The 101952-nt window shown below is 62.4% G+C and carries 101 protein-coding genes, 2 tRNA genes, 1 pseudogene and 1 riboswitch (1 of these 105 only partly in view); of the genes and pseudogenes, 42 read left to right on the top strand and 62 right to left on the bottom strand.

What is annotated here, in order from left to right:
- Together HOY34_RS13300 and HOY34_RS13305 are read left to right on the top strand one after the other, a co-directional pair.
- Positions 1–44, top strand: partial view of a Ppx/GppA phosphatase family protein gene (locus tag HOY34_RS13300; protein ID WP_172363627.1) — the final stretch only. The gene continues 1105 nt to the left of window position 1, outside the view; 44 of the gene's 1149 nt are visible here — the last part of the coding sequence; the start codon falls outside the window, past its left edge; it ends in the stop codon at positions 42–44.
- Positions 45–76: 32 nt separating this feature from the next.
- A complete protein-coding gene (locus HOY34_RS13305) occupies positions 77–835 on the top strand; it encodes an RlmE family RNA methyltransferase (protein ID WP_172363628.1) in 759 nt (252 codons plus the stop codon).
- Positions 836–864: 29 nt separating this feature from the next.
- Here the strand turns inward: HOY34_RS13305 and moaA are convergent, their stop codons facing one another.
- A complete protein-coding gene (gene moaA, locus HOY34_RS13310; protein WP_172363629.1) occupies positions 865–1872 on the bottom strand; it encodes a GTP 3',8-cyclase MoaA in 1008 nt (335 codons plus the stop codon).
- 170 nt (positions 1873–2042) lie between these two features.
- Between moaA and HOY34_RS13315 the strand changes: the two genes are divergently transcribed.
- Positions 2043–2516 (top strand): hypothetical protein, encoded by a 474-nt coding sequence (locus HOY34_RS13315; protein WP_172363631.1) that lies wholly within the window; start codon positions 2043–2045, stop codon positions 2514–2516.
- Between the two features lie 208 nt (positions 2517–2724).
- The gene (locus HOY34_RS13320; RefSeq protein ID WP_172363633.1) at positions 2725–4125 is read left to right on the top strand and encodes an aspartate aminotransferase family protein; all 1401 of its coding nucleotides are present in this window, start codon (positions 2725–2727) and stop codon (positions 4123–4125) included.
- A 160-nt stretch (positions 4126–4285) separates the two neighbouring features.
- On the opposite strand, the gene HOY34_RS13325 is transcribed toward HOY34_RS13320, so the two are convergent.
- Positions 4286–5281 carry a Hint domain-containing protein gene (locus tag HOY34_RS13325; protein WP_172363635.1) on the bottom strand — a complete coding sequence of 332 codons (996 nt, stop codon included), beginning with the start codon at positions 5279–5281 and terminating at the stop codon, positions 4286–4288.
- 313 nt (positions 5282–5594) lie between these two features.
- Here HOY34_RS13325 and HOY34_RS13330 point away from each other — a divergent pair, with 313 nt between their 5' ends.
- Genes HOY34_RS13330 through HOY34_RS13340 form a run of 3 tightly spaced genes read left to right on the top strand, consistent with a single transcriptional unit; the run spans position 5595 to position 9784 of the window.
- The gene (locus HOY34_RS13330; RefSeq protein ID WP_172363637.1) at positions 5595–6629 is read left to right on the top strand and encodes a cysteine synthase A; all 1035 of its coding nucleotides are present in this window, start codon (positions 5595–5597) and stop codon (positions 6627–6629) included.
- A gap of 12 nt (positions 6630–6641) precedes the next feature.
- Positions 6642–9068 carry a DUF3772 domain-containing protein gene (locus HOY34_RS13335; RefSeq protein WP_172363639.1) on the top strand — a complete coding sequence of 809 codons (2427 nt, stop codon included), beginning with the start codon at positions 6642–6644 and terminating at the stop codon, positions 9066–9068.
- Positions 9065–9784 carry an alanyl-tRNA editing protein gene (locus HOY34_RS13340; RefSeq protein ID WP_172363641.1) on the top strand — a complete coding sequence of 240 codons (720 nt, stop codon included), beginning with the start codon at positions 9065–9067 and terminating at the stop codon, positions 9782–9784. Before HOY34_RS13335 ends, HOY34_RS13340 begins: the two co-directional genes overlap by 4 nt.
- Positions 9785–9880: 96 nt before the next feature.
- Here HOY34_RS13340 and HOY34_RS13345 read toward each other — a convergent pair whose 3' ends face one another.
- The 9 genes from HOY34_RS13345 to HOY34_RS13385 form a co-directional block, all read right to left on the bottom strand.
- A complete protein-coding gene (locus tag HOY34_RS13345; protein WP_172363643.1) occupies positions 9881–10903 on the bottom strand; it encodes a CheB methylesterase domain-containing protein in 1023 nt (340 codons plus the stop codon).
- 141 nt (positions 10904–11044) lie between these two features.
- Positions 11045–11473, bottom strand: a complete 429-nt coding sequence (locus HOY34_RS13350; protein ID WP_172363645.1) for a hypothetical protein — start codon at positions 11471–11473, stop codon at positions 11045–11047.
- Positions 11470–11856: a response regulator gene (locus HOY34_RS13355; RefSeq protein WP_172363647.1), complete on the bottom strand. Its 387-nt coding sequence runs from the start codon at positions 11854–11856 to the stop codon at positions 11470–11472. Before HOY34_RS13355 ends, HOY34_RS13350 begins: the two co-directional genes overlap by 4 nt.
- Before the next feature lie 13 nt (positions 11857–11869).
- Positions 11870–12742, bottom strand: a complete 873-nt coding sequence (locus tag HOY34_RS13360) for a CheR family methyltransferase (protein WP_172363649.1) — start codon at positions 12740–12742, stop codon at positions 11870–11872.
- Entirely contained in the window at positions 12739–13203 is a 465-nt protein-coding gene (locus HOY34_RS13365) for a chemotaxis protein CheW (protein ID WP_172363651.1), read from the bottom strand. Before HOY34_RS13365 ends, HOY34_RS13360 begins: the two co-directional genes overlap by 4 nt.
- Positions 13190–13726, bottom strand: a complete 537-nt coding sequence (locus HOY34_RS22120) for a chemotaxis protein CheW (RefSeq protein ID WP_366926959.1) — start codon at positions 13724–13726, stop codon at positions 13190–13192. The genes HOY34_RS13365 and HOY34_RS22120 overlap by 14 nt, the downstream gene beginning before the upstream one ends.
- Positions 13662–15650: a chemotaxis protein CheA gene (locus HOY34_RS22125; protein ID WP_253944453.1), complete on the bottom strand. Its 1989-nt coding sequence runs from the start codon at positions 15648–15650 to the stop codon at positions 13662–13664. Before HOY34_RS22125 ends, HOY34_RS22120 begins: the two co-directional genes overlap by 65 nt.
- A complete protein-coding gene (locus tag HOY34_RS13380; protein ID WP_172363653.1) occupies positions 15647–16039 on the bottom strand; it encodes a response regulator in 393 nt (130 codons plus the stop codon). Before HOY34_RS13380 ends, HOY34_RS22125 begins: the two co-directional genes overlap by 4 nt.
- Entirely contained in the window at positions 16036–16359 is a 324-nt protein-coding gene (locus tag HOY34_RS13385; RefSeq protein WP_172363655.1) for a hypothetical protein, read from the bottom strand. Before HOY34_RS13385 ends, HOY34_RS13380 begins: the two co-directional genes overlap by 4 nt.
- A gap of 329 nt (positions 16360–16688) precedes the next feature.
- Here HOY34_RS13385 and tpa point away from each other — a divergent pair, with 329 nt between their 5' ends.
- The gene (gene tpa / locus HOY34_RS13390; RefSeq protein WP_172363657.1) at positions 16689–18068 is read left to right on the top strand and encodes a hypotaurine--pyruvate aminotransferase Tpa; all 1380 of its coding nucleotides are present in this window, start codon (positions 16689–16691) and stop codon (positions 18066–18068) included.
- A gap of 102 nt (positions 18069–18170) precedes the next feature.
- On the opposite strand, the gene HOY34_RS13395 is transcribed toward tpa, so the two are convergent.
- Positions 18171–18689 (bottom strand): GNAT family N-acetyltransferase, encoded by a 519-nt coding sequence (locus HOY34_RS13395; RefSeq protein ID WP_172363659.1) that lies wholly within the window; start codon positions 18687–18689, stop codon positions 18171–18173.
- Between the two features lie 117 nt (positions 18690–18806).
- Here HOY34_RS13395 and HOY34_RS13400 point away from each other — a divergent pair, with 117 nt between their 5' ends.
- The 7 genes from HOY34_RS13400 (at position 18807) to phoB (ending at position 25722) form a co-directional block, all read left to right on the top strand.
- Positions 18807–19256, top strand: a complete 450-nt coding sequence (locus tag HOY34_RS13400; RefSeq protein WP_172363661.1) for an RbsD/FucU family protein — start codon at positions 18807–18809, stop codon at positions 19254–19256.
- 90 nt (positions 19257–19346) lie between these two features.
- On the top strand, positions 19347–20279 hold the full coding sequence (gene rbsK / locus HOY34_RS13405; protein ID WP_172363663.1) for a ribokinase: 933 nt from the start codon (positions 19347–19349) through the stop codon (positions 20277–20279).
- Positions 20280–20576: 297 nt separating this feature from the next.
- A complete protein-coding gene (gene pstC, locus HOY34_RS13410) occupies positions 20577–22037 on the top strand; it encodes a phosphate ABC transporter permease subunit PstC (RefSeq protein ID WP_172363665.1) in 1461 nt (486 codons plus the stop codon).
- Entirely contained in the window at positions 22034–23455 is a 1422-nt protein-coding gene (pstA, locus tag HOY34_RS13415) for a phosphate ABC transporter permease PstA (protein WP_172363667.1), read from the top strand. Before pstC ends, pstA begins: the two co-directional genes overlap by 4 nt.
- A 30-nt stretch (positions 23456–23485) precedes the next feature.
- On the top strand, positions 23486–24283 hold the full coding sequence (gene pstB, locus HOY34_RS13420) for a phosphate ABC transporter ATP-binding protein PstB (protein WP_172363826.1): 798 nt from the start codon (positions 23486–23488) through the stop codon (positions 24281–24283).
- 14 nt (positions 24284–24297) lie between these two features.
- On the top strand, positions 24298–24999 hold the full coding sequence (phoU, locus tag HOY34_RS13425) for a phosphate signaling complex protein PhoU (RefSeq protein WP_172363669.1): 702 nt from the start codon (positions 24298–24300) through the stop codon (positions 24997–24999).
- 30 nt (positions 25000–25029) lie between these two features.
- Positions 25030–25722, top strand: coding sequence for a phosphate regulon transcriptional regulator PhoB (phoB, locus tag HOY34_RS13430; RefSeq protein WP_172363671.1), 693 nt, complete (start codon positions 25030–25032; stop codon positions 25720–25722).
- Positions 25723–25843: 121 nt separating this feature from the next.
- Here phoB and choV read toward each other — a convergent pair whose 3' ends face one another.
- From choV to choX, 3 genes are all read right to left on the bottom strand, one after another.
- A complete protein-coding gene (gene choV / locus HOY34_RS13435) occupies positions 25844–26875 on the bottom strand; it encodes a choline ABC transporter ATP-binding protein (protein ID WP_172363673.1) in 1032 nt (343 codons plus the stop codon).
- Complete coding sequence (gene choW / locus HOY34_RS13440) at positions 26872–27738, bottom strand: choline ABC transporter permease subunit (RefSeq protein ID WP_172363675.1); 867 nt, start codon at positions 27736–27738, stop codon at positions 26872–26874. Before choW ends, choV begins: the two co-directional genes overlap by 4 nt.
- A 156-nt stretch (positions 27739–27894) precedes the next feature.
- Complete coding sequence (choX, locus tag HOY34_RS13445; protein WP_172363677.1) at positions 27895–28824, bottom strand: choline ABC transporter substrate-binding protein; 930 nt, start codon at positions 28822–28824, stop codon at positions 27895–27897.
- A gap of 140 nt (positions 28825–28964) precedes the next feature.
- Here choX and betI point away from each other — a divergent pair, with 140 nt between their 5' ends.
- From betI to HOY34_RS13465, 4 genes are all read left to right on the top strand, one after another.
- A complete protein-coding gene (betI, locus tag HOY34_RS13450) occupies positions 28965–29552 on the top strand; it encodes a transcriptional regulator BetI (protein ID WP_172363679.1) in 588 nt (195 codons plus the stop codon).
- Positions 29549–31003 (top strand): betaine-aldehyde dehydrogenase, encoded by a 1455-nt coding sequence (gene betB, locus HOY34_RS13455; RefSeq protein ID WP_172363681.1) that lies wholly within the window; start codon positions 29549–29551, stop codon positions 31001–31003. Before betI ends, betB begins: the two co-directional genes overlap by 4 nt.
- Before the next feature lie 114 nt (positions 31004–31117).
- On the top strand, positions 31118–32767 hold the full coding sequence (gene betA / locus HOY34_RS13460) for a choline dehydrogenase (RefSeq protein ID WP_172363683.1): 1650 nt from the start codon (positions 31118–31120) through the stop codon (positions 32765–32767).
- Between the two features lie 82 nt (positions 32768–32849).
- Entirely contained in the window at positions 32850–33089 is a 240-nt protein-coding gene (locus HOY34_RS13465; RefSeq protein WP_172363685.1) for an HP1242/YdcH family protein, read from the top strand.
- A 99-nt stretch (positions 33090–33188) separates the two neighbouring features.
- Here the strand turns inward: HOY34_RS13465 and HOY34_RS13470 are convergent, their stop codons facing one another.
- The 10 genes from HOY34_RS13470 to HOY34_RS13515 form a co-directional block, all read right to left on the bottom strand.
- Positions 33189–34490, bottom strand: coding sequence for an NAD(P)/FAD-dependent oxidoreductase (locus HOY34_RS13470; protein ID WP_172363828.1), 1302 nt, complete (start codon positions 34488–34490; stop codon positions 33189–33191).
- 18 nt (positions 34491–34508) lie between these two features.
- Positions 34509–35864 carry a glutamine synthetase family protein gene (locus HOY34_RS13475; protein WP_172363687.1) on the bottom strand — a complete coding sequence of 452 codons (1356 nt, stop codon included), beginning with the start codon at positions 35862–35864 and terminating at the stop codon, positions 34509–34511.
- 39 nt (positions 35865–35903) lie between these two features.
- The gene (locus HOY34_RS13480) at positions 35904–36614 is read right to left on the bottom strand and encodes a type 1 glutamine amidotransferase (RefSeq protein WP_172363689.1); all 711 of its coding nucleotides are present in this window, start codon (positions 36612–36614) and stop codon (positions 35904–35906) included.
- Between the two features lie 89 nt (positions 36615–36703).
- Positions 36704–38038, bottom strand: a complete 1335-nt coding sequence (locus HOY34_RS13485) for a glutamine synthetase family protein (protein ID WP_172363830.1) — start codon at positions 38036–38038, stop codon at positions 36704–36706.
- Between the two features lie 211 nt (positions 38039–38249).
- A complete protein-coding gene (locus HOY34_RS13490) occupies positions 38250–39080 on the bottom strand; it encodes an ABC transporter permease (protein WP_172363691.1) in 831 nt (276 codons plus the stop codon).
- A complete protein-coding gene (locus tag HOY34_RS13495; protein ID WP_172363693.1) occupies positions 39077–39958 on the bottom strand; it encodes an ABC transporter permease in 882 nt (293 codons plus the stop codon). The genes HOY34_RS13490 and HOY34_RS13495 overlap by 4 nt, the downstream gene beginning before the upstream one ends.
- Positions 39959–40113: 155 nt before the next feature.
- Entirely contained in the window at positions 40114–40827 is a 714-nt protein-coding gene (locus HOY34_RS13500) for a transporter substrate-binding domain-containing protein (protein WP_172363695.1), read from the bottom strand.
- A gap of 47 nt (positions 40828–40874) precedes the next feature.
- Complete coding sequence (locus HOY34_RS13505) at positions 40875–41585, bottom strand: substrate-binding periplasmic protein (RefSeq protein WP_172363697.1); 711 nt, start codon at positions 41583–41585, stop codon at positions 40875–40877.
- 12 nt (positions 41586–41597) lie between these two features.
- Positions 41598–42368: an ABC transporter ATP-binding protein gene (locus tag HOY34_RS13510; RefSeq protein WP_172363699.1), complete on the bottom strand. Its 771-nt coding sequence runs from the start codon at positions 42366–42368 to the stop codon at positions 41598–41600.
- A 329-nt stretch (positions 42369–42697) separates the two neighbouring features.
- Positions 42698–43138: a tellurite resistance TerB family protein gene (locus HOY34_RS13515; protein WP_172363701.1), complete on the bottom strand. Its 441-nt coding sequence runs from the start codon at positions 43136–43138 to the stop codon at positions 42698–42700.
- A 207-nt stretch (positions 43139–43345) separates the two neighbouring features.
- On the opposite strand from HOY34_RS13515, the gene infA reads away from it, so the two are divergent.
- From infA to HOY34_RS13545, 5 genes are all read left to right on the top strand, one after another.
- Positions 43346–43564: a translation initiation factor IF-1 gene (gene infA, locus HOY34_RS13525; protein WP_045389309.1), complete on the top strand. Its 219-nt coding sequence runs from the start codon at positions 43346–43348 to the stop codon at positions 43562–43564.
- 12 nt (positions 43565–43576) lie between these two features.
- A complete protein-coding gene (locus HOY34_RS13530) occupies positions 43577–44152 on the top strand; it encodes a Maf family protein (RefSeq protein ID WP_172363705.1) in 576 nt (191 codons plus the stop codon).
- A complete protein-coding gene (locus HOY34_RS13535) occupies positions 44149–45189 on the top strand; it encodes a ribonuclease E/G (RefSeq protein ID WP_172363707.1) in 1041 nt (346 codons plus the stop codon). Before HOY34_RS13530 ends, HOY34_RS13535 begins: the two co-directional genes overlap by 4 nt.
- Entirely contained in the window at positions 45186–45377 is a 192-nt protein-coding gene (locus HOY34_RS13540) for a DNA gyrase inhibitor YacG (protein WP_172363709.1), read from the top strand. The genes HOY34_RS13535 and HOY34_RS13540 overlap by 4 nt, the downstream gene beginning before the upstream one ends.
- Positions 45378–45591: 214 nt before the next feature.
- Positions 45592–46899, top strand: coding sequence for an MFS transporter (locus tag HOY34_RS13545; RefSeq protein WP_172363711.1), 1308 nt, complete (start codon positions 45592–45594; stop codon positions 46897–46899).
- A gap of 79 nt (positions 46900–46978) precedes the next feature.
- On the opposite strand, the gene HOY34_RS13550 is transcribed toward HOY34_RS13545, so the two are convergent.
- From HOY34_RS13550 to HOY34_RS13590, 9 genes are all read right to left on the bottom strand, one after another.
- Positions 46979–47863, bottom strand: coding sequence for an Ivy family c-type lysozyme inhibitor (locus HOY34_RS13550; protein ID WP_172363713.1), 885 nt, complete (start codon positions 47861–47863; stop codon positions 46979–46981).
- A gap of 242 nt (positions 47864–48105) precedes the next feature.
- Entirely contained in the window at positions 48106–49479 is a 1374-nt protein-coding gene (glmM, locus tag HOY34_RS13555) for a phosphoglucosamine mutase (protein WP_172363715.1), read from the bottom strand.
- Positions 49480–49482: 3 nt separating this feature from the next.
- Positions 49483–50529 (bottom strand): dihydropteroate synthase, encoded by a 1047-nt coding sequence (folP, locus tag HOY34_RS13560; protein WP_172363717.1) that lies wholly within the window; start codon positions 50527–50529, stop codon positions 49483–49485.
- A 68-nt stretch (positions 50530–50597) separates the two neighbouring features.
- The gene (locus tag HOY34_RS13565; RefSeq protein WP_253944455.1) at positions 50598–51512 is read right to left on the bottom strand and encodes a dihydroneopterin aldolase; all 915 of its coding nucleotides are present in this window, start codon (positions 51510–51512) and stop codon (positions 50598–50600) included.
- A gap of 207 nt (positions 51513–51719) precedes the next feature.
- A complete protein-coding gene (locus tag HOY34_RS22130; protein WP_253944457.1) occupies positions 51720–52781 on the bottom strand; it encodes a cell wall hydrolase in 1062 nt (353 codons plus the stop codon).
- Positions 52782–53054: 273 nt separating this feature from the next.
- Entirely contained in the window at positions 53055–55700 is a 2646-nt protein-coding gene (locus HOY34_RS13575) for a putative PEP-binding protein (protein ID WP_172363719.1), read from the bottom strand.
- 49 nt (positions 55701–55749) lie between these two features.
- The gene (glyS, locus tag HOY34_RS13580) at positions 55750–57915 is read right to left on the bottom strand and encodes a glycine--tRNA ligase subunit beta (RefSeq protein WP_172363721.1); all 2166 of its coding nucleotides are present in this window, start codon (positions 57913–57915) and stop codon (positions 55750–55752) included.
- Positions 57916–58087: 172 nt separating this feature from the next.
- Entirely contained in the window at positions 58088–58510 is a 423-nt protein-coding gene (locus HOY34_RS13585; protein ID WP_253944462.1) for a DUF6446 family protein, read from the bottom strand.
- 74 nt (positions 58511–58584) lie between these two features.
- The gene (locus HOY34_RS13590; protein WP_172363725.1) at positions 58585–59562 is read right to left on the bottom strand and encodes a glycine--tRNA ligase subunit alpha; all 978 of its coding nucleotides are present in this window, start codon (positions 59560–59562) and stop codon (positions 58585–58587) included.
- 447 nt (positions 59563–60009) lie between these two features.
- On the opposite strand from HOY34_RS13590, the gene HOY34_RS13595 reads away from it, so the two are divergent.
- Positions 60010–61833, top strand: coding sequence for a serine protease (locus HOY34_RS13595; protein WP_172363727.1), 1824 nt, complete (start codon positions 60010–60012; stop codon positions 61831–61833).
- A 160-nt stretch (positions 61834–61993) separates the two neighbouring features.
- Here the strand turns inward: HOY34_RS13595 and HOY34_RS13600 are convergent, their stop codons facing one another.
- From HOY34_RS13600 to HOY34_RS13630, 7 genes are all read right to left on the bottom strand, one after another.
- Positions 61994–63442 carry a TrkH family potassium uptake protein gene (locus tag HOY34_RS13600; RefSeq protein WP_172363729.1) on the bottom strand — a complete coding sequence of 483 codons (1449 nt, stop codon included), beginning with the start codon at positions 63440–63442 and terminating at the stop codon, positions 61994–61996.
- Positions 63443–63518: 76 nt separating this feature from the next.
- Entirely contained in the window at positions 63519–64166 is a 648-nt protein-coding gene (locus HOY34_RS13605; protein WP_172363731.1) for a DUF1287 domain-containing protein, read from the bottom strand.
- Between the two features lie 43 nt (positions 64167–64209).
- Positions 64210–65301 (bottom strand): GTP cyclohydrolase FolE2, encoded by a 1092-nt coding sequence (gene folE2, locus HOY34_RS13610; protein WP_172363733.1) that lies wholly within the window; start codon positions 65299–65301, stop codon positions 64210–64212.
- Between the two features lie 183 nt (positions 65302–65484).
- Positions 65485–66663 carry an O-succinylhomoserine sulfhydrylase gene (gene metZ / locus HOY34_RS13615; protein WP_172363735.1) on the bottom strand — a complete coding sequence of 393 codons (1179 nt, stop codon included), beginning with the start codon at positions 66661–66663 and terminating at the stop codon, positions 65485–65487.
- A gap of 55 nt (positions 66664–66718) precedes the next feature.
- A riboswitch (SAM riboswitch) is annotated at positions 66719–66797 on the bottom strand.
- 28 nt (positions 66798–66825) lie between these two features.
- Entirely contained in the window at positions 66826–68037 is a 1212-nt protein-coding gene (locus HOY34_RS13620; RefSeq protein WP_172363737.1) for a UbiH/UbiF family hydroxylase, read from the bottom strand.
- A gap of 100 nt (positions 68038–68137) precedes the next feature.
- Positions 68138–68410, bottom strand: coding sequence for a hypothetical protein (locus HOY34_RS13625; protein ID WP_172363739.1), 273 nt, complete (start codon positions 68408–68410; stop codon positions 68138–68140).
- A gap of 157 nt (positions 68411–68567) precedes the next feature.
- Positions 68568–69230, bottom strand: coding sequence for a pyrimidine 5'-nucleotidase (locus HOY34_RS13630; protein WP_172363741.1), 663 nt, complete (start codon positions 69228–69230; stop codon positions 68568–68570).
- Positions 69231–69511: 281 nt separating this feature from the next.
- Here HOY34_RS13630 and HOY34_RS13635 point away from each other — a divergent pair, with 281 nt between their 5' ends.
- Positions 69512–70147: a GntR family transcriptional regulator gene (locus HOY34_RS13635; protein ID WP_172363743.1), complete on the top strand. Its 636-nt coding sequence runs from the start codon at positions 69512–69514 to the stop codon at positions 70145–70147.
- 25 nt (positions 70148–70172) lie between these two features.
- Here the strand turns inward: HOY34_RS13635 and HOY34_RS13640 are convergent, their stop codons facing one another.
- Together HOY34_RS13640 and carA are read right to left on the bottom strand one after the other, a co-directional pair.
- Positions 70173–72086, bottom strand: coding sequence for a glycosyltransferase (locus tag HOY34_RS13640; RefSeq protein WP_172363745.1), 1914 nt, complete (start codon positions 72084–72086; stop codon positions 70173–70175).
- A gap of 175 nt (positions 72087–72261) precedes the next feature.
- Positions 72262–73416, bottom strand: a complete 1155-nt coding sequence (gene carA / locus HOY34_RS13645) for a glutamine-hydrolyzing carbamoyl-phosphate synthase small subunit (RefSeq protein ID WP_172363747.1) — start codon at positions 73414–73416, stop codon at positions 72262–72264.
- A 193-nt stretch (positions 73417–73609) separates the two neighbouring features.
- On the opposite strand from carA, the gene HOY34_RS13650 reads away from it, so the two are divergent.
- The gene (locus HOY34_RS13650; protein ID WP_172363749.1) at positions 73610–74083 is read left to right on the top strand and encodes a GatB/YqeY domain-containing protein; all 474 of its coding nucleotides are present in this window, start codon (positions 73610–73612) and stop codon (positions 74081–74083) included.
- A gap of 2 nt (positions 74084–74085) precedes the next feature.
- On the opposite strand, the gene HOY34_RS13655 is transcribed toward HOY34_RS13650, so the two are convergent.
- From HOY34_RS13655 to ctaD, 3 genes are all read right to left on the bottom strand, one after another.
- On the bottom strand, positions 74086–74580 hold the full coding sequence (locus HOY34_RS13655; RefSeq protein WP_172363751.1) for a DUF2244 domain-containing protein: 495 nt from the start codon (positions 74578–74580) through the stop codon (positions 74086–74088).
- A gap of 65 nt (positions 74581–74645) precedes the next feature.
- Entirely contained in the window at positions 74646–74801 is a 156-nt protein-coding gene (locus HOY34_RS13660; protein WP_172363753.1) for a hypothetical protein, read from the bottom strand.
- Positions 74802–74997: 196 nt separating this feature from the next.
- Positions 74998–76668, bottom strand: coding sequence for a cytochrome c oxidase subunit I (gene ctaD / locus HOY34_RS13665; protein WP_172363755.1), 1671 nt, complete (start codon positions 76666–76668; stop codon positions 74998–75000).
- Positions 76669–77280: 612 nt separating this feature from the next.
- On the opposite strand from ctaD, the gene HOY34_RS13670 reads away from it, so the two are divergent.
- A complete protein-coding gene (locus HOY34_RS13670) occupies positions 77281–77451 on the top strand; it encodes a hemin uptake protein HemP (RefSeq protein ID WP_172363757.1) in 171 nt (56 codons plus the stop codon).
- 497 nt (positions 77452–77948) lie between these two features.
- On the opposite strand, the gene HOY34_RS13675 is transcribed toward HOY34_RS13670, so the two are convergent.
- A tRNA-Leu gene (locus HOY34_RS13675) sits at positions 77949–78035 on the bottom strand.
- Between the two features lie 259 nt (positions 78036–78294).
- Here HOY34_RS13675 and lipB point away from each other — a divergent pair.
- Positions 78295–78975, top strand: coding sequence for a lipoyl(octanoyl) transferase LipB (gene lipB, locus HOY34_RS13680; protein WP_172363836.1), 681 nt, complete (start codon positions 78295–78297; stop codon positions 78973–78975).
- A 20-nt stretch (positions 78976–78995) separates the two neighbouring features.
- Here the strand turns inward: lipB and HOY34_RS13685 are convergent, their stop codons facing one another.
- Complete coding sequence (locus HOY34_RS13685; protein ID WP_172363759.1) at positions 78996–80393, bottom strand: helix-turn-helix domain-containing protein; 1398 nt, start codon at positions 80391–80393, stop codon at positions 78996–78998.
- A 180-nt stretch (positions 80394–80573) separates the two neighbouring features.
- Between HOY34_RS13685 and HOY34_RS13690 the strand changes: the two genes are divergently transcribed.
- Complete coding sequence (locus HOY34_RS13690) at positions 80574–81017, top strand: GNAT family N-acetyltransferase (protein WP_172363761.1); 444 nt, start codon at positions 80574–80576, stop codon at positions 81015–81017.
- Between the two features lie 80 nt (positions 81018–81097).
- Here the strand turns inward: HOY34_RS13690 and trpE are convergent, their stop codons facing one another.
- The 6 genes from trpE to fabI form a co-directional block, all read right to left on the bottom strand.
- Positions 81098–82606, bottom strand: a complete 1509-nt coding sequence (trpE, locus tag HOY34_RS13695) for an anthranilate synthase component I (protein ID WP_172363763.1) — start codon at positions 82604–82606, stop codon at positions 81098–81100.
- Positions 82603–84483 (bottom strand): peptidylprolyl isomerase, encoded by a 1881-nt coding sequence (locus HOY34_RS13700; RefSeq protein ID WP_172363765.1) that lies wholly within the window; start codon positions 84481–84483, stop codon positions 82603–82605. The genes trpE and HOY34_RS13700 overlap by 4 nt, the downstream gene beginning before the upstream one ends.
- 119 nt (positions 84484–84602) lie before the next feature.
- On the bottom strand, positions 84603–85808 hold the full coding sequence (locus tag HOY34_RS13705) for an aminotransferase (protein ID WP_172363767.1): 1206 nt from the start codon (positions 85806–85808) through the stop codon (positions 84603–84605).
- 129 nt (positions 85809–85937) lie between these two features.
- On the bottom strand, positions 85938–86447 hold the full coding sequence (gene gpt / locus HOY34_RS13710) for a xanthine phosphoribosyltransferase (protein WP_172363769.1): 510 nt from the start codon (positions 86445–86447) through the stop codon (positions 85938–85940).
- Positions 86448–86457: 10 nt separating this feature from the next.
- Positions 86458–87069, bottom strand: a complete 612-nt coding sequence (locus HOY34_RS13715; RefSeq protein ID WP_172363771.1) for a LysE family translocator — start codon at positions 87067–87069, stop codon at positions 86458–86460.
- A 1-nt stretch (position 87070) separates the two neighbouring features.
- Positions 87071–87904 carry an enoyl-ACP reductase FabI gene (gene fabI / locus HOY34_RS13720; RefSeq protein ID WP_172363773.1) on the bottom strand — a complete coding sequence of 278 codons (834 nt, stop codon included), beginning with the start codon at positions 87902–87904 and terminating at the stop codon, positions 87071–87073.
- Between the two features lie 126 nt (positions 87905–88030).
- Here fabI and pdxH point away from each other — a divergent pair, with 126 nt between their 5' ends.
- The 4 genes from pdxH (at position 88031) to HOY34_RS13740 (ending at position 90236) form a co-directional block, all read left to right on the top strand.
- Complete coding sequence (gene pdxH / locus HOY34_RS13725; protein WP_172363775.1) at positions 88031–88666, top strand: pyridoxamine 5'-phosphate oxidase; 636 nt, start codon at positions 88031–88033, stop codon at positions 88664–88666.
- 123 nt (positions 88667–88789) lie between these two features.
- Positions 88790–89344, top strand: coding sequence for a cold-shock protein (locus HOY34_RS13730; protein ID WP_172363777.1), 555 nt, complete (start codon positions 88790–88792; stop codon positions 89342–89344).
- A 131-nt stretch (positions 89345–89475) separates the two neighbouring features.
- The gene (locus HOY34_RS13735; protein WP_172363779.1) at positions 89476–89955 is read left to right on the top strand and encodes a DUF192 domain-containing protein; all 480 of its coding nucleotides are present in this window, start codon (positions 89476–89478) and stop codon (positions 89953–89955) included.
- 204 nt (positions 89956–90159) lie between these two features.
- Positions 90160–90236: transfer RNA gene (locus HOY34_RS13740), tRNA-Pro, on the top strand.
- A 53-nt stretch (positions 90237–90289) separates the two neighbouring features.
- Here HOY34_RS13740 and HOY34_RS13745 read toward each other — a convergent pair.
- The 5 genes from HOY34_RS13745 to HOY34_RS13765 form a co-directional block, all read right to left on the bottom strand.
- Positions 90290–91237: a tyrosine-type recombinase/integrase gene (locus HOY34_RS13745; RefSeq protein ID WP_172363781.1), complete on the bottom strand. Its 948-nt coding sequence runs from the start codon at positions 91235–91237 to the stop codon at positions 90290–90292.
- Between the two features lie 481 nt (positions 91238–91718).
- The gene (locus tag HOY34_RS13750) at positions 91719–91904 is read right to left on the bottom strand and encodes a hypothetical protein (RefSeq protein WP_172363783.1); all 186 of its coding nucleotides are present in this window, start codon (positions 91902–91904) and stop codon (positions 91719–91721) included.
- 3 nt (positions 91905–91907) lie between these two features.
- The gene (locus tag HOY34_RS13755) at positions 91908–92195 is read right to left on the bottom strand and encodes a hypothetical protein (protein ID WP_172363784.1); all 288 of its coding nucleotides are present in this window, start codon (positions 92193–92195) and stop codon (positions 91908–91910) included.
- Positions 92196–92822: 627 nt separating this feature from the next.
- Positions 92823–93098: a hypothetical protein gene (locus HOY34_RS13760; RefSeq protein WP_172363786.1), complete on the bottom strand. Its 276-nt coding sequence runs from the start codon at positions 93096–93098 to the stop codon at positions 92823–92825.
- Positions 93099–93323: 225 nt separating this feature from the next.
- Positions 93324–93665, bottom strand: coding sequence for a hypothetical protein (locus tag HOY34_RS13765; RefSeq protein ID WP_172363788.1), 342 nt, complete (start codon positions 93663–93665; stop codon positions 93324–93326).
- 21 nt (positions 93666–93686) lie between these two features.
- Between HOY34_RS13765 and HOY34_RS13770 the strand changes: the two genes are divergently transcribed.
- Positions 93687–93962 (top strand): hypothetical protein, encoded by a 276-nt coding sequence (locus tag HOY34_RS13770; RefSeq protein ID WP_172363790.1) that lies wholly within the window; start codon positions 93687–93689, stop codon positions 93960–93962.
- A 53-nt stretch (positions 93963–94015) separates the two neighbouring features.
- Complete coding sequence (locus tag HOY34_RS13775) at positions 94016–94336, top strand: hypothetical protein (RefSeq protein ID WP_172363792.1); 321 nt, start codon at positions 94016–94018, stop codon at positions 94334–94336.
- A gap of 7 nt (positions 94337–94343) precedes the next feature.
- Here the strand turns inward: HOY34_RS13775 and HOY34_RS13780 are convergent, their stop codons facing one another.
- Positions 94344–94595 (bottom strand): DUF982 domain-containing protein, encoded by a 252-nt coding sequence (locus HOY34_RS13780; RefSeq protein ID WP_172363794.1) that lies wholly within the window; start codon positions 94593–94595, stop codon positions 94344–94346.
- A gap of 292 nt (positions 94596–94887) precedes the next feature.
- Between HOY34_RS13780 and HOY34_RS13785 the strand changes: the two genes are divergently transcribed.
- Together HOY34_RS13785 and HOY34_RS13790 are read left to right on the top strand one after the other, a co-directional pair.
- Entirely contained in the window at positions 94888–95478 is a 591-nt protein-coding gene (locus HOY34_RS13785; RefSeq protein WP_172363796.1) for a hypothetical protein, read from the top strand.
- A 140-nt stretch (positions 95479–95618) separates the two neighbouring features.
- Positions 95619–95975 carry a hypothetical protein gene (locus HOY34_RS13790; protein ID WP_172363798.1) on the top strand — a complete coding sequence of 119 codons (357 nt, stop codon included), beginning with the start codon at positions 95619–95621 and terminating at the stop codon, positions 95973–95975.
- 209 nt (positions 95976–96184) lie between these two features.
- Here the strand turns inward: HOY34_RS13790 and HOY34_RS13795 are convergent, their stop codons facing one another.
- Positions 96185–96445 carry a hypothetical protein gene (locus HOY34_RS13795; protein WP_172363800.1) on the bottom strand — a complete coding sequence of 87 codons (261 nt, stop codon included), beginning with the start codon at positions 96443–96445 and terminating at the stop codon, positions 96185–96187.
- A 79-nt stretch (positions 96446–96524) separates the two neighbouring features.
- On the opposite strand from HOY34_RS13795, the gene HOY34_RS13800 reads away from it, so the two are divergent.
- Genes HOY34_RS13800 through HOY34_RS13815 form a run of 4 tightly spaced genes read left to right on the top strand, consistent with a single transcriptional unit; the run spans position 96525 to position 100522 of the window.
- Complete coding sequence (locus HOY34_RS13800) at positions 96525–97025, top strand: terminase small subunit (protein ID WP_172363802.1); 501 nt, start codon at positions 96525–96527, stop codon at positions 97023–97025.
- Positions 96994–98283 (top strand): DNA-packaging protein, encoded by a 1290-nt coding sequence (locus HOY34_RS13805; protein ID WP_172363804.1) that lies wholly within the window; start codon positions 96994–96996, stop codon positions 98281–98283. Before HOY34_RS13800 ends, HOY34_RS13805 begins: the two co-directional genes overlap by 32 nt.
- Positions 98205–99188, top strand: coding sequence for an anti-CBASS protein Acb1 family protein (locus HOY34_RS13810; RefSeq protein ID WP_172363806.1), 984 nt, complete (start codon positions 98205–98207; stop codon positions 99186–99188). Before HOY34_RS13805 ends, HOY34_RS13810 begins: the two co-directional genes overlap by 79 nt.
- 38 nt (positions 99189–99226) lie before the next feature.
- A complete protein-coding gene (locus tag HOY34_RS13815; RefSeq protein WP_172363808.1) occupies positions 99227–100522 on the top strand; it encodes a hypothetical protein in 1296 nt (431 codons plus the stop codon).
- 613 nt (positions 100523–101135) lie between these two features.
- Here HOY34_RS13815 and HOY34_RS22435 read toward each other — a convergent pair.
- Positions 101136–101345 (bottom strand): annotated as a pseudogene (locus tag HOY34_RS22435) (head-tail connector protein); the annotation flags it as partial.
- Between the last annotated feature and the right edge of the window lie 607 nt (positions 101346–101952).

A 101952-nucleotide genomic window follows, 5' to 3' on the forward strand; every position in this document is an offset into this window, starting at 1 on the left:
ACGCGCAGATGAGCGCGGATGGCGTATTGGAAGAAAGCCCGTAAGGGCGCGGGATTTGGACAGAGAGATCCGAGCGATGAACAAGACGCCAGAGGGCAAAAACACTTCCGGGCGCGGCCAGCGTGATCTGCGCGTCAAGGTCAAGACCGCCAAGGGCCGCAAGCTTTCCTCGACGCTCTGGCTGGAGCGGCAGCTGAACGATCCCTATGTGGTGCGCGCCAAACGTGAGGGCTATCGCGGGCGTGCCGCCTATAAGATCATGGAGCTTGACGACCGTTATGGCTTTCTGAAGCCCGGGGCGCGGGTGGTCGATCTGGGCTGTGCGCCGGGCGGCTGGTGCCAGGTTGCGGTGCCGCGCGTCAATGCGCTTGGTGAGAACCTGAAAAAGCCCAGGGGCTATGTGCTGGGTGTCGATCTGCAAGAGGTCGAGCCGATCCCGGGGGCCGAGATCCACCAGCTGGATTTCCTCTCAGATGAGGCGGATGATCTGGTGAAGGGCTGGCTGGGCGGGCGCGCCGATGTGGTGATGTCTGACATGGCGGCGGCCTCTTCGGGGCATAAGGGCACCGACCACCTGCGCATCATCGCGCTGATCGAGGCGGCGCTGAGTTTCGCCTATGACGTGCTGGATGAGGGCGGCACCTTTGTTGCCAAAGTGCTGGCAGGCGGCGCGGAAAACCAGATGCAGGCCGAGCTGAAGCGCAATTTCACCAAAGTTGCCAATGTGAAGCCGCCCGCCAGCCGCAAGGATTCCTCTGAGAAATTCGTGATTGCGATGGGCTATCGCGGCCGCAGCCTGCAAGAGGCCGCTGACAGGGATGCTGACGAGGACTGAGGCCACCGCCAGGCAGTTCGCCAGCCCGTTCAGCCCCCGGTATGGCTCATGTGGCGGGTCATCTGGCCGCGGATGGCCCCCTGGCGGGTATAGTCGAAATCATGGCCCTTTGGCTTGCGTGAGATGGCGTCGCGGATCGCGGCTTCCAGCGGGGCGGGGTCATCCGGGTGCAGGCGCAAGGGCGCACGCAGGTCGGCCATATCTTCCTGGCCGAGGCACATATACAGTTCGCCCGTGCAGGTCAGACGCACCCGGTTGCAGCTTTCGCAGAAATTATGCGTCAGCGGCGTGATGAAGCCGATCTTCTGCCCGGTTTCAGCCAGGCGCACATAGCGGGCCGGGCCGCCGCTGCGTTCCAACAGGTCCGTCAGGGTGAAGCGGTCGGCCAGCCGGGCCCGCAGATCGCGCAGGCTCCAGTATTGATCAAGGCGGTTTTCCTCGCCCATCTCGCCCATCGGCATGACCTCGATAAAGGTCAGGTCGAGATCTTCGCGCGCACACCAGTCCAGCAGGGGAAACAGCTCATCCTCGTTGAAGCCCTTCAGCGCGACGGTATTGATCTTGACCCGCATCCCCGCCGCTTTGGCCGCAAGAATGCCGTCAAGCACCTGGTTCAGCCGCCCCCAGCGGGTGATCGTGGCGAATTTCGCCGGGTCCAGCGTATCAAGCGAGACATTGATCCGCCGCACACCCAGATCCGCCAGCGGTGCTGCGAAACGCGACAGCTGGCTGCCATTGGTGGTCAGCGTCAGCTCCTGCAGCGCACCCGATTGCAGATGCCGTGCCATCGCCTCGAAAAATGTCATGATGCCGCGCCGGACCAGCGGCTCGCCGCCGGTGATGCGCAGCTTTTCCACCCCCATGCCGATAAAGGCCGAGCACATCCGGTCCAGCTCTTCCAGGCTCAGCAATTCGGCCTTCGGCAGGAAGGTCATATGCTCGGCCATGCAATAGGTGCAGCGAAAGTCACAGCGATCCGTCACCGAGACCCGCAGATAGCGGATCGCGCGTGCAAAAGGATCAATAAGCGGGGCCATGTCTTTCATCAGCCTAAATTAAGGGGGCGGGGCCTCTGCTACAAGGTGCAATCAGGGCGTGATCACGCGAAGGCGGGCAGCCCGGCTGCGCCAATGGTCGCCTATTATGGCCGAAGGGCCAGCAGGCAGTTGCGGGGGCGCGGTCTTGCTCTTATTCTGGGGGCATGATGATGCGCATATTCGCCCTTGCTTCGCTGTCCCTCGCTTTGGCGGGATGTTCTGTATTTGATGGTCTGGGCAAGGGCAGGGCTGCGCCCGGGCCCTCGGGTGGCTCTGATCTGGCGACTGAATTTGCGCCTGCGGTCTCGACAACCGCTCTGGGCGCTGCGGGCCACAGTGCTGCCGCGCTGGACAAAACCAGCGAGGCAGAGAAAGCCGCCGCCCTGGCGCAACCGACCGCCGCGGGCGAGCGTGAACTGGGCAAGGCCGTGGTCGCGCTTGGGCCGCCGGCCGAGACCGGGCTTTGGGTGCAAAGCGTGCTGGTCAGCAGCAAAGGCCAGGGCCGGGTGGTTGCGCCCAATGGCCAGTCGTTGGCGGTAGAGCTGCGTCCGGGCAGTGGCGGGGCGCTGATGTCGCTTTCGGCCTATCAGGCGCTTGGCCTGTCGCTGACCTCGCTGCCCGAGCTGACGATTTTCGGCGGCTGATCTTATTCCTCTGTAATCGCAATGTGGAACCCGCCGCCCCAAAGGCCGCGGGTTCTTTTGCTTTGGCCCTCTGTCTGTCGGCCTGAGAAAAATCTGCGGCTGAAAATAATTTGATCAAATTTATTGAAGGCGAACCGGATTGCCCCTAATCTGGCGGGGAAGGGCGCTTTGCGCCTGATGATTCTTCCTGCCGGAAAGGGTGGTCACCATGAATATGATCAACAACAACACGCCGACGGCCGAGCTGCAAAAGCTGGACGCCGCGCATCACTTTCACCCTTTCACCGATAAGGCGGCGCTGGCCAAAAAGGGCGCACGGGTCATCCTGCGCGGTGAGGGCTGCTGGCTGACCGACAGCGAAGGGCACCGTATCCTTGACGGGATGGCCGGGCTTTGGTGCGTCAATATCGGTTACGGGCGCAAAGAACTGGGCGAGGTTGCAGCCCGCCAGATGATGGAGCTGCCCTATTACAACACCTTCTTCCAGACCACCCATGTGCCCGCCATCGCGCTGGCCGCGAAACTGGCGGAACTGGCGCCGGGCGATCTGAACCATGTGTTCTTTGCCGGCTCGGGCTCTGAGGCCAATGACACCAATATCCGCCTTGTGCGCCGCTATTGGCAGGTCAAGGGCCAGCCCGAAAAGCGCACGATCATTGCCCGCTGGAATGGCTATCACGGCTCGACGCTGGGTGGCGGTTCGCTTGGCGGTATGAAGCCGATCCATGCCCATGGCGGCAAGATCGACGGGGTCGAACATATCAACCAGCCCTATTGGTGGGGTGAGGGCGGCGATATGGATGAGGACGCCTTCGGCCTCGCCCGCGCCCGCGAACTGGAAGATAAGATCCTTGAACTTGGCGCCGACAAGGTTGCGGCCTTTATCGGTGAGGCGGTGCAGGGCGCGGGCGGCGTGGTGATCCCGCCGAAAACCTATTGGCCCGAAATCCAGCGCATTTGTAAAAAATACGGCATTCTGCTGATCGCCGATGAGGTCATCACCGGCTTTGGCCGCACCGGCAACTGGTTTGGCTGCCAGACCTTCGACATCAAGCCTGACATCATGACCATCGCCAAGGGGCTGTCGTCGGGCTATGCGCCGATTGGCGGCTCGATCATCTCGGATGATGTGGCCGAGGTCGTGGGGTCGGGCGGCGATTTCAACCATGGCTATACCTATTCGGGCCATCCGGTTGCGGCGGCTGTGGCGCTGGAAAACCTGCGCATCATGCAAGACGAGAATATCGTCGATCATGTGAAAAACGTCGCCAACCCCTATCTGGCCGAGCGTTGGGCAAAGCTGGCCGATCACCCGCTGGTCGGCGAGGCCAAGCTGGTGGGCCTGATGGGATCCATCGCGCTGACGCCGAACAAGGCGACCCGGGCACGCTTTGCCGCCGAAGAGGGCACGGTCGGGCTGCGCACCCGCGAGCGTTGCTTCGCCAATGACCTGGTGATGCGCCATGTGGGCGACCGCATGATCATCTCGCCGCCGCTGGTGATCACCCCCGCTGAGATCGACGTGTTGATCGAACGCGCGACGAAATCGCTGGATGAAAGCTATGCAGGCCTGAAAAAAGACGGGCTGCTGGTCGCCAAGGAGGCCTGATCTTTTTCAGGGGGCACCTTCCCCTGTAAGAGCACATGGCTGAGAAAGGAATGCGGGCGGGCCTGAAAGGGTCCGCCCGCAGTCTTTCACAGGCCAGAAGGGCGCATCATGTCAGAGAGCCGGCGCTTTCTGTGCGGCCTGCGCCTTTGGGGCCCATCCGTTATGACAGCAGCAGCAGCTTTGCCTGATCTGCTTTCAGGCAAAGCCGGGCGGCCCCCGTCTGGCGTGAGGATGCCTCTTTGTCATTGCCGTCAGCGATGTTCTCAGCGGGCGCAGGAAGCGGGCTTTCGCAGGCGGCACCTTCGGCGAAAATGATCTCATGCTGGTCAAAGACCAATTGGTAAAAGGTCACGCTGCGGCCATGTCGCTGGCGGGCAAGGCCTGCGCCAACCAGATGCTGCGCGGCGACCAGAACCTCGGATTCACCAAACAGCGCCGCCGCCCTGCTGCCAGAGAACAGCACACGCTGCTGCGGTGACAGGACCAGATCACGCTGATTGCCGCAGGTCTTTGCCGCGATGACCACCGGGGCCGCATCGGCGCGCGCCGAAACCGTGGTGGCCAGCACCTGGCGCAGCGGCTGCAGCCCGTGATCCAGCGTCTGGATCAGCTGGCCCGGCACCAGCGCCTCGACCCGCACCTCGCCATCTGGGGTGGCGATATGGGTGCCGCTGGCATAGCAGCATGGCCGGGGATCGCGGATCGGGTCACAGTCGGCGCTGACCGCATTGGTGAAGATCTGCGCCTGTCCTGCGGCCAGCGCGGCGGCAGCGGCACCTGTCAGGATCACCGCCTCCGGGGCATTGGGACGCCCGCCATAGGGTTGCTCGCCAAGCGAAAGGCTGATCATCCGCAGCGGATTTCCCGGGGTGTAAAGGGTATAGCCGGGGGTGATTTGCGTGCCTGCAGGCCAGGTTACCCCGTTCAGGGTTATAGCATTTTCGCTGAACTGGGCAGAGGTATCGCTGCGATATGCTGCGCCCGGTTGCGGCATCTGTATGTCACGCTCACTGACGGTGAGGCGAACCGGCACGGCCTGCGGTTTCAGCGTCAGGGTGAATGGCAAGAGGCCCGGGAACCGCCCGCCCGTTGTTTCAGCCGGAAGCGGCTGCACAAAGTCTGCCTTGCCGTAAACATAAATCGTGTAACTGCTCATACTTACCTGGCTTACCTGGCGGGTTTAACGGCGGCTCAATAAGGCTGGGTTAAGGCCCCGGGTGATTCCTGGCAATTGGGCCTGCCAGCGGCGTGGTTCTCCAGGGGGAGATTTCTCCAAAGATTGTGGTGGATTTAGGAGAAACCTGGGACAATCGCGTGGTCATGCATCAGACTGTCCGGCAGGACAGGCGGAAATCGGAACATCGCGGCGGATCTGCCGGGCCAGGCCATAGCGTGCGGCTTGAGTTTGGGCGCTGGCTTTTCTACAAATAAGAAAATGCAAACGGGGCGCTGATGCCCGGGGAAAACCGATGCGAATTCATAATGATCTGGCGGGCATCATCGGCAATACGCCGCTTCTGAAACTGAAGAAGGCCTCAGAGCTGACCGGCTGCACGATCCTTGGCAAATGCGAGTTCATGAATCCGGGCCAGTCGGTCAAGGATCGGGCCGCGCTTTACATCATCCGTGATGCGGTGGCCAAGGGGCTGCTGCAGCCCGGCGGCACCATCGTTGAGGGCACGGCCGGCAATACCGGGATCGGGCTGGCGCTGGTCGGCAACTCGCTGGGTTTTCGCACCGTGATCGTCATCCCGGAAACGCAAAGCCAGGAGAAAAAGGACATGATCCGCCTGGCTGGCGCCGAGCTGGTTCAGGTTGCCGCCGCCCCCTATAAGAACCCCAACAACTATGTGCGCTATTCCGGCCGTCTGGCCGAAGAGCTGGCCCGCACCGAGGCCAATGGCGCGATCTGGGCCAATCAGTTCGACAATACCGCCAACCGCCAGGCCCATATCGAGACCACCGGCCCCGAGATCTGGGAGCAGACCGGCGGCAAGGTGGATGGTTTCGTGGCGGCCGTCGGCTCTGGCGGCACCCTTGCGGGCGTCGCAATGGCGCTGCAGCCCAAAGGCGTGAAGATCGGTCTGGCCGATCCCGAGGGTGCGGCGCTTTACAGCTATTACAGCAATGGCACATTTGAGAGCCCCGGCAACTCGATCACCGAAGGCATTGGTCAGGGCCGCATCACCGCCAACCTGGAGGGCTTCCGCCCCGATATGGCCTGGCGCATCTCTGACGCCGAGGCGCTGCCGCTGGCCTTTGACCTGTTGACCGAAGAGGGGCTTTGCGTTGGCGGATCCTCGGCGATCAATATCGCAGGCGCGATCCGCATGGCAAAAGAGATGGGCCCGGGCCATACGATCGTCACGGTGCTGTGCGATTATGGCAACCGCTATCAGTCCAAGATGTTCAACCCTGTGTTCCTGAAGGAAAAAGGGCTGCCGGTGCCAGAGTGGCTGGCGCGGGGCAATCGCCCGCTGCCGACGGTTTATCAGGATCTCTGAGGCAGGGCGCGGATGCAGCAAGTGGTTCATGGTGTCAGGCGGCTTTACGGATGGGCTGCCCTTGTTTTGCTGTTTGCGCTGCCGCTGTCTGCGCTGAATGTCATGCTGCCCGGGGCCGCCTGGGCTGAGGGGCAGGCAGAGGTCGCGCCCCTCGACTATGCCGCCTGGGACAAAGTTGCCAGCGGCGCCGAGACCGATCTGGGCGATACGGCGGTTTCCGATCAGCGTCTCGATCAGCTGCGCAGTGCGCTGGCAGAATGGCGGGCAAGTTTCACCACCGCCCAGAACCAGAATGCCAGCCGGATCGCCACTTTGCGCGACCAGATCGCAGCGCTTGGCCCGGCGCCCGAGGGGGATGCCACCGAGGCGGCTGACATCGCCACCAAACGCAAAGAGCTGAATGGCCAGCTGACGCTTGCACAGGCACCGGCCATTGCCGCCGAAGAGGCCTATCGCCGCGCCGATGGCCTGATCCGCGAAATCGACGCCGTTGCACGCGAGCGTCAGACCGACCAGCTTTTGCAACTCTGGCCCTCGCCGGTTAATCCGGCCAACTGGCCCGAGGCCGCAACCGGCGTCTCTGACACCGTCGTCCGGATCTGGGGCGAGGTCTCCAGCGGCTGGAGCAATGACCGTGCCCGCACCCATTTCTTCGACTCGCTGCCGCTGATCCTGCTTCTGCTGGCGGTTTTCATCGCCACGACCGTCTTTGCCCGCCCCTGGATCGAGGCCTTCGCTGAACGCCTGCGCATCGGAAAAACTGAGGCCAGACGCCGCATTTTCGGTCTGATCGCCTCGCTTGGCCAGGTTGTCGTGCCCTCGATCGGCATCATCGCCCTGTCGGTAGCCCTGGACAGAACGGGCTTTCTGGGAACCATCACCGGGGGCGTCGCCTCGGCATTGCCCTGGCTTGGGGGGCTGTTGTTCATCGCTTTCTGGCTGGGGGCGCGCAGCTTTCCGCGCAACAGGCCCGATGATGATCTGCTGGCGCTGACCCCAGGCCAGCGCGCCGAGGCGCGGGTGCTTTCTGCCCTTATGGGCGTTGTGCTGCTGATCAATGCGCTGCGTATGCTGACGATGGCGGGGCAGAATTACGCGGATGCGGTGACCTCGGTTGTAAGCTTTCCGATTGTTCTGGCGGCCAGCGTGCTTTTGTATCGCATGGGCCGGATCATGCGCCTTAGCAGCGAGATCGGCGGCAAAAGCATCAGCTATGGCGCGAAACTGCTGGGCTTTCTGGGCTATGCGCTGAAGGGGGTGGGCCTCGCCGCGCCTGTGCTGGCGGTCTTTGGCTATGTTTCCGCAGGGTCGGCGCTGGCCTTCTCGTCTATCCTGTCGCTGGGCCTTCTGGGCTTCCTGATCATTTTGCAGCGCTTCCTCTCGGATCTCTGGGCCGTGATCTACCCGGCCGCAGATGCCGAGGCCGAGAATGAGCGCCTGGTTCCGGTGCTGCTTGGCTTTGGGCTGGCGCTTTTGTCGCTGCCGCTGTTTGCGCTGATCTGGGGCAGCCGTCTCGCGGATCTCAGCGAGCTCTGGACCAGGTTCCGAGAGGGCTTTCAACTGGGGGCAACCCGCGTATCGCCCACCGATTTCCTGCTTTTCGCCGTCATCTTCGTGCTGGGCTATCTGGTCACGCGGGTCTTTCAGGGGGCGTTGCGCAACTCTATCCTGCCGCGCACCAGAATGGATCGCGGCGGCCAGAATGCGCTGGTCTCGGGCACCGGCTATATCGGCATTTTCCTTTCGGCGCTGGTGGCGATCAATGCGACCGGGATCGATCTGTCTGGCCTTGCCATCGTCGCCTCGGCACTGACCGTCGGTATCGGTTTCGGTCTGCAAAATATCGTGCAGAACTTCGTCTCGGGCATTATCCTGATGATCGAGCGTCCGGTCTCTGAGGGGGACTGGATCGAGGTCGGCACCACCCAGGGCGTGGTCAAGACAATCTCGGTGCGCTCGACCCGGATCCAGACATTTGACCGCAATGTTGTGGTGGTGCCAAATGCCGATCTTGTCAGCCAGCGTGTCACCAACTGGACCCGCTTTGGCCTTGCCGGGCGGCTGATTGTGCCGGTCTCCGTCGCCTGGGGCGAGGACAATCGGCGCGTCGAAAAAATCCTGCGTGAGATCGCCGAGGCGCAGCCGATGGTCATCCTGAACCCGCCGCCGACCGTGGTGCTGCAGGGCTTTGCCGGTGGGGTTCTGAATTTTGAAATCCGGGTGATCCTGCGCGATGTGAATGCGTCAGGTGCGGTGCGAAGCGATATCAACCATATGATTGCAGAGCGTTTTATCGCCGAGCAAGTGGCAATGCCGCAGACCAGCGCGGTGATAACCCTTGGCAATGCGGGCGAGTTGGGCGAGGCATTGCGCCCGGTTGCAACCGCTGCCCCGGATGAGAGCCAGGGGCAGGCGGTGGGCCCGGGCCAGCCCCGATGACAACGCTGTTGTTCCGCCGGGATCCCTATCTGCAGGAGGCACCGGCCGTTGTGTTGCAGCACTCGCCTGAGGGGGGTATCGTTCTTGATCAGAGCCTCTTTTTCCCCACAGGCGGCGGGCAACCTGGCGATTCCGGCTGGTTGATCTGGGAGGGGGGGCGCGTTGTGATCGCCACCACGACCCGCAATGCCGATGGTGTGATCGTGTTGGTGCCGGGCTCTGCATCGGCTTTGCCCCCTTCGGGCGCGGCGGTCGTTCAACGGCTGGATTGGGAGCGGCGCTACCGTCATATGCGGATGCACACGGCCTTGCACCTCTTGTCGGCGGCGGTCTCCCGGCCCGTAACGGGCGGGCAGATTGGGGCGGCCAAAAGCAGGCTTGATTTTGACATTCCCGACCCGGTCCCTGAACGCGGAAATCTGGAAGAGCGGCTCAATCTGCTGATTGGCAGCGATCTTCGGGTCACCGAAAGCATGATCGCGGAAGAAGATCTTGCCGCACAGCCGCAGCTTGTGCGGCAAATATCGGCACCTCTGCCACAGGGGCACGGACGTCTGCGCCTTGTTGGGATTGGCGAAGGGGCGGGGCAGATTGATCTGCAGGCCTGCAGCGGGACGCATGTCGCGCGCATCGGCGAGATTGGTCGGATCCAGGTCGCCGAGATCGCCCGAAAAGGGCGCAACAGCCACCGTATTTCCATAACGCTGGACAGTTAGGTTTCCTGCACGGCCGTCTGCCTGCCGGTCTCATGGTTCGTGATACCGATGCTGGGGCAGGCGGCATGTCTCTGCCGTATTGGAGCGTATAGGGCGTTATGTCTGGCGCATTTCAGCCACGGATGATCGTTTGCGACTATGGGCAAGAAGCATCTCTGAAATTTTTCCCAGCGGCAGGCTTTCGACCGCCGCGCCCAGTTCCGCCGCCGCACGCGGCATTCCGTATACTGTAGAACTGGCCTCATCCTGAGCAAAGGTCATTGCACCGGCACGGCGCAACTCCAGCAAACCAGCCGCGCCATCCCGCCCCATGCCGGTCAGCAAAACGGCGGTGACTGCTGGCGCGAAAGAAACCGCTGAACGAAACAGCATGTCGACAGAAGGGGTATGGCCTGAAACAGGCGGCCCAAAACTGAGATCGCAAAGGACCGGCTTTCCCGGCGTAAGCGTCAGATGACCCGGGCAACCGGCGCCAACGACAACAGTTCCCGGAAGCATCTTCACCCCGCTTGCCGCAGGCTGCACCTTTGCCGCGCAGCAGCGCGCGAACAGGCGGACCAGACTGTCGGAAAAGCCAGCCCCCGTATGCTGGACGATTGCACAGGGCGGACAATCGGCAGGAAAAGTTGAAAGAATCGTTAATAGCGCATCGATTCCACCAGTCGATGCGCCCATCAGGATCAGTTTTTCCGGGGCAAATCCTCCGGTCTGGGTTGGCCGGGGCATTGATGGATATCGGCGTAACTCAGTGGGCGTTGCAACAGGTTTTGGTTTGGCTGCGGTTTGTAACCAGCGTTGCAATTCATCCGGGCCATCCGCCCGCCTTGCCGCAGAAGCGAGGTCCATCACGACCTCACCTGGAAGGCTTTCCGGGATTTCAAGCCAGGCCGTCTGTGACACGCGAAACAGGGACAGGAGGCCTTCAAACTCTGGCATCCGTGCAAGTTCTTTGCCGTTCAACGCCACGGCAGGCTCGGCGCGCTCACTGAGAATATAGGCAGTTGAAAGGTCTGATGCCACCCCGCTGATGTCGTAGTTTTTCAACGAGGAAATTCGACGGCTAAGGCGAGCCGCTGTTATTGCCCGTGCCGTCACGATGATAACCTTACTGGTGTTCATCCGTTCCCCGCATGACTGCATCGAAAGACGTAATGCGGCTGAAGCCGAGCATGAATGGCCGAAACGGACGCTCCAGGGCATTGTGGATGATCATCTTTTATGTCTGCCCCTTTCTTTGCTGCGCTGGATTGGCCAGGACGTTCAAAACAAAATATCCCGGATTGCGCCCTTCTGGATTTCCGGCTCGTTTATGCCAAAGAGGGCTCGAATCTCTGCCAATTTTGCGCTTCTTCCCAGGATTGTTGCCTCAATGGGAGAGGCGTGATCGATTAAGGAATCGGCAAGCTGCCGCGCCAGAGATTGCAAGTCCTGAAGGCGTTGCAGAACACGGCCAATTTCCTGCAATCCAAGCTGTGTCTTCGTATTGTCCCTAATCGGCATCGTTATTAGGCTTTGAGGTTCGTTTTCAATTGAAGATACTATTTCCGCCATAAGTGTGTGTTCGATCACAGAAAGAATGGAATGAGTTTCACCAATTCCTTTTTCCAGCGCATTCAGTATTATTGACAAGCTCAATTTGTCTTTAAAACCATAGAGGCTATTGTCTGAATCTTTCGATTTTCCTGTCATAGCGGGCCGACGACGCGTTCGATCGCTGTTTTTACGGTTGCTGGCGTAAATGGTTTGCGGATCAGGTTATTCAGGCCTAGCTCCTGGCCTCGTTTCAGAACCTCTGGCGAGGGTGTTCCAGTTATCAGGATAAAACCAATTTTCTGCGTGGCTGTATTTCTACGTAAAGCAGCCAGAAGATCCAGGCCTGAAAGCCCTGGCATATTCATGTCGGAGATCACCAGGTGAACCGGGCTGCTGGCGAGCTTTTCAAGGACAACACCGCTGTCTGACTCAGTGACAAAATGCTTTATCCCGATTTCTTCGAGTGATTGGGCGATCAGTGCACGGCTGACCGACATGTCATCGACCACCATCACACGCAGGTTGTCTTTTAGACTCATATTGGTAACCCTTTTAGTTGGCGATCCGCCGGTATGAGGTTATTCCGGCGCTGACCAGATCTTTGACGGCCGGACCTGAAACGCGCTCGGAGTGTCCGATAAAAAGCATCCCGCCAGGACGCAGAAGTTGAGAGAACCTGCTCCAGAGGCGGGCCTGTGTGGGTTTGTCGAAGTAAATCGCCACATTGCGACAAAAAATTGCGTCAAATGGCCCCTTCATAGGCCAGTGACCAACAAGATTTAGTTCAGCAAAGCGGATCATTTCGGTAACTTTTTGATCGATGTTGAATTTATTATCTGCATCCTGTCTCACAAAATTTGACAGAAGATGTTTCGGGATGGATCGGCGTTCGTCATCCGGATACTTTGCTGTTCGTGCCTTGATGATAATTGAGGAATCAATATCTGTTGCGAGAATGCGAATGTTCAGCCGGGATGCTTCCGGCAATAATTCCAGGATTTTCATCGCGATCGAGCAGGGCTCCTGGCCTGCCGAGCAGCCTGCCGACCAAATTCGCAGCCGTTGCCCCGATCTGAGACGCGCGAGATTCGGCTTCAGAAGCATTTCGGCAAGCAGATCGAAGTGATGCGATTCCCGAAAAAAACTGGTCACATTGGTGGTCAGCGCACTGATCAATGCCTCACGTTCCGGCGTATTCGGATCAGCCTCTATTCGTGACAGGAAGCTAGCTATATCCGGGCACCCGGTTTCCTGCAGCAGACGCAACAGACGGGTATGCACCACCTGCTTTTTATTATCCTGCAGAAAGAGCCCAAACTCGCGATGGGCGATCTCTGCCAATCTGCGGAAGTCGACATCACTGAATGGTGGCGCATGGGGCAGACTGTCAGCTTTGGCAGAGCGGGGGCGCACAGTCAGGGTCATGCTGCCTGCTTTGCCTTGCATTGGATTACGGCCTCCAGGTCGATAACCCGCGTCATGCCCTCTTCCATCTGGATGATCCCTGTGATTGACGCGCGTGTGTTTTCAGAGCGAATGTCCGGCGTTTCCTGGATCTGTGATTTCGCCACCGACAAAATTTCCGAAACAGCCTCGACCAAAAGTCCAACGGTCTGGCTGCCGATGGTCGCAACTACGACGACATTGCGTGGATTGTCGGTTGTTGGCCCCGGCCCGAAGCGGGCCGAAAGGTCGTAAATCGGAATGACAGAACCGCGCAGGTTCATCACGCCGAGGACTTCTTTTGGGGCATGTGGCAGCGGGGTTACCGTGCTCCATCTGCGGATTTCACGGACATGGGAAATATCCAGTGAAAAGCTCTGTGCACCGGCAAAAAATGTCACAAACTCTGCATCTTGTCTGGCTGCGGCGTCAGTGGATGGCATGGGGCGCTCCGGGGTTGGGGGGCGAGGTCATAATTTTCTGAACCTGCATGGACTGCGCGGCTTGCGCTGATGCGGGTGAACTGTTTTGCGCAATGGCAGCTGTTCGAACGCCGTTGAAACCGTAAAGGCTGGAGGTCAGCGCCTCGGTGTCCAGGATCAGGGCGATCTGCCCATCGCCCAGCACAGTTGCCGCAGAGACGCCGGGAATTGCACCATAGTTGGAATCCAGCCCTTTGATCACCACTTGCCGCTGGTCGAGCACTGCATCAACGATCAGGGCGCAATGGGTCTGCGCATCGGTTTCAACCAGCAAAGCCAAAGGAGAGTGTGCGGGGTCGCGGCTGCCAAAGCCAAGGCATTGCGCAACGTCGATCATTGGCAGAAAGCGTCCTCTGATCGCCAGAAGCCGGTCATTCGTGCCGATTAGGTGCAGGTCAGAGGGGGCTGGCCTGATTGTCTCAATGACGGATGAAATGGGGATCACCATGGTCTGGCCTGCTACAGAGATGACCATGCCGTCCATCACGGCGAGGGTGAGGGGGCAGGGAGATGGTGAACTCTGACCCCTGGCCCAGGGTAGAACTGATCGCGATGCGTCCACCAAGCGCTGTTACCGCATTCTTGACCACGTCGAGGCCGACGCCGCGACCGGAGAGGTTCGATACTTTATCGGCGGTAGAAAAACCAGGCAGAAACAGTAAGTTATCTATTTCGGCATCGCTTAGCTCTGCCCCTTCGGTGACGAGGCCACGGGATATCGCCTTTGCAAGCACCTTGTCCCTGTCGAGGCCGCCGCCATCATCGCTGATGGTGATGATCACGCTGCCAGAGCGATGAGCGGCTGACAGGCGGATTGTGCCCTCGGGGTCTTTTCCCGCAAGTGCACGGGCTGCGCTGTTTTCCAGGCCATGGTCGACTGCATTGCGGATCATATGGGTTAACGGGTCGGCGAGCCGCTCGACCACTGTTTTGTCAACTTCGGTTGTGTCACCGACTGTGACCAGTCTTGCGGGTTTTCCGGTGGCCTCAGATGCCTCACGAACGATGCGGGACATGCGCTGAAAGAGCGGCTTCACCGGCTGCGCACGGATCGCCATCACCGCCTCCTGGAGGTCGCGCGCCAGCAGGCGGTAGTCCTCGGTATGGCTGATAATCTCTGTTTCGGCGGGCAGCGACAGGTCGGTCACGCTTTGCTCGATCATCGCCTGGTTGATGATAAGTTCGCCCACGGCGTTGATCAGACGATCGACCCGTTCCAGATCCACCCGCAGCGTGGGTTTTGGGCCGCGGTTATCGCTTTCATCTTCGGCTTTTGACGGGCGTTTGCGTGGCGCAAGAGGCTGTGGCGTATCGGCGGTCTGGCTGTCTGAGACACCGACACCGGCCGTGGCAGCCCCGAGCTCCGCCATGACTGCTGCGGCACTTGTTTCAAGCCCTTCGGAGTGGATCGGCATTTGGGGGGGCGGGGGCGCCGCATCAGGGTTGCTGAGCACTGATGGGCCGGCTTCGATTACTCTGGGCGAGTTTTGGGGCGCGATTTCCAGGTTGCAGAGGCCACGAACAAATTCAAAATGCGCGTCGATTTCAGCATGGCTGACAGATGACGGAAGGTGAACTTCCCAGCCTAGCCAGGGCGATTCGGGCGAATAGCTGTCGGGTTTGGGGCAACGGCTGAGATCTGGCGTAATCCGGGATGCGCCAAGCGCTTCAAGGCCGCAAAGCAAAGGGAATGGATCATGGCCGTTGGTATATAGCGAGGCCCAGGGACGAAAATGGATGATCCAGCCCTGTGCAGGGGCCTCATCTTCGGTGGTGGCAGGCACGGATCCTGGCGTGGCAGGGCTGAGGCCGTCAGCCGATGCCTCGCCCGGCGATGCTGTTTCTTCAAACCCTGTGCCGAACTCTGTTGTCCTATCCGGATCAGCCCCATCAGAGATATGCGGTGTGGATGAGGGCGGCCCGGCCCCTGGCGCACCTGGGTCGGTAAACTCTGCCGAAAGGCCGAAGTCCAGGGTGATGGCGCTGAAACCGAAATCGGCGTCTTCGGCGGGGTCCTCAAAACCGGCATCCCCGAGGCAGGCGTCGAGATTGGCCAGAAAACCTGCGGTGATGTCGTCGTCTATGCTGCGCTCTTCATGGGCAGCCTCGACCAGATCGGCCAGGTGATCGGCCGAGCGCAAAAGGACGTGCATCGCCTCATCGGTCAGCTCCATCCGGTCAGAGCGGATCTCATCAAGCACTGTTTCAAACCGATGGGCAAAGGCCACGAGATCATCCAGCGCGAAGGCCCCGGCACCACCTTTGATGGAATGCACCGCCCGGAACACCGCATTCAGGCATTCACTGTCTGCCTCGCCGCTTTCCATACGGGCAAGGCCCTCGGCCAGGGCCTCAAGCAGATCCTCACATTCCTCGAAAAACGTGTCGCGGATGGACTGCATGCTCATGGATGTGCCTTTCCTGAACCGGAATAGCCGGTGACCCGGCGCAGGACTGCGATCAGCTGCAAATCCTCAAAGGGTTTGACCAGCCAGCCTGTCGCGCCTGCGGCCCTTGCCCGTGCCTTCAGGGCATCGCCACTTTCGGTGCTGAGCACCAGGATCGGCACCCGCGAATTATGGGTGCCTGAGCGAATCGCTTCGATCACGCCAAAACCATCGAGGCGGGGCATGTTGATATCGGTGATGACCACATCGGGATCGACCTCGGCGAACATGCTGACGCCATCAGCCCCGTCATTGGCGGTGGCGCAGTCAAAGCCCGCATTTTCCATCGCCTGACGCAAAAGCGTGCGGATGGTCAGGGAATCATCAATGGCCAGGACGCGCAGGCTCATGTGGAGCGCCCCTCTGACATGGGGGCCGGGGAAGCGGACGGCTCTGGCGCTATGGGCAATGCGTTGATCAGGCCCAGCAGTGTCAGTTGCGCACGGTGCAGCGTCGAGACGCCTGAGATCGCAAAGGGGATGCCGCGTTCGCGCCGATCTGCGGCCTCGGTCAGCAACAGTTCGGCCAAAAGCCCGCTGAACTGACGCAGCCCTGCGGCATTGACCCTAAGCGCGGTGTCACGGTTGTTGTGGAAAAAGGCCGCGAGCGAGGGATCCGCCAGCGGATCGGCCCGCGATGGCAGATCCAGCACCACAGTCTGCGCGGGCATTGCGGTCCCGCAGGCCGCCGCGGCAGAAATCGCTGCCTGCTCTGGCAGAGCGGGCGGAATTTGCTGGTTCAGAGTGGGCATCGGCCACTTACCTCGGTTGAAACTTCCCATTCCCAACAGGGATAAGTCTGCGAAACTTAAGGAAAGGTTGTTTCCGCCCCGATTTGCCGGGAAATCGCGCATTCGCCCGGGGTTTATTCGCTAAAATCCTGATCTTTTTCGCGCGGCCTTTTAACTGGCCTTAATGTCGTTTCCGGTCTGGCCCTAAGGTTGTGCTGCATTTGGGCGATAATGACGCCAAAGGCGATCTCGCAGGGAAAGGCAGAGCCATGGAAGGCATTCAGGGCATGAATGATATGGGACGAGTGATCGAGGCCGATCGCGCCCATGTCTGGCACCATCTGGCGCAGCATAAGGCGTTTGAGACCTCGGACCCGCGCGTGATCGTCGAGGGCAAGGGCATCCGCGTCTGGGATGCCAGGGGCAAGGAATATATCGACGCGGTTTCGGGCGGCGTCTGGACGGTAAACGTCGGCTACGGCCGCGAAAGCATCGCCAATGCGGTGCGCGATCAGCTGGTGAAGATGAACTATTTCGCGGGTGCTGCGGGCTCGGTTCCGGGCGCCCTGTTTGCGGAAAAACTGGTCACCAAAATGCCGGGGCTGACCCGGGTTTACTATTCCAACTCGGGCTCTGAGGCCAATGAGAAGGTCTATAAGATGGTGCGCCAGATCGCGCATCGTGTGCATGGCGGCAAGAAGTGGAAGATCCTTTACCGCGACCGCGACTATCACGGCACCACCATCGGGGCGCTGGCCTCGGGCGGCCAGGACGAGCGTTCAAAGCAATATGGCCCCTTCCCGGAGGGCTTTGTGCGGGTGCCGCATTGCTTAGAATACCGCAAACAATGGGACGTGGAAAACTACGGCGAGCGTGCCGCTGACGCCATCGAAGAGGTGATCCTGCGCGAAGGTGCCGATACCATCGGCGCGCTGGTGCTGGAGCCGGTGACCGCAGGCGGCGGCGTGATCGTGCCCCCCAAAGGCTATTGGGAGCGCGTGCAGGAAATCTGCAGGAAATACGATATCCTGCTGCATATCGATGAGGTCGTCTGCGGCATGGGCCGGGCCGGGGCCTGGTTCGGCTATCAGCTTTACGGCATCAAGCCCGACTTCGTGACCATGGCGAAGGGCGTGGCCTCGGGCTATGCGGCGATCAGCTGCACCGTGACCACCGAGCGCGTTTTCGAGATGTTCAAGGATGATGCCTCGGACCCGCTCAGCTATTTCCGCGATATCTCGACTTTTGGCGGCTGTACCTCGGGTCCGGCGGCGGCGCTGGAGAATATGCGCATCATCGAGGATGAGAAGCTGATCGAGAACACCATCGCCATGGGGGATCGCTGCCTTGGCAACCTGCAGGCGCTGATGGAAAAGCATAAGGTGATCGGCGATGTGCGCGGCAAGGGCCTGTTCCTTGGCGCAGAGCTGGTGGCTGATCGCCAGACCAAAGAGCCGGTGGCTGAAAAGCTGGCGGCACAGGTGGTGGCGGAATGCGGGGCGCAAGGCGTGATCATCGGGGTGACGAACCGCTCGATCCCTGGGTTCAACAATACGCTGTGCCTTTCGCCCGCGCTGATCGCCACGCCCGAGAATATCGATGAGATCACCGGGGCAATCGACGTGGCACTGACCCGCGTCTTTGGCTGATCACACGTCCAGGGGCCAAGGCGGCGTCAGGGGTCAAAGCGGCCCCGAAAGCGGCCAGGCCTGATTGCAGGCTGTGGGAGAGATCCCGCAGCCCGTTCTTTTTCAGGGATCCTGCCTCCCGGCCGAGGCGAGGTCCCCAAATGCCGCAGGCAGCTGCAAAGCGCCGATGGGGGCAGGGCGCCCAAACCCCAGAGAGAGCACAAATTCATCGGGGATCCCGGCGCAGGTCAGGCCGGGCTGCGCGGCAAAACCGAACCGCCCATAATAGCCCGGATCGCCGACCAGCGCCGCCCCCTGCAGCCCCTGCGCCTGCAGCCGCGCCAAAGCCTCACGCATCAGGGCGGCCCCGATGCCAGCCCCCTGCGCCTCTGGTGCGACCGAGAGCGGAGCGATCAGCGCGAATGCCCCCTCAGTGCCGATCCGGCAAAGCGAGGCCGCCAGATGGCCGATCAACTCGCCCCCGCGCCCGGCCAGCAGGGACAGTATCAATGCGCCTGACACCTCCAGCGCTTTGAACAGTTCCGCTTCATTGCCGTCACGATGCGGGGCGGTCAGGAAGGCGCGGGTGATCAGCGCCATGATCGGGGCGCGGTCTTCGGGGCTGGCATCACGGATGCGCATGGGGATCCTTTCAGGCGGGTCGGGCGGGCCTTTCCGGCCGGGAATGGCGGCAGTCAGGGGTTCTGGACGCCGCCAGCGGCGCGGCATATCCTGGCCATCGAAGCAGGGAGATCAGGAATGCTCAAGGGAATTGACCATCGGCTGAATTCGGATGTGCTGGGCACGCTGCGCGCAATGGGGCATGGCGATATGCTGATCCTGTGCGACACCAATTTTCCCGCGCATTCGGTGGCCAAACACACCGTGCTGGGCCGCCCGCTGCTGATGGAGAATCTGACCTCGGCCGAGGCGGCGAATGCCATCCTCTCGGTGCTGCCGCTGGATGATTTCGTGCCCGATTTCGCGGGCCGGATGGAGGTGGTCGGTGATGCGGGCGCCTGGCCTGCGGTGCAGCTTGAGGTCCAGGCCGAGATCGACCAGGCCGAGGGCCGCGCCCGCCCGCTGCCGGGGATCGAGCGCTTTGCCTTTTACGATCTGGCAAAACAGGCCTATGCCGTCGTCCAGACCGGAGAGCGCCGCTTCTACGGCTGCTTCATGCTGCGCAAGGGCGTCATAGCGCCAGTCTGAGCGCCAGCCTGAACGCCAGTCTCAGCACCCGCCTGAACGCTGAATTTCTGTAGTTTAGCAATCCGCCCGCCCAATCCCCGGAGCCGTAAAATGACAGTCGCAAAGCCCATTATCGTTCTGGGCATCTTCAACGCCGATGCGGTTTACCGCGCCAGCCGCCAGCCCAAAATCGGCGAAACGATCATGGGCCAGGACTTCCGGCTGGAGCCGGGCGGCAAGGGCTCGAACCAGGCGGTGGCGGCGGCAAAGGCGGCGGGCCCCGGCAATGCGGTGCATATCATTACCCGGCTGGGGCGCGATGATTTCGCCAAAATGGCCCGCTCGGTCTGGCAGGATGCGGGCGTGATCCCCGAGGTGAAAGAGGATCCCGAAAGCCATACCGGGTCTGCCTTTATCTTTATCGAGGCGGCAACCGGGAACAATGCGATCATCGTTGCCGCCGGGGCAGGGGCCAGGATCTCGCCTGATGACCTGCAGGCCCGCGCCGATCTGATCCGGGGGGCGGGCGTTTTCATCACCCAGCTGGAACAACCGCTTGAGGCCGCCCGCACCGGCCTGCGCCTTGCGCGGCAGGCGGGGGTGACGACCATTCTGAACCCCGCACCTGCGGCGGAACTGGACGATGATCTGCTGGCGCTTTGCGATTTCATCACGCCAAACGAATCCGAGGCAGAGCTGCTGACCGATATCCCGGTCACCGATATCGACAGTGCCGCCCGGGCCGCTGATGCGCTTTTGTCGCGCGGGGTGGGGGCTGTGGTGGTGACGCTGGGCGCGAATGGCGTGCTTTACCGCGACCGGAGGACGCAGTTGCATATCCCGGTGATCAGCGCGGGCCCGGTGGTCGAGACGACAGGCGCGGGCGATGCCTTCAACGGTGGCTTTGCGGTGGCCCTGTCAGAGGGGATGGAGATCGGTGCCGCACTTCGATTCGGCAATGCGACAGCCGGGCTGAGTGTGACACGCGCAGGCGCGGCGGCGGCGATGGCGGATCGGGCGCAGATCGACGCTGTTCTGCGCTGATCTTGCAAAGAGGCAGCGGCACCAAGGCCCTGTGATCCTTTGCGAAGCTGCGATCTTTGGTGAAAATGCACAGGAAAAGGGGGCTATGCCCCCTTTTTTACTGCCCTGATCGCCCCGGACAGGGGCGCAGCCCTGTCTGTCCCCATCCGGCCGCCATCCGGCCCCCACCCGACCCCCATCCGACTTCGGGCCAAGTTTTTGGAAAACTGTCACACTGGGGTTACAAAACCGAAGCATGACCACCGCAGAAGGAAGGTGCCCGCTTACGGGCTTCCTGTAACCCGAACGGACGTGGTCATGACGGTCCTGCCTCTTTTGATGATACTCGCGGTGCTTGCCGCCGCAGGTTTCGTCCTCGGTCGCCAGCGTGCGCTGGCTTTGGCCGGGGGCGAGCCCCGCACACTCCATTCTTTGCCTGCCTATTATGGCTGGTACACGGCGATTATGGCATTCGTGCCTGCCTTTATAGCCCTGATTGTCTGGCTTTTGATCCAGCCATTCTATGTCGAGCGTGCGGCCCTGCCGCATCTGCCGACCTCGGTGCAGCAAGATGATACGGCGCGCCAGCTGGCGATGACGGATGTGCGGCGCATTGCCGCCGGTCTTGATGCCGCGGCCGCGCAGGGCAAGCTGACCGAAAGCCAGATTGCCGCGATGGATGCGCCGACGCCCGAGCTGGACGCGGCCCTTAAAGATGTGCGCGTGGCGCTTGTCTCCAGCGCCACAGCCGAGGGGCTGGCGGGCGCGAAAGCCTATCGCAGCAGCCTGGCCACCGTCTCGGTTGTCCGCACTGTGGTGATCGGGCTGATCGCTCTGGGCGGGCTTGCCTGGGCGCTGAAGGTCATCGCGCCGGATTTCTGGGCCCGCAACCGCGTTGAGAAAGTCGTGTTGCGGCTTTTGATGCTGGCCTCGCTGATCGCCATTCTGACCACCGTCGGCATCATCTGGTCGCTTTTGTCGGAAAGCTTCAACTTCTTCAGCCAATATCCGATCGGGGATTTCTTCTTCGGTCTGACCTGGAACCCGAAATTCGGCGGCGGCTCGGAACTCGGTTTCATCCCGCTGTTCTGGGGCACCATCTATATCACCATCATCGCGCTGCTGGTCGCGGTGCCGCTGGGCCTTTTCGCGGCGATTTACCTGGCGGAATATGCCAGCAAACGCACCCGCGCCTGGGTCAAGCCGATGATCGAGGTGATCGCGGGGATCCCGACCGTGGTCTACGGCCTTTTCGCCCTGATCACCGTCGGCCCCTTCCTGCGCGACTTCTTCGCGGCCCCGATGGGCTTTGGCAACTCGGCGGCCTCGGTGATGACCGCAGGCATCGTGATCGGGCTTCTGAACATCCCCTTCATCTCGTCGCTGTCCGACGACATCATCAACGCGGTGCCGCAATCCCTGCGTGACGGCGCCTTCGGCCTTGGCTCGACCAAATCCGAGACCATCCGCCAGGTGGTGCTGCCCGCAGCCCTGCCGGGGATCGCAGGCGCGATCCTGATGGGCGCATCGCGTGCCATCGGCGAGACGATGATCGTGGTGATGGGGGCAGGTGCCGCCGCCAAACTCAGCCTGAACCCCTTTGAGGCCATGACCACAATGACGGTGAAGATCGTCGGTCAGCTGACCGGGGACACCGATTTCAACAGCCCTGAAACCCTTGTGGCTTTCGCACTGGGCATGACGCTCTTCGTCATCACCCTTCTTCTGAACGTGATGGCCGTCTGGATTGTGCGGAAATACCGGGAGCAATACGAATGAGCGATATCTCCGCAAATACCCCGGGCGCAGGCCCGACTGCGGGTGGCCCGAATGCTGGTGGCCCGAATGCTGGCGGCAAACCAAAGGTTTCGATCCTTGGTCAGTCGGCCCGGATGAAAGCACGCAACCGCACCGAAAGCGTCTTTAAGGTGCTTGGCCTGACCGCGATCCTCTTCAGCCTGGCGATCCTTGCGCTGATGATCTTCACCATCTTCCGCGATGGCACCTCGGCCTTCTTCCAGACCCGTATGTCGGTTCCCGTCACACTCAGCGCCGAGGTGCTGGATCCGGCCGGAAACCGCAACCGCGATGAGATGACGAAACAGACCACCATGACCTATAACAAGGTCATCAATGAGGCCTTCCTGGCTGCGCTGGCGGCAAAAGGGATCAAGACCGACGATGTTCCTGCAAAGGAGCTGACCGATATGATCTCGAAAGGGGCGGCGGGCGAGCTGCGTGCCGATGTGCTGGCAGACCCCTCGCTGATCGGTCAGACGATTGACATCGCGCTGGTCGCAGGCGGGCGGATCGATGGCTATATGAAGGGCCGCGTGACCCGGGCCAGCGCCGAGCGTGACACCAATGTCACCATGGGCCAGCTGGATGTCGCAGACCGGATGAAAGAGGCGGGGATGCTGTCCACCTCCTGGAACTGGGACTTCCTGACCAATACCGACAGCTCTGACACCAGGCCTGAAACCGCAGGCGTCGGCGTGGCGATCCTTGGCTCGGCCTATATGATGTTTCTGGTGCTGATCATGTGTGTGCCGGTCGGTGTGGCGGCCTCGATCTATCTGGAGGAATTCGCGCCGAAAAACCGCTGGACCGACCTGATCGAAGTCAATATCGCCAATCTCGCGGCTGTGCCTTCGATCGTTTACGGGATCCTCGGCCTGGCGATCTTCATCAATGTGCTGGGCGGCCAGATGGGGGTTGAGGCGCTGAAGATGTCGGCATCGCTGGTGGGGGCGCTGGTTCTCAGCCTGCAGACCCTGCCGACGATCATCATCGCCACCCGCGCGGCGATCCGGGCTGTGCCCCCCTCGATCCGCGATGCGGCGCTTGGGATTGGCGCGTCAAAGATGCAGACCGTGTTCCACCATGTGCTGCCGCTGGCGATGCCGGGCATCCTGACCGGAACCATTCTGGGCCTTGCCTCGGCTTTGGGCGAAACCGCGCCGCTTTTGCTGATCGGGATGGTGGCTTTCGTGGCCAATTATCCGGCAGCGCCCTGGGATGGCGGTTTCTCTGATCCGGCGACCGCGCTGCCGGTGCAGGTTTACTCCTGGGCCTCGCGCTCTGACCCGGCCTTTATCGAACGGTCGAACGGTGCCATCATCGTCCTGCTGGTCTTCCTTCTCATCATGAATGTCACGGCCATCATCCTGCGCCGTCGGTTCGAGCGCCGCTGGTAAGGCGCGCAGAGGCAAAAGCGAGTTATGAATATGAACGATATGCGAATTGCTGATCGCACCGTTGATGCAAACGGTATCCGTATCAAAGCCAGCGGCGTCCAGGTCCATTATGGCGACAGCCATGCGATCAAGGATGTCTCGGTCGATATCCCCGACAAGGCGGTCACCGCCTTCATCGGGCCCTCGGGCTGCGGGAAATCGACCTTCCTGCGCACCCTGAACCGGATGAATGACACCATCCCGATCTGCCGCGTGCAGGGCAATATCCTGCTGGATGGCGAAAACATCTACGACAAGCGCGTCGATCCGGTGCAGCTGCGGGCCAAAGTGGGCATGGTGTTCCAAAAGCCGAACCCCTTCCCGAAGTCGATCTATGACAATGTGGCTTACGGCCCGCGCATCCACGGGCTGACCCGCAACAAGGCCGAACTTGACGGCATCGTGGAATCAAGCCTGCGCAAAGCCGCGCTCTGGAATGAGGTCAAGGACCGTCTGCACGCACCGGGCACCGGGCTGTCAGGCGGCCAGCAACAGCGTCTGTGCATCGCACGCGCTGTGGCGACCTCGCCCGAGGTGCTGTTGATGGACGAGCCCTGCTCGGCGCTGGACCCGATTGCGACGGCGCAGGTCGAGGAGCTGATCGACGAGCTGCGCTCGAATTTCTCGGTGGTGATCGTGACCCACTCGATGCAGCAGGCCGCCCGGGTCAGCCAGAAAACCGCCTTCTTCCACCTGGGCAATCTGGTGGAATTTGGCGAGACCTCGCAGATCTTTACCAACCCCAAAGATCCGCGCACCGAATCCTATATCACTGGCCGTATCGGCTGACGGGAGCGAGAAATATGCAAGATTCACATATTGTTTCCGGCTTTGACCGTGATCTGGAAGGCGTCCAGGCCCAGGTGATGAAGATGGGTGGTCTGGTCGAGAAGGCGCTTCTCGACGCGGCCGAGGCGCTGGAGCTGCGCGATGAGGCGCTGGCCAATAAGGTGCGCCAGGGCGACAAGGCGATTGATGGTCTGGAAGAGCTGATCCAGACCGAATGCGCCCGCATCATCGCCCAGCGGGCGCCTGCGGCATCCGACCTGCGCACCGTTCTGACGGTGATGCGTCTGGCCACCGCGCTGGAGCGTTCGGGCGATTACGCCAAGAACCTGGCGAAGCGCAGCCTTGTGCTGATGGGCGTGGCCCCGGTCGGCACCGCCACGGGCACCGTGCGCCGGATGGCAAAGCTGGTCGTGCAGCAGATGTCGGATGCGCTGGATGCCTATATCGCCCGCGATGTGGTGCGCGCCCGCGAGATCCGTGCCCGCGATCAGGAAATCGACCAGATGTATTCCGGTCTCTTCCGCCAGCTGCTGACCTATATGCTGGAAGATCCGCGCACCATCACCGCCTCGATGCACCTGCATTTCATTGCCAAGAACATCGAGCGCGTCGGCGATCATGCCACCGGGATTGCCGAACAGGTGATCTATCTGGTCGAGGGGGAACTGCCCTCGGATGATCGTCCGAAACATGATGCCGTGTCCGAATCCGTCTGAACCGATCCCGCTCTGAAGGAGTAAGCATATATGGCACAGGACGGCAGACCGACCGTGCTCCTGGTCGAGGACGAGCCCGCACAGCGCGAAGTTCTCGCCTATAATCTCGATGCCGAGGGGTTCCGGGTGGTTCCGGCCGACAATGGCGAGGATGCGCTGATCCTTGTCGAGGAAGAGGCCCCCGATATCATCATCCTTGACTGGATGATGCCGAAGCTGTCCGGCATCGAGGTCTGTCGCCGCCTGAAAATGCGGCCCGAGACGCGCGGCACGCCGATCATCATGCTGTCGGCGCGCGCCGAAGAGGTGGACCGGATCCGCGGGCTTGAGACCGGGGCGGATGACTATGTCATCAAACCCTATTCGGTGCTTGAGCTGATGGCCCGCACCCGCGCCCAGCTGCGCCGGGTGCGCCCGTCAACGGCGGGCGTGGTGCTGGAATATGGCGATATCCGCCTCGATCCGGAAACGCATCGGGTTTACCGATCCGACAAGGTGCTGAAACTGGGCCCGACCGAGTTCCGCCTGCTGACCACGCTGATGGAAAAGCCGGGTCGGGTCTGGTCGCGCGAGCAGCTGCTTGACCGGGTCTGGGGGCGCGACATCTATGTCGACACCCGCACGGTGGATGTCCATGTCGGGCGTCTGCGCAAGTCGCTGATGCAGTTCGGCGGCGAGGATCCGGTGCGCACGGTGCGCGGCGCGGGCTATGCGCTAGGGTAAAAGGGGGCGCCCCTTCGGGGCGCTTTCGCCTTCGGCGGAAGAGGTTTTCCTGCCAGTCATATCTATAAAAAAGCCCGCCGATGTTTCGGCGGGCTTTTTGCATCGCTCAGGCGAATAGGGTCTAGCCGCGCGGATTGAGCAGTTTTCCCAGCACCGCATTGGCGCGGATGGTGCCAAGGCGGGTGCCGCTTTCCACCACCGCCAGCGTGTCGGTGCCGGCGGTAATCGCCTCCATCACTTCGCGCACCGGCATTTCGGGATGGATCTCGCGGGTTGCGGGATCGCTGCTGCCCGGTTCCATCACATCGCGGGCGGTCAGGACGCCCAGCGGGTTCATATGGGCCACGAAATCGGCAACGTAATCCGAGACCGGATTGGCGATGATTTCCCGCGCCGTGCCGCATTGGACGATCCGCCCGCCCTCCATCAGGGCGATGCGGTTGCCCAGTTTGAAGGCCTCATCCAGATCATGGCTGACGAAGATGATGGTGCGTTTCAGCCGCGCCTGCAGATCCAGCAGCTCATCCTGCAGATGGGCGCGGATCAGCGGATCAAGCGCCGAGAAGGGCTCGTCCATCAGAAGGATCGGCGCCTCGGTCACAAAGGCGCGGGCAAGGCCGACGCGCTGCTGCATGCCGCCGGACAGCTCGCCCACTTTGCGATCCGCCCATTGCGAAAGGTTGACCAGGGCCAGCTGGCGGTCGACCCGCTCGCGCCGCTCGGCGGGGGGGATACCTGCAAGCTCCAGCCCGAGGCCCACATTGTCACGAACCGTGCGCCAGGGCAGCAGGCCAAACTGCTGGAAAACCATGGCGATGCGGTTGGCGCGCAAGCCCCGCAGCGCATCCGGCCCGGCATTGGTGACCGAGACCATGCCCTTGCCGTCATGGACGCGCACCTCGCCGCGCACCACCGGGTTCAGCGCATTCACCCCGCGCAAAAGCGTCGATTTGCCAGAGCCAGAAAGACCCATCAGCACAAGGATCTCGCCCTCGGCGACGCTCAGGCTGCAATCATGCACGCCCAGAACCTGGCCCGTGCGGGCCTGGATCTCGGTGCGCGACAGTCCCTGATCCATCAGCGGCAGGGCACGGTCGGGATGCTCGCCGAAGACAATCGAGACGCGGTCAAATTCTACAGCGTTTCCGGTCATTTGCCCCTCACACGCAGGATGCGGTCCAGCATCACGGCCACGACAACGATGATCAGCCCGGATTCAAACCCAAGCGCGGTATTGCCCTGTTGCAGCGCCCGCACGACCGGGATGCCAAGGCCATTCGCCCCCACCATCGCCGCGATCACCACCATCGACAAAGACAGCATGATGGTCTGGTTCAGCCCCACCATGATCTGCGGCAGCGCCCAGGGCAGTTCCACCTTGCGCAGCTTTTGCCAGGGCGTGGCGCCAAAGGCCGTTGCCGCCTCGGTCAGGGCCTGGGGGGTTGACGAGACGCCCAGATAGGTCAGCCGGATCGGCGCGGGCAGCACGAATACGACCGTGGCCAAAAGGCCCGGCACCATACCCAGCCCGAAAAACACCACCGCCGGGATCAGATAGACGAAGGTCGGCAGCGTCTGCATCAGATCAAGCACCGGCGAAAGTGCTGCATAAAGTTTCGGGCGATGCGCACAGGCAATGCCAATCGGCACCCCCACCAACATGCAAAACAGGCAGGCGTAGAACAGCAGCGCCAGGGTCTCGGTGGTGGCCTTCCAATAGCCCTGGTTCAGAATGAACAAAAAGCCCAGCAGCACCAGCAGGCACAGCTTCCACGACCGTTGCCGCCACCAGGTCAGCGCGATGATCAGCGCCACGACGATGGTCGGATGCGGATATTGCAAGAGGCTCAGCGTGCCATTGATCAGCCAGCCAAGCCCGTCGCTGATCATGTCAAAAAGCCCGCCAAAGCTGGTTTTCAGCCAGTCAACGACGGTCTTTGCGGTGGCACCGACCGGGATCTTGCCGATCTTCTCTATGCCGAAAAACGCGAGAAGCGAGGCGAAAAATGCGTCCATTGCAACCTGTCCAACCAGGGGAAAAGGGGCTGCGGCATGGGGCAGGGCGGCCTTGCCCGAAGGCTAAGCGCAAAACGCCCGCCCTTGCCGCGAGGTGCAGGCGGGGCCGGGCGGGCCGGCCCCTGTTCGGGTTTTATGCCCGAATGTCGAAAGAGATCAGTTCAGGCTGGCCTCGACCGCAGCCACAGCATCACCGCCGTCTTTGGTGGTGACGCCCGCAAGCCAGGGCTTCCACGCCTCGGGGTTGGCCTTCAGCCAGGTCTTTGCCGCCTCATTCGGGTCGGTGCCGTCATTGAGGATCGCGCCCATGATCTCATTTTCCATCGCCAGCGAAAACTCCAGGTTTTCCAGGAATTTGCCGGTGTTCGGGCATTCTGCGACATAGCCCTTACGGGTATTCGTCGCCACAATCGCGCCACCGAAATCAGGGCCGAAAACCTCATCACCGCCCGCCAGATAGGTGATCTCGAAATTCGAGTTCATCGGATGCGGCTCCCATGCGAGGAAGACGATCGGCTTGTCGGATGAGGTATTGCGCTCGACCTGGGCCAGCATCCCCTGTTCCGAGCTTTCAACGATGTCAAAGCCGCCAAGGCCGAACTGATCGGCGCCGATCATGTCAAGGATCAGGCGGTTGCCGTCATTTCCGGCCTCAATCCCGTAGATCTTGCCCTCAAGCGCGTCTTTTTGCGCAGCGATACCCGCGAAATCATTCAGCCCAAGCGCCGCGCCTGCCTTATTGGTGGCCAGCGTATATTTCGCCCCGGTCAGATTGGTGCGGACCGTATCGACGGTGCCAGCCTCACGATAGGGGGCGATATCGGCCTCCATCGTTGGCATCCAGTTGCCCAGGAATACATCGATATCGCCCTCGGCAAGGCCCGCATAGGTGACAGGCACCGACAGCATTTTGACCTCGGTCTCATAGCCCAGAGCGCCCAGAATCCCGGTCGTGGCGGCAGTGGTTGCGGTGATATCGGTCCAGCCGACATCCGAGAAAACGATCTTATCGCAGCCCGCCGCCTGGGCGGCCCCGGTAAGAGTAACAATCGCAGCACTGGCAAGAAGAATGGAACGAAGGTTCATGAGAGATCCCCTGGCTCTGTTGGCCTGCCCGGGCGCCATTGGCGCATTAAGGCAGTGTCAGTTGAAAGTTATTGTTGATTGACGAGTCAATAAACTTCATGCTTTTCCCATATGGCAAGAGTTTTGTTGGATATGGGCAGATGCCGAAGCTTGGAATGGAGCCTATCCGAAAGGATGCGCTGATCAAAGCCACCATTGTCGAAATCGGCAAGACCGGGTCGCTGGATGTGACGGTCAGCCAGATTGCGAAACGGGCCGGGATGTCGCCTGCGCTGGCGCATCACTACTTTGGTTCCAAAGAAGAAATCTTCCTTGCTGCAATGCGGCATATCCTGACGCTTTACGGGGCCGAGGTGCGCGGCGCGCTGGCGGTGACCGAAGGCGCAGAGGCGCGGCTGCGGGCGGTTCTGCGGGCCTCTTTCAGCCCCGGAAACTTCCGCCGTGAGGTGGTGGGGGCCTGGCTGAATTTCTGGGTTCTGGCCCAGACCTCTGAGGGCGCGCGGCGGCTTCTGGCGATTTATCAGGGGCGACTGCGTTCGAATCTGCTGGCCCCGCTGCGCGAGCTGGCCGGGGATCGCGCCCTCGAACTGGCCGAGGCGCTTGGCGCGATGATCGATGGGCTTTACCTGCGCGAGGTGCTGAAATCGGGCACCCCCGATGGTGAGGGCGCGGCGCGGATGGCGAAATCCTATCTCGAAGCGGAACTGAGGAAAGGCGAACAGGCATGAAAGCGCAACCCAAAGCGAGCCATTTCATCGACGGCGAATGGGTCGAGGACGCCGCGGGCGCTGAAATCCAGGTTCTCTATCCGGCCACGGGTGAGGTGATCGCCCGCCTGCATGAGGCGACGCCTGCGGTGATTGAACGGGCGCTGGCCTCGGCGGCGCTTGCGCAACAGGCCTGGGGCCGCATGCGCCCGGTCGACCGCGCCCGCGTGCTGTCAAAAGCGGCGGCGCTGATCCGTGAGCGGGGCGAGGAGCTGGCGCAGCTGGAAACGCTGGACACCGGCAAGCCGATCCAGGAGACGCGGGTTGCCGACTGGCCCTCAGGCGCGGATGCGCTGGAATATTTCGCGGGCCTTGCGCCCACGGTGACGGGCGAGACGATCCCGCTGGGCCAGGACATGGTCTATACCCTGCGCGAGCCTTTGGGCGTCTGCGTCGGCATCGGGGCCTGGAATTACCCCAGCCAGATCGCCTGCTGGAAATCCGCGCCCGCGCTGGCGATGGGCAATGCGATGGTGTTCAAACCCTCAGAGGTTACGCCTCTTGGGGCGCTGCAACTGGCGCAGATCTATATCGAGGCCGGGCTGCCTGCGGGGCTTTTCAACGTGGTGCAGGGGCGCGGCGCGGCGGGGGCCTCGCTGATCTCTGATCCGCGGGTGGCAAAGGTGTCGCTGACGGGCTCGGTGCCGACCGGGCAGAAGGTCTATGCCAAAGCGGCCGAGGGACTGCGCCATGTGACGATGGAGCTGGGCGGAAAATCCCCCCTGATCATCTTTGATGACGCCAGCCTTGAGGATGCGGTCGGCGCGGCGATGCTGGCGAATTTCTACTCATCCGGTCAGGTCTGCTCGAACGGCACGCGGGTTTTCGTGCAAAAAGGGCTGAAAGATCAGTTCCTTGCGCGGCTGGCGGCGCGGGCGGTGAAGATCCGCATGGGCGACCCGCAAGATGATGAAACGCAGATGGGGCCGCTGGTTTCGGCGCTGCAGCTGGAGAAAGTCACCGGCTATATTGCCCGGGCAAAGGCCGAAGGGGCGCGGCTGGTGACAGGTGGCGGGCGCGGCGCGGCAAATGACGGCTGGTTCGTCGAGCCGACCGTTTTCGCCGATGTCACCGACCAGATGGAGCTGGCCCGCGAAGAGGTCTTTGGCCCTGTCATGGCGGTGCTCGATTTCGAGACCGAGGAAGAGGTGATCGCCCGCGCCAATGCCACCGATTTCGGCCTGGCGGCAGGGGTGTTCACGCGTGACATCACCCGGGCGCATCGGGTGATCGGCCAGTTGCAGGCGGGAACCTGCTGGATCAACGCCTATAACCTGACCCCGGTCGAGGCCCCCTTCGGCGGCGCGAAAATGTCGGGCGTCGGGCGCGAAAACGGCCATGCCGCCATCGAGCATTATTCTCAGGTGAAGTCGGTCTATCTGGGCCTTGGCCCGGTCGACGCACCTTACTGATGTCAAAGCGCCGGGGCTGATCCCCGGACAATCTGGAAACGGGGCCGGGCGGGCCCTGGCTGGTGAAAGCAATTTCGCCAGACGGCCTGCCTTTGCCCGGAGGGAGAAGCGAACATGGTCGCCGATTATGTGATTGTGGGTGCGGGTTCGGCCGGTTGCGCCATGGCCTACCGTCTGACCGAGGCCGGAAAGCGGGTCACGGTGATCGAATTTGGCGGCTCGGATTTCGGGCCCTTCATACAGATGCCGGGTGCGCTGTCCTATCCGATGAACATGCCGGTCTATGACTGGGGCCTGAAATCAGAGCCAGAGCCGCATCTGGGCGGCCGGGTTCTGGCTACCCCGCGCGGCAAGGTGATCGGCGGCTCGTCCTCGATCAATGGCATGGTCTATGTGCGCGGCCATGCCAAAGATTACGACACCTGGGCCGATATGGGGGCCTCGGGCTGGTCCTATGCCGATGTGCTGCCCTATTTCAAACGGATGGAGCATTCTCACGGTGGCGAGGGTGCGGAATGGCGCGGGCAGAACGGCCCGCTGCATATCACCCGTGGCCCGCGTGACAATCCGCTGTTCAACGCCTTCATCGAGGCGGGGGCGGCGGCGGGCTATCCGGTCACCCAGGATTATAACGGCCGCCAACAGGAGGGGTTCGGCCCGATGGAGGCGACGATCTGGAAGGGGCGGCGCTGGTCGGCGGCCAATGCCTATCTGAAGCCCGCGATGAAGACCGGAAATCTGCAGGTGGTGCGCGGGCTTGCGCGGCGGGTGGTGATTGAAAACGGCCGCGCCGTCGGGGTTGAGGTTGACACCAAATCCGGGCGTCAGGTGATCCGCGCGGGCGCAGAGGTGATCCTTGCCGCCTCGTCGATCAACTCGCCAAAGCTGCTGATGCTGTCGGGGATCGGCCCGGCGGCGCATCTGAAAGAGCACGGGATCGCGGTCGTCGCGGACCGCCCCGGCGTGGGCGCCAATCTCCAGGACCATATGGAGATCTATATGCAATTCCAGGCGACCCAGCCGATTACGCTTTACAAGTATTGGAATTTGCTGGGGAAAGCCTGGGTTGGCGCGAACTGGCTGTTCCTGGGGCGTGGGCCCGGCACCTCGAACCAGTTCGAGGCCTGCGGCTTTATCCGCTCGCGGGCGGGGGTGGAATATCCTGACATCCAGTATCATTTCCTGCCCATCGCCGTGCGCTATGACGGCAAGGCGGCGGCGGGCGGCCATGGCTTCCAGGTCCATGTCGGGCCGATGCGCTCAAAATCGCGCGGCTCGGTGACCCTGCGGTCCGACCGGCCAGAGGATGCGCCGGTGATCCGCTTCAACTATATGTCCGACCCCGAGGATTGGGTCGATTTTCGCGCCTGCGTGCGGCTGACGCGTGAGATCTTCGCGCAGGATCCAATGGCGCAATATGTGAAGCAAGAGATCCAGCCGGGCGCGGGCGTGCAGTCGGATGACGAGATCGACGCCTTCATCCGCGAACATGCGGAAAGCGCCTATCACCCCTGCGGCACCGCGCGGATGGGGCGGCGCGACGATCCGATGGCGGTGGTTGACCCCGAATGCCGGGTGATCGGGGTCGAGGGGCTGCGGCTTGCCGACAGCTCGATCTTCCCGCAGGTCACCAATGGCAACTTGAACGGGCCCTCGATCATGACCGGGGAAAAGGCCGCCGATCACATCCTGGGCCGCCAGCCCCTGGCGCCTTTGAACAATGAGCCCTGGATAAATCCCGCCTGGGCGACGGCGCAGCGATGAATTTCGTTGAATTGATCCGCGTCAAAGTGATGTGATGGGTTTGGGTTTAACCTTTCCTCAACACCAAGGAAGGAGACTGTCTATGTCGAACACGCCCCACACGCTGCAAGAGGAATTTCCGGGCGAAGAGGCCCGCATCACCGAACTGAAGGTCTCGAACCCCCGCTTTGCCAAATTGCTTGAGGAATATGACGAGGTGAACGATCAGGTTCACCGCGCGGAAAGCCGGATTGATACTGTGTCTGACGAGCATGAGGATGGGCTGCGCCGCACCCGCTCGCGGATCAAGGATCAGATCTATGCGATGATCCAGGATCGCTGAGGGCGTCTTTGGCACCCGCAGGAAACGACACAGGCCGCGATTGTTCGCGGCCTGTTTGATTTTGGTGATCTGGGGAATAAGGGGCAGGGCCCCTTACACCTATAATCCCAGCCTGTCGCGCAGCGAGAACCAGGTCATCGCGGTCACCAGCAGCGGCCAGCGCAGGGCCTGACCGCCGGGAAAGCGGCGATGCGGCAGATCGGCGATCAGATCAAAGCCGGTGCTGGCCTGATCGGCAATCGCCCCGGCCATCAGCTTGCCTGCCAGCGTTGCCAGCGCAACACCATGACCGGAATAGCCCGAGGCGGAGAACACATTCTTCGCCGGCCGCGCAAAACAGGGCATGCGGTTGACGGTGATCGCCAGCGTGCCGCCCCAGGCATAGTCGATCTTTGTCTCGGCCAGCTGGGGATAGATCTCCAGCAGCGGCTTGCGAACCACCTTCGCCACATCGGGAAAGCGGTAGCCATAGCTTTCCGCGCCGCCAAAGATCAGCCGGTCATCATGGGAAAGACGCCAGTAATTCACCACGAATTTGGTATCGTGAACGGCAATCGGCTCTGCCAGAACCTCTTTTGCCTTTGCGCCCAGAGGCTCGGTCGCAATGACGAAATTGTTGATCGGCATCACCCGCGCGGCGATCTTCGGCTCCAGCGGGCCGACATAGCCGTTCACCGCCAGCACCATATGATCGCAGATCACCCGCGCCTGGGCCGCTTCCGCCACGGGCTTTTCGCCATAGATCAGCCGGGTGACCTCGCTTTCTTCATAAATCCGCACGCCGAGCGCCGCGGCCCTTTTCGCAAGGCCAATCACGAAATTCAGCGCGTGGATATGGCCCGCGCCGCGGTCAATATCGCCGCCCCTGAACGCCTCTGAGCCCACCAGCGCCCGGATCCCGGCACGGTCCAGCGGCTCGACCTCGTGATAATCATAGTCGCGGGCCAGCTTTTCGGCATAGGCCTTTGCGTGATCGACCTCTGACTGCTTCCAGCAGCCATGGGCGATGCCGGGGCGGTAATCGACGCCCTCCATCCCGGCTGCCAGATCGCGCACCAGCGCTTTGGCATCCTGCGCCAGATCCCAGAGCTTGCGGGCATTCGCCTTGCCCGCGACATTTTCCAGCCAGTCCTGGTCCTGGCGCTGGCCAGAGCCCACCTGGCCACCATTGCGGCCAGAGGCGCCAAAGCCGACGCGATGCGCCTCAAGCACCACGACCGACAGGCCCTTTTGCGCCAGATGCAGCGCGGCTGAAAGGCCGGTATATCCGGCCCCAACCACACAGACATCGGCGCGGATCTCGCCCGAGGCTTTGGGGAAAGCCTCAAGCGCCACACGTGTCGCCGCATACCAGCTGTCGGGATAGTGTCCCGCCCGGTCATTGGCGTGAAGAAGATTCAGTGCCATCTTTCCCCGCGATCAGACGTTGAGCAGCAGGTGCTCACGCTCCCATGGGCTGATGACCTGAAGGAACTCTTTGTATTCGTTGCGTTTCACCGAATCGTAGCATTTGATGAAATCAACGCCCATCACCTCTTTCAGCGCCTCATCCTCATCCAGAAGATCAAGCGCATCGCCCAGGTTCACCGGGATCTCATCCGAGTCGATATAGGCCGAGCCGGTGAATTCGGGCCGGGCGGCCTTCTTCTCCATCAGGCCCAGATAGCCGCAGGCCAGCGTTGCCGCGATGCCCAGATAGGGATTGCAATCCATCCCCGGCAGACGGTTCTCAATCCGCCGCGCTGCCGGGCCAGAGATCGGCACCCGCAACCCGGTGGTGCGGTTGTCGCGCCCCCATTCCAGATTGATTGGCGCTGCAAAATCAGGGACATAGCGGCGGTAGCTGTTCACATAGGGCGCCATCAGCGCAATCGCTGCGCCCATGTGGTTTTGCATGCCGGCGATGAAATGGTTGAACTCTTCGGTCTCGGCCCCTTTGGCCCCTGCGAAGATGTTCTTGCCCGATTTCGAATCCACGATCGAGGTGTGGATATGCATGGCCGAGCCAGGCTCGCCCGCGATGGGCTTGGCCATGAAGGTCGCAAAACAGTCATGGCGCAGCGCCGCCTCGCGGATCAGCCGCTTGAAGAAGAAGACGTGATCGGCCAGCTCAAGCGGGTCACCATGCGCCAGGTTCAGTTCGATCTGGCCCGCGCCGCCCTCTTGCAGGATGCCGTCAATCTCCAGCCCCTGGGCCTCGGCGAAATCATAGATGTCGTCGATCACTTTGCCATATTCGTCGATGGCGGAAAGCGAATAGGCCTGTTTTCCGGCCGCGCGACGCCCGGTGCGGCCCATCGGCGGGATCACCGGCATATTCGGGTCGATATTGCGCGCGGTCAGGAAGAATTCCATCTCGGGGGCGACGACCGGCTTCCAGCCCTGGGCCTCATAAAGGCCGATGATGCGGCGCAGGACGTTGCGCGGGCTGAAGGGCACCAGATTGCCCTGCTGGTCCTTCGCGTCATGGATGACCTGCAGCGTGATATCGGCGGTCCAGGGCGCGGCGGTGGCGGTGGTCCAGTCCGGCTCCAGGATCATGTCCGGCTCGGTGAAGGCATCAAAGGGGCTGTCGGCCCATTCGCCGGTGATGGTTTGCAAGAAGATCGAATTCGGCAGGAAGTAATTGGTTTGCTTTGCGAATTTCGCAGCGGGCATGGCCTTGCCACGCGCCACACCGGCAATATCGCCGATCACGCATTCAACCTCATCGACGCGGCGGTTGCCGATATAGTCCCTTGCGGCTGCGGGCAGTTTTTCGGTCCATTTGGACATGAGTCACACTCTGGTTGGGGCCGGGCGAAAGGGGGCGCATCAGGCGCCCTGGCCGGTCCTGGTCTGGTGAGAAAGAAAGAAATCAGCGATTTTTTCGGCCATTTTGGTCGTCCCCAGGGGGGCGTCGATCTTCTCGGTCGCGGCATCCAGAATATCCTGCGGCACAAGGCCGGGGCCGCGGAATTTTATCAGCCCTTCGATGAAGTCTTTCTTAAATTCCGGATGCGGCTGCACAGTCAGCATGCGGTCATCATACAAAAGCCCGGCATTCGAGCAGAAATCGGTCGAGGCGATCACCTTCGCCATCTCTGGCTTTTCCACCACCTGATCCTGGTGCCAGGCGTTCAGGGTGATGGTTTCAGCATCAGGGCCGGATCCGAAATGATAATCCGTCGGGCCGACCGACCAGCCGCCTTTGTATTTCTCGACCTTGCCACCCATCGCCTGGGCGATGATCTGATGGCCAAAGCAGATGCCGACCACCGGGACATGTTCGGCATAGGCCTTGCGGATGAACTCTTCCAGCGGCCTGATGAAAGGGTGATCCTCATAGGCACCGAAACGCGAGCCGGTGATCAGCCAGCCGTCGCAGTCATGGACGGAGGCGGGAAACTCCATCTCCATCACGGTATAGCGGCGGAAATCGAGGCCACGATCCGCCAGCAGGCGCTCAAAAAAATCGGGATAATCGCCCATCGTGGGTTTGAGAGCGTCGGGCGAGGCTCCGGTTTGCAGGATGCCGATGATCATGGGGAAGGGCCTGAGAATTTGGGTTTTGACTGTCGCATCAATCGTGTGCCCGGCCCCGTCTTTGGTCAAGAGGGGCCGGGCTGAAAGCGTTACACGGTATCGAGATAAAGCTCGACCATCTCTTCGGGCGAAAGCTCGGCGGTGTAATGCAGCTCCTGGCGTTTGGTCATCACCATATTGCGGATCATCTCCTCGGGGAGGAAACGCTTCACATGCGGTGAGTGTTCAAACGCGTCGATGGCGTCTTTCCAGGTCGTTGGGATCTGCGGCAGATCCAGCGCATAGGAATTGCCGCTGATCGGGGCGACGGGCTCTTTCTGATCCTCGATCCCCGACAGAGCGGCGCCAAGAATGGCGGCCAGCATCAGATAGGGGTTCACATCGCCGCCTGCGACGCGGTGCTCGATCCGGCGGGCCTGGGGGTTGCCCGAGGGGATGCGGATCGCGGCGGTGCGGTTCTCATAGCCCCAGCAGATCGCGGTGGGGGCATGGGCATCGGGGACAAGGCGGTCATAGCTGTTCGCATGGGGGGCGAAAAGCAGGGTGGAATCATGCATCGCCTCCATACAGCCGGCCACCGCATGGCGCAGCATGGCGGTGCCTTTCGGGCCGCCGGAATCGAAGACATTGTCGCCCTTGCGGTCGATCACCGAGAAATGCGTGTGCAGCCCCGAGCCAGAGTAATCCAGATAGGGTTTCGCCATGAAGCTGGCCGCGAAACCGTGACGCCGCGCCAGACCCTTCACCAGCATCTTGAACAGCCAGGCATCATCGGCGGCGCGCAGCGCGTCGTCGCAATGCATCAGATTGACCTCGAACTGGCCAAGCCCGGTTTCCGAAGTGGTGGTATCGGCGGGGATATCCATCGCCTCGCAGGCGTCATAGAGGTCGGTGAAGAAGACGTCGAAGGCGTCAAGCGCCCGGATCGACAGCGCCTCGGCGGCCTTGCGGCGCTTGCCCGAGCGCGGGCTAAGCGGCACCTGCAGCGATTTGCCGGAATCGTCGATCAGGAAGAATTCCAGCTCCATCGCGCAGACGGGGGTAAGGCCGCGCTCTTTATAGCGGTCAACCACCGCCCGCAGCGCGTGCCGGGGATCGCCCTCATAGGGCTGGCCGTTTTCACGATACATCCAGATCGGCAGCAGGGCCGAAGGGGCCTCAAGCCAGGGCATCGGCATGAAGCCGCGCTCTGTTGGGCGCAGGGTGCCGTCCTGGTCGCCCTCTTCGAATACCAGAGGGCTGTCGTCGATATCCTCGCCCCAGATGTCGAGGTTCAGAACGGAATAGGGGAAACGAATGCCGCTTTTCACCACGTTATCGGCGAAACGTGCCGGGACGCGTTTGCCACGCGCCTGCCCGTTGAGATCGGCCGCAGCCACACGAATCGTGCGAACCTGCGGGTGTTTTCTGAGCCAGTCCTTCATCATGATTTCAGTCAGCAAGCACGGAGACGATACCCGCGCCCCGCTGTGATGGCCTGTTTCCCGGCCCACATGATGCGCAAGGTCTCAGACCATGCTTCTGGTCCTTCCCTTGGTTTGATCGCCTCTCCCGCCGGGCATATGGCCCCGATTGAAACGCTGTGGTCGAGCGGGTCCGGGCGGGTGCCCGGATAATTTGATCAAATACAGGCTACTACCGGATCAGCTGAGGACGCAAGCGAATTCTGCGCTTTTGGTGGCTGGGCAGGTGGCGGTTCAGCCTCTGGTTGATAAGGCCGAAGAGGCCGATCAGACAAAGCGTCAGAATGATGAAATAGAAGGCAACGATCGGATAAGAGATGAAGGGGTTGAAGGTCTTATCGGCGAAGTAATTGGCGTAATATAGCGCGTCGCCGCGTTGCTGGAAGGCCGGGAAGCCCGAGAAGAACACCAGTGTGGTGGCGTGGAACAGGAAGATCGCCTCGTTGGTATAGGCGGGCCAGCCAAGGCGCAGCATGGTCGGCCATTCGATGCGGAAAAAGCGGTCACGCCCGGTGATGCCATAGGCGTCGGCGGCCTCCAGATCGCCGCGCGGCACCGTCATCAGCGCCCCGTAGAAGATCTCGGCGCTATAGGCAGAGGTGTTCAGGAACAGCGTGAACGCCGCCCCGGCCCAGGCGCTGGCCATCCAGGCGGTGGGGATGGTGAAAAGGCCAAACACATCAACAGAGCCGCGCAGGACCGTGGTGATGAAGAAATAGACCAGGAAGAACTGGATAAAGAGCGGCGAGCCGCGGAAGATGAAAATATACCACTCGGCCGGTTTGCGCAGCCATTTGCGGTGCGAGGCCTTGGCCAGTGCCAGCGCGATGGCAAAGCAAAAGCCCAAAGCCAGCGCCAGCAGCCCGAAGTAAAGGTTCCACAGCATCCCCGAGCCGATCAGCACGAACTGATCGCAAAGGGTGATATCGGTGGTGGGCAGCGCATTCTGGCCAAATCCCAGTGAGCGCAGCCAATAGGCCTGAACGGTTTCCCAGCAGGTCATGCCGCGTCCTTCCGAAGGGTTTCGCCGGCGCGGGTGGCCTGGCCATGGCTGAGGCGGCGCGACAGCCGCGAAAGCGCGATCTCAGAGACCCGGGTCAGGGTCAGATAAAAGACCAGCAGCGCCAGGAAGTAGTAAAGCCGCCAGTCGCCATGCGGATAATCGAAGCGCGCCGATTTCGAGGCCCCCATCTCACGCGCCCAATAGACCACGTCCTGGATGCCCAGCAGAAACAGCAAAGGCGTCGCCTTGATCAGGATCAGCCAGAGGTTCGACAGGCCCGGCAGCGCATAGGTCCACATCTGCGGCACCAGAATGCGGCGGAAGGTCTGGCGTGGGCTCATGCCATAGGCCTCGGCGGTCTCGATCTGGGCGCGGGGCACGGCATCCATGGCGCCTTTCAGAACATTGGCCGCGAAGGCCCCGAAAACAATGGCAAATGTCAGAACGGCCAGCGCGAAGGCATAGGCCTGATGCACGAAAGGCGAGGCATTGTTCGGCGGCACTTTGGCCGCCGGGCAGACGCGGAATTCAAGGCCCTGGCGCACCGGCTCTGTCCAGTCGGGGCAGCGGATCTGATGGGTCAGCCATTCCAGCCCCTGGTCCAGCGCGATCACGAAGAACAGGAAAAACACGATATCGGGGATGCCGCGCACCATGGCGGTGTAAAGCTTGCCCAGCCAGCGCACCGGCGCAAAATGCGAGCGCGAGGCCATCGCACCGCCAAAACCGAAGGCCAGCGCCGCCGGGGCCGCGACCACCAGAAGCGCCATCACGGTGATGAAGGAGTAGTAAAACTCCATATGTTTGGGCGTCGTCAGATAACACGAGAGCCAGGTCAGCCCTTCCAGTGTCTTTGGCTCGGCACAATATTCAAACATGGAACGGCCCTGGCGCGGCGGCCATGCGGGTGCAAAGCCACGTGTTGGTCAGATGTCGCCGCCGCGCAGGATGGTGTCAGGCGCGGCGGCGGGATTAAGGCGGGCAGGCGGCAGGGGGATCTCAGTCCCGATCCTGCCGCCATAATACCCTTAAATCAGAAGGGGGTGTAGTTGCCGGCGAACCACTCATCGGTCAGCTTGTTCAGCGAGCCATCTGCCTTCATCGACTGGATTGCAGCGTCAAATTTCGCCTTCAGCTCGGTGTCGGATTTGCGCAGGCCGATGCCGATGCCGTCGCCCAGCAAAACGTCCTCGCCGAAGATTTCCAGCCCGTCACCGACCTGGGTCAGCAGGAAGTCCTCATCCGCCATCACGGCTGCGGCCTGACCATTGCGCACGGCGGCCACGGCCTCATCGGGGGTTGCGAATTCCAGCAGCTGCGCGCCCGAGGCGGCGACATGCGCGGCCTGGATGGTGCCGACCTGGGCCGCGATCACACCGGAATCAATCGGGGTATCGGGCGACATCGCCGCATAGGACGAGGGCGAGGGCTGGGTGTAGTTTTCCGAGAAAGCGATTTTCTCGCGGCGCTCGTCGGTGATCGACATGCCAGCCATGATCGCGTCGTAATTGCCCGACTGCAGGTTCGGAATGATCGAATCCCAGTCATTCTTGACGAAGATACATTCCAGGCCCGCGCGTTTGCACAGCTCATTGCCCAGAACGATCTCAAAGCCGTCCAGCTCGCCTTTGTCGTTGATCAGGTTATAGGGCTCATAGGCGCCCTCGGTGCCGATACGCACCGGATCGGCGGCGGCGATACCGGCGCCAAATGCGGTAAGGGCGGTGGCAAGCAGCAGTTTCTTCATTTTCATCTCCCGAAGATTGCTTTTGGTTATGGGGGCTGGCCCTTTTGTCAGAACCAGTCGTTATACAGTTTGTCCAGTGTGCCGTCAGCTTCCATCGCCTGGATGCTGTGGTCGATCATCGCCTTTAGCTCGCTGCCCTTGCAGACGGCGATCCCGGTGCCCTCATCGGGAATTTCCACCCAATAAAGCGTACCAAGCCCCTGGCCGAATATCAGATGCTCGAGGTCGGGGCGCTCATTGAACGGCCCAAGCGCCAGATCGGCGGCACCGCTGGCGACTGCGTTCAGCGCGGCCGCCTCGCTGCCGTAGCTGCGGAAATCCAGCGCCTCTTTGCGCAGCCATGTCTCTTGCATGGTGCCCGCCTCGACCGAGATCCTCGCCTCTGATGGCTCTGGTGCGCCCGGTTTGCCGACAAACCATTCCGCCGCGCCGCCGCTGGAATAGGGGATCGACATATCGACAAGAGCGCGGCGTTCGGGCGTGATTGCCATGCCCCCCAGAACCACGTCAAAGCGCCCCTCGGCGACGCCCGGGATCAGCTCTGAAAAGGGTGCGGTCCGCCATTCGCAGTCACGCGCGTTGCGGGTGCAGATCTCGATCATGATCTCATAGTCCATGCCCGACAGATTGCCCGCCTCATCGCGCAGGATATAGGGCGGGAACGAATCCTCGGTGCCGATCACCAGCGGCTTTTCGGGGCCGCTGGCGGCCAGCCAGACGGTGGCGGAAATGGCTGAGATACTGGCTATACAGGACATCAGGGCCTCGCCTCAGACCATAGTGGCCGAGAGGAAACCGCGCAGCCGCTCGGACTTTGGCTGGCCGAACAGCTGCCCGGGCGGGCCTTCCTCTTCGATCCGGCCCTGGTGAAGGAAGATCACATGATCCGAGCAATCCGCGGCCAGCCGCATGTCATGGGTGACAAGGATCATCGTGCGCCCCTCATCGGCCAGGGCCTTGATCACCTTGACGACCTCTTGCTCAAGTTCCGGGTCCAGCGCTGAGGTCGGCTCGTCAAACAGCAGGGCGCGTGGCTCCATGCACAGGGCCCGGGCGATGGCGGCGCGTTGCTGCTGGCCACCCGAGAGCTGCGCAGGCCAGGCATCGGCCTTGTCGGCAATGCCGACCTTGGCCAGATATTCGCGGGCTTTCGCCTCGACCTCGGCCGGGTCGCGCTTCATCACGGTGACCGGGGCCTCCATGACGTTTTGCAGGATCGTCATATGGGCCCAGAGGTTGAACTGCTGGAACACCATCGAAAGATTGGTGCGGATGCGGGTGACCTGGGCGCGGTCAGCCGGGTGCCTGCGCAGCCCTTCGCCTTTCCAGCGCACGGATTCGCCCTCAAAAATCACATCGCCCTGCTGGCTGTCTTCCAGCAGATTGCAACAGCGCAACAGCGTTGATTTCCCAGAGCCGGATGAGCCGATCAGCGAAATCACATGACCGCGTGGCGCGCTGAGGTCGACACCTTTCAGCACTTCCAGCGGCCCATATGATTTGTGCAGACCACGGATCTCGATAACGGGCACTTCTGCCATAAAACCTGGATCTTCCCCTGTTAACGACTTGTTATTGGCGGCTTGTTATCTGGCACGTGATGCGCGGCAATGCCAGACTGCCTTTGCACCAGTAGGGCGCAGAAAAAGGCGGTTTGCAATGCGGTTTTGCGCCCCCGCCGGGTTTGTCCGCTGCAAGTTGCAGCGTATTGCGCGGCAATCTGGCAGTTGCGGCCGGGCCGGGGATGCGCCGCCGCTGCAGGATCTGCGGCGCCGCTTTTGCGGCGAATCCCCCCCCGCTGTGACGAATCCCCCCGATGTGCCGAAGCCCCGGGGGGGATGGTTTCCGGCGGTTTGCTGCAGTTTGCGGCCTACGACTGCTTTTCGGCCTTTTGCCGCGCCAGGGCGTTTTCGACATCGCTCAGCCCGAAGAGGCTGGCGACCATGCGCAGCAGGCGATCCTCATCGGGGTCGCGGCTGCCATCGGCCAGGGCCACAGACCACAGGGCCTGCATCAGATCGCTGCGCTCCTCGGGGCTGGTGGCGGCCTTCAGGGCGCGGGTAAAGCGCACGGTATCGGGGGCCTCTGCCTCCAGCGCCTCGGCCTCAGCGCGCAGGGCGGCTGCGCCAAAAGCGTCCAGCTGAAAGCGCTGCATCAGCACGCGGTCGATCCGCTCGACCTCTTCAACCGCATAAAGCCCGTCTGTACGCGCCAGCCGGACCAAAAGCGCCGCCAGAGCCAGCCGCGCATCGGTGTCTTTCAAAGGCTCGGGGGCGGGGGCCAGCAACTGGCGCAAAAGGTTCTGTATCATGGGGCAATTCTAGCGCGAAACCAGGCCCCGCGCCAGCGCCAGCGGCGGGCCTCTTTGGTCACAGTTTTGCGGGTCAGATCCATGCCCTCGCGCCCGGCCGCGGCACAAAAAGCCAGAAAACGCTTGTAAAGCCCCTGCGCAAGGCGCATATGCGCGGCGCAGAAGGCCTGCAGTTCCTGCGGGCCCTTATTCTATTTCGGAGTGAACATGGCCAAGGAAGACATTCTCGAATTCCCCGGTGTCGTGAAGGAACTCCTGCCCAATGCGACATTCAAGGTCGAACTCGACAATGGCCATGAACTGATCGCAACCATGGCAGGCAAGATGCGCAAGAACCGCATCCGCGTTCTGGCTGGCGACAAGGTGCAGGTGGAAATGACCCCCTATGACCTCTCGAAAGGTCGCATCAACTATCGCTTCAAGTAAGCGACCCCTGCTTTGCGACTGATCCTCGGATCCGCCTCGCCGCGCCGGAAAGAGCTTCTGGCGCAAATGGGAATTGTTCCCGACCTGATCTCGCCGCCCGATATCGACGAGGATCCCCGCAAGGGAGAGTTGCCGCGTCCCTATGCGGCGCGGCTGGCGCGTGAAAAGGCGCTGGCGGTTCAGTCTGATCCCGATGACATCGTTCTTTGCGCCGATACCACGGTGGCGCTTGGCCGCCGGATCCTGGGCAAGCCCCGCGATGCGGCAGAGGCGGCTGCTTTCCTGGCCCTTCTGGGCGGGCGTCGCCATGAGGTGATAACCGCCGTCGCCCTGCGGCGCGGTGAGCGTATCTGGGCCCGCGAAAGCCTCTCTGTCGTGAAGATGAAGCGCCTCTCGGATGATGAGATGAACGCCTATCTGGCCAGCAATGAATGGCAGGGCAAGGCGGGCGGCTATGGTATCCAGGGGCTGGCTGGCGCGTTTTTGCCATGGATATCGGGTAGTTACAGCGGAATTATGGGCTTGCCGGTCGCCGAGACCGCGCAGCTTTTGACGGCCGCAGGCTGGCCGGTCTGGAGGCAGGCATGAAGGGTCGGGTCGTTCTTCTCGATATGATCGACGGGCGCGAGGCGGCGGCTGTGCTGGTTGACGGTCGCCTGGAAGATCTGGCGATTGATCCGGCAGAGCCGGGTTTCGCGCCGGGCGCGATTTACCGCGCGGTGGCGGATCGGCCTGTCAAAGGGCAGGGCGGGATTTTCGTGAAACTGCCCGATGGCGGCAGCGGTTTTCTGCGCCAGATTTCGGGCATTGCACCCGGCCAGCGGCTGATCGTCCAGGTCAGCGGCCCGGCCGAGCCTGGCAAGGCGATCCCGGTCTCGACGCGGGTTCTGTTCAAATCGCGCTATGCGATTGTCACGCCCGGTGCCCCCGGCCTGAACATTTCGCGCCGGATCCGCGATGAGGAACTGCGCGAAGAGCTGGACAGTCTTGCAACTGCGGCGATGCAGGGGGCGGCCCCGGATCTGGGGCTGATCCTGCGCTCGGTCTGCCAACAGGCAGAGCCAGAGGAAATCAGCGAAGACATCGCCCAGCTGCGCGGCCTTTCCGAGGCGGTGCTTGCCGATCTGTCGGGCGGGCCGGAACTCTTGCTGGATGCGCCGGGCGCACATGAGCTGGCCTGGCGCGAATGGGGCGATCCCGCGCCCGATGAGGTGATCGAAGAGCCCGGCTGCTTTGGCGATCATGGCGTGGCCGATGCGCTGGATGAGCTGCTGGACCCGCGCGTTGGTCTGCCCGGTGGCGGCCATATCTGGATCGAGCCGACGCGGGCGCTGGTGGCGGTCGATGTGAACACCGGCCCGGATACCTCGCCTGCGGCTGCGCTGAAGATCAATATCGCCGCGGCCCGCGAGCTGCCGCGCCAGCTGGCCCTGCGTGGCCTTGGCGGTCAGGTCGTAATCGACTTTGCGCCGATGCCGAAACGCGACCGCAATATCCTGGAGCAGGTGATCCGCGCCGCCTTCAAAACCGGCGGCGAGACAACCCTTGCCGGCTGGAGCGGGCTGGGCCTCTTCGAGCTGACCCGGCGGCGCGAACGTCTGCCGCTAAGCGAGCTCTGGTCGTGACCTGCCCGGTCTGCGGCAAGCCGACCGAGGCGGCGTCCCGGCCCTTTTGCTCGAAACGATGTGCCGATGTCGATCTGGCCCGCTGGCTGGGCGGCAGCTATCGCATCGCCGGGACCGAAAGCCCGGATGCAGATGCCGAAATCCCCGATGATGACGCGCAGGGGCCGGGCGCATCTGCTCGGCCGTGACGTAAAGCGGCCATTTCGAAATCTTCAGGTCTGCGTTCCGCAAGGCCCGCCTCTTCCGGGGGCGGGTCTTGTGCAGTTATGCAATTTTTGCAACCCGGCCAGTCACCTGCGCTTTGCCGCTTTCACAGAACTGTGCAAAGCGTTACCGCGAACGCCTGGGGCGCGGATTGCGAAAAACGCGCCGCCAATGCAATAAAATTACCCGGAATGAAAAATGACAGACATTTCCCAGGCCGGTGGCGCTGATGCCACCAAGGCGGGGCCGGCGAACTCTCCGCGGCGTGTGCTGCTTGCGAGCCTGATCGGCACCACCATCGAGTTCTTTGACTTCTACGCCTATGCCACCGCGGCCGTGCTGGTCTTCCCGGCGCTGTTCTTCCCGGGCTCTGACCCGATGACGGCGCTGCTGGCCTCTTTTGCGACCTTCTCGATCGCCTTCTTTGCGCGTCCCTTCGGCGCCATTGTGTTCGGCCATTTCGGGGATCGCATCGGCCGTAAGGCCACGCTGGTTGCCGCCCTTTTGACGATGGGGGTCTCGACCGTCATCATCGGCATGCTGCCGACCTACGCGCAGATTGGCGTCGCGGCGCCCCTGCTGCTGGCGCTTTGCCGCTTTGGTCAGGGCTTTGGCCTTGGCGGTGAATGGGGCGGCGCGGTGCTGCTGGCGACGGAAAACGCGCCCGAGGGCAAGCGGTCCTGGTATGGCATGTTCCCGCAGCTGGGCGCGCCTGTCGGGCTGTTCCTTTCGTCGGGCTTCTTCTGGATCCTGCTGCATTTCATCTCGGAAGAGCAGTTCATGGCCTGGGGCTGGCGTCTGCCCTTCCTTGCCTCGATCCTGCTGATCGCCCTGGGGCTTTGGGTGCGGATGTCGATTTCCGAAACCCCGGAATTCGCCAAAGCCATCGAGAAAGAAGAGCGCGTGTCGGTGCCTGTCGCCGAGGTGTTCAAAAACCACAAGCGCAGCCTGTTCCTGGGCACCTTCGTGGCGCTGGTGACCTTTGTGCTGTTCTATATCTGCTCGGCCTGGCTGCTTGGTTATAATATCAAGACTTTGGGTATCCCGTTCAAGGATGCGCTGCTGATCCAGATTTTCGGCTCTATCGTCTTCGGGATTGCGATTCCGATTGCGGGCAAGATTGCAGACCGGGTTGGCCGCTACAGCTTCCTGATTGTGGTGACTGTGCTGATCGGCATCTTCTCGTTCTTCCTCGGCCCGCTGATGCAGGGCACGGCAGAGGATGAAAGCTCGATCTATCTCTTCGTGACCTTCGGCATGTTCCTGATGGGGCTGACCTATGGCGTGATCGGGGCCGTGCTGGCGGCGCCCTTCCCGACGCGGGTGCGCTATACCGGATCGTCGATCACCTTCAACTTTGCGGGCATTTTCGGCGCCTCGCTGGCCCCCTATGCCGCGACCTGGCTGCAGGCGAATTACGGCATGGCTTATGTCGGCTATTACCTGCTGGCCGCGGCGGTGATCACGCTGATCTGTATCGTTGCTTCGGGCCGCGAAGAGGTCTGAGCCGCCCGTCATATCAATAAAAAAGGGCCGGAGCATTGCTCCGGCCCTTTTTCATTCGGATGCCCTGAAAGCCGGGGCCTCAGTTGCCGCCTTCGATGGCCTCAGACGCGGCATGCTGAATCCATTCTGGCCAGGTCGAGCGGTCTGCGGGCCAGGATTTCGGCTCTTCATCGCCCTCATTCTTCCAGACCGCGACCGCCTGCTGGCTGTCTTTGTCGATCCACAGCCAGGCCCATTCGCTGAGGCAGGCCAGCTTGTTGCAGGCATTGCCGCTATAGCCCTGATCGATCAGGTCGCCAGAGCCCATCTGCACCAGAATGCCGGCATATTCGTCCCAGTCGCTGGCACTCATGCTGGAGGTAAACTCAGCATAGACCGGCGCAAATCCAAGCGCATCGCTGGGATGTTTGCCCGCAAGCCAGGCGAAATCCGCCCAGGTCTGGCCCTCAATCGGGGCGAAGGCTTTCGGGCCCTGATCCACCAGGCCAGACGCGGGTGTCCAGCTGTAGACCTGGGCGGGAAGGCCCGGATAGGCCCCGGTCTGGAACAGCAGCTGATCGGGCGAGGCGGTCATCTCGAACCAGCTGCAGCTTTCAATCGGGCCGTCCAGCTTTGGCACGCCATCTGCAAGCGAGATCACAAAGGGCGTGCCGCCACAGGCATTGCCACCAGAGCCTGCAACCCCGGTGACGACCGTCTGGCCTGCCACCTCGACGGTGCCATCAAGGAAGATCAGCCCGTTGGTCAGGATCGGTTCACCGTCAACCACAACTGCCTGATCGAAATCCTCGGTCTCGGTGACCGTCACAATGTGGCCGCCGAGATCGACGCTGTCGGGACGGGCGTTTTCGGCAAATGCCATCATCGGCGTCGAGAGCAAAAGCGCGGCGAGAATGCCGCGCCTTGTGCTGCGCCTTGTGCCGCGCCTTGTGACGGTGGCGATCGCAGGGAGGGATAGGGTCATGCTGACCTCCTTCAGTGGTTCAGGCACGCGCCTGTGTTCAGAGAGAAATCTGCCGCAAAGCTGCAGGATGCGCCAGCAGGCAAAACCTCACCCCTGGGGTGTCCGGCAAAACCCGGCCTGGTCTTAGAGGGCGCAGCGGCCCTTGGTCGCGCCTCAGGGGGGCGGATGGCGCTTTGAGAGTATTTTATGGGAGGGCAGGCCCCGGGGGGCCTGCCGCGGGGGCCTGCAGCATCCGGCGTCGCTTAGCCCGGCTGGTCTGCCACGGCCCCGGCGGCCCCGGCGGCCGCGACGCTGGCCGCGATCTCATCGACGACATCGTTCAAAAGCGCCTCATCCACGCATTCCGCCATGACGCGGATCAGCGGCTCGGTGCCGGATTTGCGGATCAGAATGCGGCCCTTGCCCGCGATCCGGGCCTCATTGGCGGCAATCACCGCTTTGACCTTTGCATCATCCAGCGGCAGGGCACCGTCGGTATAGCGCACATTCTTCAAAAGCTGCGGCACGGTTTCGAACTGGCGCACCAGCTCGGATGCTTTGCTGCCAGAGCGCACCATTTCCGCCAGGAACTGCAGCGCTGCCGCCAGCCCGTCGCCGGTGGTGGCGTAATCTGTCATCACGATATGGCCCGATTGCTCGCCGCCCAGGTTGAAGCCGCCCGCCCGCATCCGCTCGACCACATAGCGGTCGCCGACGGCGGTGCGCTCAAGCCCGATCCCCTGCGAGGTCAGGAAGCGCTCAAGCCCCAGGTTCGACATCACCGTCGCCACCAGCGCGCCCCCGCGCAGCCGCCCATCTGCCGCCCAGCGGCTGGCCAGCAGCGCCATTATCTGATCGCCATCGGCCACCTGGCCGAATTCATCCAGGATCATCACCCGGTCGGCATCCCCATCCAGCGCAATCCCCAGATCGGCGCCATGGGCCACCACCGCCGCCGCCGCCGTCCCGGTATGGGTTGATCCGCAGTTGTCGTTGATATTGGTGCCATTGGGGGTGACGCCCAGCGGGATCACGGTCGCGCCCAACTCCCACAGCACCTCGGGGGCGGCGCGATAGGCGGCCCCATTGGCGCAATCGACCACCACTTTCAGCCCGTCCAGCCGCAGCCCGGGCGGGAAAGAGGTTTTGACAAATTCCTGATAGCGCCCGCGGCCATCCTCAATCCGTTTGGCGCGGCCGATATTATGGGCCTGGGCGGGCTGGATCTCGCCCTCGATCATCGCCTCGATCTCGCGCTCGGCCTCATCAGACAGTTTGAACCCGTCGGGGCCGAAGAATTTGATGCCATTGTCGTGATGCGGATTGTGGCTGGCCGAGATCATCACCCCCAGATCCGCCCGCATCGAGCGGGTCAGAAAGCCCACGCCAGGCGTCGGCACCGGGCCCAGCAGCAGCACATTCATCCCCGTCGAGGTCAGTCCGGCGGTCAGCGCGTTTTCCAGCATATAGCCCGAAAGGCGGGTGTCCTTGGCGATCACCACCCGATGCGCATCCGTGCCGTCCCGGCGAAAGTAACGCCCGGCAGCCTCGCCCAGCCGCAGCGCCATTGCCGCAGTCATCGGCCAGCTATTGGCACGGCCCCTGACACCGTCAGTTCCGAAAAGCTTCTTCGCCATTGCCTATTCCTCGTGGTAATTGCCCTGGATCGCCTGCCAGATCGACAGGGCCTGGCGGGTCTCTCTTGTGTCATGAACGCGCAGGATCTGCACGCCACTGGCCGCGCCCTGCAGCGCCACCGCAACCGAGCCGGAAACCCGCTCTGACGCAGTGGCGGCCCCGGTGATCGCGCCGATAAATTTCTTGCGTGAGGCCCCCAGCAGCAGCGGCAGGCCGAATTCGTGAAAACTGCCCAGGTCCCGCAAAAGCTGCAGGTCATGCGCGGTGGTCTTGCCAAAGCCGATGCCGGGGTCGAGGATCAGGTTTTCCGGCCGGATCCCGGCGCTCAGCGCGGCCTCAACCCGCTGAAAAAGGTGATCGCGCACCGCCCAGAGCACATCGTCATAATGGGCGTGTTTTTGCATGGTCTCGGGCGTGGCAACCGAATGCATCAGCACAATCGGGGCCCCCGATTGCGCCGCCAGCGCCGCCATATCCGGGTCAAACCGCATGGCCGAAACATCGTTGATGATATTCGCGCCCGCCTGCAGCGCGGCCTCGGCAACGGCGGCCTTGCGGGTGTCGATCGAAATCGGCGCGGTGATGCCGGCGGCCCGCAGGGCGGCAATCACCGGCGCGGTGCGGGCGATTTCTTCGGCAACCGGCACCTCAGCCGCGCCTGGCCTGGTGCTTTCGCCGCCAATATCCAGGATCTCGGCATCGCGCAGCATCTCTTGCGCGCGGGCCAGCGCGGCCTCTGGCAGGTTATGGCGGCCGCCATCGGAAAAGCTGTCAGGGGTGACGTTCAGAATGCCCATGATGCGCGGCTGGTTAAGGGAAAGCCCGACCAGATCGGCCCGCGCTGCGCTGATCCGCGCAAAGCCCGCCCCGTGATGCGCATCGTCGCGCACCTCGGCGGCTGTGCCGTCACGCCCGCTCAGCCGCGCCTCGTTCCACCACAGGTGGCGGCTGCCGCCAAGGCTGCGACGCGGTGCCGTTTGGGCCGCGCTTGCGCCGCTGCGGGGCAGGGGCTGAAGGATCTGATCGGGGTCAGGCAGGCTGAAGGACATATTTGCTGCAGTTTTGTGCTTTGTCCGGCGCTTTTGCGACTTTGGCCGGGCCGTGACAAGGGCCGCAATCAGACCTTGCGGGCCGGGATGCGGCTTCCCGCCGGAACTGAAACATCGCCGTGAAGGATCAGCTCTGCCGCCGCCATTTCCTCGGCCAGCCACAGGGCCAGCGCCACCGCATCACGGCTTTGCGGCCCGTCAACCGCATCCAGCACCAGTTTCGAGGGCGCCCATACCACCGAGCGGCCGCGCCGGATCGCCCAGTCGATTTCGGTTCGTGAGGAAACCACCACGCAGCGCGGATCGCGGGCGGCCAGCACCCAGGCGTTTTGCTCAATCGCCAGCAGATCGACGCGGCGCTGCGTCGGGCGGTGCCCTGTCTGCGGCCGCGCCATATCGGGCAGGCCGACCGTGAAGATCACCGGCACGCCCGGGGCCAGCAGCTGATCGATTCGCGCTGCCAGATCAGGGGCATGGATGGTTTCATTGTCGAGATAGGCGACCCGCGGATGCACCAGGTCATCACTGTCGCCATCCTCGCTGCGCAGCGGGATTTCAGCGCGCGAGCGCACGATCTCAACCCCAAGCGCATAGGGGCCGACATCGAGTTTTTCGATGCGGATGAAAGCGCGCATCGCCTGGGGCTCGGCCAGAAGACGCTCGGCCAGGTGTTCGGCCAGCGTCTCCAGCAGGTTCAGCCGCCCGGTCGCCAGCTCGGCGGCGATTGATTCGGTGATCCGGTCATAAGAGAGGATGCGGTCGACATCATCTTCCAGCGGCTGCGGCGTCGGGCGCACCTCGATCACGATATTGAAACGCAGGCGCTGTTTATGGCCGCGCTCTTTCTGAAAGGCGCCGATATCGGCCTCGACGATATGGTCGCGCAGGCTGATCCGGTCGCGCGGATCTGCGCCTGCAGAGGCCTCAGAGCGTTCCTGAGGATGGGCAAAAGCCATTGCGCTGTCGCTGGTCGTCATGGTCATGCGCCCTCCTGCGGGCAAAATGGCCAGGGAAACTGGCACGCCGCCGGGGCGACATTTGCCCCGCGCCGCGCAACCCCAGGGGGAAAGTGCGGCACGGGTAGCGCATGATTAGCAGCAGCAAAGCCCGATCCCAAGTCATTAACCGACCTGTCCTGACCGGGAACAGACCGGCGTGCCCTGTCTGGTCTGTCAGGCGGGCCTTTCAGATCAGCCGCGGACGCCGGGCTGACGGTAGAAAAGATGCGAGCCGATGGCGGTGGTATGGGCGAATTGCTTCGACCAGGAGGGCCGGACGCCATAGGTGTGGAAATGGGTGGCGCCGGCGGTCAGATTGCGGGGCGCGCCGCTCAGCATCAGGCTGGCGATCCGGCCTGCAACCTCACGCGGCGTCTTTTCACGCATGGTGGTCGAGGTGCCGTCGCAGGTATAGGAAAACTGGCAGCCGCCGCTATTGGCCTGACGCACAACGCCGCAGACGCTGGCCGGATAGCGGCCGCTGTCACGCCGGTTCAGGATCACTTCGGCCACCGCGAACTGGCCCTGCAGGCTTTCGCCGCGCGATTCGAAGTAGATCGCCTCGGTCAGGCATTGCCATTCGCGCCCGCTTTGGGTGATGGGCTGCGCCATCAGCCAGTTCATGTCATAGCGCAGGGCGGCCTTTTGCAGCCCCTGGGTCTGGCCGCTCTGGCCATTTGTGGGGGCAGAGGCCTGCACGATATTTGCCTCGGCAGCCCCTGCCGTCGCGGGCTTGCCCAGCAGGGAAAACCCGTTGCGCGTGGTGGTTTTCCTGACCACCCGGCGGATCTTCTTGCCCTCAGGCGTGTCGATGATGGTTTCAGAGACCACCTCTTCGGTGACCTGAACATTGCCCGAATTCGTGGCCGAGACCTTTGCCGCATTGCGCGACGCGCCGCCTGAGATCAGCGTGCCAGAGGGCTTTGTGCTGATCACCCGGCTTTTTGCGGCAGGGGCGACCAAAGGCGCGGCGGCATTCGCCACGATTTGCGGGCTGACAATGGCCGCGCCCTGGACGGGCTGCGCCAGAACCGCACCATTGGGCGCGGCAACCGGCTGGCGGGTGGCCCGGCCAGAGGTGTCATTCTCCAGATCGTTCAGATGCGATTTTTCATTGCCAAGCAGCTGGCCCATCTGTCCGGCCAGATCAAGCTGCGGCCTGTTCATGTCACTGCGCGTGACCTCTGCATGGGCCGCCATCGGGGCAGCCAGCTGGGTGAGGGCGACGGCGGCGGTCACAGCGACAGCTGCCATCACATTCCCTGAGCGTTTCATCATCGGGTTCCTGCTCTGTTACCCCAAGGCCTGGATTTCACCAAACTCTGGTGGCACCAAAAACGCGGCTTTGGCCAAAACTATGGCGCGGGCCGCACAACAAGTGGGTTGAGTAGGCGAATCGTCCGCCTTCGGTCCAGTATTGTTGCCAAATCGTCACAAGAACTCTGTTGGCGTCGGCGAGAATACGCCGACAGTTCTTAAGAAATACTTTAGCTGCGCGTCACAACCACATGATATTGTGTTTTTATTTCACCTGGACGCATGTTCCCCAAGGGCCAGATGGGCCGCCGCGAGTCGCGCCATGGGCACGCGATAGGGGCTGCAAGAGACATAATCGAATCCCGCAGCGCGGCAAAAAGCGATGGAAAGCGGGTCGCCGCCATGCTCGCCGCAGATGGAAAGCCGCAGTTCCTGGCGGGTTTCGCGCCCGCGTTCCGCACCGATCAGCAGCAATTCGCCCACCCCGTCCTGGTCGAGGATATGGAAGGGATCCTCGGGGAAAACGCCCTGCTGCACATAGGTGTTCATGAACCGCCCGGCATCGTCGCGCGACAGACCATAGGTCATCTGGGTCAGGTCATTGGTGCCAAAGGACAGGAAGGCCGCGTGCTGCGCGATCTCACCCGCCCGCAGGCAGGCGCGGGGCGTTTCCACCATCACGCCCAGCCGATAGTCGAAATCGGCGTTTGCCCTGGTGCGCACGGCCGCCGCGACGGCGTCGATGCGGGTTTTGACCAGCTCGACCTCGCGGGCGGCCGAGACGAGGGGGATCATCACCTCGGGCACGATCACCGCGCCGCGCCGGGCACTTTCGATCGTGGCCTCAAAGATCGCCTGGGCCTGCATGTCGTAGATCTCGGGCAGCACCACGCCGAGGCGCACGCCGCGCATGCCCAGCATCGGGTTGACCTCGCGCAGCGCCTCGGCACGGCGGGTGACCTCGGAAAGCGGGCGGTCCAGCGCCTCGGCCAGCTCGCGCAGCCCTTCGCGTGAGGCGGGCAGGAATTCATGCAGGGGCGGATCAAACAGGCGGATGCAGACCGGAAGCCCCTGCATGATGTTGAAAAGCTGGACGAAATCCTCGCGCTGCATCGGCAGCAGCCGCGACAGCGCCGAGGCGCGGTCGGCCGAGGTATCGGCGAAGATCATCTCACGCATGACGGTGAAGCGGTCTTCCTCAAAGAACATATGTTCGGTGCGGCACAGCCCGATGCCCTCGGCGTTGAAATTCCGGGCGGTGGCGGCGTCCGAGGGGGTGTCGGCATTGGCGCGCACGCCGATGTCGCGGAACTCATCCGCCCAGGTCAGCAGCTGGCGGAAACTGTCGTCCAGCGCAGGGGGCAGCATTTCGGCCGCGCCCGCCAGCGCCTCACCGCGCGAGCCGTCGATGGTGATGATATCGCCCTCGCGGAAGATGCGGCCATCGCGGGCGGTCAGTTTGCGGTCCTTGCCGTCAAGGCGCAGATCGGAGGCGCCGACCACCGCAGGCAGGCCAAGACCGCGGGCGATCACGGCGGCATGGCTGGTCATGCCGCCGCGTTCGGTCAGGACGGCGGCGGCGGAATGCATGCCGCGGATGTCTTCGGGCGCGGTCTCGCGGCGCACGAGAATACATTGCTCGCCACGTGCGGCAGAGGCCTGGGCGGCCTCAGAGGTGAAGACCAGGCGGCCCGTTGCGGCCCCGGGCGAGGCGGCGATGCCGGTGGCGATCACGTCGCGGATGCCGCGCGGATCGACCTGATGGTGCAACAACTCGGACAGCGCGCGCGGCTCGACCCGCAACACCGCCTCGGACTTCGGGATCACCCCATCCTCGGCCAGCGCCACGGCGATTTTCAGCCCGGCGCGGACAGAGCGCGTCACCCGAATCGCATCAAGCACCGAGAGGCGGCCATCCTCGACGGTGAATTCGATCTGCATTTCCTCGCGCAGTTTGGCGCGGCAGGCGGCCCCCATGCGGATCAGATCCTGCATGATTTCAGGGGCTTCCTCTTCCAGTGAGGGGCCGCGCGGGTCGCGGGTCAGGTAAAGCGCCTCACGCGCGGCAAGCGCGTCACGGCCCTGGCTTTGGCCCAGATAGCGGCCGGTGATGCGGTTTTGCCCGGTGACGCTGTCGACGAACTGGATGACGCCAGAGCCGGATATGCCCTGGCCGATGCCCTGGGCCATTTCCTGGACCACAAGGCCAAGGGCGGCATCCTCTGGCGCCCCTTTGGCCGAGCGCAGCAGGCGGGCCGAGGTGCCCTCCCACGCCCGCGCCATCGAGCGCAGCACTTCGGAAAGCTGGCGGGCCGGGTCTTCGGGGAATGGCTCGTCGGTCTCATATTCGTAAAGGCGGCGCAGCTCGCGCAGCGCATCGGGGCCGGGCCGGACATCCTCGAACATATCGGGGTCAAGCCGGGCGACATTGATCGCATAGCCCTGGATGAAGCGGCACCAAAGCGCATCGGCGGCCTCGCGGCCATGGGTTTCGCAAAGGGCGGCGTGGCGGGCGGCGTTCAGCCCGATATTGAGGATGGTTGCCGGGCCGCCCCAGTCGGGATTGGCGGGCGAGGCGCGGACAGAGACCAGCGGGCCTGCGGTCTGGTCGGTGCCGAAATGGGCAAGGATCGCGCTCGCATCAACGGGTTGCCCCTGGGCCAGCGCGCGGATCGTGGCGGCAGGCAGGGCAACCGATTGTGGCACCGGCAGCTCAAGGCGCACCAGCCGCTGCAGGCATTTCGCCTTCCAGCCATGCGCCTCGGTGGCGATGGGGGCGGAGGGGGTGATTTCCGAAAAGGCGGTGAGGGTCACTTGTTTCTGCACTGCAGCACTCCTGGCACGGCTGGCAGAATAGGGCGGATTTTTTATGGCGCAAGCGCTGTGATGGGCGCGGGGGGCAGTGCCTCCGGCCATATGATCCCGCCCCCCGGCGCGTTTTGCGCATGGGGGGCAGGGGCGGGGCTTAGCCCTCGACTTTGGTCAGATCAGCGGTGCCCGAGCAGATGGCGCGGATCCGGTGCAGCAGGTTCAGGCGGTTTCTGCGGATGATCTGGTTGTCGGTATTGATCTGGATCGTGTCGAAGAAGGCATCGATCGGGCCGCGCAGCGCCGCCATGGCCTGCATGGCAGTGGCGAAATCCTCGGCCTGCATGGCGGGGGTGATCTTCGCCTCGGCCTGGTCGAGCGCGGCAAAGAGGGCGCGCTCCTCATCTGTCTCGGCCAGTTTCGGATCCGGGCCGAAGCTATATTCGACGCCGTCTTTTTCCTCGGCCTGGGTCAGGATGTTGTTGGCGCGTTTGTAGCCCTGAAGAAGGTTCTTGCCGTCCTCGGTTTTCAGCGTGTCGGAAAGGGCGGTTGCGCGTTTGACCAGCAGCGCCAGATCATCGCTGCCGGGCATGGCCAGGCAAGCGTCGATCACGTCATGGCGGATGCCCTGGTCTTTGAGGAAGACTTTTAGACGGTCGTGGAAGAAAGCGAGGAGACTTGCGACATCTTCGTCATGGGCAGGGCGTATCCAGCCTTCGAGCGAGCCTGAAAAAATCTTCATCTCATCCGCAGAGGCTCCGCGTGACAGGCTGTCATGGCGGGCAGTGCGGTAATCATAATCACCCAGTGCCGTTCTGAACAGTTTGGTGAGGCTGAGATTGATGTCATTCCCCAGCACCAGCCGGATCACGCCAAGCGCGGCGCGGCGCAGGGCGAAGGGGTCTTTCGAGCCGGTGGGTTTCTCGTCGATAGCCCAGAAGCCGGTCAGGGTGTCGAGTTTGTCGGCCAGCGCGACTGCGACCGAGACAGGCTCGGACGGGACGGCGTCAGAGGGGCCGAGGGGCGAATAATGGTCGCGGGCGGCATTGGCGACCGCCTCAGGCTCGCCTGCCTGCAGCGCGTAGTAGCGGCCCATCACGCCCTGGAGTTCGGGGAACTCGCCGACCATCGCCGAGCGCAGGTCGAGTTTGGCAAGACGCGCGGCATGTTCGGCCTGATCGGGGTCAGCGCCGACCAGGGGCGCGATCTCGCGGGCGAGGGAGGCGATGCGGGCAATGCGGTCTGATTGCGAGCCGAGCTTCGACTGGAAGGTGACATGGGTCAGGCCCTCGGCCCATTCCTGCATGCCCGCTTTCGCCACCCGCAGGTCGTTTTCCCAGAAGAAGCGCGCATCCGACAGCCGCGCGGTCAGCACTTTCAGATTGCCCGCAAGGATCGTCGCGCCGTCATCCGGCGTCTCGATATTGGCGACGGTCAGGAAGGCCTCAATCCGGCCGGTTTTCGGATTACGGGCCGAGAAGAATTTCTGATGTTCGCGCATGCTGGTTTGCAGAACCTCGGGCGGCAGGCCAAGGAAGGCTTCGGGGATCTGGCCCATCAGCGGCACCGGCCATTCGACAAGGCCCGCGATCTCGGTCAGAAGGGCGCGGTCCTCGACCACCTCCAGCCCGGCGGCGAAGGTCAGGTTTTTGGCGCCATGGGCGATGGCCTCTTCACGCTCGGCCTGGTCCAGCATCACTTTGGCGCGGCGGAGTTTGGCGGCGTAATCCTCAAATGAGGTGACCGCAAAGCGACCCGGCCCCATGAAGCGGTGGCCCTCGGTGGTGTCGCCCGAGGGGATGCCATCGACCGACAGCGGAACCACGGTGGCGCCGGCCTCATCATGCAGGATGCAAAGGATCGAATGCAGCGGGCGCACCCACCGCAGGGAACCTGTGCCCCAACGCATGGATTTCGGCCAGGGGAAGTTGCGGATCGCAGCTTCCAGCACCTCGGCGATGATCTCTGCCGCGGCGCGGCCGGGCTTTTCCACCACCGCAAACCAGACCTCGGCCTTTTTGTCGGCGCGTTTTTCCAGCTGATCGAGGCTCAGCCCGGTCGAGCGCAGAAACCCGTCGATTGCCGCCTGGGGCGCATCGGTGCGCGGGCCCTTGCGCTCTTCGCGGGTGGGGCGGCTTTCGGAGGAAAGCCCTTCCAGTGCCAGCACCAGGCGGCGCGGCGTTGAGAAGGTGCCAGCGCCCGAATAGGTCAGCCCGGCCTCAACCAGGCCATCGGTGACCAGTTTTTTCAGCGCCTCACGGGCGGCGCCCTGCATGCGGGCGGGGATTTCTTCGGAGAAGAGTTCAATCAGAAGATCAGGCATGACAGCACCGCGATATGTGAGTGCCGCAGTCCCTACCCATTCTTGCGCCAGATCACAACAGAGGCGAATGCCTCACCGCCAATCGGGGCGGCAGATCCGGCAGCGGGGCGGGGGGCGGCCAGTGGGTGAAAAAAAGAACGCGAATAACGGCGTAAAACGCCGGATTAACGGGTTACGGTGTGCCCTCGGCCTCGCCGTTCAGCTGATGCCAGGCGAAGGCGCGGCCATCGGGGAATACCGCGACCACCCGATCAACGCCGGGGTTGATATTCTCTTCGGCCAGAAAGGCCAGCGCCTCGCCGGTTTCCAGCGCATGGCCGACCTCATCCGCCTTATAGCAGCCAAACCAGCTGGGGCCGTTCAGAGGCTCGGGCTTTTCATAGATCACATAGGTCTCGCTCAGCATGGCCAGCGAAAGCGGCGTGGTGAAACAGGCGCGAAACCGCAGGGGCGAGCTGTCAGCGTCGATCCCCTCGACATTTTCCGCAACGATCAGCTCTGGCTGGTCAGATCCGATGGGCGTCAGCCGGATCTCGGTCTCGCCCGGGCCGAAGGCCACCGGCTGGTAGAAGGCGTAAACCTGCAGCCAATACATCAAAGCGCCTGCCACCAGACCTGTCACGACCAGCCCTCCTGCTGCGATTTTCCCGAAATTGACCCGGCGGGCCGTCACGCTGTTGTCTCCGCCGTCATTTCTGCGTCACGCCCGGCTTCGGTCTGGCGGAAGGCATCGGCGCATTTCTTCGCCAGCGCCCGCACCCGGCCGATATAGGCCTGACGCTCGGTGACGGAGATCACGCCCCGCGCATCCAGAAGGTTGAAGAGGTGGCTGGCCTTGATCGTCTGATCATAGGCCGGATGCGCCATGATGATCGTTTTGCCGGTTTTCGGATCCTGAGGCGGGAAGTCCAGCAGGCGCTGGCATTCGGCCTCGGCATCCTCGAAATGGCGGAACAGCATCTCGGTGGTCGCACCGTCGAAATTGTGGCGCGAGTATTCTTCCTCGGTCTGGCGGAAGATATCGCCATAGGTCAGCGGGATCGGCGCATCGGGGTTGTTGAAGGGCATGTCCATGACATGGCCGACATTCATCACATACATCGCAAGCCGTTCCAGACCATAGGTCAGCTCGCCCGATACGGGTTTGCAGTCATGGCCGCCGACCTGTTGGAAATAGGTGAACTGGCTGACCTCCATCCCGTCACACCAGACCTCCCAGCCAAGACCCCAGGCGCCCAGCGTCGGGCTTTCCCAGTCATCCTCGACAAAGCGGATGTCATGCAGGCCCAGATCGATGCCGATCGCCTTCAGCGAACCGAGATACAGCTCTTGCAGGTTTGCGGGGCTGGGTTTGATGATGACCTGATACTGATAGTAATGCTGCAGGCGGTTCGGGTTTTCGCCATAGCGCCCATCGGTCGGGCGGCGCGAGGGCTGCACATAGGCGGCAGCCCAGGGTTTGGTGCCAAGGCTGCGCAGGGTGGTCGCCGGGTGGAAGGTGCCGGCACCGACCTCCATGTCATAGGGTTGCAGCACCGCGCAGCCCTTGTCGGCCCAGTAGTTTTGCAGCCTCAGGATGATTTCCTGAAAGCTTCTGGGCGTCGTGGTGCCCTGATCGGCGGCCTGATTTGCGCTGTTTTGTGCCATTTCCAAAGCTTTCCCGGTTTCGGCGGCAATTGGCATGGTCGGTGCCAGGCCCTTGCCGCCACGTATATCAGTGGCGCATCTTTTGCGGCATGGGCCTGGCGCGCAGTGGCTGCGACCCGGCAAAACCCTGCCAGCATTCGCGCATGTCCCTATCCATTGCCGCGCCCCGGGTCAATCACAGCGCGATCACAGGTCAACCACCGGCCCAGCACTGGTCAATCACTGGCCCATCACTGCGCGCATCTGCGGGCACGCACGGTCACATCATGGCGAGCAGCGGCCGCCTTTGGCCTTGTGGGGCTTGTTCTCATCCCCGGGGGCGGTATTGGTAACCTCTATGTGATAAAACAGATGTAATCCGGGCGGAGCCTTCCCCCGGCCAGCCGGAAGCACTCAGCCCGTATGATTTTTTCCCGATTCACACCCCGCCAGCATGTTTTGCGCCCGATGCTGCTGATTGCCACCCTGCTGACGGTTTTCGTAAACGCAAAAGCGGCCACCGCCCAGGAGAGGCGCTGGATCCAGGTCGAGGCGCTGCCGAACCTGACCCGCGCCAATGACCGCGCCGCCGCTTTCCAGCAAAGCCTCAATCAGCATGGCATCAGCGGGATCTGGGGCTTTGGCCTGCCGTCGGGCTGGTTCGGGGTGGTGATCGGCCCCTATGACGGCGAAGAGGTGGGCGGCGTTCTTGCTTCGCTGAAGTCAGAGCGGCTGATCCCCTCTGACAGCTATATCACCGACGGGCGCGAGTTCCGCGATCAGTTCTGGCCAGCGGATGGCGCGGCTCCGCCTGCTGAAGCGGTCCCTGCGGAAGTGCCCCCTGCCGAAGTGACACCCGCCGAAGAGATTTTCCCCGAAGAGGTGCTTTCAGCGCCCCAGCCAGCGCCCCAGCCGGATCAGGCTGCACCGGAGGCTGAGATCGTCGCTGAACCGGCAGATGAAACCCCGGCCGAGGCGCGTGCCTCTGAGGCCGCGCTTGACACCGATCAGCGCAAAAGCCTGCAGGCTGCGCTGCAATGGTTTGGCCATTACCAGGGCGGCATTGACGGCGCATTCGGCCCCGGCACCCGCAACTCGATGGCGGCCTGGCAGTCGGCCCAGGGGCTGGAGCCGACGGGCATCCTGACCACCCGCCAGCGCGAGGCGCTGCTTTCCGCCCATCAGGGCGAGGTGATCGCCTTTGGCTTCGCAGGCGTCGAAGAACAGGAAAGCGGCATCGACGTGACGCTGCCGCTGGCGCTGGTCACATTCGACCGCTACGAGCCGCCCTTCGTTCATTACCGTGAGAAAAACGGCTCTGGCCTGTCGCTGGTGCTGATCTCGCAACCCGGCGATCAGGGCAGCCTTGCGGGGCTTTACGACGTGATCGGCAGCTTTGAGGCGATGCCCGCTGGCGGCACCCGCGCCCTGCGCGACAGCGAATTTACCATCGAGGCCACGGATGCCCGCGTTCACAGCCGGGCCGTGGCGCGGCTGAGCGGCGGGCTGATCAAGGGCTGGATGGCTTTCGGCAAGCCCGAAAACGCCGCCCGCGACGCCCGGATCTATGAGGTGATCAGCGCCAGTTTCCGCGCCGTGGGCGATACCGCGCTTGATCCGGGCCTTGTGCCGCTGGATGAGGCCGCCCGTCGCGGCCTGGTGGCCGGGATTGAGGTGAAAAAGCCGATCCGGGGACGCTCGGGCTTTTATGTGGCGGCGGATGGGGCGGTTCTGACCACCTCAGAGGCGGTGCAAAGCTGCGGCCGTATCACGCTTGATCACGCGACCGAGGCGAAGCTGGTATTTGACGAGGCGGGCCTTGCGCTTTTGCGCCCGGTGACGCCGCTGGCCCCGGCTGCGGTGGCGACTTTCGCCGCCAGCCCGCGCCCGGGCGCAGGGATCGTGGTGGCGGGCTATCCCTATGAGGGCCGCCTGCCAGCCCCCGTCCTGACCCATGGCAGCTATGAAGAGGCGGGCGGGCTGGACGGAGCGCCGGGCCTTGCGCGGCTGTCGGTTGCCACCCAGGCCGGGGATGCCGGCGGCGCGGTGCTGGATGGATCGGGCGCGGTGATCGGCATGCTTTTGCCCGCGCAGGCGGCGCGTGCCGGCGCGGCTCAGGGCCAGGAGCTGCCCGCTGACGTGGCCTTTGCGGCGGATACCGCACGGATCAGCACGGCGTTGCAGGGCGCGGGGATCACGGTTGCCCAATCGGCGGCTGCCCCGGCCCTGGCGCCGGAAACCCTGAACCGCACGGCGCGGGGGATGACGGTGCTGGTATCCTGCTGGCAGTAAATCTTTGCAGCCTGGCCTGATTGGGGCCGGGCAGCGTCAATGATAAATATGGGGCAGGCCGGATCGGCTCTGCCCCATTTTCGTGGTGCGGGCGACTGATGATCCTTCAGGGTGATGCTTCCGGGTGATCCTGCCCGGCGATCCTGCGGCGGTTATGCCCTCAGGCCCGCCAGAACGAGGGCAGCAACAGAACCAGCACCGCCAGCAACCCCAGCCGTCCCAGGATCATCGCCAGCCCCATCACCGCAATCGCTGCATCGGGGAAATCGACGAAAGTCCCGGTCCGCTCGACCAGCGGGCCAAAGCCGTAGCCCACATTCCCCAGCGTGGTCCAGATCGCGAAAAGCGCCGATTCCAGATCCACCCCGATCAGCGTCAGCACCACGCTGAAGAGGCCAAGGATCAGGATATAGCCCGAGATGAACATGATCAGCGCCTGGATGATATCCTCTCCCACCGCGCGGCCGGCATATTTCACCGGATCGGCGGAATGGGGCAGGGCGATGCGGCGGACCTGGGCGCGCAGCACCGCAAATGAGATCTGCACCCGAAACACCGAAAGCCCCGATGCGGTCGAGCCTGAACAGGCCCCGATGATCCCGATGATCAGCGCCACCACCAGCATCAGCCCGTCCCAGGTGGGAAAGCTGCCGGAAAAGAACCCGGTCGAGGACATGATCGAGGTCAGGTTGAACAGGCTTTCGCGGAAGGCGGGCTCGGCCTCCATGTCAGAGGTCAGCAGGCGCCAGATGAAGACGATCAGCACCGCCAGCCCAAGCCATGTCAGATAGGCCCGCACCTGCGGGTCGCCCCACAGCGCGGCAGGCTGGCCATTGACCATCTGCACATAGCGGATGAAGGGCAGGCTGCCCGCCAGCATGAAAAACACCGCCACATATTCCCCCGCCCCCTGAAAGGCGTTGAAGGAACTGTCATAGGGCGAGAAGCCCCCCGTCGCCACCGTGGTCAGCCCATGAACCACCGCCCCCAAAGGCGGCATGCCGATGCCCAGATAGGTCAGCATGCAGATGCAGGTCAGTGCCACATAGATCAGCATCAGCTGGCGGGCGATATCGGTGGCCCGCGGCAGGGCCTTGCCGAAAGTGTCAAAGCCCTCGGTGCGGAAAAACTGCATGCCGCCCACCCGCATCAGCGGCAGGAAGATCATGGCGATAAAGGCAATGCCAAGGCCGCCGATCCAGGTGGTCATGCCGCGCCAGAGGTTCATCCCCATCGGCAGGGCGTCCAGCCCGGTGATCACCGTGGCCCCGGTCGTTGTCAGCCCCGAGACCGCCTCGAACCAGGCGTGCAAATAGCCAAGGCCCGGCGCGCCAAGCATATAGGGCAGACCGGCGAAACAGGGCAGGATGAACCAGATCGCCGAGGTCAGCGCCCAGGCCTGGCGCACCCCCAGCGAATGGGTCTGGCTGTTGGCGGTTGCCAGCGCAACGCAGGTGCCCACCGACCCGGTGATCAGGGCGGCCCGCAAAAACGCCTGGGCATTCCCATCCCCCGCCCGCCAGTCAAGGATCGCCGGCGCCAGCATCAACAGCGCAAGGACGATCAGAATGCGTCCGATAACATAGGCCACGGGTCTGAGGTCGATCATGATGCAAGGCTTATGCGCAGCCAGAGGCGCGGTCAAATCCCTTTACAGCCAGGGGAAACCGGGTCCGTATGGCAGCTTACGCGCCGAGGCGCTGCAGCTTTCTCAGCACTTCGGGGGTGATGCGGTAAAGCCCGGTCATGCGAAACTCGAACAGGCGGTCCTCGATCAGGCTGCCACGGCCGATATTATGGACGATCAGCGGCGTGCCCCCCGCGCTTTTGCCGCTGCCCACCACCATCAGATGCGCCAGGTCGCCGGGGATCAGGCAGGTCACCACATCGCCGGGCTTATAGGCGGCGGGATCCTCGCTGACCGGGATTTCGGCCCCGGTGCGTTCAAAGAGGCGGCGCAGATTGGGCACCCTTCGGTGGTCGATATTGCGGTCGGGGCGGCTCAGGCCCCAGTTTTTCGGATAGGCGGCGAAATTCGCCCGCATATCGGCATTGACCGCCAGTTGCAGATCAAGACCATGCGCCACCCGCAGGGCGCGGATCAGCACATCGGTGCAGACCCCGCGCTCGGGCGCAACATCGCCGCCGGGGAAATCCAGCGCCACATAGGCCGGGTCGTAGATGGTGACGACGCCCTGCTGCGCCTCGGCCGCGCGGGCGATTTCGGGGCCCGGATCTCTGGCGGGATCGTCAGACGCCCCTTCGGCCCGCAAAAGGGCAGGGGCCAGAAACGGGGCCGCCAAAAGCCCGATTGCCGCACGACGCGCGATCATCCCTTACCCCGCTTTGCTTTCGTTGCGGCCTGACCCCGCCCGCTCAGCCGATGTGAAACAGCGACTGGAACAGGCGCGGATCAAGGCTGGTCGCGGCGAAGGTTGGCCCCTCTGTCAGCAAGGATACCGCATCATGCGAGTGAAGGCTTTCCTGATGGCTGGCCATCACGCGAAAGTCACCGATCCGGGGATCTGCCTGCAGAACCTGGCAAAAAGAGCGCGCCGCATCCTCGACAAAGATCGGATTGGCGGCGTTCAGCTCGGCAAAGGCCTGCTCATCCTCGCGTTTGACCATCACCTGGGTCTCGGTGACCACGGCCTTGCGGGCCAGATCGATCAGATCCTCAAACCAGAGCGTCTCGCCCGGGCGCACCACCACCGAGATCCGCGCGACAGAGCGCTGCGAATGCGGCGTCGCCAGCTGGCCACGGGTGCGGCGGGCATGTTCAGACAGCTCCAGCGAGCAGGGGCAGGTCGAGGAATAGACATAGTCGAAATGGATGATCCGAAGCCGCTCGCTGCCCTGATCGACCAGCTCCAGCGCGAAATCGTAATATTGCCAGCCAGTCAGGCCCGAACGCAGGCTTTCGACCTTAACCGGAAGGGAAAAGCGCATCTGGATGCGGGCGTCGAAGCTTTCCAGATCGCGGCGGTAATCCTCAAGCGCGGCCTCGATCACCCCGAAACTGAATGATTGTTCGGCATGGGCATAGAAAGAGCGCATGATGCGGCTCATATTGATGCCCTTTTTATCGGCCTCCAGGCTGACGGTGCCGGTGACCGAGGTTTCCAGCCGGACCTCACCCGCGTCGCGGGTCTGAAAGCGGATCGGCAGGCGAAAGTTTGAGATGCCCACATGCTGGATCTGCACATGCGCCCCGGTGATCAGGCTGGAGGGGCCGTTTTGCAGATCGGGCAGGGTGGCGCGATAGGCCTGATTTGCCTCAAACGCCTCGGGATAGGTCCGGCTGAGCAGCGGATAGCCCTGTCCGGCCAGCAAAGACCCGGCCTCGGGGGCAAGCTCTGCGACCGCCCCGGCACCGGCATTTTCGGCCCAGCGGTGCAAAAGCTGCAGCGCGGCCTTAGCCTCTTCACGCGTCGGGCGCGTGTCCAGCTCACGGTCGTGGACGGTCATGGGAAGATCCTTTCGGTTCGGGCCGCGCTGCTCCTGCAGAGGCGCGGGCCGTCAATTTCCGGATGAAACCAGCGGAGTGATAAATCGCCGGGACGCCTATGAGATAAGCAGGCCTGTCACAATAGCAAGCACGAAACGCCCGCTTTTGCAAAAATAAGGGGGGCAAAGCCCCCCATATTTCACTCAGACCTTTGCCAGCGCCTGGTCGAGATCGGCGATCAGGTCGCCTGCATCTTCCAGCCCGATCGAGAAGCGGATCAGCCCGGGCGCAATGCCAAGGCTTTGCTTTTGCTCATCCGACAGGCGCTGATGCGTGGTCGTTGCCGGATGGGTGGTGATCGACTTGGCATCGCCCAGGTTGTTCGAGATCTTGGGGATCTGCAGCGCATTTTGCAGCCGGAACGCGCCCTCTTTGCCGCCCTTGACGACAAAGCTGACAATGGTGCCGCCGGTGCCCATCTGCGCCATAGCCAGATCATATTGCGGATGCGATTTCAGGCCCGGATAGATGATTTTCTCAATCTTGTCATGGCCTTCCAGATATTCGGCAATCTGCAGCGCCGAGGCCGCCATCGCCCGGCAGCGCAGATCCAGCGTCGCCATCCCGTTCAGCATGATCCAGGAGGTGAAAGGGCTCATCGCGCCGCCGGTGTGCTTCATATAGGGCTGCACGACCTTCTGGATGTAATCCGCCGAGCCGCAGATCACGCCACCAAGCGCACGCCCCTGGCCGTCGATATGTTTGGTGGTCGAATAGACCACCACATCGGCGCCCAGATCGACCGCCCGCGAGAAAATCGGCGTCGCAAAGACATTGTCGCAGATCACCAGCGCGCCATGTTTATGCGCGATCTCGGCCACGCCTTTCACATCGACGATTTCCAGCGTCGGATTGGCCATGCTTTCGAAGAACACGGCTTTGGTCTCGGGCGTGACGGCGGCCTCCCAGGCGGCAAGATCGGTGCCGTCAACAAAGGTTACCCGCACGCCATAGCGCGTCAGCACGTCTTCCAGGATGTAAAGACAAGAGCCGAACAGCGCCTTTGCCGAGACCACATGATCCCCGGCCTTCAGCAGCGAGGTCAGCGCGCCATTGACGGCCGCCATGCCGCTGGCAGTGGCGAATGCATCCTCGGTGCCCTCAAGGCCTGAGATGCGCTCTTCGAACATGCGGGTGGTGGGGTTGCCGTAGCGGGCATAGATGAACTCATCCTCGCCCGATTTGATGAACCGCGCCTCGGCGGTTTCGGCATCGGGATAGGCAAAACCCTGGGTGAGAAAAATCGCCTCGGCCATTTCGCCATACTGGCTGCGGCGGCTGCCTTCATGGACCAGTTTCGTGCGTGTCTTCCAGTTCGTCATCGCGGCAAGGCTCCCGGGGCCATAAGCATGTCAATGACCGGAAAATGCGGCAGGGCGAAGACGTCCCGTCACCTCTTTAGCGGCTTGTTTAACGTGGCCCGCAATCCGGTCAACAAAGCGCCACGCCATTGCCTTACGCCCGGGGGGCGGCGCGGTCAAGCCTCAGCGCAGGCCCAGACCCGCCCGCATCAGTCCGCGCCGGACCGGGGTCAGCGAATAGAACAGATCCAGCGCCCCTGCCCGCAGATCGCGTAAGCCCTGCGCCCCCGCCATCGAGGCGCGGTTCAGAAGGTCGATCCCGCTTAGCCGCAGCGTGATATCGGTGTGGCGGGCGCGGTGATAGGCGGCCAGCAGCTGGGGGCTGCCCGGATCGCCATTCGGCCCGGCCGCCGCGTCACGTGCCAGATCCAGCAGCACCCGCAGATCGCTGAGCGACATGTTCAGCCCCTGCGCCCCGATCGGTGGCACCACATGCGCGGCCTCGGCCATCAGGGCCACCCGCTGCCCGGACATCTGCATGGCCATCTGGCTGATGATCGGCCAGACATGGCGCGGCGTCGCCAGCTGCATCTGGCCAAGGATGCCGCAGGAGCGGATGTTCATCTCACGGGTGAAATCCGCATCACTCAGCCCTGCAAGGCGTGCCGCCTCTGGCCCGCGCTCCATCCAGACGACGGAAGAGGCGGGCTGCCCGTCACGATCAGGCAGCGGCACCATGGTAAATGGCCCGCCGCTACGGTGCACCTCGGTCGAGACATTTTCATGCGCCCGCTGGTGGGTGACGGAAAAGACCAGCGCCTTTTGGCCGTAACGTATTGTTTTAACGGGGATATTCAGCGCATCACGGATCAGCGAGTTGCGCCCGTCAGCGGCGATCAGCAGCCGCGCCGCCACCTGCGAGCCATCGCTGAGCGTCACCAGCGCCTCGGCATCGCGGGTCAGCACCGCGCGCGCGGCGATCCCGGGGCGAAAGGTGACATTGGGCATTTCCTGCAGCCGGGCGACCATCTCGCGGCGCAAAAGCCAGTTTGGCAGATTATAGCCGAACGGCTGTTCAGATATGTCGGCGGCATCAAAATCCTTGATGATCCGGGCGCCGGGCTCTGCGCCGCCGGAATCGACGATGCGCATCACCTGCAACGGCGCTGCATGGGCAGACAGCCGCGACCAAAGCCCGGCCTCTTCCAGCAAGGAAATCGAGGGCTGCAAGAACGCGGTGGTGCGCAGATCAGCGCCGCTGGCCCCCTCATTGGCGGCAACGGGGGCGGGATCAACGCAGATCACCTCATAGCCGGCCGCGCCAAAGGCCGCCGCGGCGGTCAGCCCGGCAATGCCACCGCCTGCGATCATGATACCTGTCTGCACGCGCTGCATGTGATCTGTCCTGCAAGGTTGCACCGGGGGCAGTCTATCCGCCTGAACGCCCAAGGGCCAGTGGCGCGCGCGCAAAGGGCGGCATGCCTTTCGGCAGAAATCAGGGCCAGGAAATCGCTACAAAGAAGGCGAACATCACCGGCACCATCGCCAGCGCCGCCATGGCCAGCGCCGCAAGGCCCCAGGTCTGAATGGCCAGCACCATCCCCAGAACCAGCACCGGGATCAGCCAGAAGATATTGTTGATATCCTGGGCAATCTCGCGGCGAACCCGGTCAAAAACAGGGCCCAGAACCGGAATGCGGCGCAGGATTCCGCGCGATGGCCTGGTCCGGGCGGTGGTGATGGGCTTGGCAGATGCAGTGCTGGACATGGTAGTCCCTGTAAGGGCTGAGAACGGTGAGATGGATAATCCCTGTATCTCTCTTATCGCATTTCGCCCCGCGCTTCACCCGGGCGCGGGCGGGGCGCGATGTCGCACTGCGACAATCGGCCTCTGTCCGGTTGGAACGGCTTTCAGACCTTAGACCTCAGGCCTCGGCCAGCCGCGCAAAAAAGCTGTTCAGATCCGTGGTCTGGTAATGGATATGCGCGTTTCCGGGCGCATCGTCTGAGGGCGTGGGGGTAACCAGCACCGTGCGCATCCCCATCAGATGCGGCTCTGCGAGGTTGCGCGGGTCATCCTCAAACATCACCGCCTGTTCAGGGGCAAAGCCATCCAGACGCAGAACAGCCTCAAAGGCTGGGCGGCCGGGTTTTGGCTGATAGCCGGTTTCCTCGATGCCATAAATGGCGTCGAAAAGACCCGAAAGGCCGCGCCGCTCCAGCACCCTTGTCGCATAAAGCGTGTCGGCATTGGTGAAAATGATGCGTCGCCCGGGCAGGGCAGAAATCTGCCGCGCCAGGGTGTGGTCCCTGGTCAGCCCTGAAAAATCAATATCATGAACATCCGCCAGAAAATCCGACGGATCGATACTATGCGCGGCCATCAACCCCGCAAGCGTGGTGCCATGCGCCTGCCAATAGCTTTCGCGCAGCGCATCGGCCCGCATCTGGTTCAGGCCCAGATTGCGCATGACCCAGGCCGTCATCCGCTGCTCGATCTGGTCGAAAAGGCGCGTGACAGGGGGGTAAAGCGTATTGTCGAGGTCAAAGACCCAAGTGGAAATGTGACTAAAATCTTGCTTCAGCATGGATCAGTGATAGCAGGAATTTCCGGGCCGCAAAGCCCTGACAAATTTCCGGTTTTTCTGACAGACGTGAAGCCGCCTGGAGGACTGCAATCGCCACGTGTCACAGGGGCAAATCGGGGCATTTGCCTTGCTGCGGCAATGTGATGCAGGGCTTGCCTCAGGCCTGGGGGATCACTAGGCTTTGCCGCCATACTGTGTGCAGGTGCGGCCGGGACCGGGTGGACCGGGGGCGCCTGCAGGGGCCAGTACAACAATGCCTGGCCGGTCAAAGGAAGCCTTGAATGCAAAAAGACGCCTATACACTGATCCTTGAGGCGATTGAGGCGCGTCAGTTCCGACCCGGAGAGCGGCTGGTCGAAAGCGAGCTGGCCGAGCGGTTTGGCGTCTCACGGACCCCGGTGCGCGAGGCGCTGCAGCGGCTTGAGACACAGTCGATGTTAAAGCGCGACGGGCGCAGTCTGATCGTGGCGACACTGGACCACAACCAGCTGGCAGAGCTTTACGCCGTGCGCACCGAGCTGGAGGGCCTGGCCGCACGTCTTGCCGCCCGCCATGCCACGGAAGAGGAGATTCGCGTTCTGCAAAGCATGGTTGCCGACGATCAGGCCCTTTTGGGCGGAGACCCGGCAGCCCTGAGTCGTGCGAACAAGCGGTTTCACAAGCAGATCCACCTGGCCAGCCACAACCGTTTCCTGGTGCAACAGCTGGACCTGCTGCATCGCTCTATGGCGCTGATGGCGCAGACTTCTTTTGCGGCCGAGGGGCGGGATGGGGTCGCGCTTGGCGAGCATGAGGCGATTGTGGCGGCGATTGCGGCCCGGGATGAAAACCGGGCCTGGCAGGCCTTGCGCACCCATATCAGCCGCGCCTTCGAGACGCGTCTGCGGGTTGAGGCGGGTGAGCTGAAGCTGCGCTAAGGGGGCGTGTTTGGCCTGATATATGTCAGGATTTCTTTCGGTTAGGGGGGGATTCTGTCTGATCAAAGAGGCCGTGGCTGGTTTTGTCCCAATAGAAGGGGTGGGTGATCAGTTCCCACAGGGCTTTGAAACCGGCGAAAGTGGCCAGCGGCTGGTAGAAATGCAGCGTAAACACCCAGAGTTTTGAGATCCGGTGCCCCGCCTGGCGCAAAGCCAGAATGCCCAGGGTGAAATCCACCACTGCCGCCAGGATGAAGGTGGTCAGCAAGACCATCATCACGCCCTGGGGCAGGGCCTCGGCCAGCGGATGCGGCAGGCCAAAGGCAATCAGCCAGAAGCTCCATAACAGCGGTGCAAGCAGCGTCTGCAATGCGGCCCCCAGAAACATGACCTGAAAGCCGATAAAGGCCGGCGTCCCGACCTCACGCCAAAGCCTCCGCGGATGCCGCATATGCACGATCCAGGTCATCATATGGCCCTTGATCCAGCGCGAGCGCTGCCGGATCCAGGCCAGGGGACGGCAATTCGCCTCTTCGCGGGTCACCGTGGTCATCAGCGCCGTGCGATAGCCTTTGCGCGCCAGCCTGATTCCCAGATCGGCATCTTCGGTCACATTATGCGCGTCCCATGCGCCCAGCTCTTCCAGCACATCGCGGCGGAAAAACAGCGTGGTGCCGCCCAGTGGAACCATCAGCCCCAGCCGCGCCACGCCGGGCAGAATCAGCCGAAACCATGCGGCATATTCGATGGTGAACATCCGCGCGATCCAGTTGGTGGCCGGATTGTAGTAATCCAGCACGCCCTGCAGGCAGGCGAGGCTGGAATCGCTTTGCCGGAACCGCGCCACCACACGGCGGATCTGGTCCGGCTCGGGCGCGTCTTCGGCATCATAGACGCCGATAATCGCGCCGTGACAGTGATCCAGCGCCACATTCAGCGCCCTCGGCTTCGTTTTGATCCGCCCCGGAGGCACCACCACGATTTGCATCCAGGCGGGCAGACCGGCGGATTGCAGCGCCTCGCGGGTCAGGCTGTCTTCTTCCTCGACCGCGAGAACCACCTCCAGCAGGTCGCGCGGATAATCCAGCCGCGACAGGCGGCGCACAAGGCGCGGCGCGATATCGCTTTCGCGGTAAAGCGCCACCAGGATTGAGACTTTGGGCAAGGGACCGGGCACGGTTTTGTGGTCGCAGACGGGCGGGCGGCGCAGGGTTGTAACAGCGCAGATGATCTTGAAAACCGTTGAAGCCGCCATAGCGACGAACACGAAGAACAGGATGCTGAGGCCTGAAACAATTGGGAAATTCGTGATTGCGACCAGGGCAAGCGCAACCAGCGTTGCCGCCCGCAACTGCAGCGCCCTGCCGCCCCAGTTGCGACACGAAAGCTCGGCCGCGACCCGCATCCCGGCGCTATGGGCGATCTGCGGCCCGCGCATCAGATTGAGGGCGGCCGCGATCTGTGTCGATGGCGCCAGCGCCATCATCACCGGGCCCAGTCGCCCCTCAATCACCTGGCGCAGGCGGGTGAAAATCTCTGGCCGGGCGGTCAGCACCACCGTCACCCCGCCGATCCGCCGCCAGGGCAGGATGCCGTGACGCTGGCAGAAATCAGTGCCGAGGCGGTCTATCGCGCTGGCTTCGGGCGGCTCCTGGACCGGGTCAATTGTGCAGGCCCCGAAATGGCGGGCCGCTGCTGCCAGCAGATCCTTTTCGGCAAGGGTGCCATGCGGGTGGAAGCCGCTATGGTGCAAGGCGGTGGGCTCTGCCTGTCCGATCGCCTGTGGGCGCTGTGGAACGGCGCTGGTGGGTTGTTCGGGGCGGATCAGGCCCTCGCGCAGCAAAGACAGGGAAAAGGCATCAGGGCGCGTTGGCTGCGCGCCGTCCAAAGCACTCTGGCGTGCCGCGCCGCCAATCGAAATCAAATGCCGCACCGTCATCACTGCCTGCCCAGGGCTTACACATCCCCGGAACTGTGAGGATAAAGTATTAACACGCCGTTAAAGACGATCTGAATGCGGTAATCTCTGTTATCAGCCCCCCGGAAAGCGGGCAGCAAAACGCCCCCCGAAGGCTGTCTTCGGGGGGCGCGTTGTTCTTCTGTTGCTGCGCCGATCAGGCGCGGCGGGCGTTCATCTCGGCGGCGAAACGCTCAAACAGGTAATAGCTGTCTTGCGGGCCGGGGCTGGCCTCGGGGTGATATTGCACCGAAAAGACCGGGCGATCCTTGATCGCAATGCCGCAATTCGTGCCGTCGAACAGTGAGACATGGGTCTCGACCACGCCCTCGGGCAGGGTGTCGGCATCAACGGTAAAACCATGATTCATCGAGGTGATTTCCACCTTGCCGGTGGTCAGATCCTTCACCGGATGGTTGGCACCGTGATGGCCGTGGTTCATCTTGCGGGTCTGGGCGCCAAGCGCCAGCGCCAGCATCTGGTGACCAAGGCAGATGCCGAAAACCGGCAGATCCTGCGCCAGGACGCCTTTGATCATCGGCACCGCATATTCGCCGGTTGCCGCCGGATCGCCAGGACCGTTCGAGAGGAACACGCCGTCCGGGTTATGGGCCAGCACCTCTTCGGCACTGGCCGAGGCCGGCAGCACCACGACCTCACACCCTGTCGAGGCAAGGCAGCGCAGGATGTTCTTCTTCGCGCCGAAATCGACAGCGACGACCTTCGGGCCGGGGGCTGTGCGTTTGGTATAGCCCTCAGGCCAGGCCCAGCGTTTTTCGTCCCAGGAATAGCTTTGCGGGCAGGTCACGTCTTTGGCCAGATCAAGGCCGACCAGACCCTTCCAGCCGCGGGCGCGGGCGACCAGCGCCTCAATGTCGAAATTGCCCTCGGGGTCATGGGCCAGGGCCACATGCGGCGCGCCCTGCTGCCGGATGGCGCGGGTCAGGCGACGGGTGTCGATGCCACCGATGCCGATGCGGCCGATCTTTGCCAGCCAGCTGCGCAGATCGCCGGTCGCGCGCCAGTTCGAAGGCTCGGTCGGATCCCATTTCACCACCATGCCTGCGGCGGCGGGGGCGACGGTCTCGTCATCCTCGGGGGTGACGCCGGTATTGCCGATATGGGGGAAGGTGAAGGTCACGACCTGGCCCGCATAAGAGGGGTCGGTGATGATTTCCTGATAGCCGGTCATCGCGGTGTTGAACACCAGCTCTGCCACGGTTTCCCCGACCGCGCCAAAGCCATGGCCGTAAAATAGCGTGCCATCCGCCAGCGCAAGACAGGCAGTTGGACGGGTTGCTGCATGCGGCATGATTGGCTCCGAAGCGTTGAGGGCGGAAGGGATCTGGCTAAACGGGCGCAACCTATGCCTCTGCCTGTATATGGTCAAGGCTTTGGATGAATTGATATTTTCGTTTTAAAGCAAGAGGATGGCGAAAGTTGGGGCGCTTGCTGAAAATGCGTGATCGTGGCAGATTGGGCTGGTGATATACAGGAGTGGTGTCATGAGTCTGCGATCAAGCCTGAATGAGGCGCTGAAAGAGGCGATGAAGGCCCGCGATTCTGCGCGGCTTTCGACGCTCAGGCTGATCAATGCGGCGATCAAGGATCGTGACATTGCAGCCCGTGGTGAAGGCCGGGCCGAGGGGCGCAGCGAAGAAGGCGTCGCCGATACAGAGCTGCTGGCGCTTTTGGGCAAGCTGGTCAAGCAACGCCAGGAATCAGCCCGGATCTATGAAGAGGGCGGGCGGCTGGAGCTGGCTGAAAAAGAGCTGGCCGAGGTGCGGGTGATCACCGAATTCCTGCCGCGCCAGATGTCTGAGGAAGAGGCCGCCGCCGTGATCGACGAAACGATCGCAGCGCTTGGCGCGAACTCGATCCGCGATATGGGGCGGGTGATGGCCGAGCTGAAGGCGAAATATACCGGGCAGATGGATTTCGCGGTGATCGGCGCGAAGATCCGCGAGAAGCTGGCCTGATCTCAGGCCTTCTGCCGTGTCCTGGCCAGGGCTGTCTGCAGCTCTGGCAATAGCGCACGGCGCTCAGGCGGGGTGAGGAAGGGGCCAATCTCTACCTCACGCCCTTCGCCGCGCAGGGTCAGGTAGTCGGGCACGGGGCCACCCTGCGGGCGTATATGAACGCTGACCCAGTAAGGATTGGCCTGCCAGCTTTGCACCCGTTTTCGCGGGCCGTGGCGGGTCAGGGTGATCAGATCGGGCGTCAGCACCAGATCCTCGGTGATCGCATGATCCGACCAGGAGCGTTTCAGCGCGATCCAGACCGTCGCCATTGCCAGCAGAACAAAGGGCAACAGCCCCCAGAAAACCGGCGTGGCGATGACGCTTAGCAGTGGCAGGATGATCAGCGCCGCCGTCACCCCGATAAACCAGGCGAACCCCGAACGGCTGAGCGCCGACCAGGGCGTCAGCCGCAGGCGCTTTGTGCCATCGGGGGCATCTGACCAGCGATAGGGCATGATCTCTCCTGACATCAGGGGCAGGCGGCCCCGCCCGCATGGAGTGGCAGGGACGGGGCCTGTGATCAGTAGCCGTAGCCCATGCCGACCAGAACCAGCACCGCCACCGCGAATACCGCAGCGCCTGCCAGGATCCCGCGCATCAGCCCAAAGCGCCGACCCACGCTGAACCCTGCAATCAGCGGCAGCGCCGCTGCGGCCGCATAAACCATGTCGTCCATAACCAACCCTTTAATGAACCGAGTAGGGGTGTTTTGAAATACCCGGCACCGCCTGTGCAAGCGTGTTTGTGCAAACAGCCCCACTTTGTCGGCAAGGCCCGGCCTGCAGCGCCGGACCGTCCAGCCCGCAGCGCTGCACCATAATGAAAAACGCCGGGGAGAGCCCCGGCGTTTTGCGTTCTGATTAAGCTGCAGCTCAGTGGCTGTGCGAGCGATCCCAGTCTTCGCGCCTGGGCAGCGTCTCGAAGGTATGCTCGGGCGGTGGGCAGGGCAGGGTCCATTCCAGCGTGTCGGCATATTCGTTCCAGTAGTTGTTCTCGGTCACGCGGCGGCCTGCAAGCAGGGTGTAGAACACGATGCCGATGAAGAAGAGGAACGAGGCAAACGAGATGAAGGCACCGATCGACGAGATGTAGTTCCAGTATTCGAACTGCACCGGATAGTCGATGTAACGGCGCGGCATGCCCTGACGGCCCAGGAAGTGCTGCGGGAAGAAGGTCAGGTTCGCGCCGATGAACATCAGCCAGAAGTGGATCTTGCCCGCAAACTCCGGATATTGGCGCCCCGACATTTTGCCGATCCAGAAATAGATCCCGGCAAAGATCCCGAACACCGCGCCAAGCGACATCACATAGTGGAAGTGGGCGACGACATAATAGGTGTCGTGGTAGCCACGATCCAGCGGCGCCTGGCTCAGCACAACGCCCGTCACACCGCCAACGGTGAAGAGGAACAGGAAGCCGAAGGCGAAAAGCATCGGCGTCTTGAACTCGACCGAGCCGCCCCACATGGTGGCGATCCAGCTGAACACCTTGATGCCGGTCGGCACTGCGATGATCATGGTGGCGATCATGAAGTAGCTTTGCTGACGCAGCGACATGCCGACGGTGTACATGTGGTGCGCCCAGACGACGAAGCCCAGAACGCCGATACCGACCATCGCATAGACCATCGGCAGATAGCCAAAGACCGGCTTTTTCGAGAAGGTCGCAATCACCTGGCTGATGATGCCGAAGGCGGGCAGCACGATGATATAGACTTCCGGGTGGCCGAAGAACCACAGGATATGCTGGTAAAGGATCGGGTCTCCGCCACCTTCGGGCACGAAGAACGAGGTGCCGAAGTTACGGTCGGTCAGGAGCATGGTGATCGCACCCGCCAGAACCGGCAGCGCCAGCAGGATCAGCCAGGCGGTCACAAAGACCGACCAGGCGAACAGCGGCACCTTATGCATGGTCATGCCGGGGGCACGCATGTTCAGGAAGGTGGTGATGATATTGATCGCACCAACGATCGAGGATGCCCCCGAAAGGTGGACGGCGAAGATCGCCAGATCCATCGAGAACCCGCCCTCGATATTCGAGAGCGGCGGGTAAAGCACCCAGCCCACGCCCGAGCCCGGCTGGCTGTCACCGCCCGGTGCAAACAGCGAGGCGACTGCCAGCGCGGTTCCCGAGACGTAAAGCCAGTAGGACAGGTTGTTCATCCGCGGGAAGGCCATGTCCGGCGCACCGATCTGCAGCGGCATGAAATAATTGCCGAAACCGCCGAACAGCGCCGGAATAACCACAAAGAACATCATCAGGATGCCGTGTGCGGTAACCGTCACGTTCCAGAGGTGTCCGTTGGGCGTGCATTCTCCGACGGCGGCAGCGGTCAGCCGCATGCCCTCCATGCACATATATTGCACACCGGGCTCCATCAGCTCCATCCGCATGTAGACGGTGAAGATGACCGAGATCAGTCCGACGATGGCCGCCGTGAACAGATAGAGAATCCCGATGTCTTTGTGGTTGGTGGACATGAACCAGCGCGTGAAGAATCCGCGATTGTCCTGGTCATGCCCGTGGGTGGCTGCATCCGCCATAGGCGTCTCCCGCTATTGCACTCAGACCCCGGCCCTGGCTCTTGCCAATGGCTGGGGTCTCTTTTCCCTTGCTGATCTGTGTTTAGCGGGCGCGACGAAGCGCCGCAACGGTCGAATTGCCCTGGGGTGGATTCACCACAAAGGCCGTGACAGCTCTGTCGCATGGCAGTAACGGCCTGTTCAGCGGTGAAGGGGGCGGGATGATGCTCTGGCGGTATCTGCTGCGGTCATCGTGGCGGCCCACCTTGCGAAGGGCGGCTGTGAAGCCAGGCCCCCGGAAACCGGAATGGCAATGATGCAGGTTTGAATGACAAACCGTGCAAACTTCGATGTCACGCTACAGTCACGCTACATACATGCAGGCTAAAGTCAGGAATTTGCCGCGATGGTCCGGATTGGTCTTGACGTTAAAAAGTAAATCAGTCAGGAATAGCCGCAGATCAGCCAACCTCGTCAGAGGATAGCCAGAAACTTTCCCGCACCGGAGAGAACCATGCCCCGGCCTCAAATGGGTGACCGCCTGCCTCTGGCAGAAATGTTGCGCCAGACGGCGGCTGGGACGGCTCTTGGTGCGGCACTGGAAGCCCTTATCGAACGGGTGGGGACAGCGAAATGAATGCGCATACCGAAGCTGCTTTGACGCCCTGGCTGCAGGGCGATGCAACCCCCGTGCATGAGGCGCGGGTGCTGACCGAAGGCGGCTCGCTCGCCAAGATCGTGCTGGACAATCAGATCTACACGCTGCGCATCACGCGCCAGGGCAAGCTGATCCTGACGAAATAAGCCTGACCAGCGGCCTGTCCGCGTCAGGTTTTCCTCTGTCCGGCGACTCTCCCTCGTGTTGTCGGACAGGGGGATTTCTGTTTCAGATCGGCTTTTGCACGGGCCCCGGATCGGCAGGGAATGGCCGGAAACGGGGGGCCTTTGGGGCCGGAAAAGCTGCCGTCAGTGGCAGGTTCAGAACTGAAGAAAGGGCGGGCTCCGGCACCGCCCTTTTTGATTCGCGGGATCGGCCCTGAAGCTGGTTGTTGCGGGCGGCCAGGGCTTTCGCAAAGTCATTCCGAAACACCCAGGCAGGCCCGGCCACGGCAAAGCCGTATCCGGCAAGTGTCGGTCGTTATGGGCAAGTGCGGATTTATCTGTGGTGCCAGAGACAGAGGCGTGAACGCTTGATCAGAGCGCCGTGTCGGGGCGAAGACAGGGCAGGCAGGGTCTGATCGCTGTTAACTCGGGCCAAAAAAGCAAAAACCCTGGAAATTCCGGGGTTTGCCTGAACCGATTGGTGCGGATGAAAAGACTCGAACTTTCACTCCGGTTAAGGAACAGCGACCTCAACGCTGCGCGTCTACCAATTCCGCCACATCCGCACTTATCAGATCAGGTGGCGGCTATGTAGCTTTACTCGCGGGCGAAGGAAAGGGGTAATTTCAACTTTCTCGATCCGGGTTTGCGCTTCTTTCACCCTGGCTCGGGATGGGGCTGACAGTTGCGGGCCCTGGTCGCTTCGTGGCATGAAACGCCTTAGCCCATCTCGTCTTTAAACCTGCCCGGGCGGCAGGGCGCGGGCGGGCCGGAGTTTGGCCGTGGCATCCCCGGGAGAGATGCCAGAAAGAACATGTCAGAGAGATCACGATGACTGAATGGACCCATATCCCTGGCCTCGCCCCCTATCCCGAGACCCTCGCAAAAATGGAGGCGCGGGTGGCAGCCATCGCAGCAGGCGAGGCGGATGAGGCGGTCTGGCTGCTGGAACATCCGCCCCTTTACACCTCGGGCACCTCTGCCCGGCCCGAGGATCTGGTCGCGCCGGATCGCTTTCCCGTCTATCCGGCGGGCAGGGGTGGGCAATATACCTATCACGGCCCCGGCCAGCGGGTGATCTACACCATGCTTGATCTGAAAAAGCGCGGCGGGCCCAATGGCAATGATGTGCGCTGCTTTGTGCGCGCGCTTGAGCGGTGGGTGATCGACACCCTGGCCGAGTTCGGCATCAAAGGCGAGATCCGGCCCGGCCGTGTCGGCGTCTGGGTGGTGCGCCCCGACCGCCCCGCCGGCCTGGATGGCAGCCCGGCCGAGGATAAGATCGCCGCCATCGGCATCAAGATCCGCCGTGGCGTCAGCTTTCACGGCATCTCGATCAACGTCGAGCCGGATCTGTCGCATTTCTCCGGCATCATCCCCTGCGGCATCCGCGACCATGGCGTGACCAGCCTCGTCGATCTGGGCCTGCCGGTGGGGATGCAGGATCTCGACGCGGCGCTGATGCGCCATTTCGAGCCCGCCTTCACCTTTGCCTGCACGACCTGAGCTGCGCCGCGCCGCGTCGCCTAATCGGCGATCTCATAGGGCAACAGATCGCGGGTGTTCGGATCAACCCTGAGCCGCCGCTCCAGCGGCGGGATCGAGCGCTGATGGCAATTGGTGCGCTCGCAGATCCGGCAGGAAATGCCGATCGGCTCAAACCTGCCGCGCGGGTCCAGCCCGTCGGAATAGACCAGATCGGCGGCATGCTGCACCTCGCAACCCAGCCCAATCGCATAGCGGCGGACCGGGGCAAGGAAGGCCCCTGCAGGCTTGGACACCTCTCTTGCCACGTTCAGATAGCGCACCCCATCCGGCGTCTCGACAAACTGGCGCAGGAATTTCCCTGGCGTTTCAAAGGCCTGGTGCACGTTCCACAAAGGGCAGGCGCCGCCAAACCGCGCAAATTGCAGCCGCGTGGCGGAATGACGCTTGGTAATCGTGCCCGCCTGGTCGACGCGAACAAAGAAGAAGGGGATCCCCTTGGCGCCTGGCCGCTGCAGCGTGGACAGCCGATGCGCCACCTGCTCGATCGAGGCGCCAAACAGCTCGGCCAGCCGCTCAAGGTCATGGCGGGTCTTGCGCGCGGCCTGCAAAAAAACGCGGTAGGGCAGCAGCGCCGCCCCGGCGAAATAATTGGCCAGCCCGATCTTGGCGATGTCACGCGCCTCTGGTGTCGAGAAGCGCGCCAGGTCCAGCGTCGCCTCAAGCAGGTCATTTTGGGTCAGCAGCGCCAGCTGGTGCAAAAGCTGAAACCGCTGCGTCGCATCCTGGGCGCGGTGCGAGATCATTAACCGCCGCGTCGCCGGATCGAAATGGCGCACCCGGTCGCCATCCTCATAATGCAACGAGATACCACGCTGGCGCAGCAGATCCTGGGCCAGCTGCACGACATCGCGCCTCGGCTCTGCCGAGCCTGCGAAATTCTCGGCCGCCCGGTCCACCGCATCAATGTAATTGTCGCAATAGTGAAAGAAGTCGCGCACCTCTTCCCAGGGGCTGGGCTTCAGCCCGACATCCTCGCGCCCCAATGCCTCATCCAGCGAGGCCAGCCGCTCATGGCTTTGCCGATAGGCGCGGTGCAGATCCAGAAAAGCCCGCGCCAGCGCCGGCGCGTTTGAGGCCGCCAGCCGCAGATCCGCCAGCGGCGGGGTCAAAGCGGTAAAGACCGGATCCGCCAGCGCCTCGCGCATATCGGAAACCAGCCGCTCGCTTTCGCCCACCGTCAGCTCGGTGACATCAAGGCCAAACTCCTGCGCCAAAGCCAGCACCACCGCCGCCGAGACCGGACGGTGATTGTTCTCCATCTGGTTCAGATAGGGCAGTGAGACGCCCAGCTTATCGGCAAAGGCCTTTTGCGTCAGGCTCAGCCGTCCGCGGATCTCGCGCAGCTTCACCCCGGCATAGAGTTTTTGCGTGGCCATATCGGGCTCCGTATTTGCAAATCGTAAAATCTATTTGCAAATGCGGCAGGTCAAGCGGAATCGGCCGCAGGCTTTCACGGACCTGATCCCTGCTGGCCCCATGCGCCAGGGAAATCTGGATATGGCCAGCCATATCCCCAGCCCGCCACCATGCCCCCGCAATCACCAAAGAGAGCCCCGATGCCAGAGATCACCATCCGCCCCCTGACCCAAAGCGACGAGCAAGCCTGGCGTCGCCTCTGGACAGACTACCTGGCCTTTTACGAGACCACCGTCAGCGAAGAGGTCTATGCCAGCAGCTTTGCCCGCCTGATCGGCGATGATCCCCAGGATTTCTCGGGCCTGATCGCGCTGGTGGATGGCCAGCCGCAGGGACTTACACATTTCCTTTTCCACCGTCACGGCTGGAAAATCGAAAACACCTGCTATCTCCAGGATCTCTATGTCTCGCCACAGGCTCGTGGCACCGGCCTTGGGCGAAAACTGATCGAAGCCGTTTACCGCATCGCCGATGAAAAAGGCGCCCCCAGCGTCTATTGGCTGACGCAAGAGTTCAATACAACCGCCCGCCAGCTTTACGACCGGATTGCAAAGGTCACGCCCTTCATCCGCTACAATCGCTGAAGGGCCTGTCGTTCATCTGTCCTTAAATATCCCGGGGGGAATGGGGGGCTGGCCCCCCATCTGCCAGCTCCGGCAAAGGCTCAGCCGTTTCCGCGCCGCGCAAACAGCCCCGCATCCTGCGCGGCCCGCCGCAAGGCGTTGGATTTATTGACGGTTTCCTGATATTCCGCCTCAGGGTCGCTGTCATAGACCACGCCACCCCCGGCCTGGATATAAAGCTTCTCGTCCTTCAGCACCGCCGTGCGCAGCGCGATGCAGAAATCCATCTCGCCATTTGCCGCAAAATAGCCGCAGCCACCGCCATAGACGCCGCGCTTTTCCGGCTCCAGCTCGTCGATGATCTCCATCGCGCGAACTTTCGGCGCGCCAGAGACCGTGCCCGCAGGCAGACCCGCCAGCAATGCCGAAAGCGCATCCTCGCCCTCACGGATCTCGCCGACCACGTTTGAGACGATATGCATGACGTGGCTATAGCGCTCGATCACGAATTTCTCGGTTGGGCGCACTGTGCCCATCTTCGCCACCCGGCCCACATCATTGCGACCCAGATCCAGCAGCATCAGATGTTCGGCCAGCTCTTTCTGATCGGCCAGCAGATCGGCCTCAAGGGCCAGATCCTCCTCCGGTGTCGCGCCACGCTTGCGGGTGCCGGCGATGGGGCGGATCGTCACCTCACCATCGCGCAGCCGCACCAGGATCTCGGGGCTGGCCCCGACGATCTGATAGGGGCCAAAGTTGAAGAAGAACATGAAAGGCGAGGGGTTGGTCCGCCGCAGGCTGCGATAAAGCGCGAAGGGCGGCAGCGGGAAATCCATCGTCCAGCGCTGCGAGGGCACCACCTGGAAAATATCGCCGGCGCGGATGTAATCCTTGGCGCGGGCAACCGCATCCATATAGCCCTGATGGCTGAAGTTCGAGGTCAGCTCGCCCGAGATCGCAGCCCCGTCAATCTCACGCTGCACGGCGGGCGCGCGGTCCAGATCGCGCAACGCATCCATCACCCGCTCGGCCGCCTGGGCAAAGGCGGCGCGTGCCGTCAGCCCCGGCACATTCCAGGCGGGCGCGACCACGATCACCTCGCCGCGCACCCCATCCAGCACCGCCACCACGGATGGGCGCATCAGCACCGCATCGGGCAGGCCCAGCGGATCGGGGTTCACATCGGGCAGATGCTCGACCAGGCGGATCATGTCATAGCCCAGATAGCCAAACAGCCCCGCCGAGGCTGCAGGCAGATCCTCGGGCATGTCGATATGGCATTCCGCGATCAGCGCTCTCAGCGTATCCAGCGGATGCCCGTCCAGCGCGGTGAAGCCATCGGGATCAAACCGCGCATCGCGGTTGATCTCAGAGGCCTCACCCCGGCAGCGCCAGATCAGATCGGGCTTCATGCCGATGATCGAATAGCGCCCGCGGACCTCGCCGCCGGTGACCGATTCCAGCATGAAAGTGTCTTTGCGGGCCTCGCCCAGTTTCAGCATCAATGAGACCGGCGTGTCGAGGTCCGCGGCCAGCCGCGCCCAGACCAGCTGGTTCTTCCCCTCAGCCCAGGCTTTTTCAAAGGCGTCGAACGAGGGTTCCAGCTTCATTGCAGTCCTGCATTCACAAGGTTGATCGCATTCTGGTCAATCGAGATGCCAGCGCCTTCGGCCATCGCGGTGGTGAAGGCATTCGAGGCATCATTCGAGACCGCCATTTCCAGCTGCGACGAGATCGCGGCCTTCAGCGCCTCGGCCTCATCGCCGCTGTCGGGGGCGGCGGTGATGGTGTCGAGATGCACGATCACGGTTGCATTGCCGCTGCTGACGACGCGAACCTCGCCTGCGGCCATCTCAAAGGCGGCCCCAAGCAGATCGGCGCTCAGATTGGTGGTGGCCCCGTCGCGCGAGACCTCGGTGATCTTCTCGGCATTGCCAAGGGTTGCGAAATCGGCGCCTGCCTCGGCCTCGGCTTTCAGGGCATCGGCGCGGGCCGTCAGCGCTTCGCGCAGGGCGATTTGCTGCATGCTGGCCTCGACCTCGGGCTTTGCCTCTTCAAAGGGGATCGGGGCCGGGGGCACCATTTCCACAAATTCCAGCGCCACAACGCCGCCGTCATCCAGCACCACCGCCTCGGGGAAGTCGCCCTGTTGCAGCGCGCTCGCGGCGGTGCGGAAGGCCTGATAGCCTTCCAGCTTATTGTCGCTTTGGGTGCCGGGGCCTGCGGTTGCGATGAAATCAAGCTGTCCGGTGGTCATCCCGGTCTGGCTTGCCAGATCATCCAGCGTCGCACCCCCTGCCAGCAGGTCGTCGATCTCGTCGATCTTCACGTTGATCTGATGGCGGGCCTCTTCAAGGCGCACCTCCTGGGCCAGATCGTCATGGGCCTCTTCAAAGCTGGTCTCTTCGCCCGGCAGCACGCCATTGATGCGGAACAGCGTCGGCCCCAGAGAGGTTTCAGTGGATACCACCGCGCCCTCATTGGCGGCAAAGACCGCAGGCCCGGCCGCGCCCAGCTCTGCCTCAGAGACATCGCCCATATCGACGGCATCCATGGTCAGCCCACGCGCCGCGACCAGATCCTCAAAAGAGGTGCCAGCCGCCAGCTGTGTCTGTGCAGCTTCCAGGGCGGCATCGTCAGGATAGACCAGACGCTCGACCAGGCGGCGCGGCGGCACCACATATTCGGCAATCCGCGCGTCATACATCTTGCGGATCGCGGCCTCTTCAACCGGAAGATCGGCGGCGATGGCCTCTGGCAAAAGCACCGCATAGCGCAGACGCTTTGCCTCGGGGCGGGTGAAGGTGGCGATATTGGCGTCGTAATAGGCGCGGATCGCGGCCTCATCCGGGGTTGCCAGCGCCGCCGTCAGATCGGCCTCATTCAGGCGGATCAGGGTAAAGCTGCGCCGCTCGGCCACCCATTTGTAAAGCGCTTCGGTCGCGGCCTCATTGGGGGCAAAGCCGCCCGAGACCGCGCCGGTCAGGATCGAGCGGGCCACATCGCGGCGCAGGTTGGCCTCAAAATCGCTTTCGCGCAGGCCCAGTTCATTCAGGCGGCTGCGATAGACCGCCTGATCGAAGCTGCCAGAGCTGCCGATAAAGGCGCGTTGTTTCATGATCTCTTGCGCGACGGTGGCGTCACCGACCGAAAGCCCGGCCTTCAGGGCCGCATTGTCCAGCGCACCGCGCGTCACAAGGGCTGCAATCGCCTGACGGTCAAGCCCCAGGCTGATCGCCTGCTGCGCGCCAAGCTGGGTGCCCATCTGCTGCGAGAAGCGGCTGGCCTCATCGCGGACGGCCTGCACATAGTCACGCACCGGAATGTCGATGCTGCCGACCGAGCCGACCGAGCTGACCGTATTGCCGAAATTCGCCGCGCCAAATCCGGTCAGGCCCGCGATCAGCAACCCGGTCACGGTCCAGGTCGCAATGGATCTGGCGGCACCTGGGCCTGATTTCGGCTTTGCGTCAGAGGATTTGGCCATGACTGGGCTCCGATCGGGACATTTGCGCCTGTCTAGAGGCAAGAGGAAAGCGGGGCAAGACCAGGCTTGGCTTGCTGTGCGGCGGCAGGCATCGGCCCTGCGCCGCACAGATCACAAAATCAGGGGCGGAAATCGGCCAGGCGGCGGAACATCTCGGCAATGCCTTCGCGGTCGATATTGGCGAAAGCGATGCGGATCTGTTTGCGCCCGGCATCAGATCCCTCGGGCGTGAAGAAGGTGCCCGGCAGCATCAGGATCGCGCAATCGTCAACAAGGCGTTTGCAAAGCGCGTCAGAGGCCAGATCAAACGGATGCTCGACCCAGGCGAAATAGGCACCGCAGCCCATCAGTTTCCAGCCGGGCAGGGCGGTAAAGCCGCTGATCATCGCCTCGCGGCGCGAGAGGATCTCATCGCGCTCGCCCGCGACCCAGGGGCCCAGGTTCTGCATGCCCCAAAGCGCCCCGATCTGGCCCAGCTGATTGGGGCAGATCGAAACGGTGTCGAGGAATTTCTCAACCTGCACCAGCAGGCTGGCAGAGGCGGTGATCGCGCCCACCCTGTGGCCCGTCATGCGGTAGGCCTTGGAAAAGCTGTAAAGCTGGATCAGGCAGTCGTCCCAGGCTGGATCGGTGAAAAGATCATGCGGGCGCCCGCCTGTCGCCGCCGAGTGACGGCTGTCGAAATCGCGGTAGGTCTCATCGACGACCAGCGCGATGTTATGGGCGCGGGCCAGATCGCGGAAGGCGGCCATCGTCTGTGCCGGATATTCGACGCCACCGGGATTGTTCGGGGTGACCAGCACGATGGCGCGGGTCTTGGGCCCGATCAGGGCGCGGGCGGCTTCGACATCGGGGATCAGGTCTGCCCCGGTCTCCAGCGGGCGGGTGGTCACGCCGCTCATGTCCAGCCACATTTTATGGTTGAAATACCAAGGGGTTGGCAGAATAACTTCATCCCCCGGGCCGGCCAGCGCCGTCATCACCGCGCAAAAGGCCTGGTTGCAGCCATGGGTGATTGCGACCTGCGCGGGCGTGATCGCACCGCCATAGGATTGCGAGAATTGCGCCGCGATCTCAGCACGAAGCGCGGGCAGCCCCAGCACCGGGCCGTAAAGATGGGCGTCGGGATTGTTCAGCGCCGCATCCGCCAGCACTTCACGCAGCGCCAGCGGCGGGATCTCCATCGGCGCGGCCTGGCTGACATTGATCAGGGGGCGGCTGGCGGGGAAGGTTTTGCCCTCAATCCAGCGTCGCGCCTCCATCACCGGGGGCAGCTCGGTGGCCGAAAGGTTCGGGTTCAGCCGCGGGTTTTGGGGCAGGGACATGGGGCGTGGCTCCTGGCGTGACGGATACGCGGGTGGCAGAGGGCTGCAGCGCAGGGGCTTTGCGCCCCCGCCGGGCCTGTCCCCGGGGTATCACCCCCCAGGGATCAGCCCGAGAGATTTGCCTTAAGATCAGTCGGTTCCGCGATAGGGCTGAACATATTGCAGCGCCATATCCCAGGGGAAGAAGATCCAGGTGTCCTGGCTGACCTCGGTCACATAGGTATCGACCTGGGGCTTGCCATGCGGCTTTGCATAGACGGTGCCGAAATGCGCCTTGGGGTAAAGCTTGCGCACCAGCTCCAGCGTTTTGCCGCTGTCGACCAGATCGTCGATCACCAGGATGCCGGAGCCATCGCCCATCAGCTCATCCTGCGGCGATTTGGTCACCACGGCCGAGACCTGCGACTGGTGATTGTAGCTTTTGACGCTGATCGTATCGATCACCCGGATATCCAGCTCGCGGGCGACGATCATCGCGGGCACGAGGCCGCCGCGGGTGATCGCCACCACGGCGCGCCACTGGCCGCCCTCAAGCGGGCCCTTGCCATCCAGCCGCCAGGACAGCGCACGGGCATCACGGTGGATCTGGTCCCAGCTGATGTGGAACCCTTTTTCATGCGGCAAGCGGTCGGCGGCCATTGGCGTCCTTTCAGGTGGCGGCGATTTTCAGACTGAGCAAAGCAAGGATCCCGCCGAAGCACCGATCAATGGTGGTTTTCAGGCGGGCATAGGCGCGGCGGGTGCCCTCAAGCGAGAAGAGCCGCGCAATCAGAAGGTTGAAGAGAACCTCGTTCAGGAAAACCGCAACCAAAAGCGCGGTCAGCCAGGGCCAGGTGGTGCCCGGCGGCACGGTGCCGACGAAGATCGCGCCGAAAAACACCGCAGCCTTTGGGTTTGAAAACTGCGTCGCCAGCCCCAGCCACAAAGCCGCCAGCGCCCCGCGTGGGGGCGTGTCGCTGCTGCTGGCCAATGGCTCTGGCGCGTGGCGCCACATATTGAAGGCGATCCACAGCAGGAACAGCGCGCCCACGATCTTGAAGCCCCAGAACAGTGCCGGAACCAGGCGGAACAGCATTGCCAGCCCGAAAAGCGCCGCCAATGCCCAGAACACCGCGCCAAAGCCGATGCCGCAGGCCAGAAAGAAGCTGGTGCGCATGCCCTCGGTGACCGCTGTCCTTGCTGTCATCAGGACCGCCGGGCCAGGAGAGGCGGCGGCGATCAGATGCAACAGATAGGCGGCGAGGAATGCGCTGAGCGTCATTTCAGTCCTTCTTGCCGGTCACAACATCGATATCGGGGGCATCAATCGCCTTCATGCCGACGACATGATAGCCCGCATCGACGTGAAGGTTCTCACCCGTGGTGCCCGAGCCCAGATCCGACAAGAGGTAAAGCGCGGATTTGCCGACCTCTTCCTGCGTCACATTGCGGCGCAGCGGCGAGTTCAGCTCGTTCCATTTCAGGATATAGCGGAAATCACCAATCCCCGAGGCCGCCAGCGTCTTGATCGGCCCGGCCGAGATCGCATTGACGCGGATCCCGTCACGGCCGAAGTCCTCGGCCAGATATTTGACCGATGCCTCAAGGGCTGCCTTGGCCACACCCATCACATTGTAATGCGGCATGACTTTCTCGGCACCGTAATAGGTCAGGGTCAGCATCGCGCCACCCGGGCCCATCATTGCACCTGCGCGCCGGGCCACAGCGGTGAAGCTATAGACCGAGATATCCATCGACATGGCGAAATTGGCACGGCTGGTATCGGCGTAACGGCCGCGCAGCTCGTTCTTGTCGGAAAAGCCGATCGCATGAACCACGAAATCAATCGTGCCCCATTTCGCCTTCAGCCCCTCAAACAGGGCGTCGAGCGATTCTTCGCTTGCCACATCGCATTCGAACAGAAGCGGCTCTCCGAGGCTGGCCGCCAGCGGCTCTACCCTCTTTTTCAGCGCCTCACCCTGGTAGGAGAAGGCAAGCTCTGCCCCCGCGCCCGCCAGTGCCTGGGCCACGCCCCATGCAATCGATTTGTCATTGGCAAGGCCCATGATCAGCCCGCGTTTGCCGGTCATTAATCCGGTTATCTGTCCGGTTGACATTCCTGGTCCCTCGCTCACCTTTACGGTTTGATAGCGTTGACGTTTAGGCGGAAAGACGGCCTGCCGCAAGGGCAGGGGAACCGCTCATTGACGCCAGGCAAACAGCCGCGGGATTGGGGACAGGCGATGGAAAAGGGCGATATTTTTGCAGGCGACGACCCGTTCGTGCTGGCGCGGGCCTGGCTGGCCGAGGCGGAAAAGACCGAATCGAACGACCCCAACGCCATCGCGCTGGCCAGTGTCGACGCCGATGGTCTGCCCGATGTGCGTATGGTGCTGCTGAAGGAAATCGCTGACGATTCCTTTGTTTTTTATACGAATTATACCTCGGCCAAGGCCAGCCAGATCGAGGGGGCGGGCAAGGCCGCCTTTGTCATGCACTGGAAAAGCCTGCGCCGTCAGATCCGGGTGCGCGGTCTGGTGACCCGCGAAGAGGGCGCGGCCGCCGACGCCTATTACAACAGCCGCAGCCTGACCAGCCGTCTGGGGGCCTGGGCCAGCCGCCAGTCGCAGCCGCTGTCCTCGCGTGAGGCGCTGATGGCTGAGGTGGCAAAGGTCACGCTGACCAAGGGGCCGATTCCCGCCCGCCCGCCCTTCTGGGGCGGCTTTCGCATCACGCCGCTTGCGGTTGAATTCTGGGCCGATGGCGCCTTTCGCCTGCATGACCGTTTTCGCTGGACCCGCGCCGCGCCCGGCGATCAGGTCGCCCGAAGAGTGACCGGGGCCTCGGGCGAGTGGTTCATTCAGCGGCTCAACCCCTGATCTGTGCCACCCAAATGGAAAAAAGGTAAACAATTGTGCCCGATTATACGATTCCCTCTTGATCCCTGGGGGGTATATCATCAACAACCATAGAGGGCTTAATCTGGGGAGATAGTCCTTGCTATGAGTGAAGAAGATAAGGCCGTGCAGGTGTTGCAGGGCCGGGTGAAGTGGTTTGATCCGGCTAAAGGCTTTGGCTTCATCGTGAGCGATACTTCCAATGCCGATATCCTGTTGCACGCGAATGTTCTGCGCAACTTTGGGCAGAGTTCAATCGCAGATGGAGCAGGCATAACAGTTCGGATTCAGGCTACTGCACGCGGTGTACAGGCGGTAGAGGTTCTGGCGATTGATCCACCTGAGGGGCAGGTCGTGCCCCTTGGAGAGCTGGCAGGCGAACTGTCGGCTGCAGACTTAAGCGCTTTGCCGCTTGAGCCTGTCCGGGTCAAATGGTTCGACAAGGCCAAGGGGTTTGGCTTTGCCAATGCCTTCGGGCGCACAGAAGATATTTTCATCCACATAGAGGTCTTGCGGGTTTCAGGATTCGCAGATCTGATGTCGGGCGAGGCGGTCGCACTGAAAGTGATCGACGGTCGCCGCGGCAGGATGGCAGTACAGGTGCTGAGTTGGGAACGTGCAATCATTGCTTCGGCAGAAGAGAACGCCGTAACCGTCTGAAAAGGGGGGCAGCCGTTTCGGTTTGCCCCGCTTCTGACAGCTTTACCGGAAAATCACGGAACAGAGGGCTGCGCTTTTTGCCGATAGCGCATGGCGCGGTGCTTTCTTTGTGCCTGCTGGCAGCCGCGCCGATGGTGTCATCTCTTGCTCCGGCGCTGGCTGACCGCTTTGGCGGGGCTGCTTTTGCGGCCCAGAGCTGCTCGCTTGCGCGGCTGGATATCCGCAGCCCTGCGGGCTCGGGTGATGCTGTGCGGCAAAGTTTCAGCGTTGAGATCGCCGATACGCATGAAAGCCGGGCGAGGGGGCTGATGTATCGGCGGGCGCTCGATCCGGGGGCGGGGATGCTGTTCATCTACGACAGGCCCCAGCGTGCCGAGTTCTGGATGAAGAACACCTATATCCCGCTGGATATCATCTTCGCGGATGATCACGGTCGGGTGACGGTTGTGCATGAAAATGCGGTGCCACAGGATCTGACGCTGATTCCCGGCGGTGAAGGCGTGCGCTATGTGCTTGAGATCAATGGCGGTCTGGCACGCAGGTCTGGCATCCGGCCAGGCAGCGAGATGCGCCATCCGCGCATTGCGGATGCAAGCTGGCCCTGCCCATAAGCCGATCACGCCCGAAACCATTGGGGGCGGCCTGGAGTGCCGGAAGAGCCCATCCTGAACCCAGCCTGAGTGTGGCCCTGATAGCCTGCCCGGCGGCCTGACGGGCCTTACCGAAGCCGATGCAAATCATTTTGCGGCTCCTGTCATTATTCATCATCCAGGGGCTTTCCCTTGCGCAATGAAACCGCTATCTGGGGGGACAGTCGGGGCGTAGCGCAGTCTGGTAGCGCGACGGTTTTGGGTACCGTAGGTCGGGAGTTCGAATCTCTCCGCCCCGACCAGCACTTAGCAGGTTTTTGGATAGTCCGTTTTGCAGTCCATTTTGCAAAACTGTTCACGATCCCTTCCTTGCTGCCTCCAGTTTCTTCGCAATTCCATCCGACATTTCGGGCGATAAAGCGGCATATCTGCCGATGACTTCGGCAGCATGCTTGATGCTCCAGCCCATGCAGGTCGCAATCTCTTTCAGGCTGGCATCGGCCCAAAGAAGTCTGGTCGCGGCGGTTCCTCGCGCGTCATACAGCCGTAACTCTGCCCGAATGCCGAGGCGGTCGCGCCATTGGCTGATCGCATCTCCTAGGTAATTTTCGTGCTGGTAGGGCTGCCCACCCTTGTTGACGATGAAGTGCGCCTGACCGTCCGGTGTATCCTCGATTAAGGCGTCCATACGGGGCGTGACGGGGATCGACGCAAGCCGCTTACGCTTTGTTGTCCAGATGACAATCCTCTTTCCACCCGACGTCGGGTGGATGTGCGCAGGGCCAAGCTGGGCCAGGTCGCCGGGGCGAAGGCCGGTCTCCGTGGCGGCAATGAGAATGCGTGCGATATGCGGCGGAGCACCAAGTAAGAACGCTTCAATCTCGGCTTCGGTCCAGAGAATTTCCGAGCGATTCGAGCGATACATGCCTTTCAGCTTGGTCAGGTGGTTTTGGCGCAAGGCAGTGCGGTCGTGCGCCCATCCGACAATGCGTTGCAGATGTCGCATCCTGTCGTCACCAACTTTTCCTCCGATTTCATCACGCCACCTGAGCACCGCACCCCGAATTCTGGAATCGTCGAATATGGTGCGGGGTGCGGATCCGAATTTTTGATCAATTCCGGATTTGGGGTGAAAGATTGAACCCCTCATGTCTGATTGCGTTCGCTTCGAAAGCCTCAGGAAATCCTGAGAGGCCAGGAAGTCGAGCAGGACTTCTCTGAATAGCCCCTTCGCCTTCTCTGCGACCGGACGTGCTGCCGACAGGGCCGCGAGATACTCGGGAGAGCCCTCTGAAAAGGCCATTCCGTCATTCCAAAACGGCGTAGCGCCGCGACCGCGCGAAGCATAGTGTTATTCACGAAACGTCCCGTCTGCCAGCTTGGCCCGGGTTCGGTTAATGCCTTTCACCGTGATCTTGGACTTTGTCGCGGAACCAATCGTCTACTGCTGTTTCTTCGGGGGCAATTTCTGTAATCGAGGCGGGGGCGACAAATGCGATCCCGATATGGGTCTGGACCGCGATTTTGCCATGTTTCTCCGCCCCCTTTCTCTTGCGCGGCGGCGCGTGCTGCGTCGATAACCGCCTGGCACTGGCCCGTGCAGATCCGCAGATCGCCATAGTCAGCGGCGGCCATGAGGACAGCGCCCCATGTGAGGCCGATCCAGAATTGCCAGACGCGCCAGGAAGCCCGCTTTTCGTATGGGCGCAGTGCGCCGCGCAGTGCCGTCTCGATATCGGCTTCGGTGGCGTTTTTCAGGGTCAGGTTGTAGTCAGAGAGGCCCATCACGCATCCCCCATGATCAGAAGCAGGAGAATCGCGAGGAAGGGCGAGAAAAACAGGCTGATCAGCACCCAAGCGAGTGCGCTCCGGCCGCGATTGCGCGCCATATCGGCAGGAACAAGGATCATGAGCCATATGGAAAACCACGTAGCAAAGATAATCATGATGCCGGCTGCTATACCTTCCATCCCCTATTCCCCCATCTTCGCGAGCGCGGCGCGGCGCTCCTGCACATCGGCCAGCATCAGGCGGTAGTCTGCCGTGCCGGAATACTCGCTCTCGATACAGCTTTCCCACTGGTCGAGCGCGAAAGTGGCAATCGCGATGATGCCTTTAAGCGTTTCGCCGTCGCGGCGCAGGTATTCGCACTGACCGTCGCGGCGGTATTCGTTCCAGCCGCCGACAAGCCCGCGCTGGCCTGTCAGCACATCAGTGCTGGCCCCATGAGTTTTCGCCCATATCCGTTCCGGCTCACCCATTCCGCCCCTCCTTCCGTTTGTCGTGAGAGGCGAGGATTACCGCGCATTGACACTCCGGCGGGTATTCCTCATCCGCATCGCCCCGGGCCTCAGCCCCCAGCGCGATCCACGCCACCAGTTCATCCTCTCCCGCCCGGGCCTCGGCGAGTTGGGCGGCAACGTGCCGCGCCGCTTTCGGCAGCCCCTCGATAGTCCCTGAGCATTCAGGCCCAAGCGCCCCGGCTGTAAACCTGATGCACATAGCTTGGCGGTGGTTTGCTTCGGCATAGGACTTCACCTCGGCCTCAAGCGCCTAGATGCGGTCGGCTGCCTCAAGGTTATGCGCCTGGCACGGCGGCTGCTTCACGAGCCTCGCCATCAGCGTATCGGTGTCAGTGATCATGGGCGGCCTCCGTACGTGCGGAGGGCGTAACTGCCGCTGGTTTCAGGCGATGCTGATGAGCAAAAGCAGCACGACAATGTCTGTCGCCATAATGGCTGTCACCTGGTCGCGCGAGATGAGGCCGCGGTACCAAAGGAAAAAGGCTGTAGGAAACACGGTCACTCTCCATAAATCTCATCAGCAACGTGAGGTTGTGTGATTGGTTCCCTGAGCGTTGATTATTTCGGGCCGGGGCCGCCCCTCCATCACGCGCGGTCATTGAGGGCCTCCGGGATGGCGAGACCACAGATCGATACCTCAAACTCACCATCTGCATTGGTCTCGCAGATCACACCGAAGCCCGCGCCCGCGCGCAGGGAGCCGCCCAGATCACTGGCAATTGGCCCGAGTTTATTCATCAGGTAGTTGAGCAGGTGCATATTGGTCAGGCCTTCTTCGGCCATCACCTCAGCCCGGAATGCACCATTGCCGGTGCCGTCCAGGCCTTGGGCGAGGTCAATTTTCAGAAGCGTCTCGCTCACGTCTCTCTCCTTTGTCTCGCGCATCAGCGCGTTATTCGCCAATGTTGGTCGCGCGATGCCGGGGGCGTTCTGCCAGCACATCATCCCGCACCGCGGGATCAAGGCAGAGGCTGTCCGCGCGGCGATGAAGGCCCCGAAGGTCGGCACGATTGAACTTGCCGCCCGGAACTGACCGATGGGCCGCGTCAACGATTTTCTCGAACTGGTCTTTTGCTGAGACACGCATCAGACTGCCTCACCTTGACCTTGACCTTGACGTTGACGCTCAAGCTCCGCGAAAGCAGCCTCCTGGGCGGCGATCTGCTCGGGTGTCGGGCCATCATCCGTGGCGGGCGTCAGGCTGGCAAAAGGATCATCGCTCACCGACTGTTTGGCCTGTCCGTCGGCTTTTGCGGCCATCTCTTGCGGCTCAGGCAGGATGGTGCTGGCCACCTTGCGGCTGGCTTCGCTTGCCGACTTCCACCATGCGCGCATGGCTTCTGAGCCGCGCCGGGCTTCATCGTGCACTTCGTCCAGGGTTTTCTTCTGATCGCGACCCTCGCCCTGATCCGGCTGGTCGAGGAACATATCGACGCGCCGAAGGCCAAGATGGGCCTGGGCGGCGCGCTGGAACGCTGGTGGCCGTCCTATGTTCTGCAATGGCGGCAGTCCGAGGCCTTCCACGGCAAGGCTGATCGAACCCGCAACCACTGGGGCTGGTGTGCCACTGAGGTCGGCCAAGATGCGATCTGGGCTGACTTCGACGCCAGCCAATCCGCCGCCATCGCCCAGATGTTGGCAGATGGAATTGACCCCAACGACGTAGGCCCGCCGCCCGGTTTCAAGGTCAAGTGGCCGCGCTTTTCAACGGAGATTGCAGCATGAGCGCCGAAACCACCCCTCCCTCCGCTCTCTCTCAGGAAGGAGGGGGGGGCGTGATGGGGGAAAGCGTCAAGGTCCGCGACGGCTATACGATCTCGGATGATGGGCTGATCCATTATGCGGAGCGGGCGATCACATGGCCCGAAGCTGACGAAATGGCCGGCCGCAGACTTGACCGGCGCAAGGCTTGGGCCTTCATCGATGGCGAGCTTTGCGATTGCGTCAGCTGGACGGCGGCCTGTTCGGGCTGCAGCGATGAGGTTGGCGCCGCGCGCGGTGGCGGCTGCTCGGAGTGCGGCTATCACGGTGTCAGCAGGCAGGCGATGTGGGTGCCCGCTACCTTCGCCCGCGCCACCCCTCATAGGGAGGGCGAGTGACATGGATTCAGGCGACCAATGCTTCGGTTTTGAAGCCTGCCGATTTGATCGCGGCGATGAACGCGCGTTTGGCTGTGCCAGGGCTTGCGAGGCAATGAATGGCAGCGTCGATGCGGCTGAGCGCGAGGCTGCGGGCATCATCATCGACCGGCCACTTCTTGCGGAGCCAGTATTGGGCCTGCTCGATGCTGGAGATTTTGGTGATGTCACCCTCGGTGACGGCGAAGTGCAGGGGTTTGCCCCAGTCTATTTCTATCATGACCAGCTATATAGGGTGCCTGCTCAAAAAAAGCAAATCTCGCGCCACTCATGGCGAGAAAAGGGGAAAGCGACCCAACGCGCAAACGCGCCTGCTGACGATGAAACAGCGGCGCGTCTGGCTGACACTCGTAAACAATCACATCGACGCCTGGTCATGAGGGCTTTGACCATCGCGCCAGGCACTCACAAAAACCGCCCCCGTCACTCGCACACCGGGGAAACGCGGAAAACACGGATCGGTTGCTAGGCAACATTGCCTATGCCGCAGGAAAAAACGGAACGAGGGAAGCATGAGCAGGATCGAGCCTCTGGATCACCAAATCAAGGAAGTGGCCAAGTGGGCCAGGATCCGTCGCGCGAAGGGCAACCCTAATGGTCGCGGTAAGGCGAAGCCGGTCACGCTGGCTGCGCAGCCGACCAGCTGGGACCGTGGCGCTGATGGCCCTGCCAATCAGGAGCGGCTGCGCACTGAGCCCGTGACGGATTTCGACCCCGAGACAGGCAAGGAGACGCCAAACCCCAATGGTGTCAAGCGCCGTCGCCGCGACGATTGGGTGACGCGCTATCACCGGGCCGGGCACCTGACGGATAAGCAGGCGGCTACGGCGCAAAGCCTGCGCATGGCTGCTGAGGGGATGCGTGAACGTGATCCGCTTGCCGCATTACCGATCGACAGGCGGGCAGGGCAGAGCGATCCAGAGGCTGCGCGCGTGGACAGCCGGGCGTGGTTCCGGCGCATGTGGGCGATGGTGCCGGTGTCGTCACGGCCTGTCGTCGAGAGGGTGGTGTTGGACGATCAGCCGATTTGGTCCGGTGGCGGGATCGTTGCGCGGGACCGCCATATGTTGCGATTGTGCGCGGGGCTTGATGCTATCGCTTGACTATACCCTGCAAGAATGATTCTGTGAATTTATCGCCAGCAGGCGCGCCCGGAGGAGAGATCCTGCCGGGCGTTTTGCATTCGGTTCGACACCTCATGGCTCTCGACTTATGCTTGCCTCTCAATTCTGAGGAGGCTCATATGAAGTCGGTTTTGTTTCTTGCTGCCGCGGTCGCGCTTATTGGACTCGGCGGCTATCGCCAGTTCGGTCAGAGCAGCGTTTCTGCGGAAGATCAGGCGAGGTGCGAGGGAATTATCAGTGCTGAATACGCAAGCAGCCCTGAAAGCGTTGCTGAATTGGCGCCCAGGTGCAGCGATCCTGGCATGGTCGCTATGATGGATGCGCGCGCAAGCTCGTCCAGCGCACAGGAGGCAGCTCAATCAATCGCGGCTGCAAATCAGGGTGACTACGTTTCGACCCTGATCAACTGCGCCCTGATCGGTGCTGGCATCGGCGCCCTCGGTGCAGCATTTGCCGGGCGTCGTCGCGCGGCCTGAGCCTTGATCGTGTCTGAAAGCGCCAGCCGTCGGGGTGGCGTTTTGCTTTTCATCGGCCCGGACGTTCACCCGGCCACCACGCCAGCCGTAGCATCCCCGATGGGCGAAAGCCTCAAGCCGCTCTGGGCCGGTCCAGTCATGGGCGCGAATGGCGGTAACCGGGAAGGCGGGACGCCCCGCCCGGATCACACCGGACAGGGCGAGCCGGGTCAACCGAGGCAGAGGAACAGAAGCTCGGAAGTGTAGTCTGCAACAGTGCGGGTAGACGCGGGTTCGGCTCTCTGCTTTCCGCCTTGCCGGCAGATGCGGGTTGCTTTTGCCTGCGCATTTGCTCGCGCCTCGGCCTGGTTCGCCATCTGGGACACCTGGATTTTCACAGATGAGCCGTTGAAATCAGAAACGATTGGGGTGGCTGGAACACAAGCCGTGAGTCCGAGAAGTGCAATTATTGGGATTATTGCGAGTTTCATGATTCTCTCAAAAGTTGTTAAGCAGCTATTCCATGCGACACCTATTCGGACTGCAACATGAATTCGAAGGGGCAAAAAAGTGACCAAGCCCGAAAAAGGCGCGGGCAAAGGGCTGACCCCCAAGCAAGAGGCTTTCGCCCTCGCATATTTCGAGACAGGCAACGCCGCCGAGGCCTACCGTCGCGCTTATGATGTGGCCGAAAACTCCCGCGATTCATGGGTCTATGTCGAGGCATGCCAGCTTCTCGATCACCCTAAGATTACCCTAAGGCTACAGGAGCTTCAGGAGCAGGCTGCAAAGCTGTCCATCTTCACCCGCCAGAAGGCGCTGGAGGAGCTGGAGGAGGCGCGGGCAAAGGCGATCTCGCTCGACATGCCAGCCGCCGCAGTCAGTGCGATCAACGGCAAGGTGAAACTGTTCGGCCTCGATGCGCCGACCAAGATCAAGGCTGAGGTAACCGGCAAGGATGGAGGCCCGATCCAGTCGGAAGAGGTAACCGCCCGTGAACGCATCGCTCGCCGAATTGCTGGCATCTCAGCCAGAACAGATGCGCCTGGAGATACTGGCGGGGCTGAGTAACGAAGAGGCTGCGGCCCTTGAATACGACTGGCAGTTCAGGGCTCGGAAGAACCAGCTTGCCCCACCGGGCGACTGGCAGACATGGCTGGCCCTTGCTGGTCGCGGCTTTGGCAAGACCGAGGCGGGCGCTCAGTGGGTCCGTCAGCGGGTAGCAGAGGGCGCCCGATCCATCGCCCTTGTGGCGGAGACGCAGAAAGACCTTGAGGAGGTCATGGTTGCCCGGCTGGTGAAGATCCACCCGCCCGGAGAGGAGCCGAAGGTCCGATATAAACCAGTCAGGGTGATCTGGCCGAATGGTGCGATTGCCCTGGGCTATAACGGCACCGAGCCGAACCAGCTGCGCGGCCCCGAGTTTGATACTGCCTGGGTCGATGAGCTGGCAAAATACCGATACGCCCGCGAAACATGGGACATGCTGCAATTCACGATGCGCAGCGGGCCAGATCCGCGCGTGTTCGTCACCACTACGCCACGGCCGATCCCGGTCCTGCGCGAGATCCTTGCTGACAAGACCACGGTCGTCACACGAGGATCGACATTCGATAATGCGGGAAACCTGCCCAAATCATTCCTGACCAAGCTGAAGGCGAGATACGAGGGCACGCGCCTCGGGCGGCAGGAACTCAACGCTGAGATGCTGGACGATCTTCCTGGAGCACTCTGGACGCGGGCGATGTTCGACGCACCGGATGGCAGCGGGCAGATCGGCAGGGTGATAAAAGCGCCGGATCTTCAAAGGATCGTTGTTGCGGTTGACCCATCCGGCACCGGGGGCTCGGGTGACGGCGGCGACAGTATCGGCATCGTGGTCGCGGGCCTTGGCGTTGATGGGCGCGGCTATGTGCTGGCAGACCGGACCTATAAGCTTTCCCCGGCAGGATGGGGCAGGCGGGCCGTCGAGGCTTTCCACGAGTTCTCAGCCGACCGGATCGTCGCAGAGCGCAACTTCGGCGGCGCAATGGTTGAGCATGTGATCCGCAAGACGGATGCAAAGGTCGCCTACAAGGAAGTCACCGCCAGCCGCGGCAAGGTTGCCCGGGCCGAGCCGGTGGCGGCGCTCTACGAGCAGGGAAAGATCAGCCATGTCGGGGCCTTCCCTGATCTGGAGGACCAGTGCTGCCTGATCGGGCCTGACGACTTCATCGGCGAGGGCAGCCCCGACCGGGCCGATGCGCTGGTGTGGGCGCTTACGGAATTGATGCTGGGCGAAGAGCCGCCAACCGCCCAACTATTCCTCAAATCGAGGCAGAGAACATGATCGCAAACGAGCGCACGGCGCACGCCCTTCGGGCCATCGCCGCGACGATGGCCGATCAAAAGCATGATCATAACGGCGATTTCGGCTATCCTGATCATATCAACTTCCCGATGCTCTATGGCATGTGGGATCGCAATTCTCTGGCCGGTGCCGGGGTGTCGCGCATTTCAGATACGGTCTGGCGCGAGATGCCCAGGCTGCAAGAGCGGGAGGCTTCACATAGCGAGACTGCGCAAGAGAAGCTGATCCGTGAGACGTTTGATGACCGCCGCCTGTGGCAGAAGCTGGCCGAGGCGCACATGCGATCCCTCGTTGGTGATTACGGTGCGGCAATCCTGCGCATCGCGGATGGAAAGGCCTGGCACGAGCCGGTTGAAAGCGTAGCAGGCGGTATTAAGGCGATCTGGGACATCATCCCGGCATGGGAAAGCCAACTGGTCGTCTCGAAATGGGAGCAGAATCCAAGGGCCGCCAACTACGGCCAGCCCGCACTTTATCAGTTCAACGAGGTGCAGATTGAGGACGGAAAGCCGCGCGGCACGGTGCGGTCAATGCAGATCCATCCGGATCGAGTACTGATCTGGTCCAGCACCGGAGATACCTTCGGGCGCTCGGTTCTCCGCCACGGTTTCAATAGCCTGATCGACTATGCCAAGGTGATCGGGGCCGGGGGGGAAGGCTTCTGGAAGGCTGCGCGGTCCAGCATGCAGCTGGAGGTTATGCCCGAGGCAAAGCTGCAAGACCTGGCGGCGGCCATGGGTGTGAAGATTGATGAGCTGCCCGATAAGCTGGACGAGGCGGTTTCGGATTTCGGCAAGGGCTACGATAAATCGCTGATGATGCAGGGGATCAAGGCAACTCCCGTGGGTGTCACGATGACAGCCCCTCGACAGCGGCAGAACTGACCTTCACCCTGTCGGGGCTGGACACTCAGGGCGCAAACGTGATCCCGCCAAGCGCCCGCGTCCGCCGCGTCCTGCTGGTGGATGGGCAGATCCCGGCAGGTTTCCGGCTCTGGCGCAACAGCGCGGGCTTTCGCGGCACCCATTACATCGTCACCGCCCGCTGGGTCAGCCAGGATCGCAAGGAGGGCATGCAGGACCATGAGCGCGAGCTGGGTCGCATTCAGATCGGTGATGCTGACAGCTACACCCTTGCGGCGCTGCTTAACTCGGCGGTCACTCCGGCCACGCCTTCTTTCTGGATGAGCATCGGGCAGGGCGAATATGATGAGTTCGCGGGCATGCGGGATCAGAGCCAGCAGGCCGCAGGCGATGCCCAGACCGCTGCAACCATCGCGCAATCCACCGTGATCACCTATCCGACCGCCGAGGACATGGCGGCCTATCTGGCCTGGCTGAGCACGCTACCAGTGGGCACCACCGTCCGGGCGAGCGGCACGGTCTATGAGCGCACCGCTGATCCGGGGCTGGTCGGCGTGGTTCCGGGCTGGCGGTTCTTCGACAAGGCGGCTGCGACCGTGGCCGAGGCCCCCAGCTCGCCGCCCGGCACCCTTGCCAGTGCCAAGAGTGTGCAGGAAGCGCTGGCCGCACAGGGGGCTGCCCCGCGCCGGATCGCGGTCACGGGGGCAAACCGGGTCTATGCCGTGCATGCGGCGGATTTCGCGCCCGCCTATCACCAGGTGCTGCCCACCGCGAACAGCATGATCATGGTCGATGTCTCGGGGATCGCGCTGGATCGGGAATATGAGATCGTCAGCAATGGGAACACCACGACGGGCGTCATCGTTGATTGTGGGGCCAGCGCCTATTTCAGGGCGCTCTGGCTTTCTCCCAACCAGACAGCCCTGCGCCGCTTCTACCTTGCGCCGGGCGAGACAGCAGTTTTGCGCCGGATCTTCGCGGGCCAGATCCTCGTTGATCGCCGGGTTGCGCCCTTTCTCTGGACCAATACAAACGGCACCCACTATTTCCGCCAGCCCAATGGTCTCTGGACCTATTCGCTTGTCAGGACGGCGTCTCTGAGCGCCAGCGCCGAGGGGCTGAATACGATTGGCACCCGCTTCTCGCTCGACGGGGCCTATTCCATGGGTCTGACGCCCATCGCCAATGCGGCTGGCACCAACTGGACCGGAGAGCCGCCGCGAATGATCAAACAGGGCACCCAGCATGGTCTGCTGGCACATCAGCTCACGCTGCTGAACCCGAATGCGGCGGTCTGGGATCACCCGATCCGGATCACCTTCACCAATGTCACCGATCTGAACGAGGCGCTCTGATGGCTTTTGAACGCACCCGCTATGCGGCTTTCTTTGGTCAGTCCTATGGGCGTGAGGGCTTCCAGGTCGGCGGGGCCTGGGCGGCCTTCTCGAGTCGATCCGTCGCCTGATCGTCGCAGATCCGGCGCTGGTTCACAGCCGCATCAGCGGGCCGACGATCACCTCGACCGAGACGTTTGAGAACCTCAACTGCGCCTGGGATGGTTCGGCAGTTTTGCAAAAGCACACGGGCGCAGCTGACAATTACTGGCTGGAGAACGATGGCACCACCGCAGGCCCGCGCCTGACAGCGGCGCTGGCGGCCATTGCCGGGGCTGGCGTGGGCTATGGCTCGCTGGTCTATTCCCACGGTGAGCAGGATGCGGCCTTCACCACCACCGCAGCCCTTGCCAATGAGGTCCGGGCGGGGGTGGAGGCAATCCGTCAGGCGGCCAGGACGCAGGCGAATCCAGGTAATACCAACGGTGTATCGTGGTTTGTGGACATGCTTGGGCCGCGATATGCTATTCATGGGATGAACGAATACCGCCTGCGCGATGCGATGCTGGATATGATCGAGGCTGGCATGGACGCCGAAAGGAAGCTGGTGCGGGCTGGCAAAGGTGACAGCCTCGCGGGCCTCATACTGGTGCGCCACCAGCAGCGCCGCCTGCACCATCAGGGCGTTGTCAGCGGTGAAGGGCTGGCCAGTGTAAGCCGCCACCCACATCGCGGCCACATTGGCGTAATGGGTCAGCAGTTCCGGGTCGCGGTCGTCGTCAAGGTTCAGATGCGCCCGGATCAGGGCAGTTGGCAGGGACATGGCAGCACCCAAAACAAACATGTTATAATATAACACTTATATGCCAGGCTGTGAATCGTGAAAAGTTATATTCCGGCGTATCTTGCGCGAAGGACCACACGCCGGTTCCCTGAATAGGGCGGAAGTTCGGAGATACCCCCTCCAAGATCTCGGGGAGCAAAAGAGCTTGCGTTGCACGTCAGGTGGTCGCGGGCCTAATAGGTGTTATGGGTGCGCCGAACCAAGACTGCACGCTCTTCTGCCGCAAGGAAAGGGAGATTGAACCGTCACGCATATCAACTGTAAGGTGTAATTCTGTTTGAATGTTGCAGGATGAGATATGAGCATTAAATTTACATCTAGCGAATTTAATTAAATTTACATCTAGCTAATTTAAATCTGGAATTGTTCAAATCGGCGCCGTTGTTGCGGGGGGTGAGACGCTACAAAAGATAACAAACTTCAATTTATATGTCATCATTGCCGCATTCTCAGTTCTGATACTTGGGTTTGTATTCAGAAGGGCTTTGTTGCACTATCCGGCCGGCTCATGGATTCATGTTTGTGAGTCAGCGGGTTAGGTTGGCTCTATGAGCAAGCCGATCCCTCTTTTTCGCACAACGAACTGGTCGAGCTACAGCCGGGCCCT

The sequence above is a fragment of the Pseudogemmobacter hezensis genome (assembly GCF_013155295.1).
GTDB classification, from domain to species: domain Bacteria; phylum Pseudomonadota; class Alphaproteobacteria; order Rhodobacterales; family Rhodobacteraceae; genus Pseudogemmobacter; species Pseudogemmobacter hezensis.

What these genes read in the sequence shown, in the direction of transcription:
- HOY34_RS13305 (WP_172363628.1), top strand. Translation starts at nt 77, where the DNA reads ATGAACAAGACGCCAGAGGGCAAAAACACTTCCGGGCGCGGCCAGCGT.
- moaA (WP_172363629.1), bottom strand. Translation starts at nt 1,872, where the DNA reads ATGGCCCCGCTTATTGATCCTTTTGCACGCGCGATCCGCTATCTGCGG.
- HOY34_RS13315 (WP_172363631.1), top strand. Translation starts at nt 2,043, where the DNA reads ATGCGCATATTCGCCCTTGCTTCGCTGTCCCTCGCTTTGGCGGGATGT.
- HOY34_RS13320 (WP_172363633.1), top strand. Translation starts at nt 2,725, where the DNA reads ATGAATATGATCAACAACAACACGCCGACGGCCGAGCTGCAAAAGCTG.
- HOY34_RS13325 (WP_172363635.1), bottom strand. Translation starts at nt 5,281, where the DNA reads ATGAGCAGTTACACGATTTATGTTTACGGCAAGGCAGACTTTGTGCAG.
- HOY34_RS13330 (WP_172363637.1), top strand. Translation starts at nt 5,595, where the DNA reads ATGCGAATTCATAATGATCTGGCGGGCATCATCGGCAATACGCCGCTT.
- HOY34_RS13335 (WP_172363639.1), top strand. Translation starts at nt 6,642, where the DNA reads ATGCAGCAAGTGGTTCATGGTGTCAGGCGGCTTTACGGATGGGCTGCC.
- HOY34_RS13340 (WP_172363641.1), top strand. Translation starts at nt 9,065, where the DNA reads ATGACAACGCTGTTGTTCCGCCGGGATCCCTATCTGCAGGAGGCACCG.
- HOY34_RS13345 (WP_172363643.1), bottom strand. Translation starts at nt 10,903, where the DNA reads ATGAACACCAGTAAGGTTATCATCGTGACGGCACGGGCAATAACAGCG.
- HOY34_RS13350 (WP_172363645.1), bottom strand. Translation starts at nt 11,473, where the DNA reads ATGACAGGAAAATCGAAAGATTCAGACAATAGCCTCTATGGTTTTAAA.
- HOY34_RS13355 (WP_172363647.1), bottom strand. Translation starts at nt 11,856, where the DNA reads ATGAGTCTAAAAGACAACCTGCGTGTGATGGTGGTCGATGACATGTCG.
- HOY34_RS13360 (WP_172363649.1), bottom strand. Translation starts at nt 12,742, where the DNA reads ATGACCCTGACTGTGCGCCCCCGCTCTGCCAAAGCTGACAGTCTGCCC.
- HOY34_RS13365 (WP_172363651.1), bottom strand. Translation starts at nt 13,203, where the DNA reads ATGCCATCCACTGACGCCGCAGCCAGACAAGATGCAGAGTTTGTGACA.
- HOY34_RS22120 (WP_366926959.1), bottom strand. Translation starts at nt 13,726, where the DNA reads ATGGACGGCATGGTCATCTCTGTAGCAGGCCAGACCATGGTGATCCCC.
- HOY34_RS22125 (WP_253944453.1), bottom strand. Translation starts at nt 15,650, where the DNA reads ATGAGCATGCAGTCCATCCGCGACACGTTTTTCGAGGAATGTGAGGAT.
- HOY34_RS13380 (WP_172363653.1), bottom strand. Translation starts at nt 16,039, where the DNA reads ATGAGCCTGCGCGTCCTGGCCATTGATGATTCCCTGACCATCCGCACG.
- HOY34_RS13385 (WP_172363655.1), bottom strand. Translation starts at nt 16,359, where the DNA reads ATGCCCGCGCAGACTGTGGTGCTGGATCTGCCATCGCGGGCCGATCCG.
- tpa (WP_172363657.1), top strand. Translation starts at nt 16,689, where the DNA reads ATGGAAGGCATTCAGGGCATGAATGATATGGGACGAGTGATCGAGGCC.
- HOY34_RS13395 (WP_172363659.1), bottom strand. Translation starts at nt 18,689, where the DNA reads ATGCGCATCCGTGATGCCAGCCCCGAAGACCGCGCCCCGATCATGGCG.
- HOY34_RS13400 (WP_172363661.1), top strand. Translation starts at nt 18,807, where the DNA reads ATGCTCAAGGGAATTGACCATCGGCTGAATTCGGATGTGCTGGGCACG.
- rbsK (WP_172363663.1), top strand. Translation starts at nt 19,347, where the DNA reads ATGACAGTCGCAAAGCCCATTATCGTTCTGGGCATCTTCAACGCCGAT.
- pstC (WP_172363665.1), top strand. Translation starts at nt 20,577, where the DNA reads ATGACGGTCCTGCCTCTTTTGATGATACTCGCGGTGCTTGCCGCCGCA.
- pstA (WP_172363667.1), top strand. Translation starts at nt 22,034, where the DNA reads ATGAGCGATATCTCCGCAAATACCCCGGGCGCAGGCCCGACTGCGGGT.
- pstB (WP_172363826.1), top strand. Translation starts at nt 23,486, where the DNA reads ATGAACGATATGCGAATTGCTGATCGCACCGTTGATGCAAACGGTATC.
- phoU (WP_172363669.1), top strand. Translation starts at nt 24,298, where the DNA reads ATGCAAGATTCACATATTGTTTCCGGCTTTGACCGTGATCTGGAAGGC.
- phoB (WP_172363671.1), top strand. Translation starts at nt 25,030, where the DNA reads ATGGCACAGGACGGCAGACCGACCGTGCTCCTGGTCGAGGACGAGCCC.
- choV (WP_172363673.1), bottom strand. Translation starts at nt 26,875, where the DNA reads ATGACCGGAAACGCTGTAGAATTTGACCGCGTCTCGATTGTCTTCGGC.
- choW (WP_172363675.1), bottom strand. Translation starts at nt 27,738, where the DNA reads ATGGACGCATTTTTCGCCTCGCTTCTCGCGTTTTTCGGCATAGAGAAG.
- choX (WP_172363677.1), bottom strand. Translation starts at nt 28,824, where the DNA reads ATGAACCTTCGTTCCATTCTTCTTGCCAGTGCTGCGATTGTTACTCTT.
- betI (WP_172363679.1), top strand. Translation starts at nt 28,965, where the DNA reads ATGCCGAAGCTTGGAATGGAGCCTATCCGAAAGGATGCGCTGATCAAA.
- betB (WP_172363681.1), top strand. Translation starts at nt 29,549, where the DNA reads ATGAAAGCGCAACCCAAAGCGAGCCATTTCATCGACGGCGAATGGGTC.
- betA (WP_172363683.1), top strand. Translation starts at nt 31,118, where the DNA reads ATGGTCGCCGATTATGTGATTGTGGGTGCGGGTTCGGCCGGTTGCGCC.
- HOY34_RS13465 (WP_172363685.1), top strand. Translation starts at nt 32,850, where the DNA reads ATGTCGAACACGCCCCACACGCTGCAAGAGGAATTTCCGGGCGAAGAG.
- HOY34_RS13475 (WP_172363687.1), bottom strand. Translation starts at nt 35,864, where the DNA reads ATGTCCAAATGGACCGAAAAACTGCCCGCAGCCGCAAGGGACTATATC.
- HOY34_RS13480 (WP_172363689.1), bottom strand. Translation starts at nt 36,614, where the DNA reads ATGATCATCGGCATCCTGCAAACCGGAGCCTCGCCCGACGCTCTCAAA.
- HOY34_RS13485 (WP_172363830.1), bottom strand. Translation starts at nt 38,038, where the DNA reads ATGAAGGACTGGCTCAGAAAACACCCGCAGGTTCGCACGATTCGTGTG.
- HOY34_RS13490 (WP_172363691.1), bottom strand. Translation starts at nt 39,080, where the DNA reads ATGACCTGCTGGGAAACCGTTCAGGCCTATTGGCTGCGCTCACTGGGA.
- HOY34_RS13495 (WP_172363693.1), bottom strand. Translation starts at nt 39,958, where the DNA reads ATGTTTGAATATTGTGCCGAGCCAAAGACACTGGAAGGGCTGACCTGG.
- HOY34_RS13500 (WP_172363695.1), bottom strand. Translation starts at nt 40,827, where the DNA reads ATGAAGAAACTGCTGCTTGCCACCGCCCTTACCGCATTTGGCGCCGGT.
- HOY34_RS13505 (WP_172363697.1), bottom strand. Translation starts at nt 41,585, where the DNA reads ATGTCCTGTATAGCCAGTATCTCAGCCATTTCCGCCACCGTCTGGCTG.
- HOY34_RS13510 (WP_172363699.1), bottom strand. Translation starts at nt 42,368, where the DNA reads ATGGCAGAAGTGCCCGTTATCGAGATCCGTGGTCTGCACAAATCATAT.
- HOY34_RS13515 (WP_172363701.1), bottom strand. Translation starts at nt 43,138, where the DNA reads ATGATACAGAACCTTTTGCGCCAGTTGCTGGCCCCCGCCCCCGAGCCT.
- infA (WP_045389309.1), top strand. Translation starts at nt 43,346, where the DNA reads ATGGCCAAGGAAGACATTCTCGAATTCCCCGGTGTCGTGAAGGAACTC.
- HOY34_RS13535 (WP_172363707.1), top strand. Translation starts at nt 44,149, where the DNA reads ATGAAGGGTCGGGTCGTTCTTCTCGATATGATCGACGGGCGCGAGGCG.
- HOY34_RS13545 (WP_172363711.1), top strand. Translation starts at nt 45,592, where the DNA reads ATGACAGACATTTCCCAGGCCGGTGGCGCTGATGCCACCAAGGCGGGG.
- HOY34_RS13550 (WP_172363713.1), bottom strand. Translation starts at nt 47,863, where the DNA reads ATGACCCTATCCCTCCCTGCGATCGCCACCGTCACAAGGCGCGGCACA.
- glmM (WP_172363715.1), bottom strand. Translation starts at nt 49,479, where the DNA reads ATGGCGAAGAAGCTTTTCGGAACTGACGGTGTCAGGGGCCGTGCCAAT.
- folP (WP_172363717.1), bottom strand. Translation starts at nt 50,529, where the DNA reads ATGTCCTTCAGCCTGCCTGACCCCGATCAGATCCTTCAGCCCCTGCCC.
- HOY34_RS13565 (WP_253944455.1), bottom strand. Translation starts at nt 51,512, where the DNA reads ATGACCATGACGACCAGCGACAGCGCAATGGCTTTTGCCCATCCTCAG.
- HOY34_RS22130 (WP_253944457.1), bottom strand. Translation starts at nt 52,781, where the DNA reads ATGGCAGCTGTCGCTGTGACCGCCGCCGTCGCCCTCACCCAGCTGGCT.
- HOY34_RS13575 (WP_172363719.1), bottom strand. Translation starts at nt 55,700, where the DNA reads ATGGCCGGAGGCACTGCCCCCCGCGCCCATCACAGCGCTTGCGCCATA.
- glyS (WP_172363721.1), bottom strand. Translation starts at nt 57,915, where the DNA reads ATGCCTGATCTTCTGATTGAACTCTTCTCCGAAGAAATCCCCGCCCGC.
- HOY34_RS13585 (WP_253944462.1), bottom strand. Translation starts at nt 58,510, where the DNA reads ATGTATTGGCTGCAGGTTTACGCCTTCTACCAGCCGGTGGCCTTCGGC.
- HOY34_RS13590 (WP_172363725.1), bottom strand. Translation starts at nt 59,562, where the DNA reads ATGGCACAAAACAGCGCAAATCAGGCCGCCGATCAGGGCACCACGACG.
- HOY34_RS13595 (WP_172363727.1), top strand. Translation starts at nt 60,010, where the DNA reads ATGCTGCTGATTGCCACCCTGCTGACGGTTTTCGTAAACGCAAAAGCG.
- HOY34_RS13600 (WP_172363729.1), bottom strand. Translation starts at nt 63,442, where the DNA reads ATGATCGACCTCAGACCCGTGGCCTATGTTATCGGACGCATTCTGATC.
- HOY34_RS13605 (WP_172363731.1), bottom strand. Translation starts at nt 64,166, where the DNA reads ATGATCGCGCGTCGTGCGGCAATCGGGCTTTTGGCGGCCCCGTTTCTG.
- folE2 (WP_172363733.1), bottom strand. Translation starts at nt 65,301, where the DNA reads ATGACCGTCCACGACCGTGAGCTGGACACGCGCCCGACGCGTGAAGAG.
- metZ (WP_172363735.1), bottom strand. Translation starts at nt 66,663, where the DNA reads ATGACGAACTGGAAGACACGCACGAAACTGGTCCATGAAGGCAGCCGC.
- HOY34_RS13620 (WP_172363737.1), bottom strand. Translation starts at nt 68,037, where the DNA reads ATGCAGCGCGTGCAGACAGGTATCATGATCGCAGGCGGTGGCATTGCC.
- HOY34_RS13625 (WP_172363739.1), bottom strand. Translation starts at nt 68,410, where the DNA reads ATGTCCAGCACTGCATCTGCCAAGCCCATCACCACCGCCCGGACCAGG.
- HOY34_RS13630 (WP_172363741.1), bottom strand. Translation starts at nt 69,230, where the DNA reads ATGCTGAAGCAAGATTTTAGTCACATTTCCACTTGGGTCTTTGACCTC.
- HOY34_RS13635 (WP_172363743.1), top strand. Translation starts at nt 69,512, where the DNA reads ATGCAAAAAGACGCCTATACACTGATCCTTGAGGCGATTGAGGCGCGT.
- HOY34_RS13640 (WP_172363745.1), bottom strand. Translation starts at nt 72,086, where the DNA reads ATGACGGTGCGGCATTTGATTTCGATTGGCGGCGCGGCACGCCAGAGT.
- carA (WP_172363747.1), bottom strand. Translation starts at nt 73,416, where the DNA reads ATGCCGCATGCAGCAACCCGTCCAACTGCCTGTCTTGCGCTGGCGGAT.
- HOY34_RS13650 (WP_172363749.1), top strand. Translation starts at nt 73,610, where the DNA reads ATGAGTCTGCGATCAAGCCTGAATGAGGCGCTGAAAGAGGCGATGAAG.
- HOY34_RS13655 (WP_172363751.1), bottom strand. Translation starts at nt 74,580, where the DNA reads ATGCCCTATCGCTGGTCAGATGCCCCCGATGGCACAAAGCGCCTGCGG.
- HOY34_RS13660 (WP_172363753.1), bottom strand. Translation starts at nt 74,801, where the DNA reads ATGGACGACATGGTTTATGCGGCCGCAGCGGCGCTGCCGCTGATTGCA.
- ctaD (WP_172363755.1), bottom strand. Translation starts at nt 76,668, where the DNA reads ATGGCGGATGCAGCCACCCACGGGCATGACCAGGACAATCGCGGATTC.
- HOY34_RS13670 (WP_172363757.1), top strand. Translation starts at nt 77,281, where the DNA reads ATGAATGCGCATACCGAAGCTGCTTTGACGCCCTGGCTGCAGGGCGAT.
- HOY34_RS13685 (WP_172363759.1), bottom strand. Translation starts at nt 80,393, where the DNA reads ATGGCCACGCAAAAACTCTATGCCGGGGTGAAGCTGCGCGAGATCCGC.
- HOY34_RS13690 (WP_172363761.1), top strand. Translation starts at nt 80,574, where the DNA reads ATGCCAGAGATCACCATCCGCCCCCTGACCCAAAGCGACGAGCAAGCC.
- trpE (WP_172363763.1), bottom strand. Translation starts at nt 82,606, where the DNA reads ATGAAGCTGGAACCCTCGTTCGACGCCTTTGAAAAAGCCTGGGCTGAG.
- HOY34_RS13700 (WP_172363765.1), bottom strand. Translation starts at nt 84,483, where the DNA reads ATGGCCAAATCCTCTGACGCAAAGCCGAAATCAGGCCCAGGTGCCGCC.
- HOY34_RS13705 (WP_172363767.1), bottom strand. Translation starts at nt 85,808, where the DNA reads ATGTCCCTGCCCCAAAACCCGCGGCTGAACCCGAACCTTTCGGCCACC.
- gpt (WP_172363769.1), bottom strand. Translation starts at nt 86,447, where the DNA reads ATGGCCGCCGACCGCTTGCCGCATGAAAAAGGGTTCCACATCAGCTGG.
- HOY34_RS13715 (WP_172363771.1), bottom strand. Translation starts at nt 87,069, where the DNA reads ATGACGCTCAGCGCATTCCTCGCCGCCTATCTGTTGCATCTGATCGCC.
- fabI (WP_172363773.1), bottom strand. Translation starts at nt 87,904, where the DNA reads ATGTCAACCGGACAGATAACCGGATTAATGACCGGCAAACGCGGGCTG.
- pdxH (WP_172363775.1), top strand. Translation starts at nt 88,031, where the DNA reads ATGGAAAAGGGCGATATTTTTGCAGGCGACGACCCGTTCGTGCTGGCG.
- HOY34_RS13730 (WP_172363777.1), top strand. Translation starts at nt 88,790, where the DNA reads ATGAGTGAAGAAGATAAGGCCGTGCAGGTGTTGCAGGGCCGGGTGAAG.
- HOY34_RS13735 (WP_172363779.1), top strand. Translation starts at nt 89,476, where the DNA reads ATGGTGTCATCTCTTGCTCCGGCGCTGGCTGACCGCTTTGGCGGGGCT.
- HOY34_RS13745 (WP_172363781.1), bottom strand. Translation starts at nt 91,237, where the DNA reads ATGGCCTTTTCAGAGGGCTCTCCCGAGTATCTCGCGGCCCTGTCGGCA.
- HOY34_RS13750 (WP_172363783.1), bottom strand. Translation starts at nt 91,904, where the DNA reads ATGGAAGGTATAGCAGCCGGCATCATGATTATCTTTGCTACGTGGTTT.
- HOY34_RS13755 (WP_172363784.1), bottom strand. Translation starts at nt 92,195, where the DNA reads ATGGGTGAGCCGGAACGGATATGGGCGAAAACTCATGGGGCCAGCACT.
- HOY34_RS13765 (WP_172363788.1), bottom strand. Translation starts at nt 93,665, where the DNA reads ATGTTCCTCGACCAGCCGGATCAGGGCGAGGGTCGCGATCAGAAGAAA.
- HOY34_RS13770 (WP_172363790.1), top strand. Translation starts at nt 93,687, where the DNA reads ATGGGCCTGGGCGGCGCGCTGGAACGCTGGTGGCCGTCCTATGTTCTG.
- HOY34_RS13775 (WP_172363792.1), top strand. Translation starts at nt 94,016, where the DNA reads ATGGGGGAAAGCGTCAAGGTCCGCGACGGCTATACGATCTCGGATGAT.
- HOY34_RS13780 (WP_172363794.1), bottom strand. Translation starts at nt 94,595, where the DNA reads ATGATAGAAATAGACTGGGGCAAACCCCTGCACTTCGCCGTCACCGAG.
- HOY34_RS13785 (WP_172363796.1), top strand. Translation starts at nt 94,888, where the DNA reads ATGAGCAGGATCGAGCCTCTGGATCACCAAATCAAGGAAGTGGCCAAG.
- HOY34_RS13790 (WP_172363798.1), top strand. Translation starts at nt 95,619, where the DNA reads ATGAAGTCGGTTTTGTTTCTTGCTGCCGCGGTCGCGCTTATTGGACTC.
- HOY34_RS13795 (WP_172363800.1), bottom strand. Translation starts at nt 96,445, where the DNA reads ATGAAACTCGCAATAATCCCAATAATTGCACTTCTCGGACTCACGGCT.
- HOY34_RS13805 (WP_172363804.1), top strand. Translation starts at nt 96,994, where the DNA reads ATGCGCCTGGAGATACTGGCGGGGCTGAGTAACGAAGAGGCTGCGGCC.